126 protein-coding genes, 2 tRNA genes and 2 pseudogenes (2 of these 130 only partly in view) are annotated in these 109315 nt (G+C 53.5%); 98 read left to right on the forward strand and 32 right to left on the reverse strand.

From position 1 onward, the window contains the following. From FGQ86_RS01600 to FGQ86_RS01625, 6 genes are all read left to right on the forward strand, one after another. On the forward strand, positions 1–219 hold the 3' portion of the coding sequence (locus tag FGQ86_RS01600) for a type II toxin-antitoxin system MqsA family antitoxin (RefSeq protein WP_033124731.1). 90 nt of this gene lie to the left of the window's left edge; the window shows 219 of its 309 coding nt (coding positions 91–309); the start codon falls outside the window, past its left edge; the stop codon is at positions 217–219. A gap of 85 nt (positions 220–304) precedes the next feature. Next, positions 305–634 carry a hypothetical protein gene (locus FGQ86_RS01605; protein WP_052083830.1) on the forward strand — a complete coding sequence of 110 codons (330 nt, stop codon included), beginning with the start codon at positions 305–307 and terminating at the stop codon, positions 632–634. Between the two features lie 179 nt (positions 635–813). Continuing rightward, positions 814–1329 (forward strand): sigma-70 family RNA polymerase sigma factor, encoded by a 516-nt coding sequence (locus FGQ86_RS01610; protein ID WP_033124732.1) that lies wholly within the window; start codon positions 814–816, stop codon positions 1327–1329. Continuing rightward, the gene (locus FGQ86_RS01615; protein ID WP_033124733.1) at positions 1330–2151 is read left to right on the forward strand and encodes a hypothetical protein; all 822 of its coding nucleotides are present in this window, start codon (positions 1330–1332) and stop codon (positions 2149–2151) included. Continuing rightward, complete coding sequence (locus FGQ86_RS01620) at positions 2136–3026, forward strand: ABC transporter ATP-binding protein (protein ID WP_033124734.1); 891 nt, start codon at positions 2136–2138, stop codon at positions 3024–3026. Before FGQ86_RS01615 ends, FGQ86_RS01620 begins: the two co-directional genes overlap by 16 nt. A 1-nt stretch (position 3027) precedes the next feature. Beyond that, positions 3028–4299, forward strand: coding sequence for an ABC transporter permease (locus tag FGQ86_RS01625; protein WP_138302803.1), 1272 nt, complete (start codon positions 3028–3030; stop codon positions 4297–4299). A gap of 34 nt (positions 4300–4333) precedes the next feature. On the opposite strand, the gene FGQ86_RS01630 is transcribed toward FGQ86_RS01625, so the two are convergent. Next, positions 4334–5323 (reverse strand): AraC family transcriptional regulator, encoded by a 990-nt coding sequence (locus tag FGQ86_RS01630; protein WP_138302804.1) that lies wholly within the window; start codon positions 5321–5323, stop codon positions 4334–4336. A 201-nt stretch (positions 5324–5524) separates the two neighbouring features. On the opposite strand from FGQ86_RS01630, the gene FGQ86_RS01635 reads away from it, so the two are divergent. Genes FGQ86_RS01635 through FGQ86_RS01655 form a run of 5 tightly spaced genes read left to right on the forward strand, consistent with a single transcriptional unit; the run spans position 5525 to position 10688 of the window. Then, positions 5525–6664: a Gfo/Idh/MocA family oxidoreductase gene (locus FGQ86_RS01635; protein ID WP_138302805.1), complete on the forward strand. Its 1140-nt coding sequence runs from the start codon at positions 5525–5527 to the stop codon at positions 6662–6664. A 49-nt stretch (positions 6665–6713) separates the two neighbouring features. Beyond that, on the forward strand, positions 6714–7715 hold the full coding sequence (locus tag FGQ86_RS01640) for a sugar phosphate isomerase/epimerase family protein (RefSeq protein ID WP_138302806.1): 1002 nt from the start codon (positions 6714–6716) through the stop codon (positions 7713–7715). Positions 7716–7734: 19 nt separating this feature from the next. After that, positions 7735–8769: a TIM barrel protein gene (locus FGQ86_RS01645; protein WP_138302807.1), complete on the forward strand. Its 1035-nt coding sequence runs from the start codon at positions 7735–7737 to the stop codon at positions 8767–8769. Between the two features lie 18 nt (positions 8770–8787). Beyond that, on the forward strand, positions 8788–9621 hold the full coding sequence (locus FGQ86_RS01650) for a class II fructose-bisphosphate aldolase (protein ID WP_138302808.1): 834 nt from the start codon (positions 8788–8790) through the stop codon (positions 9619–9621). 8 nt (positions 9622–9629) lie between these two features. Continuing rightward, positions 9630–10688, forward strand: coding sequence for a carbohydrate kinase family protein (locus FGQ86_RS01655; protein WP_138302809.1), 1059 nt, complete (start codon positions 9630–9632; stop codon positions 10686–10688). A gap of 20 nt (positions 10689–10708) precedes the next feature. On the opposite strand, the gene FGQ86_RS01660 is transcribed toward FGQ86_RS01655, so the two are convergent. After that, the gene (locus FGQ86_RS01660; protein WP_138302810.1) at positions 10709–12343 is read right to left on the reverse strand and encodes a HAMP domain-containing sensor histidine kinase; all 1635 of its coding nucleotides are present in this window, start codon (positions 12341–12343) and stop codon (positions 10709–10711) included. Then, positions 12315–13028, reverse strand: coding sequence for a response regulator transcription factor (locus FGQ86_RS01665; protein WP_138302811.1), 714 nt, complete (start codon positions 13026–13028; stop codon positions 12315–12317). Before FGQ86_RS01665 ends, FGQ86_RS01660 begins: the two co-directional genes overlap by 29 nt. 163 nt (positions 13029–13191) lie before the next feature. Between FGQ86_RS01665 and FGQ86_RS01670 the strand changes: the two genes are divergently transcribed. The 3 genes from FGQ86_RS01670 to FGQ86_RS01680 all read left to right on the forward strand — a co-directional run bounded on the left by FGQ86_RS01670 (position 13192) and on the right by FGQ86_RS01680 (position 15716). Next, complete coding sequence (locus FGQ86_RS01670; protein ID WP_033124743.1) at positions 13192–13695, forward strand: PH domain-containing protein; 504 nt, start codon at positions 13192–13194, stop codon at positions 13693–13695. After that, positions 13682–15196 (forward strand): PH domain-containing protein, encoded by a 1515-nt coding sequence (locus tag FGQ86_RS01675; RefSeq protein WP_171031490.1) that lies wholly within the window; start codon positions 13682–13684, stop codon positions 15194–15196. Before FGQ86_RS01670 ends, FGQ86_RS01675 begins: the two co-directional genes overlap by 14 nt. Before the next feature lie 97 nt (positions 15197–15293). Beyond that, positions 15294–15716 (forward strand): sugar transporter, encoded by a 423-nt coding sequence (locus FGQ86_RS01680; protein ID WP_033124745.1) that lies wholly within the window; start codon positions 15294–15296, stop codon positions 15714–15716. A 166-nt stretch (positions 15717–15882) separates the two neighbouring features. Here the strand turns inward: FGQ86_RS01680 and FGQ86_RS01685 are convergent, their stop codons facing one another. The 3 genes from FGQ86_RS01685 to FGQ86_RS01695 all read right to left on the reverse strand — a co-directional run bounded on the left by FGQ86_RS01685 (position 15883) and on the right by FGQ86_RS01695 (position 18489). Continuing rightward, a complete protein-coding gene (locus FGQ86_RS01685) occupies positions 15883–16344 on the reverse strand; it encodes an Hsp20/alpha crystallin family protein (protein WP_033124746.1) in 462 nt (153 codons plus the stop codon). Between the two features lie 324 nt (positions 16345–16668). Next, positions 16669–17685 (reverse strand): YARHG domain-containing protein, encoded by a 1017-nt coding sequence (locus FGQ86_RS01690; RefSeq protein WP_138302813.1) that lies wholly within the window; start codon positions 17683–17685, stop codon positions 16669–16671. Positions 17686–17820: 135 nt separating this feature from the next. Further along, positions 17821–18489, reverse strand: coding sequence for a DUF6198 family protein (locus FGQ86_RS01695; protein ID WP_138302814.1), 669 nt, complete (start codon positions 18487–18489; stop codon positions 17821–17823). A 263-nt stretch (positions 18490–18752) separates the two neighbouring features. Here FGQ86_RS01695 and FGQ86_RS01700 point away from each other — a divergent pair, with 263 nt between their 5' ends. The 3 genes from FGQ86_RS01700 to FGQ86_RS01705 are packed head-to-tail and all read left to right on the forward strand — an operon-like array spanning position 18753 to position 19883. Continuing rightward, a complete protein-coding gene (locus FGQ86_RS01700; protein WP_138302815.1) occupies positions 18753–19013 on the forward strand; it encodes a hypothetical protein in 261 nt (86 codons plus the stop codon). Positions 19014–19032: 19 nt separating this feature from the next. Beyond that, positions 19033–19194, forward strand: coding sequence for a hypothetical protein (locus FGQ86_RS16180; RefSeq protein WP_171031491.1), 162 nt, complete (start codon positions 19033–19035; stop codon positions 19192–19194). Continuing rightward, positions 19194–19883, forward strand: coding sequence for an HAD family phosphatase (locus FGQ86_RS01705; RefSeq protein ID WP_138302816.1), 690 nt, complete (start codon positions 19194–19196; stop codon positions 19881–19883). Before FGQ86_RS16180 ends, FGQ86_RS01705 begins: the two co-directional genes overlap by 1 nt. A gap of 130 nt (positions 19884–20013) precedes the next feature. Here FGQ86_RS01705 and nagB read toward each other — a convergent pair whose 3' ends face one another. From nagB to FGQ86_RS01720, 3 genes are all read right to left on the reverse strand, one after another. Next, positions 20014–20751, reverse strand: coding sequence for a glucosamine-6-phosphate deaminase (nagB, locus tag FGQ86_RS01710; protein ID WP_033124751.1), 738 nt, complete (start codon positions 20749–20751; stop codon positions 20014–20016). 55 nt (positions 20752–20806) lie between these two features. Continuing rightward, positions 20807–21412, reverse strand: coding sequence for a carbohydrate-binding family 9-like protein (locus FGQ86_RS01715; RefSeq protein ID WP_243127119.1), 606 nt, complete (start codon positions 21410–21412; stop codon positions 20807–20809). Positions 21413–21522: 110 nt separating this feature from the next. Further along, positions 21523–22380, reverse strand: a complete 858-nt coding sequence (locus tag FGQ86_RS01720) for a class I SAM-dependent methyltransferase (protein WP_138302817.1) — start codon at positions 22378–22380, stop codon at positions 21523–21525. Between the two features lie 211 nt (positions 22381–22591). Here FGQ86_RS01720 and yedF point away from each other — a divergent pair, with 211 nt between their 5' ends. The 9 genes and pseudogenes from yedF (at position 22592) to FGQ86_RS01765 (ending at position 31554) form a co-directional block, all read left to right on the forward strand. Next, the gene (gene yedF / locus FGQ86_RS01725; RefSeq protein ID WP_033124754.1) at positions 22592–23200 is read left to right on the forward strand and encodes a sulfurtransferase-like selenium metabolism protein YedF; all 609 of its coding nucleotides are present in this window, start codon (positions 22592–22594) and stop codon (positions 23198–23200) included. 30 nt (positions 23201–23230) lie between these two features. Next, on the forward strand, positions 23231–24271 hold the full coding sequence (gene selD / locus FGQ86_RS01730; RefSeq protein WP_081957945.1) for a selenide, water dikinase SelD: 1041 nt from the start codon (positions 23231–23233) through the stop codon (positions 24269–24271). A 59-nt stretch (positions 24272–24330) separates the two neighbouring features. After that, positions 24331–25746 (forward strand): L-seryl-tRNA(Sec) selenium transferase, encoded by a 1416-nt coding sequence (gene selA / locus FGQ86_RS01735; RefSeq protein ID WP_138302818.1) that lies wholly within the window; start codon positions 24331–24333, stop codon positions 25744–25746. Next, a complete protein-coding gene (selB, locus tag FGQ86_RS01740; RefSeq protein WP_033124757.1) occupies positions 25743–27656 on the forward strand; it encodes a selenocysteine-specific translation elongation factor in 1914 nt (637 codons plus the stop codon). Before selA ends, selB begins: the two co-directional genes overlap by 4 nt. Beyond that, positions 27656–28564, forward strand: a complete 909-nt coding sequence (locus FGQ86_RS01745) for a selenium metabolism-associated LysR family transcriptional regulator (protein ID WP_138302819.1) — start codon at positions 27656–27658, stop codon at positions 28562–28564. Before selB ends, FGQ86_RS01745 begins: the two co-directional genes overlap by 1 nt. A 173-nt stretch (positions 28565–28737) precedes the next feature. Further along, positions 28738–29907 (forward strand): annotated as a pseudogene (locus tag FGQ86_RS01750) (aminotransferase class V-fold PLP-dependent enzyme); the annotation flags it as partial. Positions 29908–29972: 65 nt separating this feature from the next. Beyond that, the gene (yedE, locus tag FGQ86_RS01755; RefSeq protein WP_033124759.1) at positions 29973–31076 is read left to right on the forward strand and encodes a YedE family putative selenium transporter; all 1104 of its coding nucleotides are present in this window, start codon (positions 29973–29975) and stop codon (positions 31074–31076) included. 38 nt (positions 31077–31114) lie between these two features. Then, positions 31115–31318: a sulfurtransferase TusA family protein gene (locus tag FGQ86_RS01760; RefSeq protein ID WP_033124760.1), complete on the forward strand. Its 204-nt coding sequence runs from the start codon at positions 31115–31117 to the stop codon at positions 31316–31318. Next, a complete protein-coding gene (locus FGQ86_RS01765; protein ID WP_033124761.1) occupies positions 31318–31554 on the forward strand; it encodes a DUF3343 domain-containing protein in 237 nt (78 codons plus the stop codon). The genes FGQ86_RS01760 and FGQ86_RS01765 overlap by 1 nt, the downstream gene beginning before the upstream one ends. Before the next feature lie 95 nt (positions 31555–31649). On the opposite strand, the gene FGQ86_RS01770 is transcribed toward FGQ86_RS01765, so the two are convergent. Both FGQ86_RS01770 and FGQ86_RS01775 read right to left on the reverse strand, forming a co-directional pair. Next, on the reverse strand, positions 31650–32246 hold the full coding sequence (locus FGQ86_RS01770) for a TetR/AcrR family transcriptional regulator (protein ID WP_033124762.1): 597 nt from the start codon (positions 32244–32246) through the stop codon (positions 31650–31652). Between the two features lie 124 nt (positions 32247–32370). After that, positions 32371–33405 (reverse strand): proline racemase family protein, encoded by a 1035-nt coding sequence (locus tag FGQ86_RS01775; RefSeq protein ID WP_033124763.1) that lies wholly within the window; start codon positions 33403–33405, stop codon positions 32371–32373. Positions 33406–33715: 310 nt separating this feature from the next. Between FGQ86_RS01775 and FGQ86_RS16185 the strand changes: the two genes are divergently transcribed. The 8 genes from FGQ86_RS16185 to FGQ86_RS01810 all read left to right on the forward strand — a co-directional run bounded on the left by FGQ86_RS16185 (position 33716) and on the right by FGQ86_RS01810 (position 41053). After that, positions 33716–33813: transfer RNA gene (locus FGQ86_RS16185), tRNA-Sec, on the forward strand. 166 nt (positions 33814–33979) lie between these two features. Next, positions 33980–35371: an electron transporter RnfC gene (locus FGQ86_RS01780; protein WP_033124764.1), complete on the forward strand. Its 1392-nt coding sequence runs from the start codon at positions 33980–33982 to the stop codon at positions 35369–35371. Between the two features lie 230 nt (positions 35372–35601). Beyond that, positions 35602–37464, forward strand: coding sequence for a D-proline reductase (dithiol) proprotein PrdA (gene prdA, locus FGQ86_RS01785; RefSeq protein ID WP_033124765.1), 1863 nt, complete (start codon positions 35602–35604; stop codon positions 37462–37464). Positions 37465–37478: 14 nt separating this feature from the next. Next, positions 37479–37781 (forward strand): CBO2463/CBO2479 domain-containing protein, encoded by a 303-nt coding sequence (locus tag FGQ86_RS01790; RefSeq protein WP_081957947.1) that lies wholly within the window; start codon positions 37479–37481, stop codon positions 37779–37781. After that, complete coding sequence (gene prdB, locus FGQ86_RS01795) at positions 37778–38503, forward strand: D-proline reductase (dithiol) protein PrdB (RefSeq protein ID WP_138302821.1); 726 nt, start codon at positions 37778–37780, stop codon at positions 38501–38503. The genes FGQ86_RS01790 and prdB overlap by 4 nt, the downstream gene beginning before the upstream one ends. Positions 38504–38619: 116 nt before the next feature. Beyond that, the gene (gene prdD, locus FGQ86_RS01800; RefSeq protein ID WP_138302822.1) at positions 38620–39390 is read left to right on the forward strand and encodes a proline reductase cluster protein PrdD; all 771 of its coding nucleotides are present in this window, start codon (positions 38620–38622) and stop codon (positions 39388–39390) included. Positions 39391–39403: 13 nt separating this feature from the next. Then, positions 39404–39880, forward strand: coding sequence for a glycine/sarcosine/betaine reductase component B subunit (locus tag FGQ86_RS01805; protein WP_138302823.1), 477 nt, complete (start codon positions 39404–39406; stop codon positions 39878–39880). Between the two features lie 537 nt (positions 39881–40417). Next, positions 40418–41053: a YcxB family protein gene (locus FGQ86_RS01810; RefSeq protein WP_138302824.1), complete on the forward strand. Its 636-nt coding sequence runs from the start codon at positions 40418–40420 to the stop codon at positions 41051–41053. Positions 41054–41139: 86 nt separating this feature from the next. On the opposite strand, the gene FGQ86_RS01815 is transcribed toward FGQ86_RS01810, so the two are convergent. From FGQ86_RS01815 to FGQ86_RS01825, 3 genes are all read right to left on the reverse strand, one after another. Beyond that, on the reverse strand, positions 41140–42066 hold the full coding sequence (locus FGQ86_RS01815; protein WP_243127120.1) for a permease: 927 nt from the start codon (positions 42064–42066) through the stop codon (positions 41140–41142). Between the two features lie 200 nt (positions 42067–42266). Next, positions 42267–43640 carry a sodium-dependent transporter gene (locus tag FGQ86_RS01820; protein ID WP_138302825.1) on the reverse strand — a complete coding sequence of 458 codons (1374 nt, stop codon included), beginning with the start codon at positions 43638–43640 and terminating at the stop codon, positions 42267–42269. Between the two features lie 223 nt (positions 43641–43863). Then, complete coding sequence (locus FGQ86_RS01825; protein ID WP_138302826.1) at positions 43864–44736, reverse strand: LysR family transcriptional regulator; 873 nt, start codon at positions 44734–44736, stop codon at positions 43864–43866. Positions 44737–45144: 408 nt separating this feature from the next. Here FGQ86_RS01825 and rpsJ point away from each other — a divergent pair, with 408 nt between their 5' ends. From rpsJ to adhE, 33 genes are all read left to right on the forward strand, one after another. After that, positions 45145–45462, forward strand: a complete 318-nt coding sequence (rpsJ, locus tag FGQ86_RS01830) for a 30S ribosomal protein S10 (protein WP_076780546.1) — start codon at positions 45145–45147, stop codon at positions 45460–45462. A gap of 88 nt (positions 45463–45550) precedes the next feature. Beyond that, complete coding sequence (rplC, locus tag FGQ86_RS01835) at positions 45551–46234, forward strand: 50S ribosomal protein L3 (protein WP_138302827.1); 684 nt, start codon at positions 45551–45553, stop codon at positions 46232–46234. Between the two features lie 28 nt (positions 46235–46262). After that, entirely contained in the window at positions 46263–46883 is a 621-nt protein-coding gene (rplD, locus tag FGQ86_RS01840) for a 50S ribosomal protein L4 (protein WP_138302828.1), read from the forward strand. Beyond that, on the forward strand, positions 46883–47188 hold the full coding sequence (gene rplW / locus FGQ86_RS01845; protein WP_138302829.1) for a 50S ribosomal protein L23: 306 nt from the start codon (positions 46883–46885) through the stop codon (positions 47186–47188). Before rplD ends, rplW begins: the two co-directional genes overlap by 1 nt. 313 nt (positions 47189–47501) lie before the next feature. Further along, positions 47502–48344, forward strand: a complete 843-nt coding sequence (rplB, locus tag FGQ86_RS01850) for a 50S ribosomal protein L2 (protein WP_138302830.1) — start codon at positions 47502–47504, stop codon at positions 48342–48344. Between the two features lie 25 nt (positions 48345–48369). Further along, positions 48370–48651, forward strand: coding sequence for a 30S ribosomal protein S19 (gene rpsS, locus FGQ86_RS01855; RefSeq protein ID WP_076780555.1), 282 nt, complete (start codon positions 48370–48372; stop codon positions 48649–48651). A 30-nt stretch (positions 48652–48681) separates the two neighbouring features. Beyond that, positions 48682–49068 carry a 50S ribosomal protein L22 gene (gene rplV / locus FGQ86_RS01860; protein ID WP_076780556.1) on the forward strand — a complete coding sequence of 129 codons (387 nt, stop codon included), beginning with the start codon at positions 48682–48684 and terminating at the stop codon, positions 49066–49068. 10 nt (positions 49069–49078) lie between these two features. Beyond that, positions 49079–49735 (forward strand): 30S ribosomal protein S3, encoded by a 657-nt coding sequence (gene rpsC / locus FGQ86_RS01865; protein ID WP_138302831.1) that lies wholly within the window; start codon positions 49079–49081, stop codon positions 49733–49735. Beyond that, positions 49735–50172 (forward strand): 50S ribosomal protein L16, encoded by a 438-nt coding sequence (rplP, locus tag FGQ86_RS01870; protein ID WP_033124779.1) that lies wholly within the window; start codon positions 49735–49737, stop codon positions 50170–50172. Before rpsC ends, rplP begins: the two co-directional genes overlap by 1 nt. Further along, the gene (gene rpmC / locus FGQ86_RS01875) at positions 50162–50368 is read left to right on the forward strand and encodes a 50S ribosomal protein L29 (RefSeq protein ID WP_138302832.1); all 207 of its coding nucleotides are present in this window, start codon (positions 50162–50164) and stop codon (positions 50366–50368) included. Before rplP ends, rpmC begins: the two co-directional genes overlap by 11 nt. A gap of 72 nt (positions 50369–50440) precedes the next feature. After that, positions 50441–50695 carry a 30S ribosomal protein S17 gene (rpsQ, locus tag FGQ86_RS01880; protein ID WP_033124781.1) on the forward strand — a complete coding sequence of 85 codons (255 nt, stop codon included), beginning with the start codon at positions 50441–50443 and terminating at the stop codon, positions 50693–50695. Between the two features lie 19 nt (positions 50696–50714). After that, positions 50715–51083 carry a 50S ribosomal protein L14 gene (gene rplN / locus FGQ86_RS01885; protein WP_033124782.1) on the forward strand — a complete coding sequence of 123 codons (369 nt, stop codon included), beginning with the start codon at positions 50715–50717 and terminating at the stop codon, positions 51081–51083. Between the two features lie 17 nt (positions 51084–51100). Further along, a complete protein-coding gene (gene rplX, locus FGQ86_RS01890; protein ID WP_033124783.1) occupies positions 51101–51412 on the forward strand; it encodes a 50S ribosomal protein L24 in 312 nt (103 codons plus the stop codon). A gap of 25 nt (positions 51413–51437) precedes the next feature. Continuing rightward, positions 51438–51977 carry a 50S ribosomal protein L5 gene (gene rplE / locus FGQ86_RS01895; protein WP_033124784.1) on the forward strand — a complete coding sequence of 180 codons (540 nt, stop codon included), beginning with the start codon at positions 51438–51440 and terminating at the stop codon, positions 51975–51977. An 11-nt stretch (positions 51978–51988) separates the two neighbouring features. Continuing rightward, on the forward strand, positions 51989–52174 hold the full coding sequence (locus FGQ86_RS01900) for a type Z 30S ribosomal protein S14 (RefSeq protein ID WP_016220062.1): 186 nt from the start codon (positions 51989–51991) through the stop codon (positions 52172–52174). A 15-nt stretch (positions 52175–52189) separates the two neighbouring features. Continuing rightward, complete coding sequence (rpsH, locus tag FGQ86_RS01905) at positions 52190–52591, forward strand: 30S ribosomal protein S8 (protein WP_138302833.1); 402 nt, start codon at positions 52190–52192, stop codon at positions 52589–52591. Positions 52592–52819: 228 nt separating this feature from the next. Next, complete coding sequence (rplF, locus tag FGQ86_RS01910; RefSeq protein WP_138302834.1) at positions 52820–53362, forward strand: 50S ribosomal protein L6; 543 nt, start codon at positions 52820–52822, stop codon at positions 53360–53362. 17 nt (positions 53363–53379) lie between these two features. Continuing rightward, positions 53380–53748 carry a 50S ribosomal protein L18 gene (gene rplR, locus FGQ86_RS01915; protein ID WP_033124787.1) on the forward strand — a complete coding sequence of 123 codons (369 nt, stop codon included), beginning with the start codon at positions 53380–53382 and terminating at the stop codon, positions 53746–53748. Positions 53749–53763: 15 nt separating this feature from the next. Next, a complete protein-coding gene (rpsE, locus tag FGQ86_RS01920; protein ID WP_033124788.1) occupies positions 53764–54273 on the forward strand; it encodes a 30S ribosomal protein S5 in 510 nt (169 codons plus the stop codon). Between the two features lie 14 nt (positions 54274–54287). Next, positions 54288–54467 (forward strand): 50S ribosomal protein L30, encoded by a 180-nt coding sequence (gene rpmD / locus FGQ86_RS01925; RefSeq protein WP_033124789.1) that lies wholly within the window; start codon positions 54288–54290, stop codon positions 54465–54467. Positions 54468–54493: 26 nt separating this feature from the next. Beyond that, positions 54494–54934: a 50S ribosomal protein L15 gene (rplO, locus tag FGQ86_RS01930; RefSeq protein WP_033124790.1), complete on the forward strand. Its 441-nt coding sequence runs from the start codon at positions 54494–54496 to the stop codon at positions 54932–54934. Beyond that, positions 54934–56250 (forward strand): preprotein translocase subunit SecY, encoded by a 1317-nt coding sequence (gene secY, locus FGQ86_RS01935; protein ID WP_033124791.1) that lies wholly within the window; start codon positions 54934–54936, stop codon positions 56248–56250. The genes rplO and secY overlap by 1 nt, the downstream gene beginning before the upstream one ends. Before the next feature lie 136 nt (positions 56251–56386). Then, positions 56387–57031, forward strand: a complete 645-nt coding sequence (locus FGQ86_RS01940; RefSeq protein ID WP_033124792.1) for an adenylate kinase — start codon at positions 56387–56389, stop codon at positions 57029–57031. Positions 57032–57035: 4 nt separating this feature from the next. Next, entirely contained in the window at positions 57036–57821 is a 786-nt protein-coding gene (map, locus tag FGQ86_RS01945; protein ID WP_033124793.1) for a type I methionyl aminopeptidase, read from the forward strand. Next, positions 57808–58071, forward strand: a complete 264-nt coding sequence (locus tag FGQ86_RS01950) for a KOW domain-containing RNA-binding protein (protein WP_138302835.1) — start codon at positions 57808–57810, stop codon at positions 58069–58071. The genes map and FGQ86_RS01950 overlap by 14 nt, the downstream gene beginning before the upstream one ends. Before the next feature lie 6 nt (positions 58072–58077). Further along, positions 58078–58296, forward strand: coding sequence for a translation initiation factor IF-1 (infA, locus tag FGQ86_RS01955; RefSeq protein WP_004607275.1), 219 nt, complete (start codon positions 58078–58080; stop codon positions 58294–58296). Positions 58297–58462: 166 nt separating this feature from the next. Continuing rightward, positions 58463–58576 (forward strand): 50S ribosomal protein L36, encoded by a 114-nt coding sequence (gene rpmJ / locus FGQ86_RS01960; RefSeq protein ID WP_003022746.1) that lies wholly within the window; start codon positions 58463–58465, stop codon positions 58574–58576. A gap of 298 nt (positions 58577–58874) precedes the next feature. Next, entirely contained in the window at positions 58875–59243 is a 369-nt protein-coding gene (rpsM, locus tag FGQ86_RS01965; RefSeq protein ID WP_138302836.1) for a 30S ribosomal protein S13, read from the forward strand. A 224-nt stretch (positions 59244–59467) separates the two neighbouring features. After that, entirely contained in the window at positions 59468–59863 is a 396-nt protein-coding gene (gene rpsK, locus FGQ86_RS01970) for a 30S ribosomal protein S11 (RefSeq protein WP_033124796.1), read from the forward strand. A gap of 95 nt (positions 59864–59958) precedes the next feature. After that, positions 59959–60552: a 30S ribosomal protein S4 gene (gene rpsD, locus FGQ86_RS01975; protein ID WP_033124797.1), complete on the forward strand. Its 594-nt coding sequence runs from the start codon at positions 59959–59961 to the stop codon at positions 60550–60552. Positions 60553–60612: 60 nt separating this feature from the next. Beyond that, positions 60613–61572, forward strand: a complete 960-nt coding sequence (locus FGQ86_RS01980; protein ID WP_033124798.1) for a DNA-directed RNA polymerase subunit alpha — start codon at positions 60613–60615, stop codon at positions 61570–61572. 286 nt (positions 61573–61858) lie between these two features. Continuing rightward, on the forward strand, positions 61859–62395 hold the full coding sequence (locus FGQ86_RS01985) for a L17 family ribosomal protein (RefSeq protein ID WP_033124799.1): 537 nt from the start codon (positions 61859–61861) through the stop codon (positions 62393–62395). 426 nt (positions 62396–62821) lie between these two features. Beyond that, positions 62822–65443, forward strand: a complete 2622-nt coding sequence (gene adhE, locus FGQ86_RS01990) for a bifunctional acetaldehyde-CoA/alcohol dehydrogenase (protein ID WP_033125599.1) — start codon at positions 62822–62824, stop codon at positions 65441–65443. A gap of 73 nt (positions 65444–65516) precedes the next feature. Here adhE and FGQ86_RS01995 read toward each other — a convergent pair whose 3' ends face one another. After that, complete coding sequence (locus FGQ86_RS01995; protein ID WP_243127121.1) at positions 65517–66551, reverse strand: 3D domain-containing protein; 1035 nt, start codon at positions 66549–66551, stop codon at positions 65517–65519. 166 nt (positions 66552–66717) lie between these two features. On the opposite strand from FGQ86_RS01995, the gene FGQ86_RS02000 reads away from it, so the two are divergent. From FGQ86_RS02000 to mutY, 9 genes and pseudogenes are all read left to right on the forward strand, one after another. Further along, the gene (locus FGQ86_RS02000; RefSeq protein WP_033125600.1) at positions 66718–67308 is read left to right on the forward strand and encodes a hypothetical protein; all 591 of its coding nucleotides are present in this window, start codon (positions 66718–66720) and stop codon (positions 67306–67308) included. After that, a complete protein-coding gene (locus FGQ86_RS02005) occupies positions 67289–68173 on the forward strand; it encodes a Cof-type HAD-IIB family hydrolase (RefSeq protein ID WP_243127122.1) in 885 nt (294 codons plus the stop codon). Before FGQ86_RS02000 ends, FGQ86_RS02005 begins: the two co-directional genes overlap by 20 nt. 13 nt (positions 68174–68186) lie before the next feature. After that, a complete protein-coding gene (locus FGQ86_RS02010) occupies positions 68187–69014 on the forward strand; it encodes an undecaprenyl-diphosphate phosphatase (protein ID WP_033125602.1) in 828 nt (275 codons plus the stop codon). A 138-nt stretch (positions 69015–69152) separates the two neighbouring features. Then, positions 69153–69926 carry a basic amino acid ABC transporter substrate-binding protein gene (locus FGQ86_RS02015; protein WP_347562469.1) on the forward strand — a complete coding sequence of 258 codons (774 nt, stop codon included), beginning with the start codon at positions 69153–69155 and terminating at the stop codon, positions 69924–69926. 19 nt (positions 69927–69945) lie between these two features. Beyond that, positions 69946–70638 carry an amino acid ABC transporter permease gene (locus FGQ86_RS02020; RefSeq protein WP_033125604.1) on the forward strand — a complete coding sequence of 231 codons (693 nt, stop codon included), beginning with the start codon at positions 69946–69948 and terminating at the stop codon, positions 70636–70638. Beyond that, entirely contained in the window at positions 70628–71374 is a 747-nt protein-coding gene (locus FGQ86_RS02025; protein ID WP_033125605.1) for an amino acid ABC transporter ATP-binding protein, read from the forward strand. Before FGQ86_RS02020 ends, FGQ86_RS02025 begins: the two co-directional genes overlap by 11 nt. A 139-nt stretch (positions 71375–71513) precedes the next feature. Beyond that, positions 71514–72167, forward strand: coding sequence for an HAD family hydrolase (locus tag FGQ86_RS02030; RefSeq protein WP_138302837.1), 654 nt, complete (start codon positions 71514–71516; stop codon positions 72165–72167). Positions 72168–72173: 6 nt separating this feature from the next. Further along, positions 72174–72860: pseudogene (sfsA, locus tag FGQ86_RS16640) on the forward strand (DNA/RNA nuclease SfsA); the annotation flags it as partial. Next, positions 72855–73943 (forward strand): A/G-specific adenine glycosylase, encoded by a 1089-nt coding sequence (gene mutY / locus FGQ86_RS16645; RefSeq protein WP_347562470.1) that lies wholly within the window; start codon positions 72855–72857, stop codon positions 73941–73943. The pseudogene sfsA and the gene mutY, both read left to right, overlap by 6 nt. Before the next feature lie 103 nt (positions 73944–74046). Here the strand turns inward: mutY and FGQ86_RS02040 are convergent, their stop codons facing one another. The 5 genes from FGQ86_RS02040 to FGQ86_RS02060 form a co-directional block, all read right to left on the reverse strand. Then, on the reverse strand, positions 74047–74616 hold the full coding sequence (locus tag FGQ86_RS02040; protein WP_033125608.1) for a DUF4230 domain-containing protein: 570 nt from the start codon (positions 74614–74616) through the stop codon (positions 74047–74049). A 22-nt stretch (positions 74617–74638) separates the two neighbouring features. Further along, on the reverse strand, positions 74639–75061 hold the full coding sequence (locus tag FGQ86_RS02045) for a hemerythrin family protein (RefSeq protein ID WP_033125609.1): 423 nt from the start codon (positions 75059–75061) through the stop codon (positions 74639–74641). Between the two features lie 78 nt (positions 75062–75139). Further along, positions 75140–75802, reverse strand: coding sequence for a phosphatase PAP2 family protein (locus FGQ86_RS02050; protein WP_033125610.1), 663 nt, complete (start codon positions 75800–75802; stop codon positions 75140–75142). A gap of 110 nt (positions 75803–75912) precedes the next feature. Next, complete coding sequence (locus FGQ86_RS02055; protein ID WP_033125611.1) at positions 75913–76743, reverse strand: glycerophosphodiester phosphodiesterase; 831 nt, start codon at positions 76741–76743, stop codon at positions 75913–75915. A 42-nt stretch (positions 76744–76785) separates the two neighbouring features. Then, positions 76786–77724 carry a diacylglycerol kinase family protein gene (locus FGQ86_RS02060; RefSeq protein WP_033125612.1) on the reverse strand — a complete coding sequence of 313 codons (939 nt, stop codon included), beginning with the start codon at positions 77722–77724 and terminating at the stop codon, positions 76786–76788. Between the two features lie 188 nt (positions 77725–77912). Here FGQ86_RS02060 and FGQ86_RS02065 point away from each other — a divergent pair, with 188 nt between their 5' ends. Together FGQ86_RS02065 and FGQ86_RS02070 are read left to right on the forward strand one after the other, a co-directional pair. Then, positions 77913–78530 carry a hypothetical protein gene (locus tag FGQ86_RS02065; protein WP_033125613.1) on the forward strand — a complete coding sequence of 206 codons (618 nt, stop codon included), beginning with the start codon at positions 77913–77915 and terminating at the stop codon, positions 78528–78530. A gap of 56 nt (positions 78531–78586) precedes the next feature. Further along, entirely contained in the window at positions 78587–79534 is a 948-nt protein-coding gene (locus FGQ86_RS02070; RefSeq protein ID WP_138302838.1) for a type II CAAX endopeptidase family protein, read from the forward strand. A 23-nt stretch (positions 79535–79557) separates the two neighbouring features. On the opposite strand, the gene hydF is transcribed toward FGQ86_RS02070, so the two are convergent. Genes hydF through hydE form a run of 3 tightly spaced genes read right to left on the reverse strand, consistent with a single transcriptional unit; the run spans position 79558 to position 83411 of the window. Beyond that, complete coding sequence (gene hydF / locus FGQ86_RS02075) at positions 79558–80826, reverse strand: [FeFe] hydrogenase H-cluster maturation GTPase HydF (RefSeq protein ID WP_138302839.1); 1269 nt, start codon at positions 80824–80826, stop codon at positions 79558–79560. A gap of 55 nt (positions 80827–80881) precedes the next feature. Then, the gene (gene hydG, locus FGQ86_RS02080; RefSeq protein ID WP_033125633.1) at positions 80882–82303 is read right to left on the reverse strand and encodes a [FeFe] hydrogenase H-cluster radical SAM maturase HydG; all 1422 of its coding nucleotides are present in this window, start codon (positions 82301–82303) and stop codon (positions 80882–80884) included. A 49-nt stretch (positions 82304–82352) separates the two neighbouring features. Continuing rightward, positions 82353–83411, reverse strand: coding sequence for a [FeFe] hydrogenase H-cluster radical SAM maturase HydE (gene hydE / locus FGQ86_RS02085; protein ID WP_347562465.1), 1059 nt, complete (start codon positions 83409–83411; stop codon positions 82353–82355). Between the two features lie 301 nt (positions 83412–83712). On the opposite strand from hydE, the gene FGQ86_RS02090 reads away from it, so the two are divergent. Then, entirely contained in the window at positions 83713–84948 is a 1236-nt protein-coding gene (locus FGQ86_RS02090) for an MFS transporter (protein ID WP_138302841.1), read from the forward strand. A gap of 1 nt (position 84949) precedes the next feature. Here FGQ86_RS02090 and FGQ86_RS02095 read toward each other — a convergent pair whose 3' ends face one another. Further along, positions 84950–86116 carry an aminotransferase class I/II-fold pyridoxal phosphate-dependent enzyme gene (locus tag FGQ86_RS02095; RefSeq protein WP_138302842.1) on the reverse strand — a complete coding sequence of 389 codons (1167 nt, stop codon included), beginning with the start codon at positions 86114–86116 and terminating at the stop codon, positions 84950–84952. Continuing rightward, entirely contained in the window at positions 86113–86595 is a 483-nt protein-coding gene (locus FGQ86_RS02100; protein WP_347562471.1) for an Lrp/AsnC family transcriptional regulator, read from the reverse strand. Before FGQ86_RS02100 ends, FGQ86_RS02095 begins: the two co-directional genes overlap by 4 nt. A gap of 136 nt (positions 86596–86731) precedes the next feature. Here FGQ86_RS02100 and FGQ86_RS02105 point away from each other — a divergent pair, with 136 nt between their 5' ends. Together FGQ86_RS02105 and FGQ86_RS02110 are read left to right on the forward strand one after the other, a co-directional pair. Further along, complete coding sequence (locus FGQ86_RS02105) at positions 86732–87421, forward strand: anaerobic ribonucleoside-triphosphate reductase activating protein (protein ID WP_033125638.1); 690 nt, start codon at positions 86732–86734, stop codon at positions 87419–87421. 166 nt (positions 87422–87587) lie between these two features. Further along, positions 87588–89975: a ribonucleoside triphosphate reductase gene (locus FGQ86_RS02110; RefSeq protein ID WP_138302843.1), complete on the forward strand. Its 2388-nt coding sequence runs from the start codon at positions 87588–87590 to the stop codon at positions 89973–89975. A 30-nt stretch (positions 89976–90005) separates the two neighbouring features. On the opposite strand, the gene FGQ86_RS02115 is transcribed toward FGQ86_RS02110, so the two are convergent. After that, positions 90006–91265 carry a Glu/Leu/Phe/Val dehydrogenase gene (locus tag FGQ86_RS02115; RefSeq protein ID WP_138302844.1) on the reverse strand — a complete coding sequence of 420 codons (1260 nt, stop codon included), beginning with the start codon at positions 91263–91265 and terminating at the stop codon, positions 90006–90008. 393 nt (positions 91266–91658) lie between these two features. On the opposite strand from FGQ86_RS02115, the gene FGQ86_RS02120 reads away from it, so the two are divergent. Beyond that, complete coding sequence (locus FGQ86_RS02120; protein ID WP_033125715.1) at positions 91659–92132, forward strand: Lrp/AsnC family transcriptional regulator; 474 nt, start codon at positions 91659–91661, stop codon at positions 92130–92132. On the opposite strand, the gene FGQ86_RS02125 is transcribed toward FGQ86_RS02120, so the two are convergent. After that, the gene (locus FGQ86_RS02125; RefSeq protein WP_033125641.1) at positions 92102–92545 is read right to left on the reverse strand and encodes an Rrf2 family transcriptional regulator; all 444 of its coding nucleotides are present in this window, start codon (positions 92543–92545) and stop codon (positions 92102–92104) included. The genes FGQ86_RS02120 and FGQ86_RS02125 overlap by 31 nt on opposite strands. 210 nt (positions 92546–92755) lie before the next feature. Between FGQ86_RS02125 and FGQ86_RS02130 the strand changes: the two genes are divergently transcribed. Further along, on the forward strand, positions 92756–93517 hold the full coding sequence (locus FGQ86_RS02130) for a 4Fe-4S binding protein (RefSeq protein ID WP_033125642.1): 762 nt from the start codon (positions 92756–92758) through the stop codon (positions 93515–93517). A gap of 75 nt (positions 93518–93592) precedes the next feature. On the opposite strand, the gene FGQ86_RS02135 is transcribed toward FGQ86_RS02130, so the two are convergent. Together FGQ86_RS02135 and FGQ86_RS02140 are read right to left on the reverse strand one after the other, a co-directional pair. Further along, positions 93593–94060, reverse strand: coding sequence for a GNAT family N-acetyltransferase (locus tag FGQ86_RS02135; RefSeq protein WP_033125643.1), 468 nt, complete (start codon positions 94058–94060; stop codon positions 93593–93595). A gap of 133 nt (positions 94061–94193) precedes the next feature. Continuing rightward, the gene (locus FGQ86_RS02140; RefSeq protein ID WP_033125644.1) at positions 94194–94793 is read right to left on the reverse strand and encodes a TetR/AcrR family transcriptional regulator; all 600 of its coding nucleotides are present in this window, start codon (positions 94791–94793) and stop codon (positions 94194–94196) included. 224 nt (positions 94794–95017) lie between these two features. Here FGQ86_RS02140 and FGQ86_RS02145 point away from each other — a divergent pair, with 224 nt between their 5' ends. The 4 genes from FGQ86_RS02145 (at position 95018) to FGQ86_RS02160 (ending at position 100529) form a co-directional block, all read left to right on the forward strand. After that, entirely contained in the window at positions 95018–97174 is a 2157-nt protein-coding gene (locus tag FGQ86_RS02145; RefSeq protein ID WP_033125645.1) for a Tex family protein, read from the forward strand. A gap of 12 nt (positions 97175–97186) precedes the next feature. Further along, on the forward strand, positions 97187–97999 hold the full coding sequence (locus FGQ86_RS02150) for a MerR family transcriptional regulator (protein ID WP_033125646.1): 813 nt from the start codon (positions 97187–97189) through the stop codon (positions 97997–97999). Positions 98000–98272: 273 nt separating this feature from the next. Beyond that, positions 98273–99208 carry an alpha/beta hydrolase gene (locus FGQ86_RS02155; RefSeq protein WP_242842827.1) on the forward strand — a complete coding sequence of 312 codons (936 nt, stop codon included), beginning with the start codon at positions 98273–98275 and terminating at the stop codon, positions 99206–99208. 19 nt (positions 99209–99227) lie between these two features. Then, complete coding sequence (locus tag FGQ86_RS02160) at positions 99228–100529, forward strand: SLC13 family permease (RefSeq protein WP_138302845.1); 1302 nt, start codon at positions 99228–99230, stop codon at positions 100527–100529. A 144-nt stretch (positions 100530–100673) separates the two neighbouring features. Here the strand turns inward: FGQ86_RS02160 and FGQ86_RS02165 are convergent, their stop codons facing one another. Beyond that, entirely contained in the window at positions 100674–101360 is a 687-nt protein-coding gene (locus FGQ86_RS02165) for a YoaK family protein (RefSeq protein WP_033125648.1), read from the reverse strand. A gap of 168 nt (positions 101361–101528) precedes the next feature. On the opposite strand from FGQ86_RS02165, the gene FGQ86_RS02170 reads away from it, so the two are divergent. Further along, the gene (locus tag FGQ86_RS02170; protein ID WP_033125649.1) at positions 101529–102419 is read left to right on the forward strand and encodes a LysR family transcriptional regulator; all 891 of its coding nucleotides are present in this window, start codon (positions 101529–101531) and stop codon (positions 102417–102419) included. Here the strand turns inward: FGQ86_RS02170 and FGQ86_RS02175 are convergent. Continuing rightward, a complete protein-coding gene (locus FGQ86_RS02175) occupies positions 102400–102687 on the reverse strand; it encodes a phage holin family protein (RefSeq protein ID WP_033125650.1) in 288 nt (95 codons plus the stop codon). The genes FGQ86_RS02170 and FGQ86_RS02175 overlap by 20 nt on opposite strands. 210 nt (positions 102688–102897) lie before the next feature. Continuing rightward, a tRNA-Ala gene (locus FGQ86_RS02180) sits at positions 102898–102970 on the reverse strand. Between the two features lie 138 nt (positions 102971–103108). On the opposite strand from FGQ86_RS02180, the gene FGQ86_RS16650 reads away from it, so the two are divergent. From FGQ86_RS16650 to FGQ86_RS02225, 10 genes are all read left to right on the forward strand, one after another. Then, positions 103109–103333, forward strand: coding sequence for an HD domain-containing protein (locus tag FGQ86_RS16650; RefSeq protein WP_347562466.1), 225 nt, complete (start codon positions 103109–103111; stop codon positions 103331–103333). A gap of 102 nt (positions 103334–103435) precedes the next feature. Continuing rightward, the gene (locus tag FGQ86_RS16655) at positions 103436–103618 is read left to right on the forward strand and encodes a hypothetical protein (protein WP_347562467.1); all 183 of its coding nucleotides are present in this window, start codon (positions 103436–103438) and stop codon (positions 103616–103618) included. A 109-nt stretch (positions 103619–103727) separates the two neighbouring features. After that, on the forward strand, positions 103728–104657 hold the full coding sequence (gene arcC, locus FGQ86_RS02190) for a carbamate kinase (RefSeq protein ID WP_033125651.1): 930 nt from the start codon (positions 103728–103730) through the stop codon (positions 104655–104657). 223 nt (positions 104658–104880) lie between these two features. Next, the gene (locus tag FGQ86_RS02195) at positions 104881–105093 is read left to right on the forward strand and encodes a helix-turn-helix transcriptional regulator (RefSeq protein ID WP_033125652.1); all 213 of its coding nucleotides are present in this window, start codon (positions 104881–104883) and stop codon (positions 105091–105093) included. Between the two features lies 1 nt (position 105094). Further along, positions 105095–105544, forward strand: a complete 450-nt coding sequence (locus FGQ86_RS02200; RefSeq protein ID WP_033125653.1) for a hypothetical protein — start codon at positions 105095–105097, stop codon at positions 105542–105544. 197 nt (positions 105545–105741) lie between these two features. After that, complete coding sequence (locus FGQ86_RS02205; RefSeq protein WP_138302846.1) at positions 105742–106515, forward strand: ABC transporter ATP-binding protein; 774 nt, start codon at positions 105742–105744, stop codon at positions 106513–106515. Further along, a complete protein-coding gene (locus FGQ86_RS02210; protein WP_138302847.1) occupies positions 106516–107733 on the forward strand; it encodes an ABC transporter permease in 1218 nt (405 codons plus the stop codon). A 105-nt stretch (positions 107734–107838) separates the two neighbouring features. After that, a complete protein-coding gene (locus tag FGQ86_RS02215; protein ID WP_033125656.1) occupies positions 107839–108093 on the forward strand; it encodes a YlmC/YmxH family sporulation protein in 255 nt (84 codons plus the stop codon). Between the two features lie 68 nt (positions 108094–108161). After that, positions 108162–108623, forward strand: coding sequence for a transcriptional regulator NrdR (nrdR, locus tag FGQ86_RS02220; RefSeq protein ID WP_033125657.1), 462 nt, complete (start codon positions 108162–108164; stop codon positions 108621–108623). 4 nt (positions 108624–108627) lie between these two features. After that, positions 108628–109315, forward strand: partial view of a threonine/serine exporter family protein gene (locus FGQ86_RS02225; protein WP_033125658.1) — the 5' portion only. It continues 551 nt past the right edge of the window; only the first 688 of its 1239 coding nucleotides appear in the window; its start codon is at positions 108628–108630; the stop codon falls past the right edge of the window.

Here is a 109315-nt window from a genome sequence, read left to right on the forward strand (position 1 = left end):
ATTACTCCCGTAAAAATATACTCTTCTTCTGAGATCAAAAGGATACGTCAGAAAACCGGGATGTCGCAAAAGCTGTTTGCAGGGTATATGGGAGTCTCGGTCAAGGCTGTGGAAGCGTGGGAGAGGGGCAGAAATCATCCATCTGGTCCGGCCAGCAGACTTCTCTCCATGCTGGAGAAGGATCCGGAGTTGACCAGGGAATTTCCATTTGTCCAGTGAGCAATCATACTGCTTTATCGCACTTGACATATTTACCGGAATTGTGCAGAATAAAGGTATCAGAAACAAGCTGGAAGCATGGCTTTTGTTCTTCAGTACAGACGACCCGACTAAGATAGAGACCCTCCTGGAGTCCTACCCGGAATTTAAGGAGCTATACGAGGAGATCTATGAGCTGTGCCGCAATGTGGAGAAGGTGATGGAGATGTTCTCAAAGGAACTGAAGGAGCTGGACAGGAATACAGTCCAGTATATGATCGATGAGATGCAGGAAGAGATTGACGGGATGAGGCGGGAGCTTTCGGATAAAGATATTGTACTTAAGGAAAAGAACCATGAGCTGGACAAGCGGGATGAGGAGATCGCCCGGCTGAAGCAGCAGCTTGAGGAACTGCAGAACACATCCCAGGAGTGAGAAGTTAAGATGCCCTGCGCAGAGAAAGCAGACCAGAGAAAGCGGATAAAAATATCAGCACCTGGAACGGAAAGAGGAGTTTCACAAAAGAAATTCCTCTTTTTTTGTGGGATTTTAATCCTTTTATTGTCTGCAAAACGTTATAAACTATAGGTACGGAAAACAGGAGGGTTTCATACTTGACGCGGGAAGATGAAATTTTTGAAAAACTGAAAAAAGGCGATCCGGACGCTGCGGGAGAGCTGGCCAGGCTCTACTACGATGACATACTCAGATACTGCCTGTTCCACGTGCCGGACCGGTCCCTGGCCCAGGACGCTGTCCAGGAGACCTTTCTCAAGGTGTTCCGCCATTTCGGCAGCTACAGACACAGAGGACATTTCCGGGCCTTTCTCTACCGGGTGGCCGCCAATGTGTGTGTGGATATTTGCAGAAGGAGGCCCTGGGAGCCCGTGACTGAGCAGGTACCCTTTGAGGAAAAGGGGCTGCGTGAGGGGGAGGACCGGGAGGATTTCAGGAGACTTGTGGAGCTGGTCCCCGAAGAGCTGCGGGAGATCATCATCCTGCGCTTTTCACAGGAGCTGAAGCTCGGGGAGATTGCAAAGGTGACGGGACTTCCGATGCGGACAGTGCAGTCCAGGCTGAGGAAGGCACTGCGGATATTGAAAACAGAACTGGAAGGGAGAGAGACGTAAATGAAGACAGGCCAGGTAAAAAGAGAGCTGGGCAGGCTGGCTGCCCGGGAGAAGCTAAGGGAGAGGACTCTGACGGATGAGAGCCATGTGGACCGGACAGCGGCCCTGGCCGCAGACGCCTGCCGGATGGCCATGGAAAGAAGAGACCTGGGCTTCCCTGCCTTTGTGGCGCGGCAGATCCGGTACACGGGCAGGTACGTCTGGGTCTGGCAGGGGATTTTGCTCCTTATGATCGTCTGCGGCTTTGACCTGACAGCCGGGATACAGAGCCTGGAGGATCCGGAATTTACCATGTTCCTTTACAGGCGGGTGCCCCTGTTTTTGTGCGGCGCCGGCATCCTGTCGGCCTGGAGCTGCGTGCCCTTCTTTGCCAGATCCGGCATATGGAGGATGACAGAGGTGGAGGCGGCGGCCGCGTCCTGGCCCCGGCTGCGGATGGCGCAGCTTCTCATCACGGGAGTGAGCGCTGTTTTGATGGAGCTGGGAGTTGCCGCGGCGGCGGGCATATACTGGACTATGGGTCTTGGGAGCCTGGCGGCCTGGCTTTTCCTCCCCTTCCTGCTGGCCTGGAATTTAATCCTGTTCCTTCTCGACAGGGGGAGGGAGAGATATTTTGCAGTCAGCAGCAGTGCTGTGATGGGGGCGGGATTTCTCCTCTTTGCCCTTGGGTGGAGATATGTGAGCCGGGGAGCGGCCGGGCCACAGGATTATATGGTAACCTCCGGGTATGTGTGGGTCCTCTGCGGGGCGGCGGCTCTTCTTTGGATTTTCCAGATACGGAGACTTGGAAGAAAGGAGACTGACAAATGGAGTTATGCATAAATGACCTGACAAAGCGATTTAAAGACAAGCTGGCGGTGGACCATGCCAGCCTGACCATCTCACCCGGCGTGTGGGGGCTTCTTGGCGCCAACGGAGCCGGGAAGACCACCCTCATGCGGATGGCGGCGGGGCTCATACGCCCCACGGAGGGGGAAGTAAAGTATGATGGAGTGCCCATCCAGGTGCTGGGAAAGAGCTACCGGGATATTTTCGGCTATCTGCCCCAGGAGTTCGGGTTCTACCCGGAGTTCACGGTGTACGACTATCTGGACTATGTGGCTGCTCTGAAGGGCCTTACCAGGAAAAAGGCAAAGGAGAAGATCGACCGGCTTCTGGACACCTTTTCCCTGGCAGATGTGAGGAAAAAGAAGATCACAAAGCTCTCCGGCGGGATGAAGCGGCGGGTGGGCATTGCCCAGGCCCTCTTAAATGACCCGGAGGTGCTGATCCTGGATGAGCCCACCAGCGGGCTGGACCCGGGGGAGAGGGTGCGCTTCCGCAACCTTCTGTCCGAGTTCGCCTCGGACCGGATCGTGCTCATCTCCACCCACATCGTGTCCGATGTGGAGTACATTGCCTCCAGGAATGCGATTATGAAGGAGGGACGGATCATCGCCCAGGGAACCACAGACGAGCTTATCTGGGAGATGGAGGGCAAGGTGTGGTCCGCCCTGATCCAGGAGCAGGATCTCCACAGATACGAGCAGAAGGTCCGGGTGGTGAGCATCCGGAACGAGGAGAGGGGAGCCGTGTCCATCCGGTATCTGGCGGACGCGCCCGCGGTGCCGGACTCCCGGCCTAAGGAGCCCCGGCTGGAGGACCTGTATCTCTGGCTCTTTCCCCAGGAGCATACAGACGGAAAGGAGAGTGCGTGATATGAGAATATTTACAGCGGAGATCAAAAGGCTTCTGAAGACCAGGTCGGTCCTTATCCTGATACTGGCGGCCCTTCTGCTGGCGCCAGTCCTGGCCTATTTTCCGGCCTCCTTTGAGACCTGGACCTACAGGGACGACAGCGGGCAGGAGGTGACTGTGAAGGGCCGGGATGCCCTTCTTAAAGAGGCGGAGAACCAGGGACAGTTCCAGGGGGAAATTACCGAGGAGAAGCTGCTGGCGGCCCTCCAGAGATGGAAGGATTTCGCCGCGGGCTACGAGGGGGGACTGCCCGATGGCATCTACGATGAGCGGGTGACAGCCAGTGATTACTGTGAGAAGGTATCCAATGTAGGCGGCATCCTGAACCGGATGTGCGAGGCCTGGGCGGACCCGAAGACAGGCATAGCCCCCGGGAGGGATGACCTGACCGAGGAGCAGGCGACAGGCTTTTACAGCCAGTGCAGACAGCATATTAAGGATCTCATCTATCTGGAGGGCGGAGGGGAGAGCGCCCGCACAGACAGCGCGGTGCAGCAGGCGCTGGCCCTCTACGACCGGGTGGAGATGCCCTTTACCTACGAGCCGGGAGTGACGCCGGACGCTATAGAATACGTGGGCATTTATGTGTTCCTGCTGGTGCTGATCTGTACCTTTATCCTGGTGCCGGTCTTTGCCAGCGACTGCCAGACCCAGGCGGACCAGATCCTGAAGTGCGCCAGGGACGGGAGGAGGCGCCTGGCGGTGAGCCGGATTTTGGCAGGCCTTCTCCTTGTGGGCGTCCTGTATCTTGCCTGCATGGCCCTGTTCCTTCTGCTCCTCAATGCCTTCTTTGACTTCAAAGGGCTGGACACCTCCCTGCAGCTGCTGGTGTCGGTGTCCGTGTTCCTGCCCCTGACAGTGGGACAGCTGGAGCTACTCATCGGGGCGGCGGGATTTGTCTCTCTGCTGGCCACGGCCGCCTTCACCCTCTTCCTGTCGGGAAGGATGAAGACAGTGGCCCCCGCCAGCATAGCTGCCTTTGCCTTCCTCATCCTGCCTATGGTAGTGTACATGATCCTGAGCGGAAATATTGGAAAGTGGATCCGCTGCCTGCTGCCCGCCGGCGGCGTGGGCATGATGAACAGCTTTACCTACGCGGCCATGGACACAGGCTTTGCCTACCTGGGAAATACAGCCATCTGGCTCCCGTACCTGATGATGGGAGCGGCGGCAGTGGAGTGTATCCTCTTTGCAGTGCTGGCGGGAGTGAGCTGGTGCAGGCGGGGGAGATGAGAACAAAGCCTGCGCTGCTGATCGTCAGGGGGATTTACCGATTTCCTGTCGGAAGCGTGCGGATCTGGCCTGGCAGATACTTCTCCAGCGTCACCCGGCTGGCCGCCGGCGACAGGAATTCCTGGGTGGAGAGCATGGATTTCTGCTGCTGGGACAGCTCCTCGTGTTCAAAATGCTGCCTGTACTGCCGGGGAGAGCAGCCGAACTGATGCCGGAACCCCTGGTTAAAATATTTGATGTCAGAGAAGCCGCAGGCAATACTGATGTCCAGGAGAGAAAAGTCCGTCAGAAGGAGAAGCTGGCGGGCTTTTTCGCATCTCATTTTCATCACATAGGACTGAAAGGACATACCGAAGACAGACTTGAAAAAGTGGGACAGGTAGCTCATGGACAGTCCCAGCTCCTGCGCCAGGTCCGTGAGGAGCAGCTTCTCGGAGTAGTGGCTGTCTATGTAGCTGCTGATCTTCCTGACCCGCCGGGCTCTGGTGGCGGAGAGCTGCCGCTCCTTTTCCGAGATGCGGACGCAGGGAAGATACCGGGGCAGTCTCTCGAAAAAGAGACAGATCAGTCCCGCGCAGCGGAGGGCGGAATAGTCCCCGGGATGGAAGTAGGCGCTGGCAATGTTAAGGAGCATCCCTGCCAGAGAAGCCCGTATATCCGAAGCCCATGTATCCGGAACCAGCACGTCCGTACCCTGCGCATCCCGGGAGTGAGGCTCCAGGGAGAACTCTATATTTTCTATCTGGGGAAAGATCGGCCCGAAAAAGGAGGGGGAGATCTGCAGGGACAGGATCAGGGCGGGCTGCTTTGCGATCAGCTCGTGGCTGGTAAAGGGGTTAATGACCCAGAGGCTGCCCTTCTCATAGGTGTGCTCCCTCCCCCTGGACAGCAGGCACACCGTCCCCTCCAGGAGCAGACAGATCTCAAAATCCTTATGTATATGGGGCGTCCGGTAGAGGAGATTGACCATGAAAACCTTGTACTGGCCGGCCCCGTGGGAAATCACTTCAAATTCATCTTTCATCTGTTATCCACCTCCCTTCCAGTATACAGAAATCCCAGAAGACGTGCAAATAAAAAAGCTAATTTGTCATAGTCCGAACATGAATTAATCCATGCAGGATCTCTCCCTCTGTCCTATAGTAGAGCTATAGAAATTCTCACGGAAGAGACCGCCAGGAGGCTGGCGGGAGACAGGAGAAATGAAAAAAGGAGGTTTGACAGTATGAGCAGAAGATTAACCTACGGAATGGTGGGCGGAGGCCCGGGATCCTTTATCGGGGACGCCCACAGGAGAGCCATCAGCCTGGACAGCTCTGCCAGGCTGGCGGCGGGCTGCTTCTCCAGGACACCGGAGAAGTCAAAGAGCCAGGGAGAGGCACTTGGACTTGAGCCGGAAAGATGCTACACGAACTACAGGGAGATGGCCCAGGCAGAGGGAAAGAGAGAGGACGGCATTGACTTTGTCGTTGTGGTGACACCGAACGCCACCCACTATGAGATCTGCAAGGCGTTTCTGGAGGCGGGCATCCATGTGGCCTGCGACAAGCCTCTGGCCACAGACAGCGCCCAGGCGGAGGAGCTTCAGAAGCTGGCCCGGGAGAAAGGGCTTCTTTTCATGGTCACCTACACCTACATGGGACATGTGACGGCCAAGTACATCCGGGATCTCATCAAAGCCGGAGAAATCGGACAGATCCGAACCGTCATGGCAGAGTACCCCCAGGGATGGCTCTACAATGAGAAAGACTGGGGCGGCAAGCAGGGCGAGTGGAGATGCGATCCGGCCCAGTCCGGAAGGGTCAACTGTCTGGGAGATCTGGGCACCCATGTGGAAAACGCGGTGGCTACTATGACAGGGCTGAAGGTAAAGAGAGTCCTGGCAAAAATGGATGTGGTAGTGCCGGGCAGGAAGCTGGACGACAATGACCAGATCCTGGTGGAGTACGAAGGCGGCGCCACGGGCGTCAACTGGTCCTCCCAGTTTGCCATCGGCTGCGACAACAGCCTGCGGGTGCGCATTTACGGGTCAAAGGGAACCATCCTCTGGTTCCAGGAGAACCCGGAGGAGATAACCCTCATCAGGGAGGACGGCATTGCCCGCACCATCAAGAGAGGCTACGGAGCGGTCACGCCGGACGCGGCAAAGTACGGCAGGCTTCCGGCAGGACACACGGAGGGCTGGCTGGAGGCAATGGGAAACCTGTACGACAGCTTTACCCAGTGCGTGGAGGCCAAAGAGGACGGAACATTTACAGAGGACATGATCGATTACCCCACTGTGGCAGCAGGCGTGCAGGGCATCAGATATGTGGAGGCCTGCCTGGAGAGCAATGAGAAGGGAAACGTGTGGGTAGAGGTTTAGAAGCTGTGAATTGATCAAACAGGAAATGTCAGAAAGGAGAGACAAAGAAATGGCAAGACCGGTAACAATTTTTACAGGACAGTGGGCAGACCTGCCCATGGAGGAGATGTGCAAGACTGCGCAGAAGATGGGATACGAGGGACTGGAGATCGCCTCCTGGGGACAGATCGACGTGGAGAAGGCAGCAAAGGATGAAAATTATGTGAAAGAGCTGAAGGACACGCTGGCTAAGTATGGCCTGGGATGCTGGGCCATCGGCATGCATCTGCCGGGACAGTGCGTGGGCGATGCGGAGCAGTGGGCCTATGATCCCCGTCTGGATAACTTCGCCCCCTCGGCGCTGGCGGGCAAGCCGGAGGAGATACGGGCCTGGGGCACGCAGCAGATGAAGTACGCGGCCCAGGCGGCAAAAAATATGGGAGTGGATACAGTCACCTTCTTTATGGGCTCCCCCATCTGGAAGATGTGGTACTCCTTCCCCCAGACAAGCGAGGAACAGGTGGAGGCCGGCTATCAGAGGATCAAGGAGCTCTGGTCTCCCATCATGGATGTGTACGATGAGTGCGGCGTAAAGCTGGCTCTGGAGGTACATCCCACAGAGATCGCCTACGACTACTGGAGCACAAAAAAGCTGCTGGAGACCTTTGACTACAGACCTACCCTGGGCATCAACTTTGACCCCAGCCACCTGATCTGGCAGGGACTGGATCCGGCTATGTTCCTCTACGACTTTGCGGACCGGATCTATCACGTACATATCAAGGACGCCAAGCTGAACCTGAACGGCCGCAACGGCATCCTGGGGTCACACATCACCTTCGGCGACCAGCGGAGAGGCTGGAACTTTGTGTCTCCGGGACACGGGGATGTAGACTTTGACAACATCATCCGGGTGCTGAACCAGATCGGCTACGACGGCCCTCTTTCCATCGAGTGGGAGGACAGCGGCATGGAGAGGATATTCGGAGGGACAGAGGCCTGCGAGTTCACAAAGCAGATCAATTTCTCACCCTCAGACGTGGCCTTTGACGATGCCCTGAAGACAGACTAAATGAAAGGAAGAAAAGACAATGACAAAATTTAAATTTTCAGTAGGACCATGGAATGTACACGAGGGAGCGGACTCCTATGGACCGGCAACAAGAAAAACCATACCCATTGAGGAAAAATTTAAGAAATTCGCGGAGCTTGGCTTCTCCGCCGTGCAGTTCCACGACGACGACGCTGTGCCGAACATCAACGAATACACGGAGGAGGAGATCAAGGAGAAGGCAAGAGAGCTGAAGAAGACGCTGGATAAGTACGGACTGAAGGCAGAGTTTGTGGCTCCCCGTCTCTGGATGGATGAGCACACTATGGACGGCGGTTTCATGAGCACCTCCAAGGAGGACAGGGACTATGCCATGTGGAGAGCTTATCGCTCCATCGACATCGCCAACGAGCTGGGGACGGATATGGTGGTTCTCTGGCTGGCAAGAGAAGGCACGCTCTGCGCGGAGAGCAAATCCCCTGTGTGGGCCACGAAGATGCTCATCGAGGCCATCAACAAGATGCTGGAGTATGATCCCAAGATCCGGGTCTGCATTGAGCCAAAGCCAAACGAGCCCATCGACAGGAGCATCTGCGGCACCATGGGACATGTGATGGCCATCTCGGCCGCTACCATCGACCCCTCCAGAGTGGGAGGAAACCTGGAGAGCGCTCACGCCATCCTGGCAGGCCTTGACCCGGCCCACGAGATCGGATTTGCCATGGCTATGGGCAAGCTGATGACCGTGCATCTCAACGACCAGAACGGCATCCGCTACGACCAGGACAAGACCTTTGGCGTGGAGAACCTGCGCGCCGCCTTCAACCAGGTGAAGGTGCTGAAGGAGAACGGCTACGGAAGCCACGGCGAGTATGTTGGACTGGACGTAAAGGCTATGCGCACCACAAAGGATGAGGACAGCTACAAGCATCTGGAGAACAGTCTGAATATCTTCAAGGCACTGGAGGAGAAGGTGGAGAGATTTGATTATGACTTCCAGAAGAAATGCGTGGAGAACCGGGATTTTGAGGCCCTTGAGATGTATGTCATGAACCTGCTCATGGGCATCGACTAGACTGGAGGTAGAAGAGAAATGCTTGTTACACTGAGAGAAGTACTAAAGGACGCCCGGGAGAAAAAATACGGTGTGGGACTTTTTAACACCGTCAGCCTGGAGATGGCAAAGGGCGTCCTGGGGGCGGCGGAGGAGCTGAAAAGCCCGGTTATCATCGGCACGGCCGAGGTGCTCCTTCCCTACGCCAGCCTGGAGGAGCTGGCCTATTTCCTTGTCCCCATGGCAAAGAAGGCGTCTGTTCCGGTGGTGCTCCACTTTGACCACGGGCTGACGGACACAAAGATCGTGGAGGCCCTGCGGCTGGGTTTTTCCTCCATCATGTACGACTGCTCCACGGACACCTATGAGAACAACATCGCCCGGGTGACCCAGATGGTGAAAATTGCAGGCATGTTCGGCGCCTCCGTGGAGGGAGAGCTGGGACATGTGGGCGCCAACGACGAGAGCGCCGGGGATGACAGCATCTACACAGAGCCGGACCAGGCCAGGGATTTTGCCCTGCGCACCGGGGTGGACGCCCTGGCGGTGGCCATCGGCACGGCCCACGGCGCCTACAAGGAGAAGCCGAAGCTGGATATCGGGCGTCTGGCCCAGATTGCCGAAACCGTCCCCGTCCCGCTGGTCCTTCACGGCGGCAGCGGGCTCTCTGACGAGGATTTTAAAAACTGTGTGGCAAACGGCATCAGCAAGATCAATATCTTTACAGACATCAACTGCGCGGCCGCAAAGGCAGCCCACGACAATTACAGCCAGGGCTGCGGCCTGACAGACATCCAGAATCAGATCACAGAGGCAGTGAAGCAGGAGACCATGAAGAAAATGCGTATCTTCGGAAGCGCAGGCAGAGGGTAGGTGAGTCTATGGCGGGGAAGATCATTGTAGCGGGGCACATCTGCCTGGACATCACCCCGGTCTTTGCCTCCGGGAAGACGCAGCCTCTCGCCAGCGTCCTGACTCCAGGAAAGCTGGTTCAGATGAAGGACGTGAACATCAGCACCGGCGGCGCCGTGGCCAACACGGGGCTGGCGCTTAAGGTGCTGGGGGCGGACGCGGAGCTCATGGGAAAGGTGGGGGACGACGAGTTCGGACAGATCGTCCTGGACCGTCTGAGAAAATACGGAGCGGAGGGAGGCATGCTGGTGTCCGCGGACAGCAGCACCTCCTACTCCGTGGTCATCGCTCCCCCCGGGACGGACCGTATCTTCCTCCACAACCCGGGGGCCAACGACACCTTCCGGGCAAAGGACCTGGATTTTGAAAAAATTGCACAGGCCGATTTCTTCCACTTCGGCTATCCCCCCATCATGCGGCACATGTACGAGAACGAGGGGGAGGAGCTGGCGGGGATCTTCCGCCGGGTGAAGGAGGCAGGCCTTACCACCTCCCTTGACATGGCGGCTGTGGACCCTGACTCAGACGCAGGGAAGGCGGACTGGGGGAAAATCCTGGAAAAAGTGCTCCCCTATGTGGACTACTTTGTCCCCAGCGCGGAGGAGATCTGCTTTATGGCGGACAGACCCCGCTATGAGGAGTGGATGACCCGGGCAGCAGGCGGGGATGTGACCTCTGTCATCAGCGTGGAGGAGGACATCCGGCCGCTGGCAAAGAGAGTCCTTGACATGGGGGCTTCCAGCCTCCTGATCAAATGCGGCGCGCCGGGCATGTATTTTACAGACGGGAAAAAAGAGATATTTGAGAGAAGCTATAAACCGGATAGAGTGCTCTCCGGGACGGGCGCCGGGGACACCAGCATCGCGGCGTTCCTGAAAGCCCGGATGGAGGGGCGCTCCATAGAAGAAAGCCTCCATCTGGCAGCGGCCACAGGGGCCAGCTGCGTGGAGGCCTACGACGCTCTTGGCGGTCTTCGCTCCTTTGAGGAGCTGGAGCGCAGGATAAATGAAGGATGGGAGAAGCTGTAGGGTGGAGGAAATGGTGCTGATCACGCCATCACCCTTGTCTCCTCCACAACAGGAAAGGTGAGCTGTACCTGGAACTGGTCGCCGTCCACGGTGACCTGCAGCCCGCCTTTCATGTTTTTTACAAAGCTCTCCGCTATGGCGAGGCCCAGGCCGTGTCCCTCCGTGTTCCTGGACTTGTCTCCCCTGGCGAACCGCTCCATGATCTCCTCCGAGGTAAAATCCATCTCGTAGGCGGCGGTGTTCTTGATGGTGACCTGGACCTGGGAGGCCCGCCGCTCGGCGATGATGTAGATGCGGGTTCCGGCAAGGGAGTATTTCAGGGCGTTTCCGATCAGGTTCTGGAGCACCCGGTACATCTTTTTGCCGTCCCCTGTGAACTTGAGGGGCATCTCCGGCAGGGCTTCACGGATGACCATGCCGCTGCTCTTTATGGCGTCCTCCATGTCCCCCAGCGTCTGCTCCAGCAGCTTTTTCATGTCCAGTGTCTCCAGGTGGAGCTCTGCGGTGCCGCTGGTGGATTTGGACAGGTCAAAGATGTCCTGGATCATGTCTTTTAAGCTCTCCATCCGGGAGGACAGCACATCCACGTAGTCCTTTGCCGCGTCGCTTAGGGGCTCCTGCTTTAAGAGATCCACATACCCGATCATGGAGGTCAGAGGAGTCTTCAGGTCGTGGGATACATTGGTGATAAGGTCGATCTTCATCCGCTCCGCCCGCATCTGCTTATCCAGGATGGTCTGCAGGCTTTCGCTGATCTCTTCCAGCTGGCAGGAGGCGGGATACAGGTCCGACCTGGCACCCAGGGAGGTGCGGACAGACAGGTCCCCGTCTGCCATGGCCCTTATCTGCCCGAGGAGCTGCCCAAGATCTGCGTAGAGCCGGTTGTTCTCAAAGGTCCGGGCGGCGGCCAGAAAGGCCAGAAGCCCGCCGGCGATGCCCAGGATGGTCAGCTCGTTTGCCCCGTACCAGGTGGAGAGCAGAAAGAAGCAGAAGATGCCAAGGAGGATGCCTCCTGCCACCAGGAAGAAGGACAGAAGATATTTTGTGCGCAGCTGCTTCTCAAAGGGAGTGGAGCTCTTCCACCTCCGGTACAGCCTGCATGTGAAGGAGGTGTCCCCCCAGATGCCAAGGAGACGGCGCCGGATCAGCAGGATGAGGCAGCCGAGAAAGAGGAGGGCCAGGGGGAAGAAGAGGAGCGCGCAGCCAAGCGTCAGGCTCTCCAGACCGTAAAAGACGAAAAAGCCTGCCAGGGACTCGGACTGAAAGATCACAGACCTTAGCTCACCCACCCACAGAAATCCTGTGAGGACAGCTGCGGCCAGCAAAAGCTCAGCGCTGAGCTGGTCCAGAACCCGCACCTTCAGCTTTTTCCAGCCGTCTGCCCTGGAGCGGAAAAAGTGCAGGTAGAGATAGGCGGCCAGCGCAGCCCCCGCCAGGAGTCCAAGGCCCAGGGCGTACGTCTCCCAGATGGGGGACGAGTAGGAGACGCTGTACCACCTGATGTAAAAATTGCGCTGGTAAATAAACCTGTACGCCGCAAATGCGGCCACAGCGCCGCCAAGCAGCCAGAGCCCGAAGGCGGCTTTCGCCCAGAGGGGTACAGATCTCAGTTTTTCTGCTGCGGATTTAATCATATTTTTCAATCTTGTAGCCAATTCCCCACACCACCTTTAAATATTTTGGATTTTTCGGAGTGATCTCGATCTTCTCCCGTATCCTGCGTATATGGACCATCACCGTCTTCTCACCGGCGTAGGCGTCCTCCTGCCACACCCGGCTGTAGATCTGCTCTGCCGAGAAGACGTAGCCAGGGTGCTCCATGAGAAGCTCCAGGATCTTGTACTCTGTGGCTGTCAGCCGGACCGGCTCCCCGTCCACGGTGAGCTGTTTTGTGTTCCGGTCCAGCAGGAGACCGCCGTTTTTCAGCACATTGCCGGAGCCGCTCCCCTCACCTGCCGGAGCCGCTCCCAGAGAAAAATATCTTCTCAGCTGGGACCGCACCCGGGCCATCAGCTCCGCCGTGTTGTAGGGCTTTGTCACATAGTCGTCAGCGCCCATGGTGAGGCCGGAGACCTTGTCGCTCTCCTCCGTCTTGGCGGACAGGATGATGACAGGGATGTTGTGCTTCCGGCGGATGCGCATGAGGGCGGAGAGCCCGTTAAGCTGCGGCATCATCACGTCCAGGAGGATCAGGTGGACCGTGTCAGTCTCCAGCCGGTCCAGAGCCTCCATGCCGTTAAAGGCCGTCAGCACCCGGTAGCCCTCCAGCTCCAGGAGCTTGCCCAGAGAGCGGACGATCTCCCGGTCATCGTCCACTACTAAAATGCTGTATTGTTCCATCAAAATCCCCTCCGTTTTTGTTTTCAAATGCAGTATAGCAGATGGATATGAGTTTTTTTCTTCATAATTCTAACATTTTTTTTAAGAAATGAGAATGGATTGACCTGCTTGTATTATTGTGATAGTATAAAACAACAAAGACGATACAGAGGAGGAAATGAACATGGTATATGAGAGGCTGTCAAAAAATGCCCTGCGCTGCATGTACGCGGCGGGGGCGGTCACAGGCGTCATCCTGCTGGCAATCATAGGGGCCGTGGATTACTTCTGGGTGTTCCCAAAGGATATTGTCATCGGGAAATGGCTCTCTTTTGGGGCGGCCCTCCTGATCCTGTTCGATGTGTGTGTCAGCCCCTGGTTCCGCTTTTATCGTTACCGCTATGGCATCAATGAGGAGTGCATTGACATACAGGAGGGCTACCTCTTCGTGAAAAGGCATATCGTACCCATTGAGAGGCTTCACAAGCTGGAAATGCGGATCGGCCCCCTGGACCGGGCCTTCGGGGTGGCGAAGGTGATCGTCACCACAGCGGGAGGGGACGTGACCATCGCTTTCCTGGACACAGAACGGGCGGAGAGGATCGCGGAAGCTCTTAAGAAGCGGATCAATGAGATCGTGGCAGAGCAGAGAGAAGAGAGGCGGGAGATGGGCCATGGAAGAAAATAAAAAGTTCAGAAATCATGTGTCCGTGGTAGCGGAGCGAGTGGGGGCCGGAACCTACGCCCTTCTGGCAGTCCTGGCGGGCATCTTTATACAGAACGCGGACGAGCTGCTGGATGTGGGCGGCTCTCTTCTGGCGGACAGAAGGGCCCTTTTGTACCTTCTCATCTGTCTCGGCCTTCTGCTTGTCAGCATCGGAAAGACCTGGTGGACCTGGTCGAAAACATGGATCTCCATCCAGGATCAGGCCATTGTCATTGAGAAGCGCACGGTCAACGGCTCGGAACATGTCATCGGCATTAAAAATATCTCCAACATTAACCTGGAGCAGAACCTCTTTGAGATGCTCATGGGCACCTGCAAGGTCAAGATGGACACAGGGAGCCTCTCCACCGCCAACAGCACAGATGTGACCATTGTCCTGAAAAAGGCGAAGGCGGAGGCCTTTAAGGACAAAGTGGAGTCACTCCTGAGAGGGGAGGATGCGGCAGCTGCGCCGCGGGAAGTCCAGGAGGAGACCTACGACTTCCGGGCCGGCTCCGGGGACATTATCCGCCACGGCGTCTGCTCCATGAGCGTACTGTCCATCGTAGTCGTGATCCTGGGCCTTGTGGGCGCTGTGGTTATGGCGGCGGAGGCGCTGGGGCAGGAGAACGCCCTGGACTCCCTCCTTCGGTCCGCGGTGAGCCTTCTGGCAGCCATCGCCATCATCCTGTCCGCCGTGTGGGACATTGTGAAAGACTTTGTGCGGTATCTGGATTTCCGCGTGAAGCGGCAGCAGAACCGGATCTGTATCCGATACGGTGTGCTGAAGAAGGTGGAGTACACCATTCCCGTGGATATGATACAGGCGCTGAAGCTCCGCCAGACGCTGATCGCCCGCCTTCTTGGGAAATATATGGTGGAGATCGTGAATGTGGGCATGGGGGACGACAAGGCGGAGAAAAACTCCTTTCTCATTCTCTACAGTTCGGAGAAGGAGGTATATGAGAGGCTGCGGGTCATTTTGCCGGAGTTTGCTGCTATCGCGGCCCGGCAGGTGCAAAGGCAGCCCCGTTCCGCCTGGGCTGCCTGGCTCTGTCCCCTCTTCCTGTATGAGGGATGTGTGGCAGCGGCAGGAGCGCTGGCTCTCCTGTGGATGCCGGACTATATTCCGGCGGCGTACATGCAGCTGTACCATGTGGCGGCGGCAGCAGGCCTTATCCTCCTCGCGGCGGCGGGTCCGGCTGTCCTGGCTCTGCGCTATCTCACATCCGGTCTTGTCATGAGCGATGGATTTGTCAAGGCCGTCTCAGGTTGCTTTGGGCGCAGAGTGGTGGCGGTGCGGTATGCGAATGTGCAGTACGTGACCCTGGAGCAGAATTTCATCGCCCGGGCCTGCGGCATATGCAAGGGGACACTCCACCTTCTGGCGGGGGCAGAGAACATGGCCCACGGGCTCCCCTATTTTGATGTCCGGCGGGCGGATCAGATGAGGGAGAAGATGTGCGGAGGGACCGAAGATTAATAGATTTCATCTATAAGTGTATTTTCAAAATCAATTGGCAATTATGCTCCGAAATTACTATACTTAGAGATAGAAAAAACATTAGGAGGTAATGGAAATGTCAATTACAGCGGAAACCGCAAAACAGCATGAAAATGATCCAGCAGTGCTTTGCTGCAGGGCGGAGGCAGGGATCACCATTGAGGCCGCAAACCTTGAAGATCCTGCCATTTTTGATGAGCTGGTTGACTCCGGACTGCTGTCTCTGGACGGCTGCCTGAAGATCAAACAGGTACTTGGCGCAAAGCTGACCAAGACAAGCGACTCCTTATGTCCTCTTACACCTGACAATGTGGAAGGATACAAGGATGACAACGGCGAGGAAGAAACGCCGCAGGAGGAGACAGCTGAAGAGACGTCAGCAGCACCGGCAGTGGAGGCAGCTGCCAGCGTGCAGGGAGCAGTTACGACCATCAAGAGCGGTAAGGTTGTAATCTCTATCAAGGAAGGAAAGGATATCTATCTGGAGCTTCCTATCTAATCCAGCCAGAAAGCCGGCAGAGAAAAATGGGGTGAAATGATCTGCCGCAGGCCCGCATATCCGAATTGTTTTTTGTTGCTATGGAATGATAAATAAGACATATAAAAAGGCGGCTCCCTTTCGGGAACCGCCCATTCCATTTCCGGGGAAATGATCCTCCGGAAAATTATCCTTCAATGGCAATGTAGTCATTTTTTTCAACAGCCTTTGCGTCCTTCTTCGGAACAGTCAGCTTCAGGATACCGTCCTCATATTTGGCTTTGATCTCATCCTGAGTTACGCCCTCGCCCACATAGAAGCTTCTGCTCATGGCACCTGCGTAACGCTCCTTGCGGATGTATTTGCCTTTCTTATCCTTCTCGTCCTTGTCAAGGCCCTTGGCAGCGGAGATGGTAAGGTATCCGTTCTCCAGCTTGGCATTGATCTCGTCCTTCTTAAATCCAGGCAGGTCAATGTCTACCTCATAGGTGTCATCGGTCTCCTTTACATCGGTCTTCATCATATTTTTAGCATGTTTTCCATATAACGGGTTCTTCTTTCCAAAGAAGTATTTGTCAAAATCATCGTCGAATGGGAAGTCCATCCAGTCATCAAATAAGTTTTCTCCAAAAATACTAGGCATCATCATAAGTCATATCTCCTTTCAAAAGATCATATGTTGTAAGTTGTTAGCACTGTCGGAGAAATCCGAGGTGTTGTGTTCCCTGAACATCGGAGACGTTCTGTTCTTCCGGAGCGCTGCTCCTTTTTGAACCCCTTTCCTTTGTTCTAGTTGTACTATAACACTTATTACTAGCACTGTCAAGAGATGAGTGCTAATTTTTTTAAAAAATTTTTGACCAAATTTTTGACCTTTTTTGCAAAGGTACATCTGTTTACACCTCCTGTGCCCATTTTACCCCTCATATGGCGCGGCAGGCAATCTACTGGCAGGAGAGTTGTGCCTTTTGCCTCAGTTTGCATCAAGCTGGTAGCCGCTCGGATCCATGGAGAACTCCGCGCTGGAGAGGAACTGCGCGTTCTGCTTCTCCACATCGGACAGGACAGACTCGCTGAAGTCCTCCGGGGAGACAGTCCCGCTGTACCAGCTCTGGCCGTTGAAATAATCCTGAAGCTCACGGGAATGGAACATCCGTCCGTGGCGCGCGTAAATCTCATTCTTGGCATAGTTGATCTCCTTCAGGGACAGGCCGCTTAAGTCCTTTTCCGTGAGAAGCCGGGTGCTGCTCTGTGGAAGAATGTAACCGCCGCTGGCAGAAATAGAAGAGGAGACAGAGTCGTCTTCGGATCCCATCTGACTCTTCTCGTAAGCTGTGATCAGATCCTTCCCGTCCCTGTCGGAAATCTCATAGGGCATGATGTACAGCTCATTGCTGTCAATGTACAGCTGCCCGTCAACCCGGATCTTCTGGTTGGAGCTGAGCTCATCCAGCATGCCCTCCGGGAGCAGGGAGTCATCGATGGAGGCCCTGTCTATATCCTCCAGAAGGATCTCCGTCCCATCCGAATTTCTCCCGTAAAAGGAAAGCCCGTCATCCCAGCGGAGGAGCTTCTGGTTCCCCGCTGCGCTCCTGACATACCCCTCCAGGCGGAGCTGGCCTCCGGTAGTCAGGTTGAAATCCGCGTCAGAGGGATCTGGCTTCTCCTCTGTCTCCGGGTCAGCCCCGTCCTCAGCTTCCGTGTCATTTTCCGCGGCATCCTCTGTCTTTGCAGTCTGGCCGCCTTTGGAGGAGCTGTCCCTGGGAGTGCGTGTGAAGAAAAATACCGCTCCGGCTATGGCGAGCACAAGCACCGCCGCGGCGGCCGCTATCAGCAGGGGCATTTTTTTCTTTCCCTGGGGTTTTTGTTCCTCCGGGTTCTCCGGAAAATCGAGGGAGGGATCCAGGGGCATGTCGTCCAGCCTTTCGCCGCACTCAGCGCAGAAGGTGGAGTCGTCGGGGGTCTCTTGACCGCAGTAAGGGCATTTCATGTCAGTGTCCGTCCTTTCATAGATTTTTCTTGATTTACAGTCTCCTGGTAAAGATACTTTGATTATACATTTTGCGCTAAGATCCGTCCATAAAAACCTTTACACAGCCTGCCCGTCCCCGTCCCGGTCAGTGCTTTACGCGCTCTGCTCATCCTCCAGCTTCCATCTGGCCAGCACCTTGCCGAACTGCCTGGCGATGAGACCCACCATGACGGCCGCGGCCACGGTTCCCTCCCGGACGCCCTGAAGGCGGCCGGTAAAGCTGATGGATAAGATGCAGGCGATGATGACGAGAGTCACGTCAAAGCCCACCTTCATGTAGCCGAATTTGAGCGAGGGGATTGCCTTGCAGATGGCCAGCACCACCCCTTCTCCGGCCAGCACTACCACGCCGGCCTTCACCTCCAGGCTGACGCCGGCAGCCACCAGCAGGATACCGATGAGGCAGACGATCCACTGCTGCCAGTATGTATGGCAGGAGATGCCCTGCACGGCCCACACGCCGAAGTCCGTCAGATAGCCGAAGAAAAAGGCCACCGGGAGCTGCATGAGCTGGATGGGATGATAGTTCCTCCGCAGGATCAGGATCTGCAGGAGGATAAAGAAGCAGTGCATGACGATGGTGGCTGTCCCCACAGTCAGGGGAGAGAAAAGGCTGACCACATAGGGTACGCTTGATATGGGAGAAGTGCCAAGGCTCGCTTTGATGGAGAAGGCCACGCCGAAGGCCATGATGGCCAGGCCTGCAAGAAGGAGCAGATAGCGCTTCAGAATGTAGATAGTTAGTCTGTTCAATGTTGTCATTCCTTTCTGAAAATACAGCGCCGCTGACGGGCGCCTGGATGTCTGTCAGCCAAAGCCGCACTTTTGCCGACGTCTCTATTATAACACTTTCAGACAAAACTGTATCCTGCAATATGCCGGTGCAAAATATGCGGTGCGGATCAGTGTGGCGGAGGAAAGAGTGTAATAAACGAAAATAAAAACAATAATTATCAGATAAATAATTGACTAATACAGAAAAAGGAACTACAATTATAGTAAAGACAAGAAGGGAGGCGGAAGCTATGACGAGAGAAATTCTTTTGATCATTCTTTTTGCGGCAGCGCTGGTTGCGGTGTGCTGGATGCTCACAGAATACTGGCTTGGTACAAGAAGCCTTGGGATGAACGGAGAGATCGGAAGACTCCGTTTTGGAAGCCGGACAGCCTTTGCCCTCACCCATTTCTGGAGGAGAGTGGACGAGGCAAAGGATATCCCCGATGAACCGCTGAAGCGGGAAATGGGACTGGCTGACAACGGTCTTCCGTCCCGGGAAAAACGATGAGCGAAGGAGAGACGCTGTTATGACAGAAGAACTGATCCGTGAACTGAAACACGTAAAAAACGCACTTGTGAACAAGGAAATGAAAGGGGAAGCCTGGGAGGAGAAGCAGGAGATGATCCAGAAGCTGGAGGATGTCACCAGCTATCTGAAGGATGCCCTGGGACAGGGGATTGAATTCTGATGGGCGCCGAAAGGCCGGGGAGTATAGAAGCCCTGGTGTTTGACATGGACGGACTTCTGTTTGACTCAGAACGAGTTGTGCAGCGAACCTGGAACATGGCCGGAGAGGAGCTGGGAGCAGGACAGGTGGGAGAGCAGATCTACCACACTCTGGGCATGAACCTGAAGAGCAGGACGGAATTTTTTCACAGGGTCTTTGGCCCGGACTTTCCCATGGAGGAATTCGCCGAGAGGACGAGAAGGTATTACAGGCAGATCGAGGAGACAGAGGGCGTGCCCCTGAAGACGGGAGTCCGGGAGCTCCTCTCCTATGGAAAGGAGAACGGATACAGAATGGCGGTGGCCACCTCCTCCAGGAGGGAGCACTCCACCTACATGCTGAAGCGGGGTGGGATCTACTCCTTTTTCGACGGATTTATGTTCGGCGATATGGTGGAGAACGCCAAGCCCGACCCGGAGATCTACCGGAAGGCCTGCAGCCTTTTGGACACAGCGCCGGAGCGGAGCATGGCTCTGGAGGACTCCCCCAACGGCATCCGGTCCGCATCCGCCGCCGGCATGGCGGCAGTCATGGTGCCGGATCTGGTGCAGCCGGATGAGGAGCTAAAGAGACTGGCTTTCCGGGTGTGCCAGGACCTGACGGAAGTGATAGGGATCCTGGAAGGACTGAAGCCGCAGGCGAAGGCCTGAAAGAGCGGGAAAAAGCGAGACAAAATAAGACAAAATGGGACAAAAGAAAAGCATGGGCAGCAGAAGAGATACTTCCTGTCCATGCTTTTTCTGTTTGCCAGAGGACCGTGAACCGGTCCGGTCTGCCTTTTTATTTCAGCTTTGGCATTTTTGAGAGAGCGGCCTCGTCAGCTACCAGAGTCACATCGTTGTGCATCTGAAGGATGGAAGCCGGAACCGCGGGAGTGACCGGACCAAAGAAGGCGTCCCTTACGATATCCGCTTTTCCCTCTCCGTTTACGACTACAAGAATCTTCCTGGCCTGCATGATGGTCTTGATGCCCATTGTGTAGGCCTGACGGGGAACATCGTCGGCGGAGGCGAAGAAGCGCTTGTTTGCCTCGATGGTGCTCTCCTGGAGATCCACGCAGTGGGTCTCCTTCTCGAAGGCCTCTCCTGGCTCGTTGAAGCCGATGTGCCCGTTGTGGCCCAGGCCGAGGAGCTGCAGGTCCACGCCGCCCAGAGACTGGATCAGCCTCTCGTAGCGGGCGCACTCCTTGTCGCTGTCAGGCTCTGTGCCGTCCGGAAGATGGGTGTTTTCCGGAAGAATGTTTACGTGGTCGAAAAGATTGTGGTGCATGAAATAGTAGTAGCTCTGATCGTTATCCTTGGAGAGTCCCTTGTACTCGTCCAGATTTACGGTGGTGACTGCGGAGAAGTCGAGATCCCCCTTTTTGTACCAGTCCACCAGCTGCTCGTATGTGCCGATGGGAGTGGACCCTGTGGCAAGTCCCAGCACGCAGTCTGGCTTCATGATGATCTGAGCGGAAATGATATTTGCCGCCTTGCGGCTCATGTCGCGGTAGTCGGTAGCTTTGTAGATTTTCATTTGGATAAACCTCCTCAAAACATATTTTCTTTTCTATGGATGTGAAATCAATCTTTCAGACAAGAACAGCCTCCGTAAAATACTCCGGCATGTGGAAGGAGGGCACCGGAGATGTGATGGGGGCGTAGGCGGCGTAGTGTTCGATGTCCGCCGACTCTGAGATCTTGTAAAAATTGCAGAAAAAGGTGCTTCCTGCCTTCAGCTCCAGGGGACCGTACACGCGCTCCAGCACGGTCAGGGGGATGCGGAAGTGGGCGCTCCAGCTGTCTTCCCCGATCGTGGCCCGGACCTGGAACTTGGCCGCCTCCTCTTTGGAAAAATAGGACCGGTAGATCCGGGAGGGGCCGTATGCGGCCAGAAGAGCGCCGTTTGCGTTGATCTCAAAATTCAGGTATGTACCGGGGGCATCGTCCTTCCTGGAAAACAGCAGGAAGGCCTCCATGGCGCTGTCCCGATAGACCGGGTCCAGGTAGGACTGAAAGGTCCTTCTGGGGTTTCTCTCCTCGCATACCATGCGCACATAAAATCCATCCCCCGGCACGAACCCGATATAGAAGTAGGTGCGGGGAATGGAGGATGTGCCCCACAAAAGGTGAGTGATCTCACAGGGGGCGACTGTATTCAGTTCTTCTTTGTCCTTTAATATCTTTACATTCATCATGGTTCCAATGTAGCAGACAAAGGAGAGAAAAACAACAGCTTAAAAAAGAAAAATATGAAAGTGCAAAAAAAACAGTTTATTGTGCTATAGCATCCCCGAAGACCCGGAACCTAAGCCTCCCATCTGCCGGAAGCGCCGCAGGGGAGAAAGAGACCGGAGGCCGTCACGGGGAGGGCAATCTCCTGGGACTCTACATGTCCGCCGAAGGACTTCAGCTCCGTGCTCAGCATGTAGGTGAGCACCGCCGGGGCCAGCCCTGTGGTGTAGGAGTTTACCAGGAAAAAGAGGGGCTTGTCTGACAGAACCTTTGTGCACAGCTTGATAAAGGGGTGGATGGACTCCTCGATCTTCCAGATCTCCCCCTTGGGCCCTCTGCCGTAGGAGGGCGGGTCCATGATGATGGCATCGTAGTGATTGCCCCTGCGGATCTCCCGCCCCACGAACTTGGTGCAGTCGTCCACCAGCCAGCGTATGGGGGCATCCTTCAGCCCGGAGGAGACAGCGTTCTCCTTGGCCCAGGTGACCATGCCCTTGGAGGCGTCCACGTGGGTCACCGAGGCGCCCGCCGCGGCTGCGGCCAGGGTGGCTCCTCCTGTGTAGGCGAAAAGGTTCAGCACCTTGATAGGGCGGCCCGCCTGCCGGATCTTTTCAGAAAACCAGTCCCAGTTGGCGGCCTGCTCCGGGAAGAGCCCTGTGTGCTTGAAGCTGAAGGGCTTCAAATTGAAGGTCAGCTCCTTGTAGTGGATGGTCCACTGGGATGGAAGGTCAAAGAACTCCCACTCGCCGCCGCCCTTCTTGCTGCGGTGGTAGTGCGCGTTGCACTTTCTCCAGCCCTTCAGTGTCTTCGGAGTGTCCCAGATGACCTGGGGATCCGGCCGGATGAGGAGATAGTCGCCCCAGCGCTCCAGCTTTTCTCCCTGGCTGCAGTCCAGCACCTCGTAATCCTTCCAGTTGTCAGCAATCCACATATATTTTCAACCTCGCTTCTTGTTTGATCATACATTAATAATACGTTGCGCGGAGAATTATAGCATACCTTGGACAAGCCTTCAATTCCAACGGGAATATGTTTCTGAAATTTGTGGAATATTACGTGTATGACCTTTACCTTTTGCACTATCAGTGATAGAATGTTTCTATAAGTGGGCGTGGACCCGCAAAAGAAAGGTGGAATACAGTATGATCACAGTAAATGCAATGGGAGACAAGTGTCCGGTACCGGTCATCAAGACAAAGAAGGCTATGCAGGCCCTGACAGGCCCGGAGACCATCGAGGTTCTGGTAGACAATGAGATTTCTGTACAGAATGTGACAAAGATGGCTTCCTCAAGCGGCGGCAAGGTGACCTCCGAGAAGCTGGGAGAGGGCGAGTACAAGGTGACAATCCAGATGGAGGGAGCTCCGGCGGCAGCGGACGCAGCCGATGACACAGCCTGCATCCCGGACGCGAGGGGCAACATGATCGTCGTCATGTCATCCGACCGGATGGGCTCAGGAAACGATGAGCTGGGTAAGGTTCTGGCAAAAAGCTTCATTTTCGCGGTGACACAGCTTGAGGAGCTGCCCAAAACCATGTTATTCTATAACGGCGGCGCCACGCTCACCTGCGAGGGATCAGACTGTCTTGAGGATCTGAAATCCCTGGAGGCGCAGGGCGTTGAGATCCAGACATGCGGCACATGCCTTGACTACTATGGCCTGAAGGAGAAGCTGGCAGTCGGATCTGTCACAAATATGTACAGCATCGTGGAGACGATGGCCGGCGCTGCCAAGATCCTGCGCCCATAAGGGAGGCAGGCTAAAGGAGGATATTTTATTATGAAATCAGATGTCAGACTGACCACGCTCAGCAAGACAGCGGGCTGAGCGGCCAAAATAGGTCCGGAGACCCTTGCTCAGGTTCTGAGCAAGCTGCCGAAATTTCAAGACGACAACCTGATCGTCGGTATAGAGACGTCCGACGACGCAGCTATCTATAAGGTGACAGACGATATAGCCATGATCCAGACCGTGGACTTCTTCACGCCGATTGTGGACGACCCCTACATGTTCGGACAGATCGCGGCGGCCAACTCCCTAAGCGATGTGTGGGCCATGGGCGGCGAGCCCGCGGTGGCCTTAAATATCGTGGGATTTCCCAACTGCCTTGACCCAGCCATCCTGGGCGACATACTGGCAGGGGGAGCGGACAAGGTGAAGGAGGCCGGGGCTGTCCTTGTGGGCGGACACTCTGTCCAGGACGACGAGCCCAAGTACGGCCTGTGTGTGTCCGGCTTCGTGCATCCCCAGAAGATCTTTAAAAATTACGGCTGCAGGCCGGGGGATGTGCTGGTGCTCACCAAACAGATCGGAAGCGGTATCGTCAACACGGCTGTGAAGGCCGAGATGGCGTCTCCCTCCGCTATACGGGAGACCCAGACTGTGATGGCGTCTCTGAACAAGAAGGCAAAAAAAGTGGCAGAGAGGTACAATGTATCTGCCTGCACGGACATTACGGGCTTTGGGCTTCTGGGCCACTGTGTGGAGATGGCCGAGGCCAGTGAGGTGACATTTGAGCTTCGCGTCCACGACATCGCCTACATGGAGGATGCCATAGACTATGCCAAGATGGGGCTTGTGCCCGCCGGGGCATATAAGAACAGAGGATACTCCATAAAGAAGGTGGAGACCGGGGGCGTGGAGGAGCACTATCTGGATCTTCTGTATGACCCGCAGACATCGGGCGGCCTGCTCCTGTCTGTGGCGCCGGAGGATCTGGAAAATGTGATGCGCGACTTTGAGCATGCGCATATGGATACAAAGGTATCCGTGATCGGGAAGGTGGGACCGAAGAGCGATAAGCTGATCGTCCTGTCCTGATGGTCAGATTTAAGGGTAGGATCCAGTGATCCGATCCAACAGGATGCGAGGAAGGGAATATGGATAAAAGCAAGTTATACCGCAGCATACCCAAGGTGGATGTTCTGCTGGCGGATGAGGAGATACAGGGGCTGGTCGAAGCCTACAGCCGGGAGACCGTCATGGAGGCGATCCGGTCTGAGACAGATGCCCTGCGGGCCTTTATCGGGGCCTGCCAGGATGAGGAGGAGGCCCGGCAGAAGACAGAGAGCCTCAAAAAGGATATTGAAGACCGGGTCAGAGCTATCAACACGCCCAATATGAGAAAGGTGATCAACGGCACTGGCACGGTCCTGCACACAAACCTGGGCCGGGCCCCCATTTCCGGGGAGCACTTAAAGAAGGCCGCGGACCTTGTGAGCGGGTACTCCAACCTGGAATACAATCTGGAGGCGGGAAGAAGAGGGGAGAGGTACTCCCACTTTGAGCAGCTTCTGTGCCGCCTGACGGGGGCTGAGGCGGCTATGGCCGTCAACAACAACGCGGCGGCGGTCATGCTGATCCTGAGCTCTCTTGCCAGGGGCGGAGAGGTGGTAGTCTCCAGGGGTGAGCTGGTGGAGATCGGAGGAAAATTCCGTATTCCCGATGTGATGGAGCAAAGCGGCGCCACTCTGGTGGAGGTGGGGACCACCAACAAGACCCATCTGGCCGACTACGAGGAGGCGGTGACAGAGGAAACCAGGGCTCTCCTCAAGGTCCACACGAGCAACTACCGGATCGTTGGATTTACAGAGACCGTGGAGATCGATGAGCTGATCCCCCTGGCCAGGGAGAAGGATATCCCTGTCATCGAGGATCTGGGCAGCGGCGTGCTCATCGATCTTTCCAGATACGGGCTTACATACGAGCCCACGGTGCAAAGCTCCATAGCAAAGGGGGCGGACGTGGTCAGCTTCAGCGGGGACAAGCTTCTGGGAGGCCCCCAGGCCGGCATCATCGTGGGAAAGAAGAAATATATCGATATGATGAAGAAAAATCAGCTCACCAGGGCGCTGCGGATCGACAAATTTACAGCCGCGGCCCTGGAGCTGGTGCTCCATGAGTATCTGTCAGAGGAGAAGGCCGTCCGCAATGTGCCGGTCCTTCGGATGATCACCCAGCCTGCCGGTGAGGTGAAAAAGGCGGCGGACTCCTTTGCCAGGAAGCTAAGACGGCTGCACCTGGCCGCGAAGATCCAGGTGGTCCCCTGCCAGTCCCAGATCGGCGGCGGCTCTCTGCCCCTGGAGAGGCTGGAGAGCTGGGGCGTGTCCATCTCCCCTGAGAGCGTCACTGTGCCTGAGCTGGAGGAGCGGATGCGCCGCCTGCCGGTGCCCATCATCCCCAGAGTGGTCAATGATACGATCCTCATGGATATGCGGACCGTGACAGCGGAGGACGCAGCCCTGGCAGCCCGGGAGCTTGGCGAGCTTGAGGAACTGGAGGTGCCGGAACAGTGAAGCATATTATCATCGGAACAGCGGGCCACATCGACCACGGCAAGACCACACTCATAAAAGCCCTCACCGGGAGAAACACAGACCGGTGGGAGGAGGAGCAGCGCCGGGGGATCACCATTGACCTTGGATTTACCTGGTTTGATCTGCCGGGTGGAGACCGGGCGGGTATCATTGACGTGCCGGGACATGAGAAGTTCATCAACAACATGGTGGCCGGCGTGGTGGGCATGGATCTGGTTCTCCTTGTGGTGGCTGCGGATGAGGGCATCATGCCCCAGACCCGGGAGCACATGGACATCCTGAATCTGCTGGGTATTGAGAAGAGTATCATCGTCCTGAACAAATGCGACCTGGTGGAGGAGGACTGGCTGGAGCTTGTGGAGGAAGAGATTAAAGAGGAGCTGGCAGGAACCTTCCTGGAGAAGGCGCCGGTGGTGCGGGTGTCCGCAGCCACGGGAGAGGGCCTTCCCCATCTGGTGGAGGTGATCCAGAGAATGTCGGAGGAAGAGGTGGAGGAAAAGGACACCTCCACGATCCCCCGTCTGCCCATTGACAGGGCTTTCTCCCTCTCCGGTTTTGGCACCATCATCACAGGAACCCTGCTCAGCGGCACGATCACAAAGGAAGACACGCTGGAGATGTACCCCATCGGGAAGACCAGCAAGATCCGCAGCATACAGGTTCACGGCGAGGACGTGGACAAGTGCTATGCGGGACAGAGGGTGGCAATCAATCTGTCCAATATCAAAAAGAGGGAGATCAGGAGAGGCTGTGTCCTGGCGCCGCCTGACAGTATGAAGAACACGGATCTTTTGGATGTGAAGATGCGGATCCTGGACTCCTCCATGCGGGTGCTGACCAACCACACAAGGCTCCACCTCTTCACCGGCACGAGCGAGATCCTCTGCCGTGCGGTGCTCCTGGACAAGGAGGAGATCGGACCGGGAGAGAGCGGCTACGTGCAGCTTCGCCTGGAGGAGGAGCTTGCCGTGAAGAAGGGGGACAAGTTTGTGGTGCGGTTTTACTCGCCTATGGAGACCATCGGAGGCGGCGTGATCCTGGAGCCCAATCCCTCAGTACACAGGCGCTTCCAGCAGCAGGTCATCGAGGATCTGGAGCGGAAGGAGTCAGGCTCCACAGCGGACGTGGTGGAGATGCATGTCCGGTCTCACGGAGAGACTATGATCACTCTGTCAGAGCTGGCCAAATTGACAGCCCTTGCCCCGGAGGAGATCGCCCGGGATGTGGAGGAGCTTAAGAAGGAGGGGACAGTTCTTACGTTCCCCATGAGAAAGGACACCTACGTGTGGCACAGGCAGGCTGCCGCCCGGGCCAGAGAGCGGATCCTGGAGGAGCTTGCAGGCTATGAGGCAAAATATCCCTACCGCTACGGCATGAAGAAGGCCCAGATCCACACAGCGTTTTTCCCGAAGCTGAAGCCCAATGTATTTGACTCCTTTATCAGCCGTCTGGAGGAGGAGCAGGCTATAAAGAGGGTGGACGAGTTCCTCAGCACGCCGGATTACGAAGTGTGTAAGGACGCCACCTACCAGCAGGTGTCAGAGACCCTTCTGGGGGCTATGGAGAAGGCCGGGTTTGATTTTGTCCGGTACGGGGAGATCCCTGTGAAGGGAGTGAGCCAGGAGGTGGAGGATGATATCCTGAACATCCTTCTGGAGGAAAAGCAGATCGTGAAGGTGACAGAGGAGATGTACACTCTGTCATCCTACATGGAGCAGGCGAAAGAGAAGATACGCGAAAAGCTGAAGGAGGAGCCTGTGATAACCATCGCCCAGGTCCGGGACATGTTCCATACAAGCAGAAAGAGCGCCAAGCCCATTCTGGAGTATATGGACACGGTCAAGGTCACAAGAAAAACAGGGGCGGAAAGTGAAAGGGTAGCATACTGATGAATTTAAAACAATTGGAGGCATTTGTGGAGGTGGCTCAGTCCGGCAGCTTCTCAAAAGCGGCAAAAAAGCTGTTTCTGACGCAGCCCACCATCAGCGCCCACATTGCCTCTCTGGAAAAAGAACTGGATACAAGGGTTTTTGTGCGAAACACAAAGGAGGTGGCGCTCTCCCCCGAGGGACAGAAGCTGTACACCTACGCCCGCCAGATCCTGGATCTGACGGAAAAGATAAAGGAAGAGTTCGGCAGACACGACGAGGAGGAGCAGAAATGTGTGACTATCGCGGCCTCTACCATCCCTGCGCAGTACCTTCTCCCTGACATCCTGGCCAAATTTAACGCCAAGCATCCCGGCGAGCAGCTCCGGATCCTGGAGTCGGACAGCAGCCAGGTGGCGGAGCAGGTGGCGGAGGGCTCGGTGGATATCGGCTTTACCGGCACTGTGCTGGAGAAAAAATTCTGCAAGTATATTCCCTTCTACAAGGATCAGCTCGTGGTCATCACGCCGAACACGGAAAAATACCGGGAGTACAAACAGCTGGGAAGCGATATCTACTGGATACAGGAGGAGAGCGTCATCATGCGGGAGGAGGGCTCAGGCACCCGCAAGGAGGCGGAAAAGCAGCTCCGGCACCTGGGCATCCGGTCAGAGCGGCTTCATATCATCGCCAGCATCGCCAACCAGGAGACTATCAAGAGATCAGTCATCCAGGGCATGGGCGTCTCCATCCTGTCCCGGCTGGCCGCCAAGAACGAGGTGGAGAGCGGCCGCATGCTGGAGTTCCCCATCCCAGAGGCGGACGAGGGAAGGGATCTGAACCTTGTGTACAACAAAAATCATCCCCTGTCCAAGTCGGCGCAGCGGTTTATCAAGACTGTGAAGGAGATCTATCGCATCGAAAAATAGGCGGAAATACCAAACGGAAGCGCTCTGTGGAAGGCCACAGGGCGTTTTTTTAAGGGGCATGATGTTGGGACAGTGGCTCTGTGTAATTTATAGAAAAAGCAAATGAATAAAATCTATATATTGATTTTAACGATTAGACGTAAAGACGCAAAGAGAAGTATACTAAGAAAGAAGCCAGAAGACAGATTGGGGGAATGAAGATGATCTATCTGGACAATGCGGCGACGACGATGCAGAAGCCGAAGGAAGTGATCCAGGCGGTTGTGACTGCCATGCAGTCCATGGGGAACGCCGGCAGGGGTGCTCACTCGGCCTCGCTGGAAGCATCAAGAACGATATATGACACAAGAGAGAAGCTCTGCCACTTTTTCGGCGGAAAGGATCCCAGACAGCTGGTGTTCACATGCAACTCCACGGAGAGCCTGAACACGGCCATCAAGGGCGTTTTAAATCCCGGTGATCACGTGATCACCACTATGCTGGAGCACAATTCCGTGCTGCGTCCCCTTTACGAGATGGAGGAGCGGGGAGTTCGCCTGACCATCATAGAGAGTGACAGAAAAGGGCTCGTTGAATACGAAGATTTTGAGAGGGCTATCTGTCCGGAGACAAAGGCCATCGTGTGTACCCACGGCTCCAACCTGACAGGCAATCTGGTGGATATCGAGAGAGTGGGCAGGATCGCGAAGGACCACGGCCTTCTCTTTATCGTGGATGCCTCCCAGACAGCGGGGGTATTTCCCATTGACGTGGAGAAGATGCACATAGACATCCTCTGCTTTACAGGCCACAAGGGGCTCTTGGGGCCCCAGGGGACAGGCGGTATGTACGTGAGGGAGGGCGTCAAAGTGCGGCCCTTAAAGAGCGGCGGCAGCGGCGTCCAGACCTACAGCAGGACTCATCCGGCCCAGATGCCTACAGCCCTGGAGGCGGGGACCATGAACGGCCACGGCATAGCGGGACTCCACGCGGCCGTGGAGTATATTGAGCGGACAGGCATAGACAACATCCGCAAAAGAGAGCAGGAATGTATGTGGAATTTCTACAACGGAGTGAAAGATATTCCCGGCGTTACTGTGTACGGCGATTTTTCCGGAGGGGAGAGATGTCCCATCGTCTCCCTCAATATCGGTGATTATGACTCCTCAGAAGTTGGCGATGAACTTCTTACAGAATATGGAATTTCTACCAGACCGGGGGCTCACTGTGCGCCTCTGATGCACCAGGCCCTGGGAACGGTGGAGCAGGGGGCAGTAAGGTTCAGCTTTTCCCACTACACCACTGATGAGGAGGTGGAGACGGCCATAAGAGCCATCCGTGAGCTTGCGCAGGAGGAAGAATAGTGGGTTCCTGGAGCTTTCGGTAAATCTGTTTTTTGAGTGAATGAGAGTAGAAGGAGGAAGTACAAATGAATTTTAACTTGTCAGACTCAAAGAAAAAACTTGCGCTGGCAGGGGTGGTATGCGGACTTGTGGCGGCAGCCCTCGCGTACTTTGGAAACCCGGCCAACATGGCGATCTGTATCGCCTGCTTTATCCGCGACACAGCGGGGGCCCTGGGCATGCACCAGGCAGACACGGTACAGTATGCCCGCCCTGAGATCATCGGCATCGTTCTCGGCGCTTTTGTGATTTCAGCGGCTACAAAGGAGTACCGTTCCACGGCTGGATCTTCACCGATGATCCGCTTTATCCTTGGAATGGTCATCATGATCGGCTCCCTCGTGTTCCTGGGATGCCCGCTGCGTATGGTGATCCGTATGTCCGCAGGCGACCTGAACGCATGGGTAGCCCTCATCGGCTTTATCCTCGGCGTGGCCACAGGCGCCTTTGCCCTGAAGAAGGGCTTCAGCCTGGGAAGGGCTCATGAGACCCAGAAGACCAGCGGCGTGGTACTGCCGGCCATCATGGTAGGTATCCTACTGCTTGCACTGTGCACCACACTTCTCAAGTCCAGCACAAGCGGCCCGGGAAGCATGCATGCACCTATCATTATCTCCCTCATCGGAGGCCTGATCTTCGGCGCCTTTGCCCAGAAGTCGAGAATGTGCTTTGCGGGAAGTATCAGGGACGTGATCCTGATGAAAAACTTTGACCTTCTCACAGTGATCGTGGGACTCTTTGTTGTTATGCTGATCTACAACATCGCGACAGGAAACTTTACGCCTGGCTTTGACACGCCGGGCATCATCGCCCACTCCGAGCACCTGTGGAACATTCTCGGCATGTACGCGGTAGGCTTTGCTGCTGTACTGGCAGGCGGATGCCCGCTGCGCCAGCTTGTCCTTGCGGGACAGGGATCTGCGGATTCAGCGGTGACAGTTCTGGGTCTGTTCTTCGGCGCGGCTCTGTGCCACAACCTGGGACTTGCCTCCAGCGGCACAGCCCTCAACGCGGAGACTGGAGAGGTTGTAGCGGGAGCGGCTACACCTGCCGGAAAGGTGGCGGTGATCATCTGTATCATCGTGTGCTTTATCATTGCGTTTACAAATAAAAGAGAGAGTGCAAAATAGTTGTAAATATGTTATTCTAGGAAAGAAGGTAAAATAATATGAAGGAAGTAGATGCAAGAGGTCTTTCCTGCCCGGAGCCTTTGATGCTGACTGCGGAGGCCCTCAAAAACGCGGACGGCCCTGTGAAGGTGCTTGTCAGTGAGCCCCACCAGAAGATGAATGTGGAGAAATATGCGAAGGACCACGGGAAGAAGGCAGTGTCAACAGAGAAAGACGGATGCTTTGAAGTAGTGATCGAGTAATGAGAAAAAAAGAATTAAAGCTGGTCGTAACATTTCACACAACAGCAGATGCCATGGCAATGGAGAAGACGTGCAAGGAAAAAAATGCCCCCGGCCGTCTGATCCCTGTGCCCCGGGCTATATCCGCCGGATGCGGTCTTGCCTGGTGCGCGGCGCTTGAGGAGCGGGAAGCCATCCTCTCCGTGATGGAGGAGGCGGGCATTGAAAACGAAGCTCTCCACGAGTGTATGGTGTAGCAGTGCAGAAAATGACGATGGAAAGAAAATGCAAAGAGACTGCCTGGGGCGTATATGCCCGGCAGTCTCTTTTCCTTTGCTGCAAAGCCGGGCTGTCAGATGCCCCGGCGGAAGCTGTCCAGCACATGGGGCAGCAGCCTGTCGCTTTTCTCTGTCAGGGAGAATTTCCCCTTGAACAGGGACCAATCGTACAGGAGGGCGCGCTCGTACATGGCGTAGATGTCCATCAGCTCGGCGGCGGTGGAGGTGGGGGCGAACTCCCCGCCATCCAGCCCTTCCTGGAGAAGCTGGGTGACCCACTGAAAATAAAATCTCTTTTTGTCGGAGAGAGATTTCTTGTCCTTGGTAATGAGCTGGGAGGAGTACAGATAGGCCAGCAGATGCAGATCCACGCTGCTCTCGATCATGAAAAACAGCTCGTGGTTCAGATAGAGTAACTTGTCATAGACCGTCATCTCCGGGTCGATCGTGGCAGAGAGCTCCTCGTACTTCTGGTCAAACAGATTGGACAGAGTGTTCAGGAGGGCTTCCTTTCCCTTGAAATAGTGGTAAAAGGTTCCCTTGGAGGTCTTGGAGGCGTTGATGATATCCTCTACGGTAGTGTTGTCGTATCCGTTTTTGTAAAAGAGGTTCCACGCTGCCTTCACGATCCGGCTTTTAGTGGACTGCCGTTTTTTTTGCCATGTTCTCATCCCTTTCTGACGACTGTAAAGTAGAGCCGAAAAATCCATGTCTAACATTATAAAAGAACAGAGAGCGGTTGTAAACCGCTCTCTACATGAAAAATCTTCATTAATCCATTCGGAACAGATGTGATTATCCAACCTGGAAGCCGTATTTCAGCGGATCCTCCGGATCAATCAGGTATGTAGCGACGCCTGTCAGGTATGCGCTTCCTGTGATCATCGGGATAACTGCATCGTAATCGCCGACTTTTGTTGTCTCTTTGATCACGCCCTTGAAGATGCTGCCCATGAAGCTCTCGTACCTGAACTCCTGTCCAACCTCGATCTCTCCCCAGTGATGCAGAGTAGCGAGCTTTGCGCTTGTACCTGTACCGCACGGTGAGCGGTCAGCCATAGCGTCGCCAAAGATAACAACGTTTCTTAAGTCAGCCTTGTCCGGATTCGGAGTAGGTCCGTAGAACTCAACAAGGTCAACTGTGTCAATGTCAAGCAGCGGATGCTTTACAGGAATTTCCTTATTGATAGCATCCAGCATCTTCATTCCGAGAGCAGAGTAGGCCGGAACGCTCTTTGCGTTGATCTCGCCGATATCAAGCTGTGAAGTATCAACAAGAGCGAAGAAGCTGCCGCCGAAGGAGATGGTGAAGGTGATCTCTTTGCCGTCGATCGTTACCTTCTGGTTCTCTTTGTAAACGAAAGCCGGAACGTTTGTCAGAGTCACGCTCTCAACCTTGCCGTTCTTTACCATGGCCTTTGTGCGGATCAGTCCTGCGGGAGCCTCGATCACAACATCGTTCTCTCCCTCGTGGGACTCAACGAAGCCAGCCTCAACAGCTACTGTGACAGCGCCGATGGTGCAGTGGCCGCACATGTTCAGGTATCCGCCTGTATCCATGAACATAACGCCGAATGAAGCCTCGGGATTAACCGGCTTGCAGAGGAAAGCGCCGAACATGTCGTGGTGTCCTCTTGGCTCGAACATAAGAGCTGTACGCACCTTGTCGTAGTTCTTCTCCATCCATTTCTTCTTCTCGATCATTGTGTTGCCTTCCGGCTCCGGGAATCCGCCGTAAACGATACGGCAGAACTCACCCTCTGTGTGAGAGTCCACTACCTGAAGTGCGCCCTCGAAGCGGTCGAAGTTAACATTAGCCTTTAACTCCATAATTACTACCTCCTTAGAATTTTGAAAATGTTTCCTCATAGACAAAATCTATAAGTTTTTTATAAAAACACATTGAAAACCCCCATGTTCTCTCTGTGTCTTATACGGAATAAGACTTAAAAATGACAGGAAATTAACGATTAGACCGCATTCTAGTCCCTCGTCTAGTACGCCGTTCATCTTTCTAATCACTATTATGGGGTAAACACCTTGAAAAGTCAATGTTTTTTTGCTAATATAAAAGTGTCCAGAAAAGGCTTGAAATCTGACAAAAGCTGTGCTATTGTAAATGGGCATGATAAAGAATCAGGGGGGTAGATGGGTGACTGGTGTGCCTCCTAGTCTTCAAAACTAGTGTGGGGCGTTAGGAGCGTCCCGGGTGGGTTCGATTCCCACATGCCTCCGCCAGAAAACAGCTCTTTTCTGTTAAAAAAGTAGCAGGAAAGATTTATAGATAAAATTTATTAATCTGACCGATAAGTCTTCTTTTGGCAATTTAAATGTGATAAGTAAATGGAAACGGATGAACCGTATCTGTTTTTGCTTAATAAAAAATGAAAAGGAGAAGAGTGTCATGGGAAATGTACAGATCTTACTGCGCCAGCATGTCGGCGCGCCATGCCAGGCTATTGTGAAGGCCGGCGACAAAGTGGAAAAAGGCACACTGATCGCCACACCCACTGGACTTGGGGCAAACATTTTTTCCAGTGTATATGGTGTGGTAGAGGAAGTGACAGATGATCGCATTATCATCAAACCAGACGAAGAACAGAAAGAAGAATTCGTTCCTATTAAAGAAGGAACAAAGCTCGAGATGGTAAAGGAAGCCGGAATCGTCGGAATGGGCGGAGCTGGATTCCCGACCGGTGTAAAGCTGAATATCGACCTTTCTGAGACGCCGATGGCTGAGCTGGATCCGGAGATCAACCCGGAGCTGCCGGAGGGATTTAAGCTGGAGCACAGCTATATCCTGGTAAACGCTGCGGAGTGTGAGCCCGGACTGGAGCACAACATCAAGCAGCTGGAGGAGCAGACAGATAAAGTGATCCGCGGCGTGAAATACTGTATGGAGATCACTCATGCCGACAAAGCTATCTTCGCTATTAAGAAGAAACATCATAAAGCAATCAAGATACTGGATGCGGCCCTGAAGAATGAGCCGGATATTTCCATGCATATGCTGGCGGATATCTATCCGATGGGTGAGGAGCGTGCGGTAGTAAGAGAGTGCCTTGGCGTGAACCTTACGACGACACAGCTTCCGTCAGCGGCCAGATCTGTGGTTGTGAACCTGGAGACCGCCGCGAAGGTGGCAGAGGCGATCGACGAGAGAAAGCCCTGCATCACAAAGAATGTGACTGTCCGCGGCAAGCTGGTGGGCGGAAACGAAGCTCATGTGTTCATGGACGTGCCGGTAGGCGTCAGCGTTGGAGAGCTCATTGAGAAGGCCGGCGGCATTGACGGAAAATACGGCGAGATCATCATGGGAGGAGCTTTCACAGGAAAATCCACTGAGATGGACGCTCCTATCACAAAGACAACGGGAGCTATCCTTGTGACAATGGAATTCCCGGATCTCCACGGAGCCAAGACAGGACTTCTTGTCTGTGCCTGCGGCGGAAGCGAGGACCGCATGAGGGAGATCGCTTCCAAGATGAACGCCAATGTGGTATCTGTCTGCAGATGCAAGCAGGCCATCGAGAACAAGCCGGGCGCTCCGCTGAAGTGCTTACGGCCCGGCAACTGTCCCGGACAGGTTAAGAACAACCTGCAGTTCAAGAAGGACGGCTGCGAGTACATCATCATCGGCAACTGCTCTGACTGCTCCAACACAGTTATGGCTTCCGCGCCGAAGATGGGGCTGAAGGTCTTCCATCAGACAGACCATGTGATGAGGACGATTGGACATCCTCTTTACAGAACACTGAAGATCTCAAAAGAGGTCAGCCAGGATATTGATTTCTAAATATGCCTTTTGATAAGAGGGGGACAAGTCCCCTGGAATTTACGGTATTTCTGTCGCAGATAAAGCCTGTGGGAGACACCCCGATACTTTCGCAGGACGATGAAAAGTGAGAGGTATTTTCTCTTTATCGGCGGCTGCAAATATACACTCTTGCCCGTGCGCAGCACGAGCAAAAAAACTGGGGTATCCACTGCGATACCCTTGCAACAAAAAACAAGGAGGGAAAAAATATGTCAATCACAGCTGAAACAGCTAAAGCACATGCACATGATCCTGCAGTACTTTGTTGTAGAGCCGAAGGCGGCATTACAATCGAGCCAGCTAATCTGGAAGATCCCGCAATCTTTGACGATCTTGTAGATTCAGGGTTACTGAACCTGGATGGATGCCTTACCATCGAAGAGGTTCTCGGTGCAAAACTGAAAGAGACCTGCGATTCACTTTGCCCGCTTACCGCTGACAAGGTAGAGGGAGCGAAAGCGCCGACTACAGAGGCAGCAGAGGAGGCTCCGGCAGAGGAGGAAGAGGCAGCACCTGCAGCTCCGGCAGCGGCAGCACCGGTTGTAGCAGCAGGCGGCACTCTGAAGATCCACATCGGAGAAGGAAAGGACATCAACCTTGAGATTCCGGTTGGAGCACTTGGAAACGGGGGAGCTGCAGTGGCAGAGATCCCGGCAGCAGCAGAAGCGGCAGTTACAGGAGCAGCAGCTCCGGCAGCAGAAGCTGAGGAAGAGAAGGTAGTAAGAACTTTAACAAGAAAGCACTACAAGATTACAGAGGTAAAGAGAGGACCTGAGACAAAGATCGAGGGGACAACCCTTTACATCCGTGAGGGAATTGAGCAGGAAGTAATCGACAATCAGGAGCTTGTAAAAGACTTCCACCTGGAGATCATCACTCCTGACAAATACCACACATATTCTGAGACGATCATGGACGTACAGCCCATCGCTACAAAAGAGGGCGACGCTGACCTCGGTACAGGCGTGACCCGTGTGCTTGACGGCGTTGTTATGATGCTGACAGGTACAGACGAGGGCGGAGTTCAGATCGGTGAGTTCGGTTCCTCTGAAGGATACCTGGACGAGAACATCATGTGGGGACGCCCGGGATGCCCGGACAAAGGCGAGATCTTCATCAAGGGTAACATCGTTATCCAGGAGAAGACAAACATGGAGCGCCGCGGACCTATGGCTGCACACACAGCATTTGATGTGATCACACAGGAGATCCGTGAGGTTATGAAGGAGCTGGATGACAGCCTTGTTGCTGATACACAGGAGCTGAAGCAGGTTCGTCGTCCCGGCAAGAAGAAAGTCGTTATCGTTAAGGAGATCATGGGACAGGGAGCTATGCATGACAACTTCATCCTTCCTGTAGAGCCCGTTGGTATCCTTGGAGCGAGAGCAAACGTTGACTTAGGAAATGTTCCTGTATGCGTATCTCCGCTTGAGGTGCTGGACGGATGTATCCATGCTCTTACATGTATCGGACCTGCATCCAAAGAGATGTCCAGACATTACTGGAGAGAGCCTCTTGTACTGGAAGCTCTTCATGATCCGGAGGTTGACCTCTGCGGCGTAGTATTCGTAGGAAGCCCGCAGATCAACGCTGAGAAGTTCTATGTATCCAAACGTGTAGGCCACACAGTAGAGATGATGGACGTAGACGGGGCATTTGTTACAACAGAGGGCTTCGGAAACAACCACATCGACTTCGCAAGCCATATCGAGCAGATCGGTATGAGAGGTGTTCCGGTAGTAGGAATGTCCTACTGCGCAGTACAGGGCGCGCTCGTTGTTGGTAACAAGTACATGACATACATGGTTGACAACAACAAGTCTGAGTCCGGTATCGAGAACGAGGTTCTCGGATGCAACACTCTGTGCGAGGAGGATGCAATCCGTGCACTTGCTATGCTGAAGACAGCTATGGCAGGCGAGGAAGTGAAGGCCGCTGAGAGAAAGTGGAACCCGAACGTTAAGTCTACAAACGTAGAGCTGATCGAGAGCACTTACGGCAAGAAGGTTGAACTTGTGGAGAACGAGCAGTCCCTGCCGATGAGCCAGAAGCGTAAGGAAAAATACGACTAATCAGAGGCGGTTTCATGAACAACGAACGCTTGCACTATGGCGACAGGATCATTTACATGGAAGGCGTTGTCGTGGATGTTGACGACTGCAGCATTAGCGTGGATCTGAAAGGGCGTCTTGGATTTTTCAAGGCACCCAAGAGGATGTTCATATGCGACACAGAGCCGAAGGTAGGACAGGAGTTTGGATGGAACATGAGCTTTCCGGAACAGCTCGGTCCTGAAGTAAATGAGAAGTATGTCAGCAATATAGAGAAAGAACGACGCAATCAGGAAAAGATGCGTGGGCAAATGGAAAATAAGGAGGTTTCAAAATGAGTTTAACGGTTGTTAAAGGATTACAATCTGAAATTTTCGTTCCTATTACTCCTCCTCCGGTATGGGCGCCTGTTACAAAAGAGCTGAAAGACATGTCTATCGCTCTTGCAACAGCAGCTGGTGTCCACAAGAAATCACAGGAGAGATTTAATCTTGCCGGTGACTGGACATGGAGAAAGATTGAGAACACAACACCATCCAGCGAACTGATGGTATCACACGGTGGATACGATAACAGTGATGTTAACAAGGACATCAACTGTATGTTCCCCATCGACAGAATTCATGAGCTTGCAGCAGAAGGCTTTATCAGAGCTTGCGCTCCTGTACATGCAGGCTTCATGGGCGGCGGCGGAAACCAGGAGAAGTTCAAACATGAGACTGGTCCGGCTATCGCAAAGATGTTCACAGAAGAGGATGTTGACGCAGTTATCCTCACCGCTGGCTGAGGTACCTGCCACCGCTCTGCAGTACTGGTGCAGAGAGCGATTGAAGAGGCTGGAATTCCTACAATTATTATTGCAGCTCTTCCTCCGGTTGTACGTCAGACCGGAACTCCTCGTGCGGTAGCTCCGTTAGTACCTATGGGTGCCAACGCGGGTGGTCCTCACAACGTAGAACAGCAGACACAGATCGTAAAAGCTACTCTTGAGCAGTTAGTGAAGATCCAGACACCTGGAACGATCGTACCGCTGCCGTATGAATACGTTGCGAAGATCTAATATTTAAAAATATTGGATAGACGCTAAACAGGATTTAAAGGGCAGATGTAATATGCATCTGCCCTTTTTGTAAAAATGGCAGGATAAAAAAATAACAAATCAATGGAGGTGGAAAAATGGCAGACCAGGTAAAAGATCTGCGGCGTCTTGTGATCAAGGCATTTCACATGGCAGATGTGGAGTGGGGCGAGCACAACGACATCACAGTAGATGGACACATGACGGTCAGCAAGGAGATGCTGGACGAGCTTGTGGCTGAGGAGAAGGATTACATCGAGAAGATCGACATCCAGATCATCAAGCCGGGCGACCATGACCGCTGGACAAACACCATCATGGATATCATTCCGATTTCCACAAAGGTTCTGGGCAAGATCGGGGAGGGCATCACCCACACCATCACAGGCGTGTATGTAATCCTGACAGGCGTGGACACAGTTGGGAAGCAGTGCCACGAGTTCGGTTCCTCTGAGGGGAACCTGAAGGATCAGCTCTATCTGAATCGGGCCGGAACACCGGGGGACGACGACTATATCATTTCCTTTGACGTTACGCTGAAGGAGGGGATGGGCCAGGAGCGCCCGGGCCCGACAGCGGCTCACAGAGCCTGTGACAGGTTCATCCAGACATACCGGGATAAGATGAAGAAATTTAAAGGTGAGAAGTGTACAGAGAGGCATGAGTATCACGATATTGTGAGACCTGGAAAGAAGAGAGTACTTATTGTGAAGCAGGTAGCCGGACAGGGAGCCATGTATGACACCCATCTATTCGCGAAGGAGCCATCCGGCGTGGAGGGCGGTCGTTCCATCATCGATATGGGAAATATGCCGATCCTTGTCACGCCCAATGAGTACAGAGACGGAATCATCCGTTCTATGCAGTAGGAGGTGACTGGGAATGGGTATTGGACCTTCAACAAAAGAGACATCGCTTCACCACTTCAGAGACCCGCTCCTGGACGTTGTGTCCCAGGATACAGATGTGGATCTGATGGGAATTATTATAGTGGGAACACCGGACGACAATGTGGATAAGATGCTTGTGGGGACAAGGACAGCCGTGTGGGCAGAGGCTATGCGGGCGGACGGTGTGATTATTTCCTCGGATGGCTGGGGAAACAGTGACGTGGACTTTACAAACACATGTGAGCAGCTGGGGACAAGAGGCATCGCTGTGACGGGGCTGAATTTCAGCGGCACAGTGGCCCAGTTTGTGGTCACAAACAATTACCTGGACGGTATTATCGACATCAACAAGAGCGCGGACGGCACAGAGACCAATGTAGTTGGGGAAAACAATGTGGTGGAACTGGACTGCAAGAAAGCGCTGGCCCTTCTGAAGCTGAAGATGAGAAAGATGGAGCAGGAGAGATAGCCTGTACGGGATTTTTATAAAGAAAAAGCACGACATCTGCTCATGTCGTGCCCTTTCTTCTTGGTATGTCATTGAGAGGTTTTTCCTCGTTGCATTGCAGTTTGTATGTATATATACAAAGCTGGGGAAAAAGTATCTCCTTGACGGAGAAAAGTATATATAAATTGTAGTTCACTGGTGCAGGACCGCTCTTGGGGGAAGCGATCGGCATCAGATCAACTGCAAGTGCAACCCAAAAAAGTTGACTGTAATATCCTAATAAAAATGCAAAATGCTATATAATTTTGCATTTTTATTAAGTTGTTATCAATATAGCATTTGTAAATAGATACTGTCAATAGATGAGAAACTGAAAAATTGATTTTTGTAAAAATTAGAGTATAAAACGAGAAAAATAGTTCGATATTTGTGCTTTTTTTCTTCTGTAGGAGCAAAGAGGAAGAGAAAACGGATGCCTGTAGGAAAATGGGAAGGAATATGGTATAATACGTATATTGTATATTGAGTGAAAGGAATGGAGGATTTCAGAGAAGCGTGATGGAAAACAGAGAGCAGGAGAGCGGCCTTGACCGCAATAAGAACAAGTACATAGTGAATATTGTCCGTGACACGGCCATGATGAAGACCTATGTCAAATTTTACAACAGGGTGAAGCACCCGAGAGTGACTATGAATCTGCTGTTCGCCGGGGTTGTGCTGATCGCTCTGCCGATTGCCGCTGACGGGATCGCGCTGCCGGGGGTGATCATCTCCTATGTGATGGGAGCGCTGCTTGTGGCGATGGCTCTTTTCAGGCAGAACATTGCGGTATATCAGATGAAGGCTGATCCCAAGGTAAAGGAAAATGAGAAGCTGTCTTACCTCTTTGGCAACACAAAGATACGTGTTGAAAATGAGGGGAAGATTGAAACTATGGGAGGATATCAGGATGTATACCGTGTCTGGGAGGATGAAAGGACCTATTTTGTGGGGATGAATGAGGATGATCTGCTGATACTCCCCAAGGACGCTTTTGAGAAGGGGGAGGCAAAGGCTTTTCGCGATTATATTCTGGAAAGAACAGGTGCGGATTTTGTATGGAAGCCCACTGGACTTGTCAATATATGCAAGAACAAGTGGATGCAGCTCCAGATGAAAATGGCGTCCAGGAGAGAGGACGAAGAGAGAAAGTAAAAGGGTTTGTGCCATATGGCACAAACCCTTCTGTTATTCTGTATTCAGTTTTTAACACCTGCTTAACTCTGCCAAAATACAGGGAGCTAAGCGGCGGAGCCTTTCTTGATAGCATCGTGCAGATACAGGAAAGCTGTGATGTAAACGATGATACAGATGACGATTGTCAGTACGCTAAGCGGCAGGCTGCTTACGAATTTGTAAGCTACGTAAACACCGATCGCACCGAAGATTGCCTGTGTCCAGCAAGCAACCATGTCGTATCTTCCCTGAGCGATGAACTTCGGGCCATTTCCGAATGCCATCAGGTATGCACAGGATCCCATCATAGCCGGGAAAGCACATCCTGCATCCATTCCAAGTGCCAGTACCATAGCCATACAAGGAGCATACAGACCAACACCAATACTCATAAGAGCGCCGAATACGAAGTTTCCAACAACTGCGATGACAAGTTTTACACCTCTCAGACCGAGAGCTGTACCTGTTGTACCGAATGGGCCAATGTTCAGAGTCTTCATCAGGACAACGGAAGCCAGGATGAAAAGACCGATGAACAGAGCGTAACGAACTTTCTTTCTGTCGAATTTTGTTACGATGTCAGCCATTAAGAATGAACCAACAACGGAAGCTACCAGCATCAGTACCAGTGTAAGGATATCCATGTCTACGAAACCGAAGAACAGGAAAGCCTCCACACATACGGGAACGGTATCGCCAACATTCAGTGTTCCGGGAACAAGAATATCATCAACAGATTTTGTCAGCTTAAAGGCTGCTGATGATGGTGCGAAGGATCCGATACCTAAAGTATCAAGGAAGTTCGCGACAAATCCTGTGATTGCGGTAGGAATTACATATTTCTTTCCTCTCTGCCACAGCTCTTCGCCAGTCATTCCAGTTCCAGGGTCTTTCTCCGGGTTAGCGCGGAGCTGTTTGTTCTTCCTGATCATGAGAACAACGTTCAGGATAATACCGATCACGCATAACCCCTTCATGATGTACATTGCCATAAAAACATCCCTCCAGATTATGTTATGAAATTGTATTCGAGTCTGCCTGAAAAACGCTACCCCCGATAATAGCAAAGACAAACTCAGTTATCATTGTCATTGTATCATCAAAAAATTAACAAGTCAACTAAAACTAAGCAATCTGTCCAAGCCGGATGAGAAAAAGCGGCCTCCGGTTGTTCAAAATAGCTGTGCCGGGGCTATTTCAAAAAACCAAACAGTGTCAGAAGAATGACGATCATGAAGAACGGTACAACCGCGACGGTCAGTATTTTGTCGTAGAGAGTGATATGGCCGAATTTGCCGTTGTTCGTGACTTCCTTTTCGTAGTTCTTAAATCCCCATACCTTGGCGATAAATACGCAAACGAGAATACAGCCGATGGGCATGAGAAGATAGGCTGTGAAGGTGTCGAGCCAGTCGTAGATGCCGAGGAAATTCAGGCCGTTTGCGTCCACCCAGGGAAGCTTCACGCCGCTCAGAAGGCCAAAGCCGAGGGAGGTGACAATATTTCCGATGCCAATGATGACGGCTGTCAGGATTGTCGCGTTCCTGCGCCCCATATGCTTGTTGTCCTCGAAGGTTCGGATAGATATCTCGAAGAAGCTGAACAGCGAGGAGAGTACAGCAAAGAGGATGGCCAGGAAGAAGCAGACACCGATGATCCGCCCGCCAGGCAGTTTTTCAAAGATGTCAGTCATGACGTTGAACACCAGGCTGGGCCCGGCTGACTGAATGTCAACGCCTCCTGAGAACGCGGAGGGGACAACGACAAATCCGGCCAGTATGGCGGCGGCTGTGTCGAAGACGGAGACCATGATAGCGTCGCTCTTCAGATTATTCTGCTTTGGAATGTTGGCGCCCAGCGTCTCGTAGAGTCCCCAGCCGATACCTACGGAGAAGAGAACCTGAGTCGCTGCCTGGGCAAAGGTGGTGAAGCTGAATTTGCTGAAATCCGGGAGCAGGTAATATTTTACACCTGCGATGGCGTTGTCGTTTACAGCCAGCGCCCAGATACCGCAGATGATCAGCAGTACAAAGAGCAGGGGCATCATGACCTTGGCCAGCTTTTCTACAGTATTCGTGATGCCGAAATACAGCATGACGGACACGAAGACAAGAATGATCATGGCCCACACGATGGGCTCCACGGTGGAGGAGGTGAAATTGTCGTAGTAGGCCTGCTTGTCGGAGCCGAAATCGCCGCTGATTACGTACTGGAAGGCGTATTTCGCTACCCATCCACCCACGACTACATAGTACATGTTGATCATGAGAGTACAGATGTTGGCGAGCCAGCCGGCAAATCCCCACTTTTTGTTGATCCTCTGGAAGGCGGAGACGGTATCCTTTCTGGTATAGCGCCCGATAGCAGTCTCCATCTCCACCATGGGATGCCCCATGAGCGCTACTACAATGATGTAGACTACAAGAAATACCCCGCCGCCTCCTTGGTAGGCGAGATAAGGAAATCTCCAGATGTTTCCCAGGCCGATGGCGGCGCCGGCGGCAACCATGAGGTAGCCAAATCTGGATCCCCATTGACGAGTTTCCGTGTTTGTCTGATTACTCATAAAGATACATCCTTTCTTCCGGGAGCGGAGGCTTTGACAACTGCCCTGGGCATCCCTTGATCGAGGAGAAAATTAAAAAAACGGCACTCTCAGCATTAGCGAGAGCACCGTTACATCTCAATCCTCCCTTTTAGTATATGCTGAAAAGAGGCGAGATGTCAATAAAAAACATGAAAAAAGTTAATGCCAGCATTAGAATAACTAATGTTTTGCGCGCAAAAAATCAGTCATCCAGAAGAAAGCTTTTTGCGTACTCCAGAAAGATCCTGGAAGCAGGAGAGAGGTCATCGTAGGAAGAGTAGCCCAGCCCAAGCCGGCGGAAGGAGCGTGGCTCCAGCCTGCGTTTTACAAAGCTGCCGGTCTGCCCCCGCAGGAGGAGGCCGGGGAGGATGGTGACGCCCAGTCCGTGCTCCACCATGGAGAGGACAGAGAACTCGTTGATGGAGAGGAAGCGGATGTCCGGCTTGATGTGGAACTCCTTCAGGATCCGGTAAATGTCGCTGCCCGGCGCATACTCTGTGGTGACAAAGGGAGCGCCTGTGAATTTCTCCATGGGGACAGCGCTGCAGTCCTCCAGGCTGTGTCCCTTGGGAAGAACGGCAAAAAGCTCGTCGTCCATGACCGGCAGGAACTGAAAATGATGCCCCTCCTGGTGGCTGAGGAATCCGATGTCCACCCGGCGTTCCTGGATCCAGTCGGGGAGGTCGTCCTCCGCCCCCTCGATGACCTTGAAGACAATGTTCGGGTGGCTTTCCTGGAATTTCTGGATGATCTCCGGGATCCAGTGGATGGAGCAGCTTAAGTAGGTGCCGATGGTGATGGTGCCTGTGGGTGCCCCCTTCAGGGCAGAGATCTCCTGGCGTACCACCTCGTCCGCGCTGAGAAGAGCCCGGACAGCGGGGATCAGGGACTGGGCCTCGGGAGTCAGGGCGGCGCCTTTCTTTCCTTTTATAAAGAGAGAGAAGCCTACCTCTTTTTCCAGGGCTTTCATCATCTGTGTGACGCCGGACTGGGTGTAGCCCAGGGCCTCGCCCGCCCGGGTGAAGCTGCCGTAATCGTCGACGGCCAGCATAACTTTCCATCTTTTAATATCCATAGCTTGCTTTCCTTCTATATATAATGTAGTATTTTAAAGGTATCATGATAGTAAATGGTAGAGTATGAGCGCGAAAAAAACAAGTAAAATATTTATATAAGAGAATTTATTGAAAAAATGTAAAAAAATACTTGAAAACAAATGGCATTTCATTTATAATAAAACGGCTGTGACATGATAGCTGTGAAGCGTGAGGTTGCCGCCCGTGCAAAAGCATAAGCGAGGGCGGGTTTTCCGTGGAGCGAATGTCAAGTTAGGAAACTGGCGACAAGTCACTGTACGAAACTACTATAACAGCTGCTGAGATGCAGTAACAACGTGGGTGTTTCTCACGACACACACGGGAGAGTGTACAGTCACCGCTTGTCGTACTGAAAACAAAAGTACGAAAAGGAGGCGACTTTTTTTATGGCAAGTCAAGTAATGAGAATCACACTGAAAGCGTATGATCATCAGCTTGTTGATGCATCCGCGAAAAAGATCATCGAAACTGTAAAGAAGAATGGAGCAAAGGTGAGCGGACCTGTACCGCTTCCGACAAAGAAGGAAGTAGTTACAATCCTGCGTGCCGTACACAAGTACAAAGACTCCAGAGAGCAGTTCGAGCAGAGAACTCACAAAAGACTGATTGATATCATCACACCGACACAGAAGACAGTTGACGCTCTGTCAAGACTGGAGATGCCGGCTGGTGTTTATATTGATATCAAAATGAAGAGCAAATAAGCTCTGCATCAAACACAAAAGCAGTATTCCTAAAATTTAGGATGAACACCAAAAGGTGTTCCGCTGTAAATCACAGGAGGTATTTATAATGAAGAAAGCTATCTTAGCTACAAAAGTCGGAATGACACAGATCTTCAACGAAGACGGCGTGCTGACACCTGTAACAGTTCTTCAGGCTGGCCCTTGTGTAGTAACACAGGTTAAGACAGTGGAGAACGACGGTTACGATGCGGTACAGGTTGGATTTGTTGACAAGAAGGACAAGATCATCAACAAGGATAAAAGCGGCAAGAAAGAGATCGTTCACCGCCACGGCCTGACAAAGGCTGAGCAGGGACATTTCGCAAAGGCCGGTGTTTCTGGAAAGAGATACGTAAAGGAGTTCAGATTTGAGAACGCCAGCGAGTACGCTCCTGCACAGGAGATCAAGGCTGACATCTTTGAGGTTGGCGATAAGGTAGACGCCACAGCAATCTCCAAGGGTAAAGGCTTCCAGGGCGCGATCAAGAGACACGGACAGCACAGAGGACCCATGGCTCATGGTTCCAAGTTCCACCGTCACGCAGGTTCCAACGGAGCTGCATCTGATCCGAGCAAGGTGTTCAAGGGCAAGAAGATGCCTGGACAGATGGGTAACAAGAAGATCACCATTCAGAATCTTGAGGTTGTGCGCGTAGATGCTGAGAACAACCTTCTGCTCATCAAGGGTTCTGTACCGGGACCGAAGAAATCTCTGGTAACTATTAAAGAAACAGTGAAAGCTGCTAACTAGTTTTTACGAGGAAGGAGGAACACTTAAGATGGCAAACGTATCTGTTTACAATATCGAAGGTAAAGAAGTTGGTACGATCGACTTAAACGATGCTGTATTCGGTGTGGAAGTAAACGACCACCTGGTACACATGGCAGTTGTGAGCCAGCTTGCAAATAATCGTCAGGGAACACAGAAAGCGAAGACTCGCTCAGAGGTTTCCGGCGGCGGAAGAAAACCGTGGAGGCAGAAAGGAACAGGTCACGCAAGACAGGGTTCAACGAGAGCTCCCCAGTGGACAGGCGGCGGCGTGGTATTCGCACCGGTTCCGAGAGACTACTCTTTCAAGATGAACAGAAAAGAGAAGAGAGCTGCTCTCAAGTCTGCGCTTTCTGCTAAGGTTGCGGAGAACAAGTTCATCGTGATCGATGAGATCGCATTTGCAGACCACAAGACAAAGAACTTTGCAAACGTTCTGAAGAACCTGGATGTGAAGAAAGCATTAGTCGTATTAGAGGACGGCAATACAAACGCTGAGATTTCTGCAAAGAATATCGCTGATGTAAAGACCGCGAAGACAAATACAATTAATGTGTACGACATCTTAAAATACAACACAGTGATCACAACAAAGGCTGCTGTTGCTAGTATCGAGGAGGTGTACGCATAATGGCGGATATCAAATATTATGATGTAATCCTTAAACCGGTAGTAACCGAGAAGAGCATGGAGCTCATGGGCGAGAAGAAATACACATTCCTCGTTCACACAGATGCCACAAAGTCTCAGATCAAAGAGGCCGTTGAGAAGATGTTCGCAGGCGCAAAGGTTGCAAAGGTGAACACCATGAACAACGAGGGCAAGAGAAGAAGAGTGCGCGGAACGATGCAGTTCGGCAAGACAGCCAAGACAAAGAAGGCTGTTGTTCAGCTGACAGAGGAAAGCGCAGATATCGAGATTTTCGAGGGGTTATAAGACTTGCTGAAGGCGAGCGATAGCGAAGGCTGAAGCTTAGTCGGACCCCGTTCGCGAAACTTGGCGAGGTGCTTTCGAGCCTAGTTGAGCGAACCTGTAAATCCATTGCGGATAACCCCAATGGATCCACAGCGATAAGCAGCGCACCTCAGAACCTTCGGTTCTTCGGTCGCGTTGCACGCTCAGATAATCCCGCATAATCCTGCTCGTGCAAGCACGGCAGTCTTATTCGGAATTACTCTCACGCTGCTTATCGCGCATATACGGTGCAATTCCGTGACACAAACAATTAGTATTGAAAGGAGAAGCAATCATGGGAATTAAAACCTATAACCCATATACGCCTTCCAGAAGACAGATGACTGGATCAGATTTCTCTGAAATCACAAAGAAGACTCCAGAAAAATCTCTGCTTGCTTCCAAGAGCAGCCAGGCAGGACGTAATAACCAGGGAAAGATTACAGTAAGACACCGCGGAGGCGGAGTTAAGAGAAAATACAGGATCATCGATTTCAAGAGAAGAAAAGATGGTATCCAGGCTACAGTAATCGGTATTGAGTACGATCCGAACAGATCCGCGAACATCGCGCTGATCTGCTACGAGGATGGAGAGAAAGCATACATCCTGGCACCCCAGGGACTGACAGACGGCATGAAAGTCATGAACGGACCTGAGGCTGAGGTGAGAGTAGGAAACTGCCTGCCGCTTTCACGCATCCCGGTTGGTACACAGATCCACAACATCGAGCTTTATCCGGGCAAGGGCGGACAGCTTGTTCGTTCCGCTGGAAACAGCGCCCAGTTAATGGCTAAAGAAGGAAAATATGCAACCCTCAGACTTCCGTCTGGTGAAATGAGAATGGTTCCGATCGAGTGCCGCGCATCTATCGGTGTGGTAGGAAACGGCGATCACAACCTGATCAACATTGGTAAAGCGGGACGCAAACGCTACATGGGCTTCCGTCCGACAGTACGCGGTTCTGTTATGAACCCGAATGACCATCCGCACGGTGGTGGTGAAGGTAAGACAGGAATCGGCCGTCCGGGTCCGTGTACACCCTGGGGCAAACCGGCTCTTGGTCTTAAGACCCGCAAGAAGAATAAACATTCTAACAAGCTGATCGTAAGAAGACGTGACGGTAAAGGAATCAAATAAATAGTTTCACAAGGAGGTAGAACTAATGGCTCGTTCACTTAAAAAAGGACCATTCGCAGACGCAAGCCTGCTTAAAAAGATCGATGCAATGAACGCATCCGGAGAGAAGTCCGTTATCAAGACATGGTCTCGCCGTTCTACGATCTTCCCGAGCATGGTAGGACACACAATCGCCGTTCATGACGGAAGAAAACATGTGCCGGTATATGTAACGGAAGATATGGTTGGACACAAACTCGGTGAGTTCGTTGCAACCAGAACATACAGAGGACATGGAAAAGACGAAAAGAAATCAAGAGTGAGATAAATCAGGCTAATTTGAAAGGAGGGTTCATCCATGGCAAAAGGACATAGATCCCAGATCAAGAGAGAGAGAAATGCTAACAAGGACACAAGACCTTCAGCAAAGTTATCCTATGCTAGGGTTTCTGTTCAGAAAGCATGCTTCGTACTGGACGCCATCAGAGGTAAGGATGTAACAACAGCACTTGGAATTTTAACATACAATCCAAGATATGCTTCAAGTATTATAAAGAAACTGTTAGAGTCAGCAATCGCTAATGCTGAGAACAACAATGGTATGAATGCTGAGAACCTTTATATTGCAGAGGCTTATGCAAATAAGGGACCAACAATGAAGAGAATCAGACCTAGAGCACAGGGCAGAGCTTACAGGATCGAGAAGAGAATGAGCCACATCACACTTGTGCTTGATGAAAGATAAGGAGGGTATTATGGGACAGAAAGTTAATCCTCATGGTTTAAGAGTCGGCATTATCAAAGATTGGGACTCCAGATGGTACGCAGAGAAAGATTTCGCTGACAATCTTGTAGAGGACCATGAAATCAGAAAATTTCTGAAGAAGAGATTATACAGCGCAGGCATTTCCAGAATCGAGATCGAGAGAGCCTCTGACCGCGTGAAGATCATTGTCTACACAGCAAAACCGGGCGTAGTGATCGGTAAGGGCGGCTCCGAGATCGAGAAGGTAAAAGGCGAGCTTGCAAAATATACAGACAAGAAGCTGGTTGTAGATATCAAAGAAGTGAAGAGACCGGACAAGGATGCTCAGCTGGTAGCTGAGAACATCGCTCAGCAGCTGGAGAACCGTATCTCCTTCAGACGTGCGATGAAGTCCTGCATGTCCAGGACAATGAAGGCCGGCGCGCTCGGAGTTAAGACTTCCGTATCCGGACGTCTTGGCGGAGCTGATATGGCCCGTACAGAGTTCTACAGCGAGGGAACAATTCCTCTTCAGACACTGAGAGCAGACATTGACTACGGATTTGCCGAGGCGGACACAACTTACGGAAAAGTTGGCGTAAAGGTTTGGGTCTACAAAGGCGAGGTTCTTCCGGAAAAGGCAGCAAAGGAAGGGAGCGATAAATAATGTTAATGCCAAAAAGAGTAAAACGTCGTAAACAGTTCCGTGGCTCCATGAAAGGAAAAGCGCTTCGTGGAAACACGCTTTCATATGGTGAATATGGTATCGTTGCAACAGAGCCCTGCTGGATCAAATCAAACCAGATCGAGGCTGCCCGTATCGCTATGACACGTTACATCAAGCGTGGCGGTAAAGTATGGATCAAGATATTCCCAGATAAACCAGTAACTACGAAACCAGCTGAAACACGTATGGGTTCCGGTAAAGGTACCCTGGAGTACTGGGTAGCAGTTGTAAAGCCGGGACGCGTAATGTTCGAGATCGCAGGCGTACCTGAGGAAGTGGCAAGAGAAGCTCTTCGCCTTGCAACACACAAGTTACCCTGTAAATGTAAAGTCGTTTCTCGCGCAGACTTAGAAGGCGGTGATAACAGTGAAAATTAATGCATTTGTAGAAGATTTAAGGACAAAATCAGCTGCAGAGCTGAACGAAGAATTAGTAGCTGCTAAAAAGGAGCTTTTCAACTTACGGTTCCAGAACGCAACAAACCAGCTGGACAACACCAGCAGAATTAAAGAAGTAAGAAAGAACATCGCAAGAATCCAGACTGTCATTACAGAGCTGGCTAAGGCTGAGTAGGAAGAGCGGTCCGTTGGGCATTGCCCGGCCGGAGATGGCTTCCTCATATAAAGCAGAGAAAGGAGTAACACTGTGGAAAGAAATCTTAGGAAGACACGTGTTGGTAAGGTAGTCAGCAACAAGATGGACAAGACGATCGTGGTTGCTGTTGAAGACAATGTAAAACATCCACTTTACGGAAAGATCGTAAAGAGAACTTATAAACTGAAAGCCCACGATGAGGCAAACGAGTGCAGCATCGGCGATAAGGTAAGGGTTATGGAGACAAGGCCGCTGTCCAAGGATAAGAGATGGAGACTTGTCGAGATCATGGAAAAAGTGAAATAGTATAAGGAGGGAAACCTGCATGATACAGCAAGAAAGCAGACTGAAAGTAGCAGATAATACAGGCGCTAAAGAGTTACTCTGCATCCGTGTGCTTGGCGGTTCCACAAGAAGATATGCGAGCATCGGCGATGTGATCGTTGCTTCTGTTAAAGATGCAACACCAGGCGGCGTTGTAAAAAAAGGCGACGTAGTGAAGGCTGTAGTCGTACGTACTGTAAAAGGTACTCGCCGTAAAGACGGTTCCTATATCCGTTTCGACGAGAATGCTGCTGTAATTATCAAAGAAGACAAAAACCCAAGAGGAACCCGTATCTTCGGGCCCGTTGCAAGGGAGCTTCGTGACAAACAGTTTATGAAGATCGTTTCCCTGGCTCCGGAAGTACTTTAAGGAGGTGCGAGAATAAGATGTCAACTATGAAGATCAAAAAGGGCGACATGGTAAAGGTCATTGCCGGAAAAGACAAGGACAAGGAAGGCAAGGTCATCGCTGTTAATCAGAAAGACGGTACAGTTCTCGTTGAGGGTATCAACATGCTGACAAAACACACAAAGCCAAGTGTTTCCAATCAGAATGGCGGTATCGTTCATCAGGAAGGACCTATTGATATTTCTAACGTAATGTACATCCATAAGGGAAAAGCTACAAGAGTAGGGTTCAAGATGGATGGCGACAAGAAAGTCCGCGTTGCAAAGTCAACGGGCGAAGTAATCGATTAATTGTTGAGGAAGGAGGTCCAGTGCTTTGAGCAGACTGAAAGAACAGTACCAGAACGAGATCATCGACGCGATGAACAAAAAGTTCGGTTATAAAAATATCATGGAAGTGCCGAAGCTCGACAAGGTTGTTATCAACATGGGCGTAGGCGAGGCAAAAGACAATCACAAGGTTTTAGAGTCAGCGATTGCTGATATGGAAAAGATCACAGGACAGAAGGCTGTCATCTGTAAGGCAAAGAAATCTGTGGCAAACTTCAAGATCAGAGAGGGTATGCCGATCGGATGCAAGGTTACCTTAAGAGGAGAGAAGATGTATGAGTTCGTTGACCGTCTCATCAATCTTGCCCTTCCCCGCGTGCGTGACTTCAGAGGTGTAAACCCGAACGCGTTTGACGGAAGAGGTAACTACGCTCTTGGTATCAAAGAGCAGCTCATCTTCCCGGAGATCGAGTACGACAAGGTTGACAAGGTGAGAGGTATGGACGTGATCTTTGTCACAACTGCGAAGACAGACGAAGAGGCTCGCGAGCTGTTAAGACAGTTCAACATGCCGTTTACAAAATAAGGAGGTAAATTATGGCTAAGACAGCAATGAAAATCAAACAGCAGCGCAAGCAGAAATTCTCCACAAGAGAATACAACCGCTGCAGGATCTGCGGTCGTCCGCACGCATATTTGAGAAAATATGGTATCTGCCGTGTTTGCTTCCGCGAACTGGCATACAAAGGACAGATCCCGGGTGTGAAAAAGGCAAGTTGGTAAAGGAGGAAGCAATCCATGACTATGAGTGATCCTATTGCAGATATGCTTACAAGAATTCGTAATGCGAACACTGCAAAACACGATACAGTAGACATCCCCGCATCCAAGATGAAGGTTGCTATCGCTGACATCTTATACAATGAGGGATACATCACAAAATATGAGATCGTAGAAGACGGTGCGTTCAAGACAATCCGTGTGACATTAAAATACGGCGCAGATAAGAATGAGAAGGTTATCTCCGGGCTGAAGAGAATTTCCAAGCCGGGTCTCCGCGTGTACGCAAGCAGCGAGGAGCTTCCCAAGGTTCTCGGCGGACTGGGAACAGCGATCATCTCCACAAACCAGGGTGTGATCACTGACAAAGAAGCAAGAAAACTGGGCGTAGGCGGAGAAGTTCTGGCTTTCGTTTGGTAGGCACTGAACACTTGGTGAAAGCAAGCCGCAGGGCGAAGCTTGAACCTAGTGAGAAGGCCGTTCTTCGAGCGAAGCGAGAAGAACATCCTTAGAATAAATGAGCATGCGGGGAAGAGGAAAGACTACGGCCACTAGGCTCGTAAAAAACCTCGCTAAGTGCTCAATGTGACTGAAAACAGAGCAGGCTAAAGCATCTGCTCCGAGAATTTAAGTTAAGGAGGACATGGTATGTCACGTATAGGAAGACTGCCAATCACAATCCCGGCAGGGGTAACTGTTGAGATTGCAGAGAATAACAAAGTGACCGTAAAGGGTCCGAAGGGAACTCTTGAGAAAGAGCTTCCGGTTGAAATGGAGATCAAGCAGGAGGGAGATCAGATCATCGTTACAAGACCGAACGATCTGAAGAAGATGAAATCCCTTCACGGCCTTACAAGAACACTGATCAACAACATGGTTGTTGGCGTTACCGAAGGATACAAGAAGGTCCTCGAGGTAAACGGTGTTGGTTACAGGGCTACAAAAGCGGGAAATAAGCTGACACTCAGCTTAGGATACTCTCACCCGGTAGAAATGATCGATCCTGAAGGCGTTGAGACTGTTCTGGAGGGTCAGAACAAGATCACTGTCCAGGGAATTGACAAAGAGAAAGTTGGCCAGTATGCGGCTGAGATCAGAGACAAGAGAAGACCGGAGCCATACAAGGGCAAAGGTATCAAGTATGCTGACGAAGTGATCAGGCGTAAAGTTGGTAAGACTGGTAAGAAATAAATAAGGAGAGTGTGAAAATGGTTAGCAAGAAATCAAGAACAGAAGTACGTGTTAAAAAGCACAGAAAGTTACGTAACCGTTTAAGCGGTACACCTGAATGCCCACGTTTAGCCGTATTCAGAAGCAATAATCACATGTACGCACAGATTATTGACGACGTAGCAGGGAACACTCTGGTTGCAGCTTCCACTCTTCAGAAAGATGTGAAAGCAAACCTTGAGAAGACCAATAACGTTGAAGCAGCAGCTGCTCTGGGTAAAGTGATCGCAGAAAAGGCTCTTGAGAAGGGCATCAAGGAAGTCGTATTCGACAGAGGCGGATTTGTATATCACGGAAAGATCCAGGCACTTGCAGACGCAGCTCGTGAGGCTGGACTGGAATTCTAGGAAGGGAGAACACACATGAAACAGGAACGTATTGATGCTAGTCAGTTAGAATTAAATGAAAAAGTAGTGTCAATTAAGCGTGTAACCAAGGTTGTTAAGGGTGGACGAAACATGAGATTTACAGCTCTTGTTGTTGTCGGAGACGGAAACGGCCATGTGGGCGCAGGCTTAGGAAAGGCAGCCGAGATCCCGGAAGCCATCCGCAAAGGAAAAGAGGACGCTACAAAGAAGCTGATCACTGTGGCATTAGATGAAAACGGAAGTATCACACATGATCAGATCGGCAAATTCGGAAGCGCTTCCGTGCTTCTGAAGACAGCTCCGGACGGTACCGGAGTGATCGCCGGTGGTCCGGCCCGTGCCGTTATCGAGATGGCAGGAATTAAGAATATCCGTACAAAATCTCTTGGTTCCAACAATAAACAGAACGTAGTTCTTGCTACAATCGAGGGATTAAAGGAAGTAAAGACACCTGAAGAGGTATCCAAGCTCCGCGGCAAATCCGTCGAGGAAATCTTAGGCTAAGGAGGCAGATAAAAATGGCAGATTTAAAGATTACTTTAGTAAAATCTACAATCGGTGCTGTGCCGAAGCATAAGAAGACAGTAGAGGCTTTGGGACTTAAGAAGACTGGCAAGACAGTTGTTTTACCGGACAATGCAGCTATAAGAGGCATGGTAAAGCAGGTGCAGCATTTAGTAAAGGTAGAAGAAGCGTAAATTCAGAGAAGTAAGGAGGTGTCATAATGGACTTATCAAATTTAAGACCTGCTGACGGGGCAAAACAGAGCAACAACTTCAGAAGAGGACGTGGACATGGCTCCGGAAACGGCAAGACAGCCGGCAAGGGACACAAGGGACAGAAGGCCCGTTCTGGCGGCACAAGACCAGGTTTTGAAGGTGGACAGATGCCATTATATAGAAGAATACCGAAGAGAGGCTTTACAAACAGAAACAGCAAGACAATTGTTGGTATCAATGTGAGCGCTCTGGAGGTGTTCGACAACGATGCTGTTGTATCTGTAGATACACTCATCGAGAAGGGCATTGTAAAAAATCCTAGGGACGGCGTAAAGATCCTTGGAAATGGTGAACTGACAAAGAAACTTACAGTTCAGGCAAATGCATTCAGCGCAGGTGCGGCTGCTAAAATAGAGGCTCTTGGTGGAAAAGCAGAGGTGATCTAATGTTTAAGACAGTGAGAAGGGCATTTCAGATCGCTGACGTCAGAAAGAAAATCCTGTACACGTTCATGATGCTGATCGTGATCAGGATCGGATCTGAGCTGCCCACACCTGGTGTGGATCCGGATTTCATCCAGGACTTCTTTGCGCAGAACACTGGTGAGGCGTTTAACTTCTTTAACGCCATCACCGGTGGTTCCTTTGAACAGATGTCCGTACTTGCTCTGAGCATCACACCATACATTACATCATCCATCATTATGCAGCTTCTGACCATTGCGATTCCGAAGCTGGAGGAGATGCATAAGGATGGGGAAGACGGACGAAAAAAGATTGCGGCTATCACCCGTTATCTGACTGTTGTCCTGTCACTGATCCAGTCAACAGCTATGGCGGTTGGATTTGGACGTCAGGGACTTCTCAAAGAGTTTAACTTTGTCAATGCGGCTATCGTCGTGCTGACACTGACAGCCGGAAGCGCCTTCCTTATGTGGTGCGGCGAGAGGATCACGGAAAAGGGTGTCGGAAACGGTATCTCTATCGTGCTTGTGATCAACATTATTTCCCGTATCCCCAGCGATATGGCTACTCTTTATGAACAGTTTGTAAAAGGAAAGAGTCTTGCATCCGGCGGACTGGCAGCGCTGATCATCCTTGCGATTATCCTGGCGCTTGTCGTTTTCGTCATTTTCCTGCAGGATGGACAGAGAAGGATCGCTGTGCAGTATTCACAGAAAATGCAGGGACGCAGAATGTTTGGCGGACAGTCCACATACATTCCGCTCCGCGTGAACACAGCGGGCGTGATCCCGATCATCTTCGCATCCTCACTGATGCAGACTCCCATTCTGATCGCGACCTTCCTTGGAAAGGGCGACGGGGATGGCATTGGAAGTGAGATCCTCCGAGGGCTGAACCAGTCAAACTGGTGTAATCCGCAGCAGCTCCAGTATTCATGGGGACTGGTGGTGTACATCATCCTGACCGTATTTTTTGCTTATTTCTACACATCCATCACCTTTAACCCGATGGAGATAGCAAATAATATGAAGAAGAGCGGCGGATTTATTCCCGGTATTCGGCCGGGAAAACCGACAGTTGAATATCTCACGAAGATCTTAAATTACATCATCTTTATCGGCGCATGTGGACTGATCCTTGTACAGATCGTGCCAATTTTCTTCAACGGCTGGCTGGGGGCTCATGTCTCCTTCGGCGGCACGTCACTGATCATTATTGTCAGTGTCATACTTGAGACGATCAAGCAGATCGAGTCACAGATGCTGGTACGCAATTATAAAGGATTTTTAAATAGTTAAGCCCCTTTGGGCTGTGCCTGAGGCGAACTGCCAGGATGCATTTTTGCATCGCTGGCATACAAGCCGGGCATGCTTCAGTTTTAAACTCGCGGAAAAAATTTTCGCGGGTTAAAATGCTATAAGGAGGAAGTAACATATGAAGATTATTATGTTAGGCGCGCCTGGAGCCGGGAAGGGAACCCAGGCAAAGAAAATCGCCGCGAAGTATGGGATCCCCCACATTTCCACCGGTGACATCTTCAGGGCGAACATCAAGAACGGTACAGAGCTTGGAAAGAAGGCCAAGACATATATGGACCAGGGACTTCTCGTGCCGGATGAGCTTGTCGTGGATCTGGTAGTGGACCGTGTGAACCAGGATGACTGCAAAAACGGCTATGTACTGGACGGCTTCCCGAGGACGATTCCCCAGGCTGAGGCCCTCACAGAGGCGCTGGCGAAGATGGGACAGAAGATGGATTACGCGATCGACGTGGATGTGCCTGATGAAAACATCGTGCGCCGCATGGGCGGAAGAAGAGCCTGTGTAGGATGCGGGGCTACATACCACATCGAATATGCGCCCACAAAGAAGGAAGGCATCTGCGACACATGCGGCGGCGAGCTGATCCTGAGGGACGACGACAAGCCGGAGACCGTGCAGAAGAGACTGGATGTGTACCATGAGCAGACACAGCCGCTGATCGACTACTACACAAAGGCGGGCATCCTGAGGACTGTGGATGGCACAGTGGATATCGACGATGTATTCCAGGCTATTGTGGATATTTTAGGAGCGTAAGAGCATGTCGATCACGATAAAATCACCCAGAGAGATCGAGCTTATGACGGAAGCGGGCAGGATCCTTGAGACTGTCCACAACGAACTGGCAAAGGAGCTTCATCCGGGAATGACCACCAAGGATATAGACAGGATCGGGGAGGAGCTGATACGCAGCTACGGCTGCGTGCCCTCCTTCCTGAATTATAACGGCTACCCGGCCTCCATCTGCGTGTCTGTGAATGACGAAGTGGTGCACGGCATACCCAGTCCCCACCGCTTTATCCGGGAGGGCGATATCGTGAGCCTGGACGCCGGCGTCATCTATAAGGGATACCATTCTGACGCGGCCAGGACATACGGCATCGGCCACATCAGCGAGGAAGCGCAGAGGCTGATCGATGTGACCCGGGAATGTTTTTTTGAAGGTATAAAGTACGCAAAAGAGGGCAATCATCTATTTGACATATCGTCTGCCATTGGACGATATGCAAGCGAGAGGGGCTACGGAGTGGTGAGAGACCTGTGCGGCCACGGGATCGGCACGAATCTTCACGAGTCGCCGGAGATACCCAACTATGAGCAGGGGAGAAAGGGAGTCCTCCTCAAAGAGGGCATGACGCTGGCCATTGAGCCCATGATCAATATAGGAACATGGGAGGTGGAATGGCTGGACGATGACTGGACGGTTGTCACAAAGGATCATTCCCTGTCTGCCCACTATGAGAACACGGTGCTGATCACCAAGGGCGAGCCAGTGCTCCTGTCCCTGTCAGCATATGAAGAGAGGAAGCAGAATGGACAGGTATAAGGCGGGAATGATGGCCAGGTCACTGGCGGGGCATGACGCGGGAAAAATATATGTTATAATAGGAAGCGACAGCGCATATGTTTATCTGGCAGACGGCAGGCTCCGGACAGTGGATCATCCTAAAAAGAAGAAAAAGAAGCATGTACAGCCTGTCTGCGTCAGGTGCGGGGAGGCCGCGCTTGACGATGTGGCCGTAAAGAGAATACTTAGAAACTACTTGAACCAGGAAAAAGGAAAACAGGAGGATTAAGGAGACATGTCAAAAGCTGACGTTATCGAAATAGAAGGAACTGTAGTAGAGAAACTGCCAAACGCAATGTTCCAGGTGGAGTTGGAGAACGGCCACCAGGTGCTGGCTCATATCAGCGGAAAGCTGCGTATGAATTTTATCAAGATCCTGCCGGGAGACAAAGTGACACTGGAGCTGTCACCCTATGATCTCTCAAAGGGAAGGATCATCTGGAGAGACAAGTAAAAAGCTGTAAATTATCTTAGAAACAACGGGAAAATCTATTGACTTGCCTGAAACGCGGTGCTATACTATATAGGCGCGTTTCCCGGGGATTTTTATGCCTTGTTACGGGATTTCCGGAAAAAGCGCCTCGGAACCAAGCAGGCAATGGATGAAAGGAGGATTTGACGTGAAGGTTAGATCATCAGTAAAACCAATTTGCGAGAAATGCAAAGTAATCAAGAGAAAAGGAAGCATTCGCATTATCTGCGAGAACCCAAAGCATAAACAGCGTCAGGGTTAATTTGGGCGGCTGATAGTATGACACGCCAGGGTGTGTGTGCAGTGCTCATACTATTTAATATACATGAAACACCGACAGAGCGTGGATATTCCACAGGGGTTTCTAGTATATTGCTTACAATACCGGCGGTCATTAGCCGATGGTATGTCGGCTGCCGGAAAGGGCGTGAATACCGACACGCCTGGGCTGGGATATCGGAACATTACTGCGTTCCGGTAGGGAACAGGAAAAAATCCAGTGCCCGCAGCCTCAATTTAGGACAATATTAAACAACAAAGATCAAATGGAGGAAAATCACATGGCTCGTATTGCAGGTGTAGACTTACCAAGAGACAAACGTGTAGAAATCGGACTGACCTATATTTACGGTATCGGAAGACCGAGCGCAACACGTATTCTGAAAGAAGCAGGAGTTGATCCGGACATCCGCTGCAGAGATCTGACAGACGACGATGTAAAGAAGATCAGCGCAGTCATCGATGAGACACAGATGGTAGAAGGTGATCTGAGAAGAGAGATCGCGCTGAACATCAAGAGATTACAGGAGATCGGATGCTACAGAGGTATCCGTCACAGAAAAGGACTCCCGGTTCGTGGACAGAAGACAAAGACAAACGCAAGAACAAGAAAAGGTCCTAAGAGAACAGTTGCTAATAAAAAGAAATAGGCCGAAAGCAGCTTAATGAGGGCGAGCAATAGCGAAGCCCGAATTCCAGCGCGAGGCCGTTCGCGAACCTTAGCGAAAGCAAACTCGAAGAGCGCAGCTTGAGCTTAGTTGAGCGAACTACCTCCACGATGAAAGTGTTTTGGTATTTCTTTGTTCAGGCCGAAGGCCTGAACTACCTTATCAATCGAAAACAACGCAAATTTCAAGAAAGTAGGTTAGTTTAAATGGCAAAGAAAGTTACAAAAAAAGTGACAAAGAAACGTGTCAAGAAAAACGTTGAACACGGACAAGCACATATCCAGTCATCTTTTAACAATACAATCGTAACATTAACAGATGCACAGGGAAATGCTCTGTCATGGGCAAGTGCTGGTGGTCTGGGATTTAGAGGTTCAAGGAAATCTACTCCGTATGCAGCACAGATGGCAGCTGAGACAGCAGCAAAGGCAGCTCTGGTACACGGCTTAAAGACAGTAGATGTTATGGTAAAAGGACCTGGTTCGGGAAGAGAGGCAGCAATCCGTGCCCTTCAGGCATGTGGAATTGACGTTACAAGCATCAGAGACGTAACACCGGTTCCCCACAACGGATGCCGTCCGCCGAAACGCAGAAGAGTCTAGTCTTCGGATTGTGTTTCAGGATTAATTAAGATATTAACAACAGAAACAGTGAATTGGATTTCAATATCCCAAGAAATCAGGAGGAAAGCGAAAACATGGCAGTAAACAGAGTTCCGGTTCTTAAAAGATGCCGTTCACTTGGCATGGACCCAGTTTATTTAGGAATTGATAAAAAGTCTAACAGACAGTTAAAGAGATCAAACAGAAAGATGAGTGAGTACGGACTGCAGCTCCGCGAGAAGCAGAAAGCAAAATTCATCTACGGCGTTCTTGAGAAGCCTTTCAGAAACTACTACAAGAAGGCAAAACAGCAGAAGGGAATGACAGGTACAAACCTGATGGTTCTGCTTGAGACAAGACTTGACAATGTAGTGTTCCGCATGGGGCTTGCCAGAACACGCCGCGAGGCAAGACAGATCGTAGACCACAAGCATGTGCTGGTTAACGGGAAGCAGGTAAACATTCCTTCTTACCTTGTTAAGGCAGGCGATGTGATCGAGATCAAAGAGAAATGCAAAGGTTCCCAGAGATACAAAGATATCATCGAGGTGACAGGCGGACGTCTTGTACCTGCATGGATCGAAGTAGACCACGAGGCTCTGAAGGGAACTGTAAAAGAACTTCCGACACGCGATGAGATTGACGTTCCTGTAGACGAGATGCTGATCGTCGAGTTGTATTCTAAATAATTAATTTAGAAAAGTAATTAACCCTCAGAAAATTATCAGCCCATAAGGAGGGACTATATAGTGTTTGATTTCAATAAACCGAATATCGAAATTACAGAAATGTCAGAAGATAAGAGATATGGAAGATTTGTAGTAGAGCCTCTTGAGAGAGGCTACGGTACAACACTTGGAAATTCTCTTAGAAGGATCATGCTCTCATCTCTTCCCGGAGCTGCCATCAGCCAGGTGAAGATCGACGGTGTGCTGCATGAATTCAGTTCTATCCCGGGTGTGAAGGAAGATGTGACAGAGATCATCATGAATTTGAAATCTCTGGCTATTAAAAATACATCTGAGACAGACGAACCAAAGACAGCCTACATTGAGTTTGAAGGTGAGGGTGTCGTAACTGGTGCTGATATACAGGCGGACTCAGACATTGAGATCATGAATCCGGAGACTGTCATCGCCACTTTGAACGGCGGCGCGGACAGCAAGCTTTACATGGAACTGACTATCACAAAGGGCAGAGGATATGTAAGTTCAGATAAGAACAAGAATGAGGATCTTCCCATTGCGGTTATTCCCATTGACTCTATCTACACACCTGTTGAGAGAGTGAACCTTACGGTTGAGAATACCCGTGTGGGCCAGATCACAGATTTTGACAAATTGACACTTGATGTGTGGACAAACGGCACACTTCATCCGGACGAGGCAGTCAGCCTTGCCGCAAAGGTTCTCAGCGAGCACCTGAAGCTGTTTATCGATCTCTCTGAGGTGGCACAGGCCGCTGAGGTCATGATCGAGAAGGAGGATGACGAGAAGGAGAAGGTTCTCGAGATGAGCATTGACGAGCTCGAGCTCTCCGTGCGCTCCTACAACTGTCTGAAGCGCGCCGGCATCAACACAGTGGAAGAGTTGACAAACCGCACACCTGAGGACATGATGAAGGTCCGCAACCTGGGACGCAAATCCCTGGAGGAAGTGCTGGCAAAATTAAAAGAACTCGGCTTAGAGCTGAGCCAGGGCGAGGAGTAAAACGACGAGCCCTGGCGATACTGATCGAGCGTAAGCTCGAGCAGGTTCCGCTAAAAGCAGGGAGAGGAGTAAGGTGTGAGCACTTAGCGAGAGTGAGCCGTCAGGCGACGCTCGAGTTCTAGTTCGAAGAACTAGCTCTTTAATCCCCGTTAGATATGTGTTATATGTCATATATAACCACAACCCACGCCCAGCCGCCAGTAAGCCCAAAGATGCGTGGCGGCGGCATTTGGCTAGTAAGCCCGAAGATGCATAACCAGATGTTAAATATTGGAGGAGAAGAAAAATGGCAAAATATAGAAAACTTGGCAGAACATCAAGCCAGAGAAAAGCATTACTGAGAAACCAGGTGACAGCTCTCTTAAACAACGGCAAGATCCGTACAACAGAGGCAAAGGCTAAAGAGATCCGCAAGATCGCAGAGGGCCTGATCGCTATGGCAGTAAAGGAGAAGGACAACTTCGAGGAGGTTACTGTTAAGGCCAAGGTTGCCCGCAAGGACAAAGACGGCAAGAGAGTAAAGGAAGTTGTAGACGGAAAGAAAGTGACAGTATATGACGAAGTAGAGAAGAAGATCAAGAAGGATATGCCTTCCAGACTTCACGCAAGACGTCAGATGCTGAAGGTTCTGTGCCCTGTGACAGAGGTTCCGAAGACAGCAGCCGGAAGAAAGAAAAATACAAAAGAGATCGATATGGTAGCGAAGCTGTTCGACGAGATCGCGCCGAAGTATGCAGACCGCAACGGTGGTTACACAAGAATCATCAAGATTGGTCAGCGTAAAGGTGACGCTGCTATGGAGGTTCTGATCGAGCTCGTATAAGAGATTGATCGGAAAATCATTAGACAGGTATTAAAAAAGAGTTCCAGTGGAACTCTTTTTTTTATGCTGCAGCTGCCCTGCTCAGTTCTGTCCAGATCAGAGGGGGCAATGGGGAATATAAATTGTTATAGTTGTGTCAAAGTTCGTGAAAAGAGCTAATTATTTACAGTTAATTTATTGTTAAATAATATACTTTTTGAAATAGTAGTTACAAATCAGATAAAATATGATAGAATACACTCACTGAAACGAAGAGCGAACGATAAAGGAGGGCAGTGGAAAAAAGAAGCAAAGTCATTGAAAAAACAGAGAGAGAAATATTTGTTAAAAAAATATCAAAAAGTTATTGACAAATATTTAACGAACCTGTATACTAAACCCAGGTTGAAGAAAAACAACGAAAAACTATTTACGGAGGAAACCAAAATGGCTAAAAAGAAAGAAGAAGCGGTGGTACCAACATTTATCGACAGCGTGGAAGCTCTCGAAGCAAAGATGAAAGCAATGAGAGAAGCCCAGAAGGTATTTGCCACCTACACACAGGAGCAGGTAGACAAGATTTTCTTTGAGGCAGCTATGGCGGCCAACAAGATGCGTATCCCCCTTGCAAAGATGGCAGTGGAGGAGACAGGACGTGGTCTTGTAGAGGACAAGGTCATCAAGAACCACTATGCGGCTGAGTATACATACAATGCATACAAGCACACAAAAACCTGCGGCGTGTTCGAGGAGGACAAGGCCTACGGCATCAAAAAGATCGCTGAGCCTGTGGGACTGGTAGCCGCTGTTATTCCGACTACAAACCCGACTTCTACAGCAATCTTCAAGACACTGATCTGTCTGAAGACAAGAAATGCGATCATCATCAGCCCCCATCCGGCTGCAAAGAAATGTACGATCGAGGCTGCCAAGGTTGTTCTGGATGCCGCTGTAAAGGCAGGAGCACCTGAGGGAATTATCGGATGGATCGATGCTCCGTCACTGGAGCTGACAACAACTGTTATGAAGGACTCTGACCTGATCCTTGCGACAGGCGGTCCTGGAATGGTGAAGTCAGCATACTCTTCCGGAAAACCGGCAGTGGGCGTTGGACCTGGAAATACACCGGTCATCATCGACGAGACAGCTGACATCAAGAACGCAGTAAACTCCATCATCCACTCCAAGACATTTGACAATGGTATGATCTGTGCTTCCGAGCAGTCTGTGACCGTTCTGGAGAGCATTTACGAGGAAGTAAAGAAAGAGTTCGCTTACCGCGGATGCTACTTCCTGAAGCCCGGCGATGAGCTGAACAAGGTCCGCAAGACCATCATCATCGACGGCAAGCTGAACAACAAGATCCCCGGAATGTCAGCCGTGAAGATTGCGGAGATGGCAGGGGTGAAGGTTCCGGCTAATACAAAGATCCTCATCGGCGAGGTTGAGTCCGTGGACATCTCCGAGGAGTTCGCTCACGAGAAGCTGTCTCCTGTACTTGCCATGTACAAGGCAAAGACATTTGACGAGGCTCTCGAGAAGGCAGAGAAGCTGGTAGAGGACGGCGGATACGGCCATACATCAGCGCTGTACATCGATCCCTCCGAGACAGAGAAGATCGCAAAGCACTCTGCTGCAATGAAGACCTGCCGTATTCTGATCAACACACCTTCCTCTCAGGGCGGTATCGGTGATCTGTACAACTTCAAGCTTGCGCCATCCCTTACTCTTGGATGCGGTTCCTGGGGCGGAAACTCCGTATCAGAGAACGTTGGAGTAAAACATCTCATCAATATCAAGACAGTGGCCGAGAGGAGAGAGAATATGCTGTGGTTCAGAACACCAGAAAAGATCTACTTTAAGAAAGGCTGCATGCCGGTTGCCCTGGACGAGCTGGGAACCATCATGCACAAGAAGAAAGCATTTATCGTAACAGATACTTTCCTGTATCAGAACGGCTACGTGAAACCGATCGAGGAAAAACTGGACCAGATGGGTATTCAGCATACATGCTTCTACGAGGTAGCTCCGGACCCGACACTGCAGTGCGCACAGAAGGGCGTGGAGCAGATGAAGGCCTTCGAGCCCGACACCATCATCGCTCTGGGCGGTGGATCCGCAATGGACGCCGGCAAGATCATGTGGGTAATGTACGAGCATCCGGAAGCAGACTTCGCTGACATGGCCATGGACTTCATGGATATCCGCAAGAGGGTATTCACATTCCCGAAGATGGGCGAGAAGGCTTACTTTGTAGCCATCCCCACATCCTCCGGTACAGGTTCCGAGGTGACACCTTTCGCCATCATCACAGACGCGACAACAGGCGTAAAATGGCCTATCGCTGACTACGAGCTCCTGCCTGACATGGCAATCGTGGACGTGGACAACATGATGACACAGCCCAAGGGACTGACATGTGCATCCGGTATCGATGTTATGACACATGCCATCGAGTCCTACGTATCCATCATGGCTACAGACTTTACAAAGGGTCTCTCCATGAAGGCTGTCAAGATGGTATTTGACAACCTGCCGTCCGCATACGAGAACGGTGCGAAGGATCCGAAGGCCCGCGAGGCAATGGCCAACGCTTCCTGCATGGCTGGTATGGCGTTCGCAAACGCGTTCCTTGGCCTGAACCACTCCATGGCTCACAAGCTGGGCGCTTTCCATCACCTGCCGCACGGTATCGCAAACGCTGTGATCCTGACAGAGGTTATGAAATACAACGCAGAGGAAGTTCCGACAAGAATGGGAACATTCTCACAGTATCAGTATCCACATGCACTGGCAGACTACGCAGAGCTTGGACGCTACGCAGGCTGCAAGGGCAACACAGATAAAGAGGTATTCGACGACTTCATCGCAAGACTGGAGGATCTGAAGGAGAAGATCGGCATCAAGAAGTCCATCAAGGAGTATGGCATTGACGAGAAGTACTTCCTTGACACTCTGGATGAGATGACAGAGCAGGCCTTCAACGACCAGTGTACAGGTGCAAACCCGAGATATCCGCTGATGAAGGAAATGAAAGAAATCTATCTCAAATGCTATTACGGCAAATAGTTTTTCTCATAAGTTTTTCTCACAAAGAGAAGGCGCTCCGAAAGGGGCGCCTTCTGTCTATTGACTGCTCTTTTTAGTTTGCCAGATACACCTCCGCGTAATAGACGCCGCATGCCAGTGCCGTGGAGTGGTCGTTTACAAAAATGTCGATCACATTTCCCTTGATGGCGCCGCCGGTGTCCTCAGCGGTGTACACATGTCCGTTTATAATAACCTGTGAGCCAAGAGGAATAACGCTCGGATCCACTGCAATGGTCCGTCCCGCTGTGGGAACTGTGCCGCTTGCCGTGTGGCTGCCGCCCCAGCTGCCTGTGCAGTAGAAGCAGGGGCAGTAATGGGTGATGCGGAAACGGCCAAGGCTCTGCTTGCCGTCTGTGGAAACGCTGCCGCCTCCTGTCTGGCCGCTGCCTGAGCTTCCTGACGCCGCCTGCTGTGCCTGCTGCTGGGCTGCCGCCTGTGCCGCTGCCCTCTGCTGAGCAAGCAGCGCTTCCGCCTCCTTTGCCTTCTCTATCTGACTGCTGTACTCTGAGATCTGATCAGATTTAGAAGAGATCTGCTCCTCCAGCTCTGCCTGCTTTGTGTTCAGCTCCTCCTCCATATCTGCCAGGGATGTCTGCTGCTCCTTGAGGGCATCTCCCTGCTTTTTGATCTCGTTCTGGGTATTCTCCAGCTCCTTGAGCATCTCCCGGTCGTATTCGCTTACATTCTGAACAAAGTCTGTCTTGTTCAGGAAATCTGCCATGTCTTCCGCTGAGCAGAGGAGCTCAAGGAATGTGGTGTCCCCCGCCTCGTACATATATTTGATGCGGAGCTTCATGGCTTCGTACTGTTCCTCGCCTTTCTTCTGTGCTTCATCCATCTGTTTCTGGGTTTCTTCCATAGCAGCTTCGGTTTCTTCCATCTTGGTGGAGAGTTTCTCTATATCGCTGCTGAGACTATTCAGTTCCTCGTTCAGGCTGTTAACCTCGTCCTCGAGGGCGCCCTTTTGCTGTTCCAGTTCTTCCGTAGAAGGTTCTGCGTATACCAGAGTGCCGGTACACCCCATGGCTGCGACACATCCGGCCACAACGCCGGCCCGCAGCATGCGCTTGAATTTCGTACTCATCATATATACATTTCCTTTCTCTCGGCGAGTTCCGCACGTCCGCTTACAAATTTTTATATATCCGAACGTCTAACTATTATACAACAAATTGCTTTATTTCGCAAATTTTGTTATGATGATTTAAGAATAATTTTATAGAATAGAATAGATCCGGGAGGGAGCGGAGTTTATGAAAAAATACGAAGAAGAAAAATACAGAATGGAAAATATAGAGGACAAGATTTATCCCTGGGTGAAGGAGGAGCTGCGTGACAGCCATGCCCTGAACGGGAAAAATATTTCCGAGAAGGACACGCCTCTGATTTCTTTTGTTGGAAATCTCACGGTGCTTCTGGTCATACAGAGGGGGGAGGACGCATATGAGATCATAAAGGACAATATGCTGCCGCCGGACTGCGATATAGAGAAGCTCTACTACAGGGCGTGTGAGAACCTGGCCCGGGACGTGGAATTTGTCTTTGGCCATACCTGGTACGGGGGATACGCCGTCCTGGCGGACGGACACCACGAGGCCAGCTCCCTGTGCCTGCGGCATATATGGGATGTGTGCGTGCAGAAGCTGGATGATGACCTGGTGATCATGGCGCCTTCAAAGGACATGGTGCTCTTTGTGCCGGCAGGGGACGAGGAGAAGCTTGCCAGGATGATCGAATTTGGCAGGGAGGCCTACGAGAGGAGCCAGGACAGGGTGAGCAGAAGCCTGATGGTCTTTACGAAAGAAGGAAAGGAATTACTGGCATATGACGAAGTGCAGCACTAAGGGATACAGGATAAAAATGGTCGGGCTGGATATGGACGGCACCCTTCTCACAACGGAGAAAGAACTGACAGAGCACACAAAGGAGGTTCTGCTGGAAGCTATTGACAGAGGAGTCACAGTGCTCCCGGCCACAGGCAGGCCGCTGACAGGCATCCCGGAGGAGGTGCTTAAGCTTCCGGGGGTGCGCTACGCGGTGGCCTCCAACGGAGCACGGATCGTGGATCTGAAGGAGGACAGGGTGATCTACGAAGGCCTTGTCTCCTACGAGACAGGGAGCAGGGTGCTGGAGATATGCAGCCGCTATGACGCTCTGATGGAGATTTACTATGACGGCGTGGGATATGCAGATGAGGAGAAGCTGAAGCGCATCGATGAGTACGTGCCCAAAGCGCCCATGGCCCGTTATATAGCAGGTTCCAGATGCCCGGTGGAGGATGTGATGGCCATGTTCGAGGAGCGCAAGGCACCCACCGACAAGGTCCATGCTCTGTTCCGCACAAAGGAGGAGCGTGAAAAGGCCTGGCAGGAGGTAGAAAAAGAGGTCCCGGATATTGAAATAACAGGCGCTTTGAGCAATAATATAGAAGTAAACGCAAAGGGCGTGAACAAGGGCCGAGGTCTTCTGATCCTGGGAGAGCTCCTGGGCATACGCCGGGAGGAGATCATGGCAGTGGGGGACGGCTCCAACGACATTGCCATGCTCAGGGAGGCGGGCCTTGGCGTGGCCATGGAAAACGCCACAGATGAGGTGAAGGCAGCGGCGGATGTGATCACTCTCTCCAACGACCGGGAGGGAGCCGCGGCGGCCATTGAGAAGTACGTTCTGCGGGATCTGCGGCAGAATGAGGAGCATGATAAAATTTAAAAGGAGATAGCATATGTTAGATATTATCAAAGTCATAATCCTGGGCATTGTGGAGGGAATTACCGAGTGGCTTCCGGTCAGCAGCACCGGTCATCTGATCCTTGTGGGAGATCTCCTGCAGCCGAACTTAAGCGATGCCTTTATGGAGATGTTTAACGTGGTCATCCAGCTGGGCGCCATCATGGCGGTGGTGGTGCTCTACTTCCACAAGCTGAACCCCTTCTCGCCGAAGAAGACGAAGAAGCAGAAGCTGCTGACCTGGCAGATGTGGATCAAGGTGCTGATCGCCTCTGTTCCGGCGGCAGTGGTGGGACTTCTGTTCAACGATTACCTGGACGCCATCTTCTACAAGCCGCTTCCTGTGGCGGTGATGCTGATCGTATACGGTGTCCTCTTTATCATAGTGGAAAACAGGAACAAGCATGTCCGCCCGAAGGTGACAAAGATATCGGAGCTGTCCGTCCAGATGCTGATCTGGATCGGTGTGTTCCAGATGCTGGCCCTCATTCCCGGTACGTCCAGATCCGGGGCTACCATCGTGGGCGCGCTGATGATCGGCATTTCCAGGGGCGTGGCTGCGGAGTTTACCTTCTTTCTCGCCATACCGGTCATGTTCGGAGCCAGCTTCCTGAAGCTGATCGGCTTTGGACTCTCCTTCACAGCGAAGGAGGCGGGGCTGCTGCTTCTCGGATGCGTAGTATCCTTTGGCGTGTCCATAGTGGCGATCAAGTTCCTGATGGGCTATATCAAGAAGCATGATTTCAAGGTTTTCGGCTATTACAGGATCGCTCTCGGCGCGGTCATCATTATCGCGGCTATCGTTCAGATGATCATTGCATAAAAAACTGGTGGTTTTTTCTATAGATTATATAGAAAAAGCCACTTGTTTTTTATTCTGGACATGTTAGAATATTTACTGACGTGTATCTTTATGCATTAATAATGAAAAAATATATTCTGGAGGGAAAGAATTATGAAGATGAAAAAAGTTTTAAGCATGCTGCTTGTCGCTGTGTGCACAATGGGACTGGCTGCCTGCGGAGGAAGCTCTGAGGGCGGATCAGAGGACAGCGGTGACGACACACTTGTCATGGCCACAAACGCGGAGTTCCCGCCCTACGAGTACCACGAGGGAGACGAGGTTGTGGGCATTGACGTGGACATTGCGTCAGCCATTGCCGAGGAGCTTGGCATGGAGCTGAAGGTAGAGGATATGGCATTTGACTCTATCATTCCGGCTGTCACAAGCGGAAAGGCAGATATCGGAGCTGCCGGCATGACCGTTACACCGGACCGTGAGGAGAGCGTGGCATTTACAGATACATATGCTCACGCTACACAGGTGATTATCGTAAAAGAGGACAGCGACATCACCGGACCGGACGATCTGGTTGGAAAGACCATCGGCGTACAGCTTGGAACGACAGGTGACCTCTACGCCACAGATATCGAGGATGCCACAGTAGAGCAGTACAACAAGGGATTTGAGGCTGTGCAGGCCCTGACGCAGGACAAGATCGACGCGGTTATCATCGACGGCGAGCCGGCCAAGGAGTTCGTGGCAGAGTCCGAGGGGCTGAAGATCCTGGACGAGGCATTTACCGAGGAGGACTACGCTATCGCGGTTGCCAAGGACAACACAGAGCTGGTAGACAAGATCAACGATGCGCTGGCTACTCTGAAGGAGTCCGGCAAGCTGGATGAGATCATCGCAAAATATATCTCCGCGGACAGCGAAGCTGGCGCTGAATAGGGAAGAAAAGGTGTAAGAGATGTTGCAGGATTTGCAGTCAAAATTTGTAAATAATTTTATAACGGACAATCGGTGGCAGTATCTGACAGACGGCCTGATCGTGACCTTGCAGATCACGCTGTGCGCCGTCATCCTGGGCATTGTCCTTGGATTTCTGGTGGCCATTGTGCGCTCCACCCACGACCGAACGGGAAAGCTGAAGATACTGAACGCCCTGTGCAATCTCTATCTGACCGTGATCCGGGGAACCCCGGTAGTGGTACAGCTTTTGATCATCTATTTTGTCATCTTCGGGAGTACGGATATCAGCAAGGTCATGGTCGCGGTTATGGCCTTCGGTATCAACTCCGGAGCCTACGTGGCGGAGATCTTCCGATCCGGCATCATGTCCATTGACAACGGGCAGTTTGAGGCGGGCAGGAGCCTTGGATTCAATTACCGCCAGACCATGTTCTATATAGTCATGCCCCAGGCGTTTAAGAACGTGCTGCCGGCGCTGGGAAATGAGTTTATCTCCCTTCTGAAGGAGACCTCTGTATCCGGCTATATCGCCCTGCAGGATCTCACAAAGGGAGGCGACATCATCCGGAGCAGGACCTATGACGCGTTCATGCCTCTCATCGCAGTGGCGCTGGTCTATCTCGTCATGGTGCTGATATTCAGCAGGCTGGTAAGTCTGCTTGAAAGGAGGCTGAGAAACAGTGATCACTAACGGAGAAGTGCTCATAAGAGTCGAAGATGTACATAAGGTGTTCGGAGGCGCTCTCCACGCGCTGAACGGCGTCACCACCGAGATCCGCAAGGGGGAAGTGGTGGTCATCGTGGGGCCCTCCGGCTCCGGAAAGTCCACCTTTCTGCGATCCCTGAACCTTCTGGAGGTTCCCACCAGCGGACATATCTATTTTGAAGGTGTGGATATCACGGACAAGAAGGTGGATATAGACAAGCACCGCCAGAAGATGGGCATGGTGTTCCAGCACTTTAATCTGTTCCCCCACAAGACCATTCTGGAGAACATCACGCTGGCCCCCATCAAGGTGCTGAAGAAGAGCAGGGAGGAGGCCGAGAAGCAGGCCATGGAGCTCCTGCAGCTGGTTGGCCTTGAGGAGAAGGCCCATTCCTATCCGTCCCAGCTCTCGGGAGGACAGAAGCAGAGGATCGCCATCGTGCGCTCTCTGGCTATGGAGCCGGATGTGATGCTCTTTGACGAGCCCACCTCCGCCCTGGACCCGGAGATGGTGGGAGAGGTTCTGGATCTGATGAAGCAGCTCGCGAGAGACGGCATGACCATGGTGGTGGTCACCCACGAGATGGGCTTTGCCCGGGAGGTGGGAACCAGAGTGATCTTCATGGACGCCGGACAGATCCGGGAAGAGGCAGAGCCGGAGGAGTTCTTTACAAATCCGAAAGAGCCAAGACTCCGGGAATTCCTGTCAAAGGTGCTTTAAAAGGTTTCCTGAATAGAAAAAATGCAGCGGATATACATTTTTCGGAGTGTATATCCGCTTTCTCGTAGACAAACCATTTGACATTGCGCGGGAAAACGTGGACAATAGAATAGATTTTATGGAAGGGAGGGCAGATAGTATGATAAGAGCAGTCCTGTTTGATATGGATGGCACGCTGATCGACACGGAGAAATACCTGATCCGGTTCTGGCGGCAGGCCGCCCGGGAGCACGGGGTGGAGATGACGGTGGAGGACTCCTGCATGCTGCGCAGCTTTGCCAGCCGTTATGCCAGCCGGTGGTTTGCGGAGCGCTTTGGGGAGGAGGCGGACTACTGGGGGATCAGAAAGCGGCGCAAAGAGCTGATGAGCCGGCATCTGAAGGAGCACGGGGTGGAGAAGAAGCCCTTTGTGGACGAGACCCTGAAGGCCCTGAAGGAGGCCGGATACCTGCTGGCCGTGGTGACCGCCACGGACGAGGAGAGGACCCGGCAGTATCTGATGGAGACGGGGATCATAGAGTGGTTTGACAGGCTCGTGTGCGCCACTATGGTGGAGAGGGGCAAGCCCTATCCGGACGTGTACGAGTACGCCTGCCGGCAGGTGGGCTGTAAGCCCCAGGAGTGTCTGGCCGTGGAGGACGCCCCCAACGGCCTTCGTTCAGCTCTGGGGGCCGGCTGCCATGTGGTCATGGTGCCGGACCTGACGGGAGCGGGCGAGGAGCTGGAAGAAAAGATAGACGGGGAGCTGAAGAATCTCCGGGACCTGCCCGGATTTCTTGAGAGGATGGCGTGACAGAGTATGAGATACGAGAGAATACAGGAAGGAACATTCCTTGAGCGGCCCAACCGGTTCATCGCCTATGTGGAGATAGAGGGCGTAAAAGAGACGGTTCATGTGAAGAACACAGGCAGATGCGCGGAGCTTCTTGTGCCTGGCGCCAGGGTCTGTGTGCAGAAGTCGGATAACCCTCAGAGGAAGACACAGTGGGATCTGATCGCCGTGTGGAAGGGAGAGCGGCTCATCAACATGGACTCCCAGATACCCAACGCCCTTGTGAGGGAGTGGCTGGAGGAGACAGAGGAGGGCCGCGCCTTTCTGCCCGGGATCACCTATCTGAAGCCGGAGTACACCTTTGGAAATTCCAGGATCGATCTGTACGCCGAGGCGGGAGAGCGGAAGATCCTCATCGAGGTGAAGGGAGTCACTCTGGAGGAGGACGGCGTGGTGCGCTTCCCGGACGCACCCAGCGAGCGGGCGGTGAAGCACATGGAGGAGCTGTCCGCCGCAGTCAAGGAGGGCTGGGAGGCTGTCGTCTTTTTTGTAGTGCAGATGGAGGGGGTGGACTATTTTACGCCCAACATGGACACCCACCCCGCCTTCGGGGAGGCTCTTAAGAAAGCGGCGGCAGGGGTGCGGGTGACAGCCTGGGACTGCCATGTGGAGCAAGAGAGCATCTCCATCCGGAGGGAAGTGCCTGTGGTGCTGGGGGAGAGGATCCTCTATGAAATCCGGAAGCCTCTGGTGGACTGGTACCGGAAAAATAAAAGGGAGCTCCCCTGGCGGGAGCACCCGGACGCTTATCGGGTGTGGGTGTCTGAGATCATGCTGCAGCAGACCCGGGTGGAGGCGGTGAAGCCCTACTACGAGCGGTTCCTGGCGGCACTGCCGGACGTGAAGGCGCTGGCGGAGGCGCCGGAGGACGTGCTGCTGAAGCTGTGGGAGGGCCTGGGCTACTATAACCGGGTGCGGAACATGCAGAAGGCGGCCCGTCAGATCATGGAGGAGTACGGGGGTGTGTTCCCGGACAGGTATGAGGATATCCTTTCCCTGTCGGGGATCGGGAGCTATACGGCGGGGGCTGTCAGCGCCTTTGCCTACGGGCTTCCCCGGCCTGCGGTGGACGGGAACGTGCTGCGGGTGGTCTCCCGGCTTCTGGGCAGCAGGGAGGACATCATGAAGGCCTCTGTGAAGCGGAAGACGGAGGAGGAGCTGCAGGAGGTGATCCCCGCCGACGCGGCCAGCGACTTCAACCAGGGGCTCATCGAGCTTGGGGCGCTGGTGTGTCTCCCGGGCGGAGAGCCAAAGTGCGTCCAGTGCCCCCTGGCCCACCTGTGCCGGGCAAAGAGAGAGGGGATCCAGAGTGAGCTGCCGGTGCGGACAAAGGCAAAGAAACGCCGGGTGGAGAAGAGGACTGTCTTTATCTTCCGGGACGGGGACACGGCAGCCATCCGAAAGCGCCCGTCAAAGGGACTTCTGGCAGGGCTCTATGAGCTCCCCAACGTGGAGGGGCACCTGACCATGGAGGAGGCGGTGGCCTACAGCAAGGACATCGGCCTTGTCCCTGTCCGGGTGAAGAAGCTGGGTGAAGCCCGGCATATCTTCAGCCATGTGGAGTGGGACATGGTGGGCTACCTGGTGCAGGTGGATGAGCTGGAGAAGTCCTGTCGGGAGGAGATGATCTTTATCCATCCAAGGACCGCCCAGGAGGAGTACGCCATCCCCTCCGCCTTTGAGAAGTACGCCGGGTATCTGAAGATCCGGCTGGGAAATGAGAGATACAGGGAATGAGACAGGATGATACGGGAAATATAAAAGCTTTCGCAGAGGTGTCTGCGAAAGCTTTTAGTTTAGAACAACATTTACTTGATACGATTTGACACATGGCAGGGGGCTACTGGATGTGCAGCGTGTAGCCGCCGTCCTCTGTGACCGGAGCCAGAAGGGTCTCGATCACGGTCTGGGCCTGCTTCTTGGCCTGGGCCAGGATGTCGGTCTGCGTGGCCTTGGCCTGGGCGTCCTCCATGGCATAGTCCATGGCCTTTACCGTGTCCTCCCTGTCGGTCCAGTTGAAGAGAGCAAACTGCTCATCGTAGAACTCCAGGGAGTCCGGGTCGATGGTGATGTCCTGGACGGCAGGCTCCGGGAGGGTAATGCTGATATCACGGCCGCTGATCTCCACCTGGGCGTTCTCAAGGTCGATGCCCGCACTGATCTGGGCGTCGTAGATCATGGAAAAAGCCTTTTTATTGATGAGGGGGATGTCACCCTCCTCGTATTTGACAAGCCCTCTGTATTCCAGGCGGGCGGTGGTGAGGGAGCTGCAGCGGGTCAGCCGTTCCTCGATGGAAGTAGCGCTGACAGTCACCTCCGGGCCGCTCTCCAGAAGTCGAGAGGCCAGAAAGCCCACGGCAATGAGGGCGATGGCCGCCACCAGAACAAGAAGGCCCTGTATCTTTTTCATCGGTAAGACTCCCCTTTGCGGTTTACAGGCGTTCGTTGTTCTCACGCATGAATTTGTACTCAGCTACAGAACGGTCAAATCCCTGGATGTGTACATAGAGCCACTCGATTACCTTCTCCTGCACCTTGGCAACGAAAGCCGGTGAGGGGCCTTCCTCCTCCTGCAGCATGTCCTGCAGGTCAGCGATGGTCTGCTTGAAGATGTCGTGCTGCTCCTTGTGCTTCTGGAAGCCGGGGTAATCAATTTCTCTCTGAAGCTGCTCCTCAGCGGAGAAGTGATAGTTTGTGTAGTCCTCCAGATAGTCCAGCGTCTTGACAGCAACAGCCTTGTCATTACTCTGCTCGCAGCTCTCCATCACCGCGTTGATCTTCTCGATGAGCTCCTTGTGCTGGGAGTCGATCATCTCATTTCCTGTTACAAGGTTATCTGTAAATTCTGCGTACATAATTATTCCTCCTTAAAGTAAGCATTATTATAATAAATTATAGCAAAGGCATCCCTTTACCGCAAGGGATGCCTGCGTTTATGTTGGCTGATGGGAGAGGCTTGGAGCCTTTTTCCCGGCAGGCACATACACGAAAGAGTAGATTACGCCTGCCATAACCATGGCTGCAAATACATCTGTCACAGAATGCTGCTTCAGGAACAAGGTGGACAGGATGATGAGTCCTGCCAGCACGTAAGCCGCAGGCTGTACCCACTGTTTTTTCCGAAGAGCGTGGCTGTGCCCGATGGCGAAGGCCGCGCCCAGGGAGTTGAAGACGTGGATGCTTGGCAGCACGTTGGTGGGGGTGTCTGTCTGGTACAGCCATCTCACCGCGTCCGTGAATATATTGTCCCGCGGGAAGGTCTCCGGCCGGAGAGCCAGACCGTTGGGAAAGATGGTGCAAATGATAAGAAATATGGTCATGCCTGAAAACATGAACGTACACATCCTGTAAAAACCCCGTCTGTCCGTCAGGAAAAAGTAGGCCCCTGTGACTGCGATAAACACAAACCAGAGAAAATACGGAATAATGAAATATTCCACAAAGGGTATATAGTCATCCAGCGGAGAGTGGATCAGGTAATAGCCGCGGCGCACATGCTTCTCCAGCCAGAGGAACCAGGGCATGTAGATGAAGCCGTACAGCAGTACCCAGGCATGACGGTACTTTTTAATGAAGTTTTTTGCCTTTTCAAACATATTGATACGTCCTTCCGATCTGATGCATGATCTCCATATAAAAGTTATATTTCCAGTTCAATCGGATTATAACACGAAAAAAATTATTCAACAAGGCGCTTCACTGTTTCTTAATAAAATTCAGCTTCTTTTTCAAAAATCTGCATTTCATACCCGGAAATACCTCTTCTCATGGCGTTTTCAGAGTTCAGCGTCCACACTGCGACAGGCGTCCGGAAGAGGACCCGGCACAGCCAGACGCCTGGCTCCGGCAGATCCTTCAGCTTATAGGAGATGAAGTCCGGCCTGCCCAGGAAATTGGACAGCATGTGCTTCACAAGGAACCGCAGGATGTAGGGCGCCGTGTCGTCGTCCGCCGTCAGGTTGGAGGACAGCTGGCCTCTCAGGATGTGGGGCGCGTGGAGTCGGAACCAGCGAAGCCCCAGCGTGTTGAAGGACTGGATCAGGCAGGGGCCTTTGTAGCCTTGCAGGAGCTCGCAGGTCTTCTCGCAGAGCTTCATGGATCTGCCGGGCAGCTTTAGCTCGATGAGGAGGGGAACCCGCCCGTCTACACAGGAGAGCACGTCGGCAAGAAGAGGGATCCGCTCGGCCGTGTGCTGGAGAAACAGCTGCTTTAACTCGCTGTAGGTGTGGGACTCCACGGAGCCGGGAACCCCGCAGACCCTCTCAAGCGTGTCGTCGTGGAAGACGGCCACCTGGCCGTCTTTTGTCAGGTGCACGTCCAGCTCGATGCCGTAGTGGCAGTCCAGGGCGGCTCTGAAGGCGGCCAGGGAGTTCTCCGGGATTTTCCTGGCCGCACAGTGGTAGCCCCGGTGGGCAAATTTGGTCTTCATGAACCTGCGCATCTCCTGCAGCCGGGACCGGCGGGGGGAGATGGAGAAGAGATACAGGGCCGCCCCGGCCGCCAGCAGGGCGATGAAGATTAGAAGATAGATGGACATGGTATTTCAGGCTTCCTTTCTTTTGGTGCGTTGTCTTCAGTTTCAGGAGCGGGAGGACGCTCTTCCGGGCACGATGACCCGCAGGCGCTCCGGCAGCAGGGAGATATCCATCTGCCGCTGAAGGAACACAGGCTCTCCGTCGGTGTGGACGGGGAGGGCCGTGTCGCTCTCGATGTGGATCTGCCTGCAGGAGCGGATGCAGATGCCGGAGGCTTTCGTGTGGGCGGCCTTCTGCGCCAGGAGCAAAAGGAACACCGCCTTAAGGCGGGATATGCCGGACACCGCAATGACGTCCAGCCTGTCATCGCAGGGGTTCGCGTCCGGGCAGAATTTAAAGCCTCCGCCCTCGTAGGGGTGGTTCATGGCCGCCACAAAAAGCGTGTCCGAAAAGGTGCGGGCAGACCCGTCATCCAGTGTGACAGTGACCCTGGCAGGCCGCAGGAAGTGGAGCCTGTCCAGCGCGATCAGCGCGTAGGTCAGCTTGCCCAGGTGCAGTCTGTTCAGGACCGGCTTCAGCCGGGAGATCACCGCCTGGTGGCAGACTGCCGCGTCAAAGCCGAGTCCGGCGCTGACCGCAAAGCGCTTGCTGTGCCCGCTGTATACAATATTTCCTATATTCATATCCGCGTACGCCGGGGGATCCAGTACGAGGGACAGAGCCTCCCCTGGATCGGAGGGGAAGCGGAAAAATCTGGCGAAATCATTTCCAGAGCCGACGGGGATATAGCCCAGCGTGGTGGCGGAAAGGTTCTGTATGCCGCCTATGACTTCGTTTACTGTGCCATCTCCCCCAAGGACCACGATGGTATGGATCTTCCCGTCCGCCGTGAGTTCCCGGGCCAGACGGGTAGCGTGGCGCTGACAGCGGGTCAGATACGCCCTGTAGGGAACGCCCCGCTCCCTGAGGATCGGCTCCAGGCTCTCCCAGACCTGCCGGCCCAGGCCGGAGCGGGAGGCAGGGTTTATGATGAAGGTATACATGGTTTTCTCCTTTGTGTGGGAGCATTTCTTTAAAGGGATGCTCCGCCATTCAAGATTATACCGCGAAAAATGGCAGCAGGCAAGGCGTATGGTTTCTTGACATACCTCTTCCGGGGTGCTATATTAAAGAAAATTGTATACATAATAGGAAGGGCGGCAGAGCGTGCTCTGCCAGAGGGGAAAAGGTTATGTTCAGAAAAAGGATACGTCCGGCCCAGGAGGAAATGAGAGGAACCGCTTTTACCATTATTTTCGTACTGGTCTGGTATGCGGGCCTGATGCGGGGCATCGCGGGCGGCGGATTTCAGAGCGCTTATCTTCTGTTTCTGGTGGCCGGGCTTCTTCCTGTGTTCACCGCGGTGCAGGGCGTCAGGAGGGCTCTGTTTTACCGCAGGCAGGGACGGGAGATCAGGGAGTTCGGCAATGCAGCCAGAGGCCGGATCGTGAATGTCATCATGAAGAGCGCACCCTATGAGGACAGCCATCACAGGACCAGGTACCGGAGGTACTATGTGCTGGAGGCGGAGGTGCCGGACCCGGTGACAGGGGTTGTAAACCGGATCGAGAGCCCTGCCTACAGCCGCCCCATCCACCGCTATCTGGCGTCCCCGGAGGTGACGGTATACACGGACAGAACCGGCTGGAAGCACTATATGGATGATTTCCAGTGGAAGGAGAGAAAGAGCGATCCTGGGATTTTCGAGGAAAACAGGGTGTTTGACGAGTATGGCAGGGGGGCTGTGTTCGGCAAGGCTCTTGTCATCCTGATCATGCTCCTGATGCTCTACAATATAATTTTTCACTAGAATCTGACGGAACAACAGAAACAGCAGAACAGAAGAAAGAAGAGGATTATTTTATTATGGAAAAAAGACATTTAAGGCCCTGGATGGCCGTCCTGTTTGTACTTGCATTTGCGCTGGATATCTTTGTGGTGAGCGGATTTTTGGGCCTGTGGTTCGGGGTGTGGGGCACCCTGCTCCACGAGCTTTTGCTGGCTCTTTTGGCAGTCCTTCTGGCGGCCCTGTTCCGGGCGGACCTGCGGAGAGTCTTTCCCTTTAAATGGCCCCGGGCCTCCAAGGTGGCGGGCACGCTGATCCTGTGGCTTGGCACCTTCCTCGCGGCTATGGCTGTGACCATGCTTGTGTCCTACTTCTTTCCCCAGGAGGTGCTGGGGGCCGGCCAGGGTGTGCAGGATATTGTGGTGAGCGTCCCTGTGTTGCTGGCCTTGTTCCTGGTGGCCCTGACGCCTGCCGTTTGCGAGGAGATGGCCTTTCGGGGAGGCTTTCTTGGCTGTCTGCGGGGCATGAAGAGCAAGTGGGCCGGCATCCTCATCGTGGCTGTGGTGTTCGGCGCTTTCCACGGCAGTGTGTGGAGAATGATCCCCACCGCTATCCTGGGCGTGGCCCTGGGGTATCTTCTGGTGGAGACGGACAACCTGTTTTACAGTATGCTCTTCCACTTTGTCAATAACGCGGTGCCGGTGCTGCTTCTGGGGCTTTTGTCCCTCATGCCGGTGCAGGAGAGCACAGGGGACATAGAGGCGGTGCAGACAGCTATGTCGAGCCATCTGCCCCTTTTTACCGTGGCGGTCTATATGCTGTACGCCTGCGGAGCGCCCTTCCTCATCTATATTGGCCGTTATCTGATCCACAGGGGGCAGCCCGGATATGACCGGGGACTGTTCCCCAGGGAAAAAAGAAAGACGCTGCTCGCCCTTCTGGGGATCAGCGCCTATATTCTTGTGATCGGTGTGGTCATGTTCCTCGCGTCCTTCGGCGCCATCATGCGGGGCCTGATGCCCTACTAGAGTCAGCGCCCTGCCGGAGCCTGTCAGAGACTGCCCGCAAGGGGAGCCAGGCTCCGCTCCAGTATCCCGTTCATGTGGGCGATGGCGATGCCGTAGTTGGTCATGGGGACGCCGGTGTCCTTTGCGCAGGCCATCCGGAATTTCATTTCCCGCTCGTTCAGCATGCAGCCGCCGCAGTGGATGATTACCCGATAGCCGGACAGATCCTCCGGGAACTCCGTCCCGCTTGTGAAGGAGAAGGACAGATCCTCCTTACCTGTGAGGCCGGTGTGCCGCCGGATGAGGGCGGGCAGCTTGACCGTGCCGATGTCCCCGCACTGCCTGTGGTGGGTGCAGCCCTCGCAGATCAGCACATGGTCTCCTTTTTTCAGTGCATCCAGAGCCCTGGCGCCTTCTGCCAGGGCTTTAAGATTGCCCTTGTACCGGGCAAAGAGGATGGAGAAGGAGGTGAGGGGGATCTCCGGGGGAACCACCGAGGAGACGTAGGCGAAGGCCTGACTGTCGGTGATGACGAGGCTGGGCGTCAGGCCCGGCTTTCCGTCCTTTCCCTCCAGCGCCGCCTTAAGCTCCGTGTCCCGCACCGCCAGGGCAAGAGCTCCTGTGTCCAGGATGTCCCGTATGGTCTGCTGCTGGGGCAGGATGAGCCGGCCCTTGGGGGCAGCCTTGTCGATGGGGATGACGAGACAGACAAGATCCATGGGGGAGAGAAGGTCTCCCACGATGCGCCGGCTCTCATCTTCCTTTGGCGCTAGGGCAGCGATCCGCTCCTTCAGCTCCTGTATCCCCTGGCCGGTCTTCGCGCTGACAGGCAGCGCAGAGACAGCGGTTCCTGACGGGGCTTCTGCCTGACTGGCTATGTTGTTTTTGAGGGCAGCAGAAGCTTCGGCTGTCTCCGGGAGGAGATCCGCTTTGTTCACGGCGACCAGGCAGGGAATGTGTTTCTCCTGGATCCGGGCAAGGATCTGCCGGTCCTCCTCTGTCAGTCCGGCGGGGCCGTCCACCACCAAGACAGCGATGTCGGTCTTGTTCAGCATCTGGTAGGCCTTCTGGATGCGCAATTTCCCCAGTTCTCCCGTGTCGTCCAGGCCCGGCGTGTCGATGAGCACTACAGGCCCTAAGGGCAGCAGCTCCATGGCCTTTGTCACCGGGTCGGTGGTGGTGCCCTTGATGTCCGATACAATGGCCAGGCTCTGGGAGGTGAGGGCGTTGATGAGGCTGGATTTGCCGGCGTTACGCCGGCCGAAGATGCCGATGTGTGTCCGCTCGGCGGAAGGGGTGTTGTTTAAGCTCATATTTCTCCTCCTGTAAGGTTCTTCTGTCAGTGTTTCCAGTTGCTGAGGGAACCGGTCAGAAGCGGAAATCCCGCCGGTTGTTCTCGCGGATGAGGCGGAGATTTTCCTCCACCACGGCCCGGGCCTTGGGGTTTGGCACGTTCTGGATCTCCCGGTCAATGAGCCGGTCGCCGATAGCCTTTGTCTCCGGGGAGGCGTAATCCATCAGGTACTCCTCCAGTGTCATGAGGGCGTTGGGATGGCAGCAGTTCTGGATCTGTCCGCTCTTGCACAGGGACATGAAGCGGTCGCCGGTGCGGCCCTCCCGGTAACAGGCTGTGCAGAAGCTGGGGATGTAGTCCATCTCCATGAGCCAGCGAACCACCTCGTCCAGGGTGCGGCTGTCGATCACGTCGAACTGCTCGGACCGTGCGTCCTCCGGCTCCGGCTCGCAGTAGCCGCCTACGCTGGTGCGGGAGCCGCCGCTGATCTGGGAGATGCCCAGGTGGAGAACCCTCTCCCTGCACTTTTTGCTCTCCCGGGTGGAAATGATCATGCCGGTATAGGGAACGGCAATGCGGATGCAGGCTACTATCTTGGCAAAGGTCTCGTCGTCAATGCCGTTTTTGAAGGAGCTGGCATCGATGTCGTCCGCATCCCGCAGGCGGGGCACGCTGATGGTGTGGGGGCCTACGCCGAAGGCAGCCTCCAGGTGCTCCGCGTGCATGAGAAGGCCGGTGAACTCATACCGGTATTTATCCAGACCGAAGAGGACGCCGATGCCCACGTCATCGATCCCGCCCTCCATGGCCCGGTCCATGGCTGTGGTGTGGTAGTCATAGTCGTGCTTGGGGCCTGTGGGGTGGAGCTCAAGGTAGCTTTCCTTGTGGTAGGTCTCCTGGAAAAGGATGTAGGTGCCGATGCCGGCCTCCTTGAGGAGACGGTAGTTGTCCACTGTGGTGGCGGCAATGTTGATGTTGACTCTGCGGATAGCGCCGTTTTTGTGTTTGATGCTGTAGACAGTGTTGATGCTGTCCAGGTAGTAGTCCATCGTGTTGCGTACCGGATCCTCGCCAGCCTCAAGGGCCAGGCGCTTGTGTCCCATATCCTGGAGGGCAATGACCTCCCGCCGGATATCCTCCTGTGAGAGCTGCTTGCGGGGGATGTGCTTGTTCTTCAGGTGGTAGGGGCAGTAGGTGCATCCATTGATGCAGTAGTTGGACAGATAGAGGGGGGCAAACATGACGATGCGGTTGCCGTAGAAATCCTTCTTGATCTGCTCTGCCAGCCGATAGATCTCCTGGTTCTTCTCCTCAATGTCGCAGTCCAGCAGAACGGCGGCATCCCTGTGGGAGAGCCCCTTTCTCTTTTTGGCTTTCTCCAGGATTTCGTCTATGAGGGCCTCATTGTGTTTATTCTCCTCCGCAAAGGCCAGCGTCTCCAAAATCTCCTGGTGGTTGATAAAGTCGTCCGGATGTGTGGAATTTACATCATACATTTTTAAAATCCTCCTTGCTGTAAATCCTCCCCTGTGGGGCGGGTTTTATTTACTCCTGATCAGGGCAGGGACACCAGTCGCCCCGGCAGACCGCAATGCGGCAGCCGGTCTGCTCCACGCGCCGGGACAAATCCGCCAGTCCCTCTGCGGACTCGGCGCCAGTGTTCAGCTTGTTGTCGTAGAGGGAGTAGTCCTTCCTGTGATCCCTGGGGGACAGGTTGGGCATGACCACGTTGGCTCCTGCCAGAATGCCCAGCTCCCGCCCTCCGTCTCGGATGGAGCCGAGGGCGGTGGTGGCGGGGAGAAGGACATCCGGCAGCATGAGACGCAGAAGGCCCAGCATGTACAGAGTCAGCTCCAGTGAGCCCGCCCTTTCCCTGGCAAAGGGAGTGTCCCTGTGGGGGATGAAGGGGCCGATGCCCACCATGTGGGGCCCAAGCTCCTTCAAAAAGAGCATGTCCTGCGCCAGGTGACGGGTCTCCTGAAAGGGAGAGCCCACCATAAAGCCGGCTCCCACCTGATAGCCGATGGACTTCAGATCCAGGAGGCAGGACTTTCGGTGAGCGGCGCTCAAGGCCGGCGGATGGAGCTTTGCGTAGTGTTCGCTGCAGCTGGTCTCGTGGCGCAACAGGTAGCGGTCCGCCCCGGCGTCAAAAAAGGCCTGGTAGGAGTCGTGCTCCCGCTCCCCGATGGAGAGGGTCAGCGCACAGTCCGGAAATTCGGCCTTGATCCGCTGAATCAGACAGACTATCCGCTTGTCTGTGAACCAGCTGTCCTCACCGCCCTGGAGCACAAAGGTGCGAAATCCCAGCTCGTAGCCCCGACGGCAGCAGTCCAGGATCTGATCCAGGGTAAGCCGGTAGCGGCGGACGTGCGGATTGCTCCTTCGGATGCCGCAGTAGTAGCAGTCGTTCCGGCAGTAGTTGGTGAACTCAATGAGCCCCCGGATATAGACATCCCTTCCGTAGACAGCCTGCCGCACCTCCCGGGCCAGGCCAAAGAGATACTCCGCTGTCTCCGGGGTGCGCCCGTCAATGATCCGGACCCACTCCTCCCCGGAGAGGGCACGCTCCCTGTGCAGTTTGTCGATCAGTCTTTCTGTGTCCATAGTCCTCCTGTCCGGCATTTGCGGCATAAAAATAGTCCGCGCCCTGAGGCGCAGACTAAAAAAGTATAAAATACTCCCGCTTGTCCATTTGTAAATGCGCCTTTTTGCTCAGGTGTCACCCTTTACAATCAGTACGTAAATTTGATTCATTATACCATACCTGTAAAAAAATAGAAACACTTTACAGGAACTTAACTTTCTTCTGTTTGCAAATTGACAAACCGGGGGTATACTTGTATAGATGTAATTTTATGAGAACAGGGCGGCATGGACCGCGCTGTGCAAAAGGAGAGAACGGAAAATGAAGAAATATACATCCTTGGAAAAGGCGTGGATCCTGTACGACGTGGGCAACTCTGCCTTCACCCTGCTTGTGTCCACCATCATTCCCATCTATTTTAACTACCTGGCAGAGGAGGCGGGGCTGTCCTCTGTTACATATCTGGCCTACTGGGGGTACGCAGCCTCCGTGGCCACCCTGGCGGTGGCTTTTATCGGGCCTGTGTTCGGCGCTGTGGCGGACACGAAGAACTACAAGAAGCCGGTCTTTCTGGCTACCCTTCTGGTGGGAGTGATCGGGTGCGTGGCCATGGGCATCACCGCCACCTGGCTGAGCTTCCTGGTCATCTTTGTGATCGCCAAGATCGGCTATTCCTCCAGCCTTGTGTTCTACGACTCCATGCTCCACGACGTGACAGAGAAGGACAGGCTGGACGATGTCTCCTCCCAGGGCTATGCCTGGGGCTATATCGGAAGCTGCATCCCCTTTATCGTCAGCCTGGGGATCGTGCTGGGGGCGGGAAGTCTTGAGATTTCCATGCGGACAGCCATGGGGATCTCCTTCCTCATCGTGGCGGTCTGGTGGTTCCTGGCCACCACACCGCTCCTGCGGAAATACCGCCAGATCCACTATGTGGAGAAGGAGCCGGGCATGGTCAGCGAGAGCTTTGGCCGGCTGTGGCGCACCCTGAAGGAGCTGGCAAAGGACAGGAAGATCCTCATTTTCCTGGTGGCTTACTTTTTCTACATTGATGGAGTCTACACCATCATCGACATGGCCACGGCATACGGGACGGCTCTCGGACTTGACACCACCGGGCTCCTCCTGGCTCTCCTGGTGACCCAGATCGTGGCCTTCCCATCGGCTATTGCCTTTGGAAAGCTGACAAAGAAGTATCCTTCTGCAAACCTGATCACAGTCTGTATCCTGGCCTACACAGGCATCGCCATCTTTGCCCTGTTCATGGAGAGCCAGTTCCAGTTCTGGATCCTGGCGGTCTGCGTGGGACTCTTCCAGGGCGGCATCCAGGCTCTGTCCAGATCCCATTTTGCCAAGCTGATCCCACCGGAAAAGTCCGGTGAGTACTTCGGCCTTCTGGACATCTGCGGCAAGGGGGCGTCCTTTATCGGCACCACCCTTGTGGGCGTGGTGTCCCAGATCACGGGCAGCACCAACCTGGGCGTGTCCGTGCTGGCGGTTGTGTTTGTGGCGGGACTTTTCCTGTTCCGGATGTCTGTGCGGAGGATGAGGGTGTAAATTATCCCCGCAGCCGGCTGACGAACTTCTCCAGCCGTCCGAGGGCTTCCTTTAAATCCGCCAGAGAGTAGGCGTAGGAGATGCGCAGGAACCCTTCGCCGCAGTCGCCGAAGGCAGTCCCCGGCACCACGGCCACCTTCTCCTCCTGGAGGAGGCGGGTGGCAAATTCCTCGGAGGTCATGCCGAACTCCCGGATGGAGGGGAAGGCGTAGAAGGCGCCGTAGGGCTCAAAGCACTGAAGGCCCATCTTCCGGAATTCGTTCATGAGGAAGCGGCGTCTCTGGTTGTAGGACTCCCGCATCTGCTCCACGTCCTTGCCGCAGTTTCGCAGAGCCTCCACAGCTGCGTACTGGCTGGTAGTGGGAGCGCACATGATGGCATACTGGTGGATCTTGGTCATCTGCTCTACGATGGGAGCGGGTCCGCAGACATAGCCCAGACGCCAGCCGGTCATGGCAAAGCCTTTGGAGAAGCCGTTGATGACCAGGGTTCGGTCCCGCATGCCCGGCAGAGATGCGATGGAGCAGTGCGCTCCGTTGTAGGTCAGTTCAGAGTAGATCTCATCGGAGACTACATAGAGGTCGTGCTCGATGACAGCCTGCGCGATGGGCTCCAGATCCTCCCGGGTCATGACCGAGCCGGTAGGGTTGTTGGGGAAGGGGAGGACCAGGATCTTCGTCCTGGGTGTGATGGCTGTCTCCAGTTCCTCCCGTGTCAGCTTGAAGGCGTTTTTGTGCTGTAGGGGGATGGTTACAGGAACTCCGTCTGCCAGCACGGCGCAGGGCAGGTAGGACACATAGCTTGGCTGGGGGATGAGCACCTCGTCCCCGGGATCCAGCATAGCCCGAAAGGCCAGGTCAATGGCCTCGCTTCCCCCCACGGTCACCAGCACCTCACTGTTGTAATCGTAGTTTACATGGATGGTCCGCTCCAGGTACCGGCTGATCTCCACCTTCAGCTCTTTGAGCCCCGCGTTGGATGTATAGAAGGTGCGCCCTCTCTCCAGAGAGTAGATACCCTCCTCCCGGACTCGCCAGGGGGTGTCAAAATCAGGCTCCCCTACGCCCAGGGAGATGGCGTCCTCCATCTCGCTCACAATATCGAAAAACTTCCGGATGCCGGAGGGAGCCAGGGCAGTGGCTTTTTTAGATAATGGGTTTCTTGTCATGGTGTGATCAGCATCCTTTCTCCTTTAGATGGTTTTGCCAGGACGGTTCCGTGGTCTTTGTATTTTTTCAGAATAAAATAGGTAGCAGTGCTGATGACCTCGTCGATAGGGGACAGCTTGCCGGAGACAAAATGTGAGATCTCCTGCAGGGTGCGGCCCTCGATGGTCACAAGCAGGTCGTAGCCGCCGGATATGAGGTACACGGCGGAGACCTCCGGGTAGTTGTAAATGCGCTCCGCTACCTTGTCAAAGCCCTGATCCCTCTGGGGGGTGACGCGCACCTCGATGAGGGCGTTGACGAGGGATTCGCCCGCTCTGTCCCAGTCGATCAGTGTGTGATAGCCGCAGATGATATGTTCCTTTTCCATGGCCGCCACCTCGTTTGCGATGGTCACCTCATCGGTGCCCAGAAGCACGGCCAGCTCGCTTAGGTCGATCCTGCTGTTTGTCTCAAGTGTGAGAAGGATCTGTTTTCTGATTTTGTCCATGTAGTCTCCTCCTTCAGTCATTTCATGATATACGCTCCATTATAAGCCTCATTCCGGTTTTTGTCATTCCTCATTTGAAAAAAATATGCTATAGTAGTGCATAAATATGAGGAGGAGGCGACAGGTCATGGTCATTTGCGGCATACAGAAGCTGACCCTTCTGGACTATCCGGGCAAGGTGGCGTGCACGATTTTTACCGGGGGATGCAATTTCCGGTGCCCCTTCTGCCACAACAGGGATCTGGTGACAGGAGAGGCGGAGAAGACTGTAGCCGGGGAAGAGATTTTCCGGTTCCTGAAAAAACGGCAGGGCATACTGGAGGGAGTGTGCATAAGCGGGGGAGAACCCCTCCTGCAGCCGGATCTGGAGGAATTTATCCGGGAGGTGCGCTCTCTCGGATACTGCGTCAAGCTGGACACCAACGGGAGCCTGCCGGACCGACTGGAGTACCTGGCGGGGCAGGGACTTCTGGACTATGTGGCCATGGACCTGAAGAACTCGCCGGAGCACTACGGAAGGACTGCGGGGGCGCCCCTGTGTGATGTGGAGCGGATTGACAGGAGCATCCGCCTCCTCATGGGCGGCGACATTCCCTATGAGTTCCGCACCACAGTAGTGCGTGAGTTCCACCAGAGAGCGGACTTTGAGGCCATGGGAAAATGGATCGAGGGGGCAGACCAGTATTTCCTCCAGCAGTTCGTGGACTCCGGGCATGTACTCGCTCCCGGCCTCCACGCCTACGACAAAAAAATCCTCCTCCAGGCGCTGGAGATCGTCAAAAAGTACGTGAAAACCGCGCAGCTCCGGGGAGTGTGACTATTACGTAAAGAATACATAACAACAATATATTGTGCGTGACAGGGAAAATACAACACAATATATTGTTGTTTTTGTTGACTGCGCTGGACTGTGATGCTATGATAAAGAGGTCGGAACGAAAAAATTGAGCGAAGCCAAACAGATAAAAAGGGGAGGTTGTCACATGTACCAGGTTGTAAAGAGAGACGGCCAGATCGCGGACTTTGACATAGCCAAGATCAGCGCGGCCATCACAAAGGCCTTTGAGGCACAAAAGAAGCAGTATCATCCCACCATCATTGACATGATGGCGCTGAAGGTGACGGCGGATTTTGAGCCGAAGATCAGAGAGGACCTTGTCCAGGTGGAGGAGATCCAGGACAGTGTGGAGCGGGTGCTGGTCCAGGCGGGCTACGCGGATGTGGCCAAGGCCTACATTCTCTACCGGAAGAACAGGGAGAAGATCCGCAATCTGAATTCCACCATGCTGAATTACAAAGAGATCGTGGATAACTATGTCAATATCAACGACTGGAGGGTGAAGGAGAACTCCACGGTCACCTACTCTGTGGGGGGACTCATCCTCAGCAATTCAGGAGCTATCACAGCCAACTACTGGCTCTCGGAAATTTATGACGAAGAGATCGGACAGGCCCACAGGAACGCGGACATCCACATCCACGACCTGTCCATGCTGACCGGCTACTGCGCGGGCTGGTCCCTGAAACAACTGATCCAGGAGGGGCTGGGAGGAATTCCGGGAAAGATCTCCTCCTCACCGGCAAAGCACTTAAGCGTGCTGTGCAACCAGATGGTGAATTTCCTCGGCATCATGCAGAACGAGTGGGCAGGAGCCCAGGCATTTTCCTCCTTTGACACCTACCTTGCGCCCTTTGTAAAGACGGATCACCTGGACTACGAGGGTGTGAAAAAGTGCATAGAGTCCTTTATTTACGGTGTCAATACGCCCTCCCGCTGGGGAACCCAGGCGCCGTTTTCCAACATCACCCTGGACTGGACGGTGCCGGACGACCTGGCGAACCTGCCGGCCATCGTGGGCGGAAAGGAGATGGATTTCACCTACGGGGACTGCAAAGAGGAGATGGACATGATCAACAAGGCGTTCATTGAGATCATGATCGAGGGGGACGCCCACGGGAGGGGCTTCCAGTATCCCATCCCCACCTACTCCATCACCAGCGACTTTGACTGGTCTGACACGGAGAACAACCGGCTTCTCTTTGAGATGACGTCCAAGTACGGCACACCCTATTTCTCCAACTACATCAACAGCGACATGGAGCCAAGCGACGTGCGCAGCATGTGCTGCCGTCTCCGCCTGGACCTGCGGGAGCTGCGCAAGAAATCCGGCGGCTTCTTCGGCAGCGGGGAGAGCACAGGCTCTGTGGGCGTGGTCACCATCAACATGCCACGGCTTGCCTACCAGTCGGAGAATGAGGAGGAGTTCATGGAGAGGCTGGACCACCTGATGGATATCTCCGCCAGATCCCTCCACGTGAAGAGAACGGTTATCACAAAGCTCCTGGAGGGCGGGCTCTACCCCTACACAAAGCGGTATCTGGGCACCTTTGAGAACCATTTTTCCACCATTGGCCTTGTGGGCATGAACGAAGCGGGGCTGAACGCAAGGTGGATCAGAAAGGACATGACCCACCCGGAGACCCAGGAATTTTCCAAGCGGGTACTGAACCACATGCGGGAGCGCCTGTCAAGCTACCAGGAGGAGTACGGCGACCTCTACAACCTGGAGGCCACCCCGGCGGAGTCCACGGCCTACCGGTTTGCCAAGCATGATGTGGAGCAGTTCCCGGACATCATCACAGCGGCGGAGGGGAACGGGACACCCTACTACACCAACAGCACCCATCTGCCGGTGGGGTACACAGAGGACATTTTCGACGCCCTGGACATCCAGGATGAGCTGCAGACGCTGTACACCTCGGGAACCGTCTTCCACGCCTTCCTGGGAGAGAAGCTTCCCTCCTGGAAGTCGGCGGCGGCCCTGGTGCGAAAGATTGCGGAGAACTATAAGCTCCCCTACTATACACTGTCCCCCACCTACTCCATCTGTAAGGATCACGGCTACATTGCGGGCGAGCACTACACCTGCCCGGAGTGCGGACAGAAGACGGAGGTCTACAGCCGCATCACCGGCTACTACCGCCCGGTGCAGAATTGGAACGACGGAAAAGCCCAGGAGTTCAGGGACAGAAAGGTCTACGACCTGAGCCACTCTCATTTCCACGCCCATGACCAGGGGGATGAGATGCAGGGAGAGATGGAAGAAAAAACGACAGCGGGAGAGAATTACGAAGCTTTGGCGGCCCCTGTGAAGCTGCTCTTCACTACCAGGACCTGCCCCAACTGCGCCATCGCGAAGCAGGCGCTGGAGGAGGCCCACATCGAGTACAGGGTGGTGGATGCCCAGGAGCACAAAGACCTGGCAAAGAAGTACCGGATCATGTCCGCGCCGACTCTGGTGGTGATCGGAGAGAACGGGGTGGAGAAGCTGACCAATGCGTCCAGCATCAGGAAGTACGCGGAAGGATAAACAGGACGGGTAAAGATGAAGGGGATCTTTTTACGGAAAGATCCCCTTCATCTTTTCTGCTGTGACCAGCTTCCGCAGGGCCACGATGTAGGCCGCCATGCGGAGCGTGCAGTGACACTCATCCACAACGTCCAGAAGGCTCTGGAAGGATCGGGTCATGAGCTTTTCCAGCATTTCGTTTACCTGGTCACGGTCCCAGGTCAGCTCCTGGATGTTCTGCACCCACTCAAAGTAGGAGACGATGACGCCGCCGCTGTTGGCGAAGATATCCGGTATGAGGGTGATGCCCCGCTTTTCCAGGATGGCGTCCGCCTCCTCGGTGGTAGGGCCGTTGGCGGCCTCCACGATGAAGGAGCAGTTCAGTTTGCCGGCATTTTCCGCTGTGATCTGATTTTCCAGGGCGGCGGGAACGAGCACATCGCACTTGCAGGTCATGATCTCCTCGTTGGAGATATGCCGGATGCCCGGCGCGCTGTAATCCTTCAGAAGAGCGCCCTCCTGATCCAGAAAGACAGAGATGGTGTCGATATCCAGTCCATCCTCGCAGTAGAGACCGCCGGAGATGTCGCTGATGGCAATCACTTTCACGCCCCTGTGGTAGAAGATGCGGGCCGCATTGGCGCCCACATTTCCCATCCCCTGGATGGCGACGGTGGTACCGGCAAGTCCGCGTCCCTGCTGTGCCAGGAGGAGCTTGGTGCTGATGACCACGCCCCGGCCGGTGGCGGAATTCCTTCCCTTTGAGCCGCCCAGTTCCACAGGCTTGCCGGTCACCACGCCGGGACAGGGATGCCCTTTCAGCTGACTGTAGGTGTCCAGCAGCCAGGCCATGGTCTGGGGATTGGTGTTCACGTCGGGAGCGGGGATGTCTGTGTCGGACCCGATGATGGGGGCGATGGCAAAGGTGTACCGCCGGGTCAGGTTTCTCAGCTCTCTTCTGGAGAGGGTGTGGGGATCCACCTGGATGCCGCCCTTGGCGCCGCCGTAGGGAATGTCGGCGACCGCGCACTTCAGGGTCATCCATGTTGCCAGGGCCTTCACCTCATTTAAATCGCAGTTCTGGTGATAGCGGATGCCGCCCTTAAAGGGGCCGCGGATATTGGAGTGCTGTACCCGGTATCCCTCGAAGACCCGGACCGTGCCGTCGTCCATTTCTACAGGTAGATATACCTTGATTTCCCGCTGGGGATTTTTCAGGATCTCAAACATGGACTGGTCGATGTGTCCCAGCTCCATTGCCTTGGTCATGGTGTCGATTACATTGGTATAGGGATCGTATGTATGTGACATGTTTTTTCTCCTTCACTGCTTTTTGCTGCTGCGCATCAACTGAAAAAAATGGTAAGACTTTGAAAATCAGGAGTCAATGGGGGGAGAAAACAACGAGAAAGATTTACTTTTTTTACTGAAAATGTTTTACTTTGAAACAATCTGACGCTTGATACTTAAAAAAATTAAACCTGAAAGGTGGAGCTTAAAATCAAAGCCCGATTGACAGGAGAGCGCGCCGGTGCTATGCTTGGCGTATAAAAATATAAAATCTGACAGCAACATGAATTTGAGACGCAAGGGTGTGTCCGCGGGGGAAGTGCGGATACGCCTTTTTTATTTTGCGGGGAAGATCCCGGCTGTATGCTGACGGCAGGACAGAGAACAGGAGGAGAGCGCATGAAAAATGACAAGCTGGACGCAATAGACAAGGTGATTTTGGACATTCTGCAGGAGAACGCGAAGACGCCCCTGAAGGAGATAGCCAATAAGGTCTACCTCTCCACGCCGGCCGTGTCCGCCAGAATAGAGAAGATGGAGGAAAAAGGATTTATCACTGGCTACCACGCCCAGATCGACCCGGTCGCTCTGGGGTATCACATCAAGGCGCTGATCAATCTGGAGGTGGTGCCTGAGGACAAAAAGGAATTTTATCCCTTTGCGAAGGCCTGTCCCAATGTGATCGAGTGCAACTGCGTCACCGGGGACTATTCCATGGTGTTGGAGGTGCTCTTCCCCAGCACAGTGGAGCTGGATCAGTTTATCGGGGAGCTGCAGCGCTTTGGGCGGACCAAGACGCTGATCGTGTTCTCCACCTCTGTGGAGCACAGGGGGATCACAGCGGAGGTGCGGGAGGATCAGGAGTCCGGCTCCTCCACCCTCCTGTGAAAATCCTCGATCATGGACTCCAGGGTGATTCCCTTCATTGTCTTTTTTATAGCTTCCTCAATCTCCTGGTAGGGGCCCTGCAGAACCAGGTGGATGTTCTGGGCGACCGGACATTTCCGGTCCGCGCAGGGATGGATCCCGATGAGGGAGGAGAGGCCGTCCGGCTCAAGAGCCTGGTAGATCATGTATAGTGTGATGTCGGCGGGGGACATGCAAAGCTCGGCGCCTCCGGCACCCCGGGCGACGGTGATGATCCCGGCTTTCTTCAGGGCGCTGAACACATTGCGGATCACCACCGGGTTGCAGCCTGTGCTCTGGGAGAGCAGAGTGCTTGTCACCCTGGCCTTTCCCTTCGCTTCATATATAAAAATCAGGCAGTGTACTGCCACGGAGCATTTCATGCTGATCTGCATCTTTCCATCCTCTCTCCATAATTAAAACGGTGTTGTTCATTGGCATTCATATAGCTTCCTGTAACAGGGACAGGGGGGATGTAAATGTTGATTTTACATCTGGCCTGTGCTATACTGTACAAAGATGTAAATGTTCAATTTACATTATCCTATTTTATACATTTTGAAGCGGATTTGCAAGTGTAAGAGATTGACAGGAGGAGATGTGAGATGAAACTTTATGAGATTTGCTTCAGCCCCACAGGAGGAACGAAGAAGGCAGCGGATATTCTGGCGGGAGAGCTGGCCAAAGAGACAGAGAGCGTGGATCTGACAGACAGCAGGGCAGATTTCTCCGGCATTTCTCTGGAGGAAGAGGATGTGGCGGTGATCGCAGTTCCGTCCTACGGCGGACGTGTGCCGGGGACAGCGGCCGGGAGACTTGGGGCCATCAGAGGGAATGGCGCAAGAGCGGTTCTTGTCTGCGTGTACGGCAACCGGGCTTACGAGGATACCCTGGTTGAACTGCAGGATATCGCAAAGCAGGCGGGCTTTCGCGTGACAGCCGCGGTGGCCGCTGTGGCGGAGCACTCCATTGCCCGGCAGTTCGCGGCGGGCCGTCCGGATGCACAGGACAAGGAGCAGCTGCAGGGCTTTGGAGGGAAGATCCGGGAGAAGCTGGACGCAGGAGACGCCTCAGAGCCGGCGGTTCCGGGCAATCGCCCCTACAAGAAGGAGGGCGGAGCCGGCATGACGCCGAAGCCCACAAAGGACTGCGTGAAATGCGGCCTGTGCGCTGCGAAATGTCCGGTGCAGGCCATTGATAAGAATGACCCCAAAAACGTGGACAGCAAGGCCTGTATTTCCTGCATGCGCTGCGTATCCGTCTGTCCTCACTCCGCCCGGAAGGTGAGCGGCGTCATGCTGGCCGCGGTGGGCGCTATGCTGAAAAAAACGTGCTCTGAGAGGAAGGAGTGCGAGCTGTACATTTAATATGTGGCAGATCTGCCGGAAGGGACAGAAAGGAGCAGGCGTCCTCCCCCAAAGAGGGCGCCTGCTCCTGTGTTACTAAAAGTCCTTGCACATCTGATAGTAGGGGAGTTCCCCGTATCCCAGCCTCTCGTACAGGGAGATAGCCCGGGTGTTCTCCTTTGTGACCTCCAGACGGATACGCTTTACATCCGGATAGTGCTCCTCGATCCACCGGAAGACCTTTGTGCCGCAGCCCTTTCCCCTGGCCTCGGCTTTCAGATACAGCTCGTCAAACCAGATCTGCTCTCCGCCGGCCTCGTTGTTCCAGGAAACGGTGAAATGGGCATAGCCCAGGGTGACAGCTTCCGCCTGTGGGTCATTGGCTTCCTGTTCCTCCAGGATCAGGACTCTGACGCAGGGGTTTCCTGCCACGGCCTCTGCCAGTGTACGCCGGAAGTTCTCTTCCGGGACTGTGTGAAGGCAGGCGGGACTGTTGTAAAAGTCCTTCATCATTTCCAGGATGACTGCCTCGTCTTTTTTCTCCATTGTTCTGATGATCAGCATAATCGATAACTCCTTTGCCCGGCACTTTTCGTGTTCTGTGCCGGCGTCTGCCCCCATCATATCACGGGGATCAGGGGAAAGCAAGAGCCCCGGCTGCCATGAGGAGCCGGGGCCGGATTATGTACTATGCATTTCAGAAAAGTCCATCCAGGTAGGTGGTGAGAAGACGGCGCATATTGCCCTCAAAGTCAGATTTCCCTATCTTCAGGCACCAGTCGAACACCACGCCGATGACAATGGTGCGGATGTCGCTTGTGACTGCCTCGAGAGGATACTTCAGCTGGATCGCGCCGGCCTCCAGGGCCCGCTGCAGATAATTCTGAACCGTGACGATGGGGTAGGGGCGCTCGGTCCGGATGTCCGGGTTCAGGGACTGGTTTTTTGGCGTGTAGTAGTTGGACACAAAGTCCAGGCCCAGCTCCCGGCAGTATTTCACGTAATTCAGATAGACGTGTATGATGGCTGTCTTGGCCTCCTCCGCGTTGGCGGGCAGATCCAGGCAGTCCGCGTCCACGCTGGGCTGCTCCTCGATGTAGTAGGACAGAAGGTCGTCCTTTGTCTTGAAGTGGTGGTAGAAGCTGCCATTGGACACGCCGGCCTCCTCGCATATATTTTTGATGGACAGCCCCTCGTAGCCCTTCTTGCGAAGGATGGTCTTTGCGGCCTGGAAGATCCGGTCCTTTGTCTCCTTTGACTTCTGCTGCTGTCTGGATAATTCCTGTGTTTCTCCCATATTAATAAATCCCCTTTGTGTGATACTGTTTCTTTTTTGTATCATAGCATATTTCCGGGGCAGTTTCAAGAAAACAGAGTGAACTCGGTATTTTGTCTCTCGTTGCGCGTCTGTCCTGTTTCCGGTATAATACATATTATACATGCCTGACGGGCCGGTTCCCCTGGGGCTGGCGCCGGGCAGCTTTGACTGATATATGATAGGAAATGAGGAATAGCAGGAGAATGGACATTAATCAGAAGATCACAGAGGAACTGGGAGTGAAGAGATGGCAGGTGGATGCCGCTGTAAAGCTGATCGATGAGGGGAACACCATCCCTTTTATCGCGCGTTACAGAAAGGAGGCCACCGGCACCCTGGACGACACCCAGCTTAGGACTCTCCACGAGAGGCTCCAGTATCTGCGGGGGCTGGAGGAGAAAAAGCAGCAGGTCCTGTCCACCATCGAGGAGCAGGGCAAGCTGACGGAGGAGCTGAAAAAGCAGATCCTCTCCGCGCAGACCATGGTGGAGGTGGAGGATCTGTACCGCCCCTACCGGCCAAAGAGAAGGACCAGGGCCATCATCGCCAAGGAGAGAGGGCTTGAGCCCCTGGCGGCCTTCATCAGTCTGCAGAGCGCAAAGGAGCCTCTGGAGAGGGAGGCGCAAAAGTATGTGGATCCGGAAAAGGAGGTGGCTTCCCCGGAGGAGGCCATCGCCGGGGCCAGGGACATCATCGCAGAAAATATTTCTGACGACGCGGACTACAGAAGCCATATCCGGAAGCTGACAAGGCAGAAGGGCAGGCTGGTGTCAAAGGCGAAGGACGAGGAGGCGGAGTCTGTGTACGAGATGTACTATGACTTCGAGGAGCCGGTGACAAAGCTGGCGGGGCACCGGATCCTGGCCATCAACAGGGGGGAGAAGGAAAAATTCCTCACCGTGAAGATCGAGGCGCCCCAGGAGGACATCCTCCGGTATCTGGAGAAGAAGACCATACACAGGGACAACCCCTACACCTCCCCGGTGCTTAGGGAAGCGGTGGAGGACAGCTATAAGAGGCTCATCGCCCCTGCTATCGAGAGGGAGATACGAAGCGAGCTGACAGAGAGCGCGGAGGACGGGGCCATCCGGGTGTTCGGGAAGAACCTGGAACAGCTCCTCATGCAGCCGCCTATCGCAGGACGTACGGTGCTTGGCTGGGATCCGGCCTTTCGGACGGGCTGCAAGCTGGCGGTGGTGGATCCGACAGGCAAGGTTATCGGCACTACGGTGATCTATCCCACGGCGCCTACCACGCCCCAGAAGATAAAGGCTTCCAAGGATCTGCTGAAAAAGATCATCCCCAAGTACAATATCTCCCTGATCTCCCTGGGGAACGGCACCGCCTCCAGGGAGTCGGAGCAGTTTATCGTGGAGCTTCTGAAGGAAATCCCCCAGAAGGTGGAGTACGTCATTGTCAGCGAGGCTGGCGCCTCTGTGTACTCGGCCAGCAAGCTGGCCTCCGAGGAGTTCCCCAGGTTCGATGTGGGGCAGAGGAGCGCCGCCTCCATCGCCAGGAGACTCCAGGATCCGCTGGCGGAGCTGGTGAAGATCGATCCCAGGTCTATCGGCGTGGGCCAGTACCAGCACGACATGAACCAGAAGAAGCTGAGCGACGCCCTCTCCGGTGTGGTAGAGGACTGCGTGAACAGAGTGGGCGTGGATCTGAACACGGCCTCTGCGCCGCTTCTTGCCTATATATCAGGCATCAGCGGCGCTATCGCGAAGAATATTGTGGCCTACCGGGAGGAAAACGGCCGGTTTACGGACAGAAGGCAGCTTTTGAAGGTGCCGAAGCTGGGGCCAAAGGCCTTTGAGCAGAGCGCCGGATTTATGCGTATTACAGGAGGGGACAATCCCCTGGACGCAACGGCGGTCCACCCCGAGACCTATCAGGCGGCCGGGGAGCTGCTGAGCCGGCAGGGCTTCACACCGGAGGATGTGGCCGGGGGAAGGCTGACCGGTCTGTCCCTCACCATCCGGGACTACGGGAAGCTGGCCGGGGAGCTTGGCATCGGCGAGCCTACCCTGCGGGACATCGTGAAGGAGCTGGAGAAGCCGGGACGGGATCCCAGGGACGAGATGCCAAAGCCCATCCTGCGCACGGATGTGCTGGAGATGAAGGATCTGAAGGAGGGCATGGTCCTGAAGGGGACTGTCAGGAACGTCATTGACTTCGGTGTGTTCGTGGACATTGGCGTGCACCAGGACGGGCTGGTCCATATTTCCCAGATCACGGACAAGAAGTTTATCAAGCATCCCCTGGAGGTGGTCAGCGTAGGGGATATTGTGGATGTGAAGGTCATGGGTGTGGACCTGAAGAAAAAGCGGATCCAGCTGACCATGAAGGGAATTTCGTAAGAGGGAAGAGAAATGAGCGAGAAGACCATAGGGACGCTGTCAAAATTTACCGGCATCCCCGCCCACACAATTAAATATTATGAGAAGATCGGACTTCTCTCCTCCAACCGGAAGGAGAGCTCCAACTACCGGTCCTACGACATGCGGATCTGTACGGACATCTACGAGTGTGTGAAATACAGAAATATGGGCTTTCCCCTGAAGGAGACAAAGGAGCTGGTCAAGGAGGCCGGCGACCGGCGGCTGGATGAGCTTCTGGATGAGCGGGAGAGCCAGATCGAGGAGGAGATCCGTGCCCTTACAGAGCAGAAGAGAAGGCTGGAGATTTTCCGCAGGGAGATCCGGGAGCTGGAAGGACGCCTGGGAAAATGGTATATAGAGGAGTGTGGAGATTTCTATTTCCGCTCCCAGACAAAGGAGCTGGACTATGACGGCGGAGACTATCTGGAGGCGGACGGGCTCAACCTGTCCACCCTTCTGCCTGTGAGCAAGACCACTGTGCACATGGAGAGGGAGTACCTGCGGGGGGAAAAGAGAGGCTACTCCTGGGGCATGGGCATCTTTCCCGGGGAGGACCGGGAGTGGATCCGGGAGAAGAAGGGCTACCGCTATGTCCCGGCAGGCAGAGCCTTTGTGATCTATCTGAAGATCACCGGCCCCTATGTGTCGGACGGGACCATGGCGGAGGAGATCGGCCGCTATTACAGACTGCTTTGGCCCGGCACGCCATCGGAGGCCTTTGGGATCCGGCTGAAGATCACCTTTGACGAGAACGGGAACGACTGGAATTATTTCAAGATCTTTATTCCTCTTGAAGAGAAATAGGGACTCCTTTTCCGGTCAGAGCGGACAGGACACAACCTGGAAGTTACTTCCAGGTTGTGTTATTTTGTGAATAAAACAAGACGCAGGGAGGGGAAGAAATTGTGAAATTATAGAAAATACAAACAAAAATTTTCGGTTTAAGCGAAATTCTATAGATTATGAGAATGGAAAACGGATTGACATGAAAGCTGGAGATAGTTATAAAATTAACAATATCAAGAAGGTGCGACACAAAAGAGAGACATAAGAAAAGAAAAATATGAAGAGAAAGGAATGGAGAAAATGACGCGCGAAGAAGTAAAAAGCATGGATTTTGAAGCCTTCAAGGCGGCGCTCCCCACTATGGAGGACGTGCATTATCTGGAGGCGGACGGCACAGAGGTATACGGTATCTACAAGCATGATGTGTGCTACATGGAAAAGGACGGCATACAGCGCACTCTGCAGATGATCGTGCCGGAGATGAAGCCGGACAAAGGCTACACCTACCCGGCAGTCCTGTATGTACAGGGATCTGCCTGGATGAAGCAGGACAACTACAAGCGCCTGGGTGTGATGGCAAGGCTGGCCCAGCGGGGCTATGTGACGGCCATCCTCCAGTACAGAGAGAGCTCTCTGGCTTCCTACCCGGCGCCGGTGGAGGACGCCAAGACGGGCGTGCGCTTCCTCAGGATGCACGCAGAGGAGTACCACATTGATCCGGAGAACATTGTGATCATGGGTGACTCAAGCGGCGGACACACGGCTCTGGCAGCAGGACTCACCGCAGATGACGACTGCCTGGACGGGGGGATCTACCCGGAGGTGTCCTGCGGCGTGAAGGCCATCGTGGATCTCTACGGCGTGACCGATATCTGCCAGAAGGGCGATTTCCCCACCACTCCCAACCAGGGCGAGGCGGACAGCCCGGAGGGCATGCTCATCGGCGGCAACAATGTGTACGAGCACCCGGAGCTCTCAGGCCCGGTCATCCTGACAAACTATGTCAGGGCAGACAAAGAGATCCCGCCGATCCTGATGATGCACGGGATCGCGGACGATATGGTCTCCTACAATCAGAGCGTGCGGCTGTACAAGAAATTTCTGGAGGAGGGCAAGGACGTGACCCTGTACCTTGTGGAAAACGCGGGCCACGGGGATATTGCTTTCTGGACAGAGAAAAATATGGATATTGTGGAAGGATTTATCCGGAAACATACCGGCAGATAAACAGGAGGGGCGGTAGAAAATGAATACAATATTGTTAATGGCCATTATTCTGATCTTGATCGTGGTGGCCACAGTTATAACGAAAAAGGTTCCCTTTAACTTTGTGCTTCTCATCGTGCCCATTGTCTGTGCCCTCATCCTGGGACACAGCGTGGAGGAGACCAGCACCTTTGTTGTGGAGCAGCTTTCATCCATGATGCAGTCGGCAGGCTTCATGCTTCTGTTCGCATTTCTGTATTTCCAGATGCTGACAGAGGCGGGCGTGTTTGACACTATCGTAACGGCAGTGACGACAAAGCTGGGACACAAGATGAACGTCATCGTGATCATGATCCTGACCACCCTGATCGGCGGCTTCAGCATCCTGACAGGTAACTTCACACCTGCCTACCTGATCACCTTCCCCATCCTTGTGCCTCTGTACAAGAGATTTGATTTTGACAGGGAGGCGGCCTTCATCATCGCCCAGACAGCTATGTCCGCCCTGTGCTTCATCCCGTGGGGCATCGGCATGGCCTACACAGCCTCCTCCGCAGGGCTGGACGCCAATGAGCTGGCGGCAGCCTCCATGCCCTGGGGCCTGTGCTTCATCCCGGCCATCATCCTCCAGTGGATCTACTTTGGCCTGCAGCACAAGAAACGTGTGGGAACCTTCCAGGCAGTGGCTGAGGTGGAGACCGCTGAGGAGAAGAAGGAGGAGAACCCGAACCTTCGCCCGAAGCTCTTCTGGGTCAACCTGATCATCTTTGTGATCGCCCTAGTGGCCCTTGGCGTGTTCGGCATTGCGCCCTACTTCGTGTTCATCGTGGCCACGGTTGTGACCGCCATGCTCAACTACCCGAAGAACTTTGGCGAGATATTCGCCAAGGTGGGCCCCATGTACCTGAATATCCTCATCATGCTGATCGCCATCAACGTGTATCAGGCTGTGTTCAACAACACCGGAATGGTGGGAGCTATCTCAGACGCGCTCATGCAGTTCTGCCCTGAGTTCCTGCTCCGCTACATCCACATCATCCTGCTGCTCCTGTGCGTGGTGATCATATACGTGATCCCCTTCCAGATCTTTAACGCACTGTACCCGATCTTCATTTCCATCGGGGCAGGCTTTGGGATCCCGGCCGTGGCAGTCATCGCACCCTTTGTCTGCAACCTGTCACTGGCTACCAGCTCCACGCCGACCAACTCATCCACATACACTGGCTGCGCGCTGACGGAGACGGAGGTACAGCACTTCTGCAAGAAGGCAGTGCCCATCCAGACCGTGACCAACGCGGTGGTCGTGCTGACAGCGGTGATCTTCGGGGTGCTGCAGCTGTAGTACTGAACATATCGCAGAATTATATTAAGAAATGGAAAGGCTCCTGCCGGATGTGGCGGGAGCCTTTTGCACTGGGAAAATGCCAGTCTGATGTAGAATGGAGACATGGCATGACAGAAAGAGAAAGGAAGGCGTCTTGCCTGCCTATCCCTGTTCCTTTGCGCCCTCTGTCACAGCCAGAGGAAGCCACTCATTTGCCAGGCATACGGTGTACAGAGCGATGCCCAGGGGCAGCAGGGCGCACCAGATGCTCCTTGGCCCGATGAGCGACCTGGCGGCAAAGGAGCAGGCCACACCCACATGGAAAGAGAGCAGAGTACATCCGAAGAACTTTGCCTTTACCGTGTGGGTTTTATCTTTATTTAAGAAGACTTCCGTGACAGCCATTGTGAACTGTTTCAGGTTGTTGGTGGAAAATAAAGTGGAGCTGGCAAAGCCCTTTGCCCCCTTAAAGCTGTTCCACTGGAAGGCGGTGGCGAAGAAGAAGGGGTAGAGAGCCAGAACCGGGTGGATGTCCATGGGAAAAAGTCCGATAAGGACTGCTGCGGCCCCGTCCAGGAAAATGCTGGCCACCTGAAGGTTGATGGAGCTGTGTCTGGGAAGCCATACTGTCAGGGCGATGGCAGCCATAAAGAGGAGCACGCCGCCCAGCCGCAGACAGGCGTCCGCGAAATCATGGCCGAGAAGGTCGGTCACAAAGTAGATCATATTGGCAGTCTGGGCATTTCCGAAGAGGTCGCAGAAGCTCAGGATCGCATAGACCCCGAAAAAACCGCCTACAAAGGCCATCATATAATGAAGGGGAGTTTCATATTTTTTCTTGTTTTCCATCTGTGTTCACCATTTGAATAAAGATTTTCTAAAATGCGGTGTAAACCGCTGTCCTGTGTATTATAGCATATTGCATACATATATAAAAATACATATAATATATGAATAAACATATAAAAAAAGTATGGGAAAGGTGCGGCCCGTTTGGCAGGGAGAAAGGAGAGGCAGATGGATATAAAGTCTTTGAAGTATTACCTTGCGGTGGTGCAGGAGGGAAATATTACCCAGGCGGCAAAAAAGCTGTGCATCGCCCAGCCGCCTCTGAGCAGGCAGATCCGGCTTCTGGAGGAGGAGCTGGGTGTCACTTTGTTTCTGCGTGGAAAAAAAGAGATACAGCTGACAGAGGAGGGGAGGTTCCTCAAGCAGCAGGCAGAGGAGATCATAGAGCTCATGGAGAAGACGAAGGAGCAGCTCGGGAAATTTGGCGGCACCGTCCACGGACTTGTCTCCGTGGCGGCGGCGGAGTCCTTCGGCATTGGGCTTCTGTCGGAGATGGTGGAGGCGTTCCACAGGGAATATCCCCAGGTGCATTTCCAGATCTGGTGCGGAAACAGCGACGAGGTCCGGGACAAGCTGGAGCGGGGCCTTGCGGATGTGGGGATCGTGAGGGCGCCGGTCTATATGGAGCAGTGCGAGCAGATTTTTCTGCGGAGCGAGCCCTGGGTGGCGGCCATGAGCCGGAACCATCCTCTGGCCGGGGAGGCAGGGGACGAGGTGCGCCTGGAGCGGCTCGGCGGAGAGACGCTGATGGTCCCTGTCCGGGCCTCCCTCCAGGAGGAGATCAACCACTGGTTCAACGAGATTGCCCAGGACAGGGAGATCCTCTGCTACTACAATTCCTCCGCCTCCATGCTGCCCATGGTGGAGCGGGGCATGGGCATTGCCATCTGCCCCGGCTCCGCCCGGTATTTTACAGGGGGCGATGGGATCGTGTACAAGACCATTGTGGAGCCCAGGAAGGAGTCCCGGCTCTATATGGTGAAGCGCCGATACCAGATGCTTCCCCAGGCCGCCGGGGCCTTCTGGGATTTTGTCTGCTCTACTTTCCCGCCTGCTTGATGATCTGATTGACGTAGGTGGAAAGCCCCGCTACCAGCACGCCCTGGACAATGGCAGTAAATGCGGCCATGGCGATCTCCGGTCCGGTGCGCAGAGGGCTTGTGGCCAGGACCCAAACGGCGCACAGAGCGATGCCAAGCCCGCCCAGAATGAGGGGGATATACTTGTCTTTGACGGTCTGCGCCTGTTTGAGCCAGATGCCGATGAAATACAGGATGACAGATACTATGAGAAGCTCCGGCTTGATATATTGAACGATCTGTTCCATGAGATTACCTCCGCTGTTTTTTTGAGGCGGCTGCATGGCGCCGCTGCTTTAATCTATGCGGAGGACTGCCGGAATGTGCGAGGGGCAGAACAAGGCGGCCCAAAACCGGCTGCCAGATAGTCATGGATGATCGTAGATATAAAGTGGGAAAATAAAGAAAATATAAAAAACGGAACTGCCGGTCTGATACCGGAGCTCCGTTTTTTGTCCTGGAGCATACGGGATTCGAACCCGTGGCCTCCACAATGCGAATGTGGCGCGCTCCCAACTGCGCTAATGCCCCATAAGGAAATTATACCACTTCAGGGGAAGAAATCAAGATGAATTTATGATAGAATACTTCTGTCAATATTTAAGCGGAAGATGGCAGGCCGGCAGATGAGGGCCGGCGCTGCGGGAAGAAAAGGAGATGGACAGGCATATGAAGAGGAATATGGATTTGGATAAAATACAGGCGCTGAAGGAGAAGATGGTGGAATTTTACAGGGGATGCCCGGAGCAGATCCAGCATTTCCTGAAGGTGTACGCATTTGCGGAGATGATCGGTGAGGCGGAGAGACTGGATGAACACACCTTGTTTCTTTTGAAATCCACGGCTCTTGTGCACGACATAGGCATCCGCCCGGCAAAGGAAAAGTACGGGTAGTCCAACGGAAAGCTGCAGGAGCAGGAGGGGCCGGCTGAGGCCGGGAGGCTGCTGGACGAACTGGGCTACGGGGAGGCGGACCGGGAGCGGATCTGCTATCTGGTGGGACATCACCACACCTACACAGGGGTGGACGGCGCGGATTACCGGATCCTTCTGGAGGCGGATTTCCTGGTCAACGGCTACGAGGAGAAAATGTCCCGGGAGGCCCTCACACACGGTCTTTCCGCCGTTTTTGAGACGGAGACGGGGAAGAGACTTCTAAAGACTATGTTTGACGTGTAAAATCCATTGCATTTTCTGTGAAAAAATAATATAATTTCCTTATATTTACTACAAAAGACAGACAAAACAGAGGTCTGAAAAGTCATAGAGGCGTAAAGGAGAAAGAGCGATGAAAAAAAGAGTAGTAGTTGCATTAGGACACAGAGCGCTGGGGATCACGCTGCCGGAGCAGAAGGAGGCCGTGAGGAGGACGGCGGTATCCATCGCGGATCTGATCGAGGAGGGATACCAGGTAGCCATCACCCACAGCAACGCACCCCAGGTGGGGATGATCCACACAGCTATGAATGAGTTTGGAAAGGTGCACCAGGATTACACGCCGGCTCCCATGTCTGTGTGCTCAGCCATGAGCCAGGGGTATATCGGATATGACCTTCAGAACGCGATCCGGGAGGCGCTCCTGAACAGGGGCATTTACCGTACCGTCAGCACCATACTGACGCAGGTGACAGTAGATCCCTACGACGAGGCCTTCTACACGCCCACCAAGGTGCTGGGCCGCTACATGACAGCCGAGGAGGCGAACGAGGAGCGCAAGAAGGGGAACTATGTGATCGAGGAGCCGGGAAAGGGCTTCCGCCGCGTAGTCTCTGCCCCCAACCCGGTGAGCATTGTGGAGATCGACGCCATCAAGGCGTTGATAGGCGCGGATCAGGTAGTCATTGCCTGCGGAGGCGGCGGCATCCCTGTCATGGAGCAGGATCACCGCCTGAAGGGCGCCAGCGCGGTCATTGAGAAGGATCTGACAGCCGGAAAGATGGCAGAGGAGATCGACGCGGACGAGCTGATCATCCTGACAAGCGTGGAGAAGGTGCGCATCAACATGAACACCCCTCAGGAGTCCGAGCTGGGAGAGATCTCCCTTGCTGAGGCCAAGCAGTACATGGAGGAGGGGCACTTCGGCGTGTACAACATGCTTCCCAAGTTCAAGGCCTCAGTGGAGTTCATTGAGAAGAGAGAGGGGAGAAGCGCCCTCATCACTTCCTTTGACAAGCTGAAGGACGGACTCAAGGGAAAGACCGGCACAATCATCCGGTAAGAAAAAAGCAGTATATCGATCTATTGATCCCGGCCGCGCAAGAACCGCGGCCGGGATTTTTCTATGCAAGAAGTGTGTTAAAAATGTAACAGGAGACGTAACACTTTTTAAAAGTATTACGTCTGAAATGAACAATTGTAAAACACACTTGACATTTCATGTAAAGCCAACTATACTGAAAATGTAAAGTAAACTATACGATTGTGAAGGGGATGTCGAGCCTATGAAGACCCGGATTCAGGAGCTGCGCAGGAAATACAAGCTCTCCCAAGAGGAGCTTGCCCTGGCGGTGGGGGTCACCCGGCAGACGATCATTTCGCTGGAGAAGGAGAAGTACACGGCTTCCCTTGTGCTGGCCCACAAGATCGCCAGATATTTCGGGGTGACCATTGAGGATGTATTTGATTTTTCAGAAGTGGACGAGGAGGAGATGTGAGATGAAGGAGTACAGAGCAAAGCTGAAGAGACAGATCATCTGGATGATCGTCGGTATCATTTTTTCCTGCATGATCATTGTGATCTGCTGCGTCAGCGCCATGCGGCTGGGGGCGGATGAGCATGAGGCCAGCTTTATGAGAGGATTTCAGAGCGGCCTGTTCCTGGCCTGGGCGACCATCGCGGTCTACGGGATCGTGGTGAATGTCCGGGCGCTGCGGGATGAGAAGCGGCTGCGGGCGCTCTACATCAAGGAGCACGACGAGCGGCTGCAGGCCATCCAGAGGGAGTCGGGCCGGGCAGCCTACTGCATCAGCCTGTTCGGACTTCTGACAGCGGCCATTGCGGCGGGATTTTTCAGCATGACTGTGTTCGCGGTGCTGATCGGAGCTGTGCTCTTTGTGAGCCTGGTGGGCCTGGGTGCGAAAATCTGGTTCCACAGGACGATGTGATGCAGCCCTGTGTCATACGGGCCTGGAAATTGTGTAAAATTTAAGGAAAAAGTATTGACAAATTTTCGGGGGGGGGTATATTATTGTACTAAATTAATAGTACAGGCGGTGCAGGCGCCTGAGAACATAGAAATGAAAAAACAAAAAAGATCATCCAAGGAAGATCATCCCATGAGGGGGGAAAGGAAACAGAGGCTATGATTGAGATCAGAGACCTGACCAAGGTGTACAGACTGAACAAAAAACAGATGGCTGAGGCCCACACGAAAAATCCGAAGAAGACGGCTGTGGACCACCTGAGCCTGACAGCGAAAAAGGGGGAGATCTACGGACTTCTTGGGCCAAACGGGGCAGGGAAGACCACCACTTTGCGGTGCGTTTCCACCATTATAAAGCCTACCGGCGGCGAGATCTACGTGGACGGCCACGAGGTGCAAAGAGAGCCGGAGGCGGTCCGCAACTGCATCGGATTTCTCACAAGCGATATCAAGCTGGACGACCAGTTTGACGCGGATTACATGTTCCGCTTCTTCGGCCGTCTCCACAAGGTGCCTGAGGAGAAGCTCAGGAAGCGCAGGGAGGAGCTGTTTGACTATTTTGGCATCAGCGAGTTCGCCCACAAGAAGATCAAGGAGCTGTCTACAGGTATGAAGCAGAAGGCGGCTATCGCGGTCAGCCTTGTGCACGACCCGGATATCGTCATCTTTGACGAGCCCACCAACGGTCTGGATATCATCACTGCGAGAAATGTGACGGACTATCTGAAAAAGCTTCGGGACGAGGGCAAGCTGGTCATCGTTTCCACCCACATCATGTCCGAGGCGCAGAAGCTCTGCGACCGCATCGGCATCATTATCGACGGGCAGAAGGTGGCAGAGGGCACCCTGGATGAGCTGCTCACGCAGACATGCACGAACGACCTGGAGGATGCGTTCTTCCAGCTCTACGCGGCCAGAAAGGGGGAGAGGTAGATGTTAAACGGTATTAAACAGATATTTGGAAAAGAGATGGCCAGGATATTGAAGGACAAAAAGATGGTTTTCTCCGTCTTTCTTCTCCCGGTCATCATCATGGTAGCCCTGCTCACCATCATCAACAGCCTGGCGGGACAGATGCAGTCAGATATAGAGGATCACAAGTCCATTGTCTGGATGCAGAACGAGCCGGAGAGCTTTGAGGCCTTTCTCTCCTCCGCGGGGATGGAGTACAGTGTCAGGACAGTGGACTCTGACAGCGACCGGGCGGAGGCGGAGGATCAGATCCTGAACGGGAAGGCGGATCTTCTCATAGAGTTCCCGGAAAATTTTGATCAGCTGATCGCCGGCTTCCAGGAGGGAGACCCGGTCCCACAGGTCAAGACCTACTATAATCCCTCTGAGGATTACTCTGCTCAGGCATATCAGGAGATTTCCGTGGGTGTGCTGGAGTCCTATCGCCAGACCCTGCTGGCGGGGCGGGTGGGAAACCCGGACGCCATCACTGTATTTACCGTCAATTCGGACAATGACGATATGGTGATCCAGGACGACGAGAAGGCCAGCGGCCGGGCCCTGGGCATGATGCTTCCCTATTTCATCACGATCCTTCTCTTTGCCGGAGCCATGGGAATCGGCACTGACATGATCGCCGGGGAGAAGGAGAGGGGAACCATGGCCAGCCTTCTGGTGGCGCCTGTAAAGCGGTCCTCCATTGTCCTTGGAAAGGTGTTCGCCCTGATGGCGGTATCGGGAATTTCCTCCCTCATCTACGTGGCAGGTATGGTGGTGTGCACGCCCTTTATGATGGACTCCATGACTGGTATGGACGAGGCCCTCAACCTGAACCTGGGAGCGGACCAGATCATCATGATGGGACTTCTCCTCATCGCCATCGCCTTCCTGTACTCCGCCGTTGTGGCGCTGATCTCCGTCTTCGCGAAGACGACGAAGGAGGCCAGCAGCTATATCATGCCGGTGTACATGGTGGTTCTGGTTGTGGGACTTCTGACCATGTTCCGCATGGGAGACGGAGGACGCTGGGATTTTTATATTCCATTCTACAACAGCGCCGTTGCCCTCCAGTTGATACTGAGCCATGAACTGACTATGTCCCAGTACCTGATCACTCTGGTGGAGACCCTTGCGCTGGGCGGTATCCTGACCGTGCTCATTGCCAGAGCCTTCAACAACGAGAAGGTCATGGCGCTGTAGGCAGGAAAGCGGAATAAAAGAACAGAAAATCAGGACAGGATCAAAGAGCCTTGTGCCCTCACCGTCCCTTTTCCATCAGCATATGATGAAAGGGGAGGTGACAGCATGAGGCTCTGTGATTTTCAGCAGAAGGAAGTGATCAATGCCTGCGACTGCCGGAAGCTGGGGTATGTGGCGGACCTGGTCTTTGACGAATGTACAGGCTGCATTGAGTCGGTGATCGTGCCAAGAGGAGGATTTCTGTGCGGCTGGTTTGGGGATACCGGGGAGTACGTCATCCCCTTTGACTGTATCAGGAAAATCGGCCCGGATATCATCCTTGTGGAGATCCACGAAGAAAAAAGGCACAGGTCGAAGTAATAAATTGACAAGTCCGGCCGGCGGGATATATACTTGTCTTAATATTTGAGAAAGGACGGAAGACCAAGATGAAATGCCCATATTGCAACCATCCGGATACGAGAGTCATCGACTCCAGACCGGCAGACGACGGTAATTCCATCCGCAGAAGGCGCTCCTGCGATGTATGCGGAAAGCGGTTTACCACCTATGAAAAAGTAGAGACCATCCCGCTGATCATTATAAAGAAGGACAACAACAGGGAGCAGTACAACCGCGGAAAGATCGAGACGGGCATCCTGCGGGCCTGCTACAAGAGGCCAGTGTCCGCAGCTGAGATACAGAAGTGCATCGACAGGGTGGAGACAAAGATATTCAGCCTGGAGGAGAAGGAGATCCCCAGCAGCGCTATCGGCGAGATCGTCATGGATGAGCTGAAGAAGCTGGATGAGGTGGCATACGTCCGTTTCGCTTCGGTGTACAGGGAATTTAAGGATGTAAACACATTTATGGACGAGATTAAGAAAATACTGGACAGAGGAAATGCGTAAAACAATGGATTATCAGCGGATTTTGGAAGGCATACTGGACATTGGAGAGGCCATGCTCTGCAGCGGAGCGGAAAATTTCAGACTGGATGACACCATGTACCGGATGTGCAAAAGCTACGGCTTCAAGAGGTACGATGTGTTTGTCATCCCCAGCAACATCCAGATTACAGTGGAGACGCCGGAGGGGGAGATCCTCACCCAGATCCGGCACATCGAGTCCACGGGCATCAACTATGACCGGCTGGACTACATGAACAATCTGGCCAGATACGTGTGCGCCCACACGCCGGACGCGGATGAGCTGCACAGGAGGTATGTGGAGGTCATGAACCGGAAGGAGCAGCCGCTTTGGATCACCTACCTGGCGGGAGTCATGGGCGGCACCGGATTCGCCGTCTTCTTTGGATGCGGGCTGACGGACGCGGTAGTGGCAGTGCTTGTGTCCCTCATGATCGTGTTTGTGGGAAACTGGCTTGGAAAGCGGGAGGACAATCTCCTGATATACAACTTAATCCTGGCCTTTCTGTCGGAGACGGTGATCATCGGCATGGATTTCCTGGGGATCGGCACCCACCCGGACCGGATCATGATCGGCATTGTCATGCTGCTCATCAGTGCCCTGAGCACCACGAACGGGATCCGGGAGATCCTGCAGAGGGATTTTCTCTCCGGTCTTATCAATATCATGAATT

The organism is Clostridium sp. BSD2780061688st1 H5, from assembly GCF_005845155.1.
Classification (GTDB): Bacteria; Bacillota; Clostridia; order Lachnospirales; family Lachnospiraceae; genus Claveliimonas; species Claveliimonas intestinigallinarum.

Excerpts from the sequence above, each read along its gene's own strand:
- FGQ86_RS01615 (WP_033124733.1), top strand. The coding sequence starts at position 1,330 with ATGAAGACAGGCCAGGTAAAAAGAGAGCTGGGCAGGCTGGCTGCCCGG.
- FGQ86_RS01620 (WP_033124734.1), top strand. The coding sequence starts at position 2,136 with ATGGAGTTATGCATAAATGACCTGACAAAGCGATTTAAAGACAAGCTG.
- FGQ86_RS01625 (WP_138302803.1), top strand. The coding sequence starts at position 3,028 with ATGAGAATATTTACAGCGGAGATCAAAAGGCTTCTGAAGACCAGGTCG.
- FGQ86_RS01630 (WP_138302804.1), bottom strand. The coding sequence starts at position 5,323 with ATGAAAGATGAATTTGAAGTGATTTCCCACGGGGCCGGCCAGTACAAG.
- FGQ86_RS01635 (WP_138302805.1), top strand. The coding sequence starts at position 5,525 with ATGAGCAGAAGATTAACCTACGGAATGGTGGGCGGAGGCCCGGGATCC.
- FGQ86_RS01640 (WP_138302806.1), top strand. The coding sequence starts at position 6,714 with ATGGCAAGACCGGTAACAATTTTTACAGGACAGTGGGCAGACCTGCCC.
- FGQ86_RS01645 (WP_138302807.1), top strand. The coding sequence starts at position 7,735 with ATGACAAAATTTAAATTTTCAGTAGGACCATGGAATGTACACGAGGGA.
- FGQ86_RS01650 (WP_138302808.1), top strand. The coding sequence starts at position 8,788 with ATGCTTGTTACACTGAGAGAAGTACTAAAGGACGCCCGGGAGAAAAAA.
- FGQ86_RS01655 (WP_138302809.1), top strand. The coding sequence starts at position 9,630 with ATGGCGGGGAAGATCATTGTAGCGGGGCACATCTGCCTGGACATCACC.
- FGQ86_RS01665 (WP_138302811.1), bottom strand. The coding sequence starts at position 13,028 with ATGGAACAATACAGCATTTTAGTAGTGGACGATGACCGGGAGATCGTC.
- FGQ86_RS01670 (WP_033124743.1), top strand. The coding sequence starts at position 13,192 with ATGGTATATGAGAGGCTGTCAAAAAATGCCCTGCGCTGCATGTACGCG.
- FGQ86_RS01675 (WP_171031490.1), top strand. The coding sequence starts at position 13,682 with ATGGAAGAAAATAAAAAGTTCAGAAATCATGTGTCCGTGGTAGCGGAG.
- FGQ86_RS01680 (WP_033124745.1), top strand. The coding sequence starts at position 15,294 with ATGTCAATTACAGCGGAAACCGCAAAACAGCATGAAAATGATCCAGCA.
- FGQ86_RS01685 (WP_033124746.1), bottom strand. The coding sequence starts at position 16,344 with ATGATGATGCCTAGTATTTTTGGAGAAAACTTATTTGATGACTGGATG.
- FGQ86_RS01690 (WP_138302813.1), bottom strand. The coding sequence starts at position 17,685 with ATGAAATGCCCTTACTGCGGTCAAGAGACCCCCGACGACTCCACCTTC.
- FGQ86_RS01695 (WP_138302814.1), bottom strand. The coding sequence starts at position 18,489 with ATGACAACATTGAACAGACTAACTATCTACATTCTGAAGCGCTATCTG.
- FGQ86_RS01700 (WP_138302815.1), top strand. The coding sequence starts at position 18,753 with ATGACGAGAGAAATTCTTTTGATCATTCTTTTTGCGGCAGCGCTGGTT.
- FGQ86_RS16180 (WP_171031491.1), top strand. The coding sequence starts at position 19,033 with ATGACAGAAGAACTGATCCGTGAACTGAAACACGTAAAAAACGCACTT.
- FGQ86_RS01705 (WP_138302816.1), top strand. The coding sequence starts at position 19,194 with ATGGGCGCCGAAAGGCCGGGGAGTATAGAAGCCCTGGTGTTTGACATG.
- nagB (WP_033124751.1), bottom strand. The coding sequence starts at position 20,751 with ATGAAAATCTACAAAGCTACCGACTACCGCGACATGAGCCGCAAGGCG.
- FGQ86_RS01715 (WP_243127119.1), bottom strand. The coding sequence starts at position 21,412 with ATGATGAATGTAAAGATATTAAAGGACAAAGAAGAACTGAATACAGTC.
- FGQ86_RS01720 (WP_138302817.1), bottom strand. The coding sequence starts at position 22,380 with ATGTGGATTGCTGACAACTGGAAGGATTACGAGGTGCTGGACTGCAGC.
- yedF (WP_033124754.1), top strand. The coding sequence starts at position 22,592 with ATGATCACAGTAAATGCAATGGGAGACAAGTGTCCGGTACCGGTCATC.
- selA (WP_138302818.1), top strand. The coding sequence starts at position 24,331 with ATGGATAAAAGCAAGTTATACCGCAGCATACCCAAGGTGGATGTTCTG.
- FGQ86_RS01745 (WP_138302819.1), top strand. The coding sequence starts at position 27,656 with ATGAATTTAAAACAATTGGAGGCATTTGTGGAGGTGGCTCAGTCCGGC.
- yedE (WP_033124759.1), top strand. The coding sequence starts at position 29,973 with ATGAATTTTAACTTGTCAGACTCAAAGAAAAAACTTGCGCTGGCAGGG.
- FGQ86_RS01760 (WP_033124760.1), top strand. The coding sequence starts at position 31,115 with ATGAAGGAAGTAGATGCAAGAGGTCTTTCCTGCCCGGAGCCTTTGATG.
- FGQ86_RS01765 (WP_033124761.1), top strand. The coding sequence starts at position 31,318 with ATGAGAAAAAAAGAATTAAAGCTGGTCGTAACATTTCACACAACAGCA.
- FGQ86_RS01770 (WP_033124762.1), bottom strand. The coding sequence starts at position 32,246 with ATGAGAACATGGCAAAAAAAACGGCAGTCCACTAAAAGCCGGATCGTG.
- FGQ86_RS01775 (WP_033124763.1), bottom strand. The coding sequence starts at position 33,405 with ATGGAGTTAAAGGCTAATGTTAACTTCGACCGCTTCGAGGGCGCACTT.
- FGQ86_RS01780 (WP_033124764.1), top strand. The coding sequence starts at position 33,980 with ATGGGAAATGTACAGATCTTACTGCGCCAGCATGTCGGCGCGCCATGC.
- prdA (WP_033124765.1), top strand. The coding sequence starts at position 35,602 with ATGTCAATCACAGCTGAAACAGCTAAAGCACATGCACATGATCCTGCA.
- FGQ86_RS01790 (WP_081957947.1), top strand. The coding sequence starts at position 37,479 with ATGAACAACGAACGCTTGCACTATGGCGACAGGATCATTTACATGGAA.
- prdD (WP_138302822.1), top strand. The coding sequence starts at position 38,620 with ATGGCAGACCAGGTAAAAGATCTGCGGCGTCTTGTGATCAAGGCATTT.
- FGQ86_RS01805 (WP_138302823.1), top strand. The coding sequence starts at position 39,404 with ATGGGTATTGGACCTTCAACAAAAGAGACATCGCTTCACCACTTCAGA.
- FGQ86_RS01810 (WP_138302824.1), top strand. The coding sequence starts at position 40,418 with ATGGAAAACAGAGAGCAGGAGAGCGGCCTTGACCGCAATAAGAACAAG.
- FGQ86_RS01815 (WP_243127120.1), bottom strand. The coding sequence starts at position 42,066 with ATGGCAATGTACATCATGAAGGGGTTATGCGTGATCGGTATTATCCTG.
- FGQ86_RS01820 (WP_138302825.1), bottom strand. The coding sequence starts at position 43,640 with ATGAGTAATCAGACAAACACGGAAACTCGTCAATGGGGATCCAGATTT.
- FGQ86_RS01825 (WP_138302826.1), bottom strand. The coding sequence starts at position 44,736 with ATGGATATTAAAAGATGGAAAGTTATGCTGGCCGTCGACGATTACGGC.
- rpsJ (WP_076780546.1), top strand. The coding sequence starts at position 45,145 with ATGGCAAGTCAAGTAATGAGAATCACACTGAAAGCGTATGATCATCAG.
- rplC (WP_138302827.1), top strand. The coding sequence starts at position 45,551 with ATGAAGAAAGCTATCTTAGCTACAAAAGTCGGAATGACACAGATCTTC.
- rplD (WP_138302828.1), top strand. The coding sequence starts at position 46,263 with ATGGCAAACGTATCTGTTTACAATATCGAAGGTAAAGAAGTTGGTACG.
- rplW (WP_138302829.1), top strand. The coding sequence starts at position 46,883 with ATGGCGGATATCAAATATTATGATGTAATCCTTAAACCGGTAGTAACC.
- rplB (WP_138302830.1), top strand. The coding sequence starts at position 47,502 with ATGGGAATTAAAACCTATAACCCATATACGCCTTCCAGAAGACAGATG.
- rpsS (WP_076780555.1), top strand. The coding sequence starts at position 48,370 with ATGGCTCGTTCACTTAAAAAAGGACCATTCGCAGACGCAAGCCTGCTT.
- rplV (WP_076780556.1), top strand. The coding sequence starts at position 48,682 with ATGGCAAAAGGACATAGATCCCAGATCAAGAGAGAGAGAAATGCTAAC.
- rpsC (WP_138302831.1), top strand. The coding sequence starts at position 49,079 with ATGGGACAGAAAGTTAATCCTCATGGTTTAAGAGTCGGCATTATCAAA.
- rplP (WP_033124779.1), top strand. The coding sequence starts at position 49,735 with ATGTTAATGCCAAAAAGAGTAAAACGTCGTAAACAGTTCCGTGGCTCC.
- rplN (WP_033124782.1), top strand. The coding sequence starts at position 50,715 with ATGATACAGCAAGAAAGCAGACTGAAAGTAGCAGATAATACAGGCGCT.
- rplX (WP_033124783.1), top strand. The coding sequence starts at position 51,101 with ATGTCAACTATGAAGATCAAAAAGGGCGACATGGTAAAGGTCATTGCC.
- FGQ86_RS01900 (WP_016220062.1), top strand. The coding sequence starts at position 51,989 with ATGGCTAAGACAGCAATGAAAATCAAACAGCAGCGCAAGCAGAAATTC.
- rpsH (WP_138302833.1), top strand. The coding sequence starts at position 52,190 with ATGACTATGAGTGATCCTATTGCAGATATGCTTACAAGAATTCGTAAT.
- rplF (WP_138302834.1), top strand. The coding sequence starts at position 52,820 with ATGTCACGTATAGGAAGACTGCCAATCACAATCCCGGCAGGGGTAACT.
- rplR (WP_033124787.1), top strand. The coding sequence starts at position 53,380 with ATGGTTAGCAAGAAATCAAGAACAGAAGTACGTGTTAAAAAGCACAGA.
- rpsE (WP_033124788.1), top strand. The coding sequence starts at position 53,764 with ATGAAACAGGAACGTATTGATGCTAGTCAGTTAGAATTAAATGAAAAA.
- rpmD (WP_033124789.1), top strand. The coding sequence starts at position 54,288 with ATGGCAGATTTAAAGATTACTTTAGTAAAATCTACAATCGGTGCTGTG.
- rplO (WP_033124790.1), top strand. The coding sequence starts at position 54,494 with ATGGACTTATCAAATTTAAGACCTGCTGACGGGGCAAAACAGAGCAAC.
- secY (WP_033124791.1), top strand. The coding sequence starts at position 54,934 with ATGTTTAAGACAGTGAGAAGGGCATTTCAGATCGCTGACGTCAGAAAG.
- FGQ86_RS01940 (WP_033124792.1), top strand. The coding sequence starts at position 56,387 with ATGAAGATTATTATGTTAGGCGCGCCTGGAGCCGGGAAGGGAACCCAG.
- map (WP_033124793.1), top strand. The coding sequence starts at position 57,036 with ATGTCGATCACGATAAAATCACCCAGAGAGATCGAGCTTATGACGGAA.
- FGQ86_RS01950 (WP_138302835.1), top strand. The coding sequence starts at position 57,808 with ATGGACAGGTATAAGGCGGGAATGATGGCCAGGTCACTGGCGGGGCAT.
- infA (WP_004607275.1), top strand. The coding sequence starts at position 58,078 with ATGTCAAAAGCTGACGTTATCGAAATAGAAGGAACTGTAGTAGAGAAA.
- rpsM (WP_138302836.1), top strand. The coding sequence starts at position 58,875 with ATGGCTCGTATTGCAGGTGTAGACTTACCAAGAGACAAACGTGTAGAA.
- rpsK (WP_033124796.1), top strand. The coding sequence starts at position 59,468 with ATGGCAAAGAAAGTTACAAAAAAAGTGACAAAGAAACGTGTCAAGAAA.
- rpsD (WP_033124797.1), top strand. The coding sequence starts at position 59,959 with ATGGCAGTAAACAGAGTTCCGGTTCTTAAAAGATGCCGTTCACTTGGC.
- FGQ86_RS01985 (WP_033124799.1), top strand. The coding sequence starts at position 61,859 with ATGGCAAAATATAGAAAACTTGGCAGAACATCAAGCCAGAGAAAAGCA.
- adhE (WP_033125599.1), top strand. The coding sequence starts at position 62,822 with ATGGCTAAAAAGAAAGAAGAAGCGGTGGTACCAACATTTATCGACAGC.
- FGQ86_RS01995 (WP_243127121.1), bottom strand. The coding sequence starts at position 66,551 with ATGATGAGTACGAAATTCAAGCGCATGCTGCGGGCCGGCGTTGTGGCC.
- FGQ86_RS02000 (WP_033125600.1), top strand. The coding sequence starts at position 66,718 with ATGAAAAAATACGAAGAAGAAAAATACAGAATGGAAAATATAGAGGAC.
- FGQ86_RS02005 (WP_243127122.1), top strand. The coding sequence starts at position 67,289 with ATGACGAAGTGCAGCACTAAGGGATACAGGATAAAAATGGTCGGGCTG.
- FGQ86_RS02010 (WP_033125602.1), top strand. The coding sequence starts at position 68,187 with ATGTTAGATATTATCAAAGTCATAATCCTGGGCATTGTGGAGGGAATT.
- FGQ86_RS02015 (WP_347562469.1), top strand. The coding sequence starts at position 69,153 with ATGAAAAAAGTTTTAAGCATGCTGCTTGTCGCTGTGTGCACAATGGGA.
- FGQ86_RS02020 (WP_033125604.1), top strand. The coding sequence starts at position 69,946 with ATGTTGCAGGATTTGCAGTCAAAATTTGTAAATAATTTTATAACGGAC.
- FGQ86_RS02030 (WP_138302837.1), top strand. The coding sequence starts at position 71,514 with ATGATAAGAGCAGTCCTGTTTGATATGGATGGCACGCTGATCGACACG.
- FGQ86_RS02040 (WP_033125608.1), bottom strand. The coding sequence starts at position 74,616 with ATGAAAAAGATACAGGGCCTTCTTGTTCTGGTGGCGGCCATCGCCCTC.
- FGQ86_RS02045 (WP_033125609.1), bottom strand. The coding sequence starts at position 75,061 with ATGTACGCAGAATTTACAGATAACCTTGTAACAGGAAATGAGATGATC.
- FGQ86_RS02050 (WP_033125610.1), bottom strand. The coding sequence starts at position 75,802 with ATGTTTGAAAAGGCAAAAAACTTCATTAAAAAGTACCGTCATGCCTGG.
- FGQ86_RS02055 (WP_033125611.1), bottom strand. The coding sequence starts at position 76,743 with ATGTCCATCTATCTTCTAATCTTCATCGCCCTGCTGGCGGCCGGGGCG.
- FGQ86_RS02060 (WP_033125612.1), bottom strand. The coding sequence starts at position 77,724 with ATGTATACCTTCATCATAAACCCTGCCTCCCGCTCCGGCCTGGGCCGG.
- FGQ86_RS02065 (WP_033125613.1), top strand. The coding sequence starts at position 77,913 with ATGTTCAGAAAAAGGATACGTCCGGCCCAGGAGGAAATGAGAGGAACC.
- FGQ86_RS02070 (WP_138302838.1), top strand. The coding sequence starts at position 78,587 with ATGGAAAAAAGACATTTAAGGCCCTGGATGGCCGTCCTGTTTGTACTT.
- hydF (WP_138302839.1), bottom strand. The coding sequence starts at position 80,826 with ATGAGCTTAAACAACACCCCTTCCGCCGAGCGGACACACATCGGCATC.
- hydG (WP_033125633.1), bottom strand. The coding sequence starts at position 82,303 with ATGTATGATGTAAATTCCACACATCCGGACGACTTTATCAACCACCAG.
- hydE (WP_347562465.1), bottom strand. The coding sequence starts at position 83,411 with ATGGACACAGAAAGACTGATCGACAAACTGCACAGGGAGCGTGCCCTC.
- FGQ86_RS02090 (WP_138302841.1), top strand. The coding sequence starts at position 83,713 with ATGAAGAAATATACATCCTTGGAAAAGGCGTGGATCCTGTACGACGTG.
- FGQ86_RS02095 (WP_138302842.1), bottom strand. The coding sequence starts at position 86,116 with ATGACAAGAAACCCATTATCTAAAAAAGCCACTGCCCTGGCTCCCTCC.
- FGQ86_RS02105 (WP_033125638.1), top strand. The coding sequence starts at position 86,732 with ATGGTCATTTGCGGCATACAGAAGCTGACCCTTCTGGACTATCCGGGC.
- FGQ86_RS02110 (WP_138302843.1), top strand. The coding sequence starts at position 87,588 with ATGTACCAGGTTGTAAAGAGAGACGGCCAGATCGCGGACTTTGACATA.
- FGQ86_RS02115 (WP_138302844.1), bottom strand. The coding sequence starts at position 91,265 with ATGTCACATACATACGATCCCTATACCAATGTAATCGACACCATGACC.
- FGQ86_RS02125 (WP_033125641.1), bottom strand. The coding sequence starts at position 92,545 with ATGCAGATCAGCATGAAATGCTCCGTGGCAGTACACTGCCTGATTTTT.
- FGQ86_RS02130 (WP_033125642.1), top strand. The coding sequence starts at position 92,756 with ATGAAACTTTATGAGATTTGCTTCAGCCCCACAGGAGGAACGAAGAAG.
- FGQ86_RS02135 (WP_033125643.1), bottom strand. The coding sequence starts at position 94,060 with ATGCTGATCATCAGAACAATGGAGAAAAAAGACGAGGCAGTCATCCTG.
- FGQ86_RS02140 (WP_033125644.1), bottom strand. The coding sequence starts at position 94,793 with ATGGGAGAAACACAGGAATTATCCAGACAGCAGCAGAAGTCAAAGGAG.
- FGQ86_RS02145 (WP_033125645.1), top strand. The coding sequence starts at position 95,018 with ATGGACATTAATCAGAAGATCACAGAGGAACTGGGAGTGAAGAGATGG.
- FGQ86_RS02150 (WP_033125646.1), top strand. The coding sequence starts at position 97,187 with ATGAGCGAGAAGACCATAGGGACGCTGTCAAAATTTACCGGCATCCCC.
- FGQ86_RS02155 (WP_242842827.1), top strand. The coding sequence starts at position 98,273 with ATGGAGAAAATGACGCGCGAAGAAGTAAAAAGCATGGATTTTGAAGCC.
- FGQ86_RS02160 (WP_138302845.1), top strand. The coding sequence starts at position 99,228 with ATGAATACAATATTGTTAATGGCCATTATTCTGATCTTGATCGTGGTG.
- FGQ86_RS02165 (WP_033125648.1), bottom strand. The coding sequence starts at position 101,360 with ATGGAAAACAAGAAAAAATATGAAACTCCCCTTCATTATATGATGGCC.
- FGQ86_RS02170 (WP_033125649.1), top strand. The coding sequence starts at position 101,529 with ATGGATATAAAGTCTTTGAAGTATTACCTTGCGGTGGTGCAGGAGGGA.
- FGQ86_RS02175 (WP_033125650.1), bottom strand. The coding sequence starts at position 102,687 with ATGGAACAGATCGTTCAATATATCAAGCCGGAGCTTCTCATAGTATCT.
- FGQ86_RS16650 (WP_347562466.1), top strand. The coding sequence starts at position 103,109 with ATGAAGAGGAATATGGATTTGGATAAAATACAGGCGCTGAAGGAGAAG.
- arcC (WP_033125651.1), top strand. The coding sequence starts at position 103,728 with ATGAAAAAAAGAGTAGTAGTTGCATTAGGACACAGAGCGCTGGGGATC.
- FGQ86_RS02195 (WP_033125652.1), top strand. The coding sequence starts at position 104,881 with ATGAAGACCCGGATTCAGGAGCTGCGCAGGAAATACAAGCTCTCCCAA.
- FGQ86_RS02200 (WP_033125653.1), top strand. The coding sequence starts at position 105,095 with ATGAAGGAGTACAGAGCAAAGCTGAAGAGACAGATCATCTGGATGATC.
- FGQ86_RS02205 (WP_138302846.1), top strand. The coding sequence starts at position 105,742 with ATGATTGAGATCAGAGACCTGACCAAGGTGTACAGACTGAACAAAAAA.
- FGQ86_RS02210 (WP_138302847.1), top strand. The coding sequence starts at position 106,516 with ATGTTAAACGGTATTAAACAGATATTTGGAAAAGAGATGGCCAGGATA.
- FGQ86_RS02215 (WP_033125656.1), top strand. The coding sequence starts at position 107,839 with ATGAGGCTCTGTGATTTTCAGCAGAAGGAAGTGATCAATGCCTGCGAC.
- nrdR (WP_033125657.1), top strand. The coding sequence starts at position 108,162 with ATGAAATGCCCATATTGCAACCATCCGGATACGAGAGTCATCGACTCC.